Annotated in this window: 77 protein-coding genes (2 of these 77 running past the window's edge); 43 read left to right on the forward strand and 34 right to left on the reverse strand. The window is 45.6% G+C overall.

Features of this window, described 5'->3' with window-relative positions:
• The 4 genes in view from ESB13_RS03365 to ESB13_RS03380 are tightly spaced (at most 28 nt apart) and all read right to left on the reverse strand, a layout consistent with a single transcriptional unit that may run on beyond the window.
• On the reverse strand, window positions 1-363 hold the beginning of the coding sequence (locus ESB13_RS03365; RefSeq protein WP_129001613.1) for an SdiA-regulated family protein. The gene continues 486 nt to the left of window position 1, outside the view; only the first 363 of its 849 coding nucleotides appear in the window; the start codon lies at window positions 361-363; its stop codon lies off the left edge, out of view.
• A 15-nt stretch (window positions 364-378) separates the two neighbouring features.
• Window positions 379-2,430 carry a polyphosphate kinase 1 gene (gene ppk1, locus ESB13_RS03370; protein WP_129001614.1) on the reverse strand — a complete coding sequence of 684 codons (2,052 nt, stop codon included), beginning with the start codon at window positions 2,428-2,430 and terminating at the stop codon, window positions 379-381.
• A 9-nt stretch (window positions 2,431-2,439) separates the two neighbouring features.
• The gene (locus ESB13_RS03375) at window positions 2,440-3,699 is read right to left on the reverse strand and encodes a Pycsar system effector family protein (protein WP_129001615.1); all 1,260 of its coding nucleotides are present in this window, start codon (window positions 3,697-3,699) and stop codon (window positions 2,440-2,442) included.
• 28 nt (window positions 3,700-3,727) lie between these two features.
• On the reverse strand, window positions 3,728-4,072 hold the full coding sequence (locus ESB13_RS03380) for a hypothetical protein (RefSeq protein ID WP_129001616.1): 345 nt from the start codon (window positions 4,070-4,072) through the stop codon (window positions 3,728-3,730).
• A gap of 24 nt (window positions 4,073-4,096) precedes the next feature.
• Between ESB13_RS03380 and ESB13_RS03385 the strand changes: the two genes are divergently transcribed.
• The 5 genes from ESB13_RS03385 (at window position 4,097) to ESB13_RS03405 (ending at window position 11,612) form a co-directional block, all read left to right on the forward strand.
• A complete protein-coding gene (locus tag ESB13_RS03385; RefSeq protein ID WP_129001617.1) occupies window positions 4,097-5,515 on the forward strand; it encodes an MBL fold metallo-hydrolase in 1,419 nt (472 codons plus the stop codon).
• Between the two features lie 513 nt (window positions 5,516-6,028).
• Window positions 6,029-6,856 carry a universal stress protein gene (locus ESB13_RS03390; RefSeq protein ID WP_129001618.1) on the forward strand — a complete coding sequence of 276 codons (828 nt, stop codon included), beginning with the start codon at window positions 6,029-6,031 and terminating at the stop codon, window positions 6,854-6,856.
• Between the two features lie 211 nt (window positions 6,857-7,067).
• Window positions 7,068-9,581 carry an XrtN system VIT domain-containing protein gene (locus ESB13_RS03395; RefSeq protein ID WP_129001619.1) on the forward strand — a complete coding sequence of 838 codons (2,514 nt, stop codon included), beginning with the start codon at window positions 7,068-7,070 and terminating at the stop codon, window positions 9,579-9,581.
• Complete coding sequence (gene xrtN, locus ESB13_RS03400; RefSeq protein ID WP_129001620.1) at window positions 9,578-11,005, forward strand: exosortase N; 1,428 nt, start codon at window positions 9,578-9,580, stop codon at window positions 11,003-11,005. Before ESB13_RS03395 ends, xrtN begins: the two co-directional genes overlap by 4 nt.
• 73 nt (window positions 11,006-11,078) lie before the next feature.
• Window positions 11,079-11,612 carry a hypothetical protein gene (locus ESB13_RS03405; RefSeq protein ID WP_129001621.1) on the forward strand — a complete coding sequence of 178 codons (534 nt, stop codon included), beginning with the start codon at window positions 11,079-11,081 and terminating at the stop codon, window positions 11,610-11,612.
• Window positions 11,613-11,655: 43 nt separating this feature from the next.
• Here ESB13_RS03405 and ESB13_RS03410 read toward each other — a convergent pair whose 3' ends face one another.
• Complete coding sequence (locus ESB13_RS03410; protein WP_129001622.1) at window positions 11,656-12,216, reverse strand: biliverdin-producing heme oxygenase; 561 nt, start codon at window positions 12,214-12,216, stop codon at window positions 11,656-11,658.
• A 266-nt stretch (window positions 12,217-12,482) separates the two neighbouring features.
• On the opposite strand from ESB13_RS03410, the gene ESB13_RS03415 reads away from it, so the two are divergent.
• Complete coding sequence (locus ESB13_RS03415; protein WP_129001623.1) at window positions 12,483-12,800, forward strand: hypothetical protein; 318 nt, start codon at window positions 12,483-12,485, stop codon at window positions 12,798-12,800.
• Here ESB13_RS03415 and ESB13_RS03420 read toward each other — a convergent pair.
• The 3 genes from ESB13_RS03420 to ESB13_RS03430 all read right to left on the reverse strand — a co-directional run bounded on the left by ESB13_RS03420 (window position 12,797) and on the right by ESB13_RS03430 (window position 15,237).
• Window positions 12,797-13,771 carry a YeiH family protein gene (locus ESB13_RS03420; protein WP_129001624.1) on the reverse strand — a complete coding sequence of 325 codons (975 nt, stop codon included), beginning with the start codon at window positions 13,769-13,771 and terminating at the stop codon, window positions 12,797-12,799. The genes ESB13_RS03415 and ESB13_RS03420 overlap by 4 nt on opposite strands.
• 69 nt (window positions 13,772-13,840) lie before the next feature.
• Window positions 13,841-14,737, reverse strand: coding sequence for a LysR family transcriptional regulator (locus ESB13_RS03425; RefSeq protein ID WP_129001625.1), 897 nt, complete (start codon window positions 14,735-14,737; stop codon window positions 13,841-13,843).
• A 50-nt stretch (window positions 14,738-14,787) separates the two neighbouring features.
• Window positions 14,788-15,237, reverse strand: a complete 450-nt coding sequence (locus tag ESB13_RS03430) for a nuclear transport factor 2 family protein (protein WP_129001626.1) — start codon at window positions 15,235-15,237, stop codon at window positions 14,788-14,790.
• 277 nt (window positions 15,238-15,514) lie between these two features.
• Between ESB13_RS03430 and ESB13_RS03435 the strand changes: the two genes are divergently transcribed.
• A complete protein-coding gene (locus ESB13_RS03435; protein ID WP_129001627.1) occupies window positions 15,515-17,110 on the forward strand; it encodes a S8 family peptidase in 1,596 nt (531 codons plus the stop codon).
• 418 nt (window positions 17,111-17,528) lie between these two features.
• Entirely contained in the window at window positions 17,529-18,317 is a 789-nt protein-coding gene (locus ESB13_RS03440) for a gluconate 5-dehydrogenase (protein ID WP_129001628.1), read from the forward strand.
• Between the two features lie 480 nt (window positions 18,318-18,797).
• On the opposite strand, the gene ESB13_RS03445 is transcribed toward ESB13_RS03440, so the two are convergent.
• The 9 genes from ESB13_RS03445 to ESB13_RS03485 all read right to left on the reverse strand — a co-directional run bounded on the left by ESB13_RS03445 (window position 18,798) and on the right by ESB13_RS03485 (window position 30,846).
• Window positions 18,798-19,319, reverse strand: a complete 522-nt coding sequence (locus ESB13_RS03445) for a hypothetical protein (RefSeq protein ID WP_129001629.1) — start codon at window positions 19,317-19,319, stop codon at window positions 18,798-18,800.
• A gap of 396 nt (window positions 19,320-19,715) precedes the next feature.
• Window positions 19,716-20,024 (reverse strand): RNA recognition motif domain-containing protein, encoded by a 309-nt coding sequence (locus ESB13_RS03450; RefSeq protein ID WP_129001630.1) that lies wholly within the window; start codon window positions 20,022-20,024, stop codon window positions 19,716-19,718.
• Window positions 20,025-20,366: 342 nt separating this feature from the next.
• The gene (locus tag ESB13_RS03455; RefSeq protein WP_129001631.1) at window positions 20,367-23,504 is read right to left on the reverse strand and encodes an efflux RND transporter permease subunit; all 3,138 of its coding nucleotides are present in this window, start codon (window positions 23,502-23,504) and stop codon (window positions 20,367-20,369) included.
• Between the two features lie 13 nt (window positions 23,505-23,517).
• Complete coding sequence (locus tag ESB13_RS03460) at window positions 23,518-24,633, reverse strand: efflux RND transporter periplasmic adaptor subunit (RefSeq protein ID WP_246022430.1); 1,116 nt, start codon at window positions 24,631-24,633, stop codon at window positions 23,518-23,520.
• A gap of 31 nt (window positions 24,634-24,664) precedes the next feature.
• Window positions 24,665-25,978: a TolC family protein gene (locus tag ESB13_RS03465; protein WP_129001632.1), complete on the reverse strand. Its 1,314-nt coding sequence runs from the start codon at window positions 25,976-25,978 to the stop codon at window positions 24,665-24,667.
• A 291-nt stretch (window positions 25,979-26,269) separates the two neighbouring features.
• Window positions 26,270-26,659 (reverse strand): hypothetical protein, encoded by a 390-nt coding sequence (locus ESB13_RS03470; RefSeq protein WP_129001633.1) that lies wholly within the window; start codon window positions 26,657-26,659, stop codon window positions 26,270-26,272.
• 145 nt (window positions 26,660-26,804) lie between these two features.
• The gene (secDF, locus tag ESB13_RS03475; RefSeq protein ID WP_129001634.1) at window positions 26,805-29,906 is read right to left on the reverse strand and encodes a protein translocase subunit SecDF; all 3,102 of its coding nucleotides are present in this window, start codon (window positions 29,904-29,906) and stop codon (window positions 26,805-26,807) included.
• Window positions 29,907-29,987: 81 nt separating this feature from the next.
• Window positions 29,988-30,455, reverse strand: coding sequence for an FKBP-type peptidyl-prolyl cis-trans isomerase (locus ESB13_RS03480; protein ID WP_164974082.1), 468 nt, complete (start codon window positions 30,453-30,455; stop codon window positions 29,988-29,990).
• 40 nt (window positions 30,456-30,495) lie between these two features.
• Entirely contained in the window at window positions 30,496-30,846 is a 351-nt protein-coding gene (locus tag ESB13_RS03485) for a hypothetical protein (protein ID WP_129001636.1), read from the reverse strand.
• A 49-nt stretch (window positions 30,847-30,895) separates the two neighbouring features.
• Between ESB13_RS03485 and ESB13_RS03490 the strand changes: the two genes are divergently transcribed.
• Entirely contained in the window at window positions 30,896-31,840 is a 945-nt protein-coding gene (locus tag ESB13_RS03490) for a hypothetical protein (protein WP_129001637.1), read from the forward strand.
• A gap of 434 nt (window positions 31,841-32,274) precedes the next feature.
• On the opposite strand, the gene groL is transcribed toward ESB13_RS03490, so the two are convergent.
• Entirely contained in the window at window positions 32,275-33,909 is a 1,635-nt protein-coding gene (gene groL, locus ESB13_RS03495; RefSeq protein ID WP_129001638.1) for a chaperonin GroEL, read from the reverse strand.
• Between the two features lie 74 nt (window positions 33,910-33,983).
• Window positions 33,984-34,268, reverse strand: coding sequence for a co-chaperone GroES (locus ESB13_RS03500; RefSeq protein ID WP_129001639.1), 285 nt, complete (start codon window positions 34,266-34,268; stop codon window positions 33,984-33,986).
• Window positions 34,269-34,533: 265 nt separating this feature from the next.
• Between ESB13_RS03500 and nusB the strand changes: the two genes are divergently transcribed.
• The 5 genes from nusB to ESB13_RS03525 all read left to right on the forward strand — a co-directional run bounded on the left by nusB (window position 34,534) and on the right by ESB13_RS03525 (window position 37,436).
• Window positions 34,534-35,469, forward strand: coding sequence for a transcription antitermination factor NusB (nusB, locus tag ESB13_RS03505; protein WP_129001640.1), 936 nt, complete (start codon window positions 34,534-34,536; stop codon window positions 35,467-35,469).
• Window positions 35,469-35,912 (forward strand): DUF1573 domain-containing protein, encoded by a 444-nt coding sequence (locus ESB13_RS03510; protein ID WP_129001641.1) that lies wholly within the window; start codon window positions 35,469-35,471, stop codon window positions 35,910-35,912. Before nusB ends, ESB13_RS03510 begins: the two co-directional genes overlap by 1 nt.
• Window positions 35,913-35,974: 62 nt before the next feature.
• Window positions 35,975-36,322 (forward strand): preprotein translocase subunit YajC, encoded by a 348-nt coding sequence (yajC, locus tag ESB13_RS03515; protein WP_129001642.1) that lies wholly within the window; start codon window positions 35,975-35,977, stop codon window positions 36,320-36,322.
• A gap of 141 nt (window positions 36,323-36,463) precedes the next feature.
• The gene (gene coaE / locus ESB13_RS03520) at window positions 36,464-37,057 is read left to right on the forward strand and encodes a dephospho-CoA kinase (RefSeq protein ID WP_129001643.1); all 594 of its coding nucleotides are present in this window, start codon (window positions 36,464-36,466) and stop codon (window positions 37,055-37,057) included.
• On the forward strand, window positions 37,041-37,436 hold the full coding sequence (locus ESB13_RS03525; RefSeq protein WP_129001644.1) for a hypothetical protein: 396 nt from the start codon (window positions 37,041-37,043) through the stop codon (window positions 37,434-37,436). Before coaE ends, ESB13_RS03525 begins: the two co-directional genes overlap by 17 nt.
• Window position 37,437: 1 nt before the next feature.
• On the opposite strand, the gene ESB13_RS03530 is transcribed toward ESB13_RS03525, so the two are convergent.
• Window positions 37,438-38,385 (reverse strand): class I SAM-dependent methyltransferase, encoded by a 948-nt coding sequence (locus ESB13_RS03530; protein ID WP_246022432.1) that lies wholly within the window; start codon window positions 38,383-38,385, stop codon window positions 37,438-37,440.
• 477 nt (window positions 38,386-38,862) lie between these two features.
• Here ESB13_RS03530 and ESB13_RS03535 point away from each other — a divergent pair, with 477 nt between their 5' ends.
• The 16 genes from ESB13_RS03535 (at window position 38,863) to ESB13_RS03610 (ending at window position 77,994) form a co-directional block, all read left to right on the forward strand.
• Window positions 38,863-40,032: a hypothetical protein gene (locus ESB13_RS03535; protein ID WP_129001645.1), complete on the forward strand. Its 1,170-nt coding sequence runs from the start codon at window positions 38,863-38,865 to the stop codon at window positions 40,030-40,032.
• Window positions 40,033-40,124: 92 nt separating this feature from the next.
• On the forward strand, window positions 40,125-42,443 hold the full coding sequence (locus tag ESB13_RS03540; RefSeq protein ID WP_164974083.1) for a hypothetical protein: 2,319 nt from the start codon (window positions 40,125-40,127) through the stop codon (window positions 42,441-42,443).
• Window positions 42,444-42,454: 11 nt separating this feature from the next.
• Window positions 42,455-48,196: a DUF6443 domain-containing protein gene (locus ESB13_RS03545; RefSeq protein ID WP_129001647.1), complete on the forward strand. Its 5,742-nt coding sequence runs from the start codon at window positions 42,455-42,457 to the stop codon at window positions 48,194-48,196.
• Window positions 48,197-48,362: 166 nt separating this feature from the next.
• Window positions 48,363-48,887, forward strand: coding sequence for a hypothetical protein (locus ESB13_RS03550; protein ID WP_129001648.1), 525 nt, complete (start codon window positions 48,363-48,365; stop codon window positions 48,885-48,887).
• A gap of 209 nt (window positions 48,888-49,096) precedes the next feature.
• Window positions 49,097-49,852, forward strand: coding sequence for a hypothetical protein (locus ESB13_RS03555; protein ID WP_129001649.1), 756 nt, complete (start codon window positions 49,097-49,099; stop codon window positions 49,850-49,852).
• A gap of 343 nt (window positions 49,853-50,195) precedes the next feature.
• The gene (locus ESB13_RS03560; RefSeq protein WP_129001650.1) at window positions 50,196-51,695 is read left to right on the forward strand and encodes an autotransporter outer membrane beta-barrel domain-containing protein; all 1,500 of its coding nucleotides are present in this window, start codon (window positions 50,196-50,198) and stop codon (window positions 51,693-51,695) included.
• A 41-nt stretch (window positions 51,696-51,736) separates the two neighbouring features.
• A complete protein-coding gene (locus ESB13_RS03565; RefSeq protein WP_129001651.1) occupies window positions 51,737-52,612 on the forward strand; it encodes a class I SAM-dependent methyltransferase in 876 nt (291 codons plus the stop codon).
• A gap of 779 nt (window positions 52,613-53,391) precedes the next feature.
• Entirely contained in the window at window positions 53,392-55,578 is a 2,187-nt protein-coding gene (locus ESB13_RS03570) for a hypothetical protein (protein ID WP_164974084.1), read from the forward strand.
• A gap of 2 nt (window positions 55,579-55,580) precedes the next feature.
• Window positions 55,581-56,693, forward strand: coding sequence for a hypothetical protein (locus ESB13_RS03575; protein ID WP_129001653.1), 1,113 nt, complete (start codon window positions 55,581-55,583; stop codon window positions 56,691-56,693).
• Between the two features lie 9 nt (window positions 56,694-56,702).
• Complete coding sequence (locus ESB13_RS03580; protein ID WP_129001654.1) at window positions 56,703-62,357, forward strand: PA14 domain-containing protein; 5,655 nt, start codon at window positions 56,703-56,705, stop codon at window positions 62,355-62,357.
• Between the two features lie 17 nt (window positions 62,358-62,374).
• Window positions 62,375-62,863 (forward strand): hypothetical protein, encoded by a 489-nt coding sequence (locus ESB13_RS03585; protein WP_129001655.1) that lies wholly within the window; start codon window positions 62,375-62,377, stop codon window positions 62,861-62,863.
• 8 nt (window positions 62,864-62,871) lie between these two features.
• Window positions 62,872-66,381, forward strand: a complete 3,510-nt coding sequence (locus tag ESB13_RS03590; RefSeq protein WP_129001656.1) for a hypothetical protein — start codon at window positions 62,872-62,874, stop codon at window positions 66,379-66,381.
• A gap of 2 nt (window positions 66,382-66,383) precedes the next feature.
• A complete protein-coding gene (locus ESB13_RS03595) occupies window positions 66,384-67,106 on the forward strand; it encodes a LolA family protein (RefSeq protein WP_129001657.1) in 723 nt (240 codons plus the stop codon).
• A gap of 5 nt (window positions 67,107-67,111) precedes the next feature.
• Window positions 67,112-75,787: an RHS repeat domain-containing protein gene (locus tag ESB13_RS03600; protein ID WP_129001658.1), complete on the forward strand. Its 8,676-nt coding sequence runs from the start codon at window positions 67,112-67,114 to the stop codon at window positions 75,785-75,787.
• Window positions 75,788-76,496: 709 nt separating this feature from the next.
• The gene (locus ESB13_RS03605; protein WP_129001659.1) at window positions 76,497-77,267 is read left to right on the forward strand and encodes a hypothetical protein; all 771 of its coding nucleotides are present in this window, start codon (window positions 76,497-76,499) and stop codon (window positions 77,265-77,267) included.
• Window positions 77,260-77,994 carry a hypothetical protein gene (locus tag ESB13_RS03610; RefSeq protein ID WP_129001660.1) on the forward strand — a complete coding sequence of 245 codons (735 nt, stop codon included), beginning with the start codon at window positions 77,260-77,262 and terminating at the stop codon, window positions 77,992-77,994. Before ESB13_RS03605 ends, ESB13_RS03610 begins: the two co-directional genes overlap by 8 nt.
• Window positions 77,995-78,241: 247 nt before the next feature.
• Here the strand turns inward: ESB13_RS03610 and ESB13_RS03615 are convergent, their stop codons facing one another.
• Both ESB13_RS03615 and ESB13_RS03620 read right to left on the reverse strand, forming a co-directional pair.
• Window positions 78,242-79,216 (reverse strand): hypothetical protein, encoded by a 975-nt coding sequence (locus tag ESB13_RS03615; RefSeq protein ID WP_129001661.1) that lies wholly within the window; start codon window positions 79,214-79,216, stop codon window positions 78,242-78,244.
• A gap of 31 nt (window positions 79,217-79,247) precedes the next feature.
• A complete protein-coding gene (locus ESB13_RS03620; RefSeq protein WP_129001662.1) occupies window positions 79,248-80,183 on the reverse strand; it encodes a hypothetical protein in 936 nt (311 codons plus the stop codon).
• 167 nt (window positions 80,184-80,350) lie between these two features.
• Between ESB13_RS03620 and ESB13_RS03625 the strand changes: the two genes are divergently transcribed.
• The gene (locus ESB13_RS03625) at window positions 80,351-82,828 is read left to right on the forward strand and encodes a TonB-dependent siderophore receptor (RefSeq protein WP_220399540.1); all 2,478 of its coding nucleotides are present in this window, start codon (window positions 80,351-80,353) and stop codon (window positions 82,826-82,828) included.
• A gap of 133 nt (window positions 82,829-82,961) precedes the next feature.
• Here the strand turns inward: ESB13_RS03625 and ESB13_RS03630 are convergent, their stop codons facing one another.
• The 5 genes from ESB13_RS03630 to ESB13_RS03650 are packed head-to-tail and all read right to left on the reverse strand — an operon-like array spanning window position 82,962 to window position 88,602.
• Window positions 82,962-83,819, reverse strand: a complete 858-nt coding sequence (locus tag ESB13_RS03630; RefSeq protein WP_129001663.1) for a sugar phosphate isomerase/epimerase family protein — start codon at window positions 83,817-83,819, stop codon at window positions 82,962-82,964.
• A 9-nt stretch (window positions 83,820-83,828) separates the two neighbouring features.
• Window positions 83,829-85,229, reverse strand: a complete 1,401-nt coding sequence (locus ESB13_RS03635; protein WP_129001664.1) for a carbohydrate porin — start codon at window positions 85,227-85,229, stop codon at window positions 83,829-83,831.
• 14 nt (window positions 85,230-85,243) lie between these two features.
• Window positions 85,244-86,563 carry an L-fucose:H+ symporter permease gene (gene fucP, locus ESB13_RS03640; RefSeq protein WP_129001665.1) on the reverse strand — a complete coding sequence of 440 codons (1,320 nt, stop codon included), beginning with the start codon at window positions 86,561-86,563 and terminating at the stop codon, window positions 85,244-85,246.
• Window positions 86,564-86,582: 19 nt separating this feature from the next.
• Complete coding sequence (locus tag ESB13_RS03645) at window positions 86,583-87,545, reverse strand: carbohydrate kinase family protein (protein WP_129001666.1); 963 nt, start codon at window positions 87,543-87,545, stop codon at window positions 86,583-86,585.
• Window positions 87,546-87,588: 43 nt separating this feature from the next.
• Window positions 87,589-88,602, reverse strand: coding sequence for a LacI family DNA-binding transcriptional regulator (locus ESB13_RS03650; RefSeq protein ID WP_129001667.1), 1,014 nt, complete (start codon window positions 88,600-88,602; stop codon window positions 87,589-87,591).
• A gap of 115 nt (window positions 88,603-88,717) precedes the next feature.
• On the opposite strand from ESB13_RS03650, the gene ESB13_RS03655 reads away from it, so the two are divergent.
• The 8 genes from ESB13_RS03655 to ESB13_RS03690 all read left to right on the forward strand — a co-directional run bounded on the left by ESB13_RS03655 (window position 88,718) and on the right by ESB13_RS03690 (window position 102,762).
• A complete protein-coding gene (locus tag ESB13_RS03655; RefSeq protein ID WP_129001668.1) occupies window positions 88,718-89,212 on the forward strand; it encodes a DUF4251 domain-containing protein in 495 nt (164 codons plus the stop codon).
• Window positions 89,213-89,409: 197 nt separating this feature from the next.
• On the forward strand, window positions 89,410-90,729 hold the full coding sequence (locus ESB13_RS03660; RefSeq protein ID WP_129001669.1) for a TolC family protein: 1,320 nt from the start codon (window positions 89,410-89,412) through the stop codon (window positions 90,727-90,729).
• Window positions 90,730-90,751: 22 nt separating this feature from the next.
• Window positions 90,752-91,903, forward strand: coding sequence for an efflux RND transporter periplasmic adaptor subunit (locus ESB13_RS03665; protein ID WP_129001670.1), 1,152 nt, complete (start codon window positions 90,752-90,754; stop codon window positions 91,901-91,903).
• Window positions 91,904-91,939: 36 nt separating this feature from the next.
• Complete coding sequence (locus ESB13_RS03670; RefSeq protein ID WP_129001671.1) at window positions 91,940-95,137, forward strand: efflux RND transporter permease subunit; 3,198 nt, start codon at window positions 91,940-91,942, stop codon at window positions 95,135-95,137.
• A gap of 99 nt (window positions 95,138-95,236) precedes the next feature.
• Window positions 95,237-95,800 carry a hypothetical protein gene (locus ESB13_RS03675; protein WP_129001672.1) on the forward strand — a complete coding sequence of 188 codons (564 nt, stop codon included), beginning with the start codon at window positions 95,237-95,239 and terminating at the stop codon, window positions 95,798-95,800.
• A gap of 140 nt (window positions 95,801-95,940) precedes the next feature.
• Window positions 95,941-99,669: a SusC/RagA family TonB-linked outer membrane protein gene (locus tag ESB13_RS03680; protein WP_129001673.1), complete on the forward strand. Its 3,729-nt coding sequence runs from the start codon at window positions 95,941-95,943 to the stop codon at window positions 99,667-99,669.
• Between the two features lie 18 nt (window positions 99,670-99,687).
• Window positions 99,688-101,148, forward strand: a complete 1,461-nt coding sequence (locus tag ESB13_RS03685; RefSeq protein WP_129001674.1) for a SusD/RagB family nutrient-binding outer membrane lipoprotein — start codon at window positions 99,688-99,690, stop codon at window positions 101,146-101,148.
• A 24-nt stretch (window positions 101,149-101,172) separates the two neighbouring features.
• Window positions 101,173-102,762: a peptide chain release factor 3 gene (locus tag ESB13_RS03690; RefSeq protein ID WP_129001675.1), complete on the forward strand. Its 1,590-nt coding sequence runs from the start codon at window positions 101,173-101,175 to the stop codon at window positions 102,760-102,762.
• 2 nt (window positions 102,763-102,764) lie between these two features.
• Here ESB13_RS03690 and ESB13_RS03695 read toward each other — a convergent pair whose 3' ends face one another.
• The 4 genes from ESB13_RS03695 to purB all read right to left on the reverse strand — a co-directional run bounded on the left by ESB13_RS03695 (window position 102,765) and on the right by purB (window position 106,247).
• Window positions 102,765-103,529: a hypothetical protein gene (locus ESB13_RS03695; RefSeq protein ID WP_129001676.1), complete on the reverse strand. Its 765-nt coding sequence runs from the start codon at window positions 103,527-103,529 to the stop codon at window positions 102,765-102,767.
• Between the two features lie 8 nt (window positions 103,530-103,537).
• Window positions 103,538-104,278, reverse strand: coding sequence for an LVIVD repeat-containing protein (locus ESB13_RS03700; RefSeq protein ID WP_129001677.1), 741 nt, complete (start codon window positions 104,276-104,278; stop codon window positions 103,538-103,540).
• A gap of 10 nt (window positions 104,279-104,288) precedes the next feature.
• Complete coding sequence (locus tag ESB13_RS03705; RefSeq protein WP_164974085.1) at window positions 104,289-104,828, reverse strand: LVIVD repeat-containing protein; 540 nt, start codon at window positions 104,826-104,828, stop codon at window positions 104,289-104,291.
• Window positions 104,829-104,900: 72 nt separating this feature from the next.
• Window positions 104,901-106,247: an adenylosuccinate lyase gene (gene purB, locus ESB13_RS03710; RefSeq protein ID WP_129001679.1), complete on the reverse strand. Its 1,347-nt coding sequence runs from the start codon at window positions 106,245-106,247 to the stop codon at window positions 104,901-104,903.
• Window positions 106,248-106,305: 58 nt separating this feature from the next.
• Here purB and ESB13_RS03715 point away from each other — a divergent pair, with 58 nt between their 5' ends.
• Both ESB13_RS03715 and ESB13_RS03720 read left to right on the forward strand, forming a co-directional pair.
• On the forward strand, window positions 106,306-107,052 hold the full coding sequence (locus ESB13_RS03715) for a menaquinone biosynthetic enzyme MqnA/MqnD family protein (protein ID WP_129001680.1): 747 nt from the start codon (window positions 106,306-106,308) through the stop codon (window positions 107,050-107,052).
• Window positions 107,053-107,056: 4 nt separating this feature from the next.
• Window positions 107,057-110,314 carry a T9SS type B sorting domain-containing protein gene (locus tag ESB13_RS03720; protein ID WP_129001681.1) on the forward strand — a complete coding sequence of 1,086 codons (3,258 nt, stop codon included), beginning with the start codon at window positions 107,057-107,059 and terminating at the stop codon, window positions 110,312-110,314.
• Here the strand turns inward: ESB13_RS03720 and ESB13_RS03725 are convergent.
• Window positions 110,300-111,460 carry a glycosyltransferase gene (locus ESB13_RS03725; RefSeq protein WP_129001682.1) on the reverse strand — a complete coding sequence of 387 codons (1,161 nt, stop codon included), beginning with the start codon at window positions 111,458-111,460 and terminating at the stop codon, window positions 110,300-110,302. The two genes, ESB13_RS03720 and ESB13_RS03725, sit on opposite strands and share 15 nt — an antisense overlap.
• Complete coding sequence (locus tag ESB13_RS03730) at window positions 111,427-113,907, reverse strand: YfhO family protein (protein WP_129001683.1); 2,481 nt, start codon at window positions 113,905-113,907, stop codon at window positions 111,427-111,429. Before ESB13_RS03730 ends, ESB13_RS03725 begins: the two co-directional genes overlap by 34 nt.
• A gap of 45 nt (window positions 113,908-113,952) precedes the next feature.
• Here ESB13_RS03730 and ESB13_RS03735 point away from each other — a divergent pair, with 45 nt between their 5' ends.
• Both ESB13_RS03735 and ESB13_RS03740 read left to right on the forward strand, forming a co-directional pair.
• Window positions 113,953-114,246: a hypothetical protein gene (locus ESB13_RS03735; protein ID WP_129001684.1), complete on the forward strand. Its 294-nt coding sequence runs from the start codon at window positions 113,953-113,955 to the stop codon at window positions 114,244-114,246.
• Window positions 114,243-115,040, forward strand: coding sequence for a queuosine precursor transporter (locus ESB13_RS03740; protein ID WP_129001685.1), 798 nt, complete (start codon window positions 114,243-114,245; stop codon window positions 115,038-115,040). The genes ESB13_RS03735 and ESB13_RS03740 overlap by 4 nt, the downstream gene beginning before the upstream one ends.
• Here the strand turns inward: ESB13_RS03740 and ESB13_RS03745 are convergent.
• Window positions 115,021-115,343, reverse strand: partial view of an NUDIX domain-containing protein gene (locus tag ESB13_RS03745; protein WP_129001686.1) — the 3' portion only. Its footprint extends 163 nt past the window's final position; 323 of the gene's 486 nt are visible here — the last part of the coding sequence; its start codon lies beyond the right edge, outside the window; its stop codon occupies window positions 115,021-115,023. The two genes, ESB13_RS03740 and ESB13_RS03745, sit on opposite strands and share 20 nt — an antisense overlap.

The raw sequence follows: 115,343 nt of genomic DNA on the forward strand, positions 1-115,343 counted from the left end.
TGTAAGCGCAAAGCGATACAACACGCCATTGCTTTTCAGCACTATTGCCTGCCCGTTAATGATACTTACATCCTCATAATCCCCGTGTTTGGCAAACTTGGAGTTATACTGCTTGGCCTTATCCCAGGCAAGACGGAATAGCTTCCCTTCTTCATCCTGGATAGCATAGATAGTATCGTTTTTCCCCCTGTTAAAAGCGATCCCAGATACCTCCAGTAAACTCTCTGGTAAAGAAAACTTATGAGGTTTGTTCAGGTTATAGTCTTTGGGAGTAGGCTTATATTCCTGCGCTCCGCATCCCGCTCCCAGCGCCGCAAACAGCACAAGGCATATCCGGGTAATAGCAATAATGGAGTTGTTCATGGGGCTACAATTGATTTATAAATTTGAATGTTGATGCTCGCCGGCGACCAGCAGCTCATAAATAGCCTGCTGCGAACGAACCTGAGGACCGCCCGCTGCTACAGGTACATTACGTAACTCCCTGTCAATATGTACCGCCTGCTTGTTATCCTGTAACTGCAAAGTTAATAATTGCCGCAGTTGCAACCTTATACCTTCATCATACACAGGAAAACAAACCTCTATCCTGCGGTAAATATTCCGGTTCATCCAATCCGCAGAACCCAGGTATAATTCCGTAGCTCCGTTATTATAAAACTCGAATACACGGCCATGCTCCAGGTACCGGTCTACAATACGCACAATGGTTATATGTTCGCTTTGGCCCGCCACACCCGGTATAAGACGGCAGATACTGCGTACAATAAGCTGTATCCGCACACCCGCCTGCGATGCCTCATATAGCTTGTCTATCAGCACCCGTTCCTCGAGATTATTCATCTTAATGGTAATAGAAGCAGGTGATCCCTGTTGGGCATGCATGATCTCCCGGTCTATCAGCTCCAGGAAGCGGGTTTGTAAATTGAATTGCGCCACCAGCAAATGACGGAACGTTAACTCGTCTTCCGCATCAGGCCGTTTCTTGCTTTTACTCAGGAAACCAAACAACTGCTGCATCTCCTGTAACATGGGCTGGTGCGCCGTCAGTAAAATATGATCGGTATAGAAACGGGCCGTACTTTCATTAAGATTACCCGTAGCCAGCAACCCCACATAACTATGTGTTGCATGCGCTCTCTTTACCAGCGCTATTTTGGCATGTACTTTTAAAGAATTATTACTGTAAATGATCTTAACTCCCGCAGCTTTCATCTTTTTAGCCCAGCGGATATTATTGGCCTCATCAAAACGTGCCTTTAATTCTACCAGAACCGTAACTTTCTTGCCATTGCGTGCAGCGCTTATCAATGCCTGTGCAATCCTCGAATCACTGGCTACACGGTATAAAGTAGTGTACACCTCCGTTACCGATGGCGTTACCGCTGCCTCATTAAAGAACCGCAGTATATTATCATACAGCTGGTAGGGGGCATGTACTATCATGTCCCTGGCAGTGATATATTCAAACAGCGTGCTGTCATAAGGTACAGGCACCGGCGCGGCAGGCCACTTCTCATACGACCACGCACTGTTACCCACCGGTAAGGTATCGAGATCGCGCAGGTTATGATGTTTACTGCCCTCCACCACCGAAGCCCTCGTAAGGTTGAACTGCTGTATCAACACCTGCAAATGCCGCAATGGAATACCCGGCTCATATAAGAAACGGGTCGCAAAACCATAATCCCGTTTGGTAAGCTGACGCTCTATTTTCTCCGCCAGGTCATCATCATATTCATCCTGCAGATCCAGCTCCGCATCCCGCGTGATCTTTATATTCCAGGCGCCGTTGATAACGGCATTGGGAAAAAGAAAATCCAGGTGCTGCCTGATGATCTCTTCCAGGAATACGATATAACTGCCTGTAGCATGCTCAATTCTCAGGAACCGTCCCACATGGGCTACAGGTATGTTTACAAGATATAACTGCTCTTTTTCTCCCGCAGCGGCAACCGCTACAGCCTGGTACAACTGGTTGTTCTCAGGAAAGAAATTAAGCGCCCCCGATAACAGCACCGGCTGAAGAAAGCCCGCCGTCTGGCTAAAGAAATAATCCGCTACCTCCCCGGCAATGATCTCCGGTATCGGCCGGTTGTATAAAAAATGTATCCCCTGCGCTTCCAGCGCAGGAATAATACCGGTGTTCATGATACGCCCATATTCCTGCTGCTGCAGGTTGATGGTAGCCACCGCATGCTCATAATTGCCCGCACCACGTTTGCTTAGCTTTAGCAAAGCCGTCAGCGCCGGTATCCGTACCCGGTAAAATTCATCCAGGTTCGAAGAATAAATAGATAGGAATTTTACCCGCTCAAGTAAAGGTACACCAGGCTTCGCCGCCTCCTGTAACACACGCTCATTGAAGCTGAGCCAGCTCAGGTCCCGGTCAAAATAAATATTGGTTGTAGCAACTGTTTGTCCACTCATACGATACAATTAGTGACCAAAGAAAATAGTAGCAATAGCAAAACCCAGTACCGATACAATAATGCCAAACATGAACACATCATAGGCATTACGTAATAACCGGTACTTTCGGCTTAACACTACCCCCTGCGAATACACGTCCTTGATAAGACTGCTATACAGGAAATCACTGTCCTCCATCATCACATGCATGGCTTCAGAATAAGCCTCATAGCTCATCTGGTAAAAATTGCCGAAGAACAACAGGTTCACTTTCTTTTCATCGATATCCTGGTGAGTGAAAGTGCCCTTGGGCAAATTGGGCCTGGTGGCAAGTATCGAAAATACAAGCGTCACCACGCAAACCACCAGCAACAGCATGGTAGGTATTACCAGGTGCGGATTGTCCTCCAGCTTGCGCAGCAATACGCTCAGCAATACCGAAAGTATAATGGAGGTAGTTGTGATCATGATGTGCGCCTTATTATCCGCCATATCACTTAACCGCTGGTGGTTGTTCGAGGTGATACGGAACATGGTCTCTATACCACGCTCAGGCCGGTCCGATTTCTTTTTCTTTATCACCACCGATTCCGGTATCGCCACGCTGGCCTTCCCATGACCCGCTCCCCCCGGAACCGCTTTCGCAGCACGCTCCTCCTTAACACCGCTGCCCGATGGCTCCTGCTGGTGTAACCGCTGCTTTAATCGCGCCAGGTTCTCCAGCTTCTTGGCCTGTAAAAGTTCACGTGCATAATCCGTAACATATTCATGCGACTCCAGCAAACGGATAGTGCCTTCCGTCCATTCCTTTTTACCAATCTTCTTCCCGAAACGTGTCTCGGCTTCCTTGCGCATCAGCTTGCTCCGGTCCAGGAATTCATCAGTCCCCCAATGAAATACATCCGCATCCTTCACTATCCGCTGGTTCAGGTTTAATTCCTCGGGAGGATTTTTCAAACAAGTGGCCAGTATACAATCACCCACTTCCGATATCGTCAGCTCATCTACGCCCTTGTCTTTCAGAAAAACACGCATCAGCTCTACAGCATTTTTTTCATGACCGTCGGCAGGCCCGGTATAATAGGCCATATCATGAAACCACGCAGCAGCAAGCACAATAAAAAAATCGCGGTCACTTAAGTGGTAATGCGCTGCCAGCAGGGTAGCAGATTTCACGACCGACTCCGTATGGTTCAGGTTGTGATATAGAAACTGCTGGTTATCATGTACTCCAAAAAAATGAAGAGCGTATTGCTTTACCTCTTCCAGCAATGTTGTATAATTCATAATGAATAGGTTACGGGCATCTGTTCCCTTAAGCTAAACTACTAAATACTCTGCTCTCCCGGTAATATCTCCACCTTTTTCCGCATATTCGCCCTCCGCTTTTTACGCTACCTTTCACAATAGGCCGCTCATCGTTGCAAAGCCGCCCCGCAGTTATTCCATACCTGCCCATAAACTCACAGTCCTGCATCCACGAAAAAGTACGCTTTATATAGCCGTCTATAAGCCGCTTTAAAGCCGTCTCAGGCCCGCTTACATCTCTGGCTCCCTCCATCATAAACCACTTCTCCATCTCCCGGCCACCTGTGATCTGCAACCCATTCTCCCGTTTTTGGTGATCTTCGTCATTGATTCCCTCACCGCCTCCGTCCAATTTTGTGGTTAAAACTTGTTGGAAATGATTATCGAGCAAATGTATACCGGCTGCCTGGCCCAGGGGGCGTATTATATTGAGTGCGATGGCGTAGCAGCCATCATAGACCCGCTTCGCGAAGTGCAGCCCTATATCGATAAAGCCAGCCGAAACGGCGCCTCCATCAAATATATCCTCGAAACTCATTTTCATGCCGACTTCGTTTCCGGCCACCTCGATCTTGCTCAGAAAACCGGGGCTGCCATCGTCTACGGCCCCGAAGCTGCGCCGCAATTCAATTTCTATTCCGCTGCCGACGGCGAAGAGCTGCCTCTCGGTAAAGCAACCATCACTGTCATTCACACACCCGGACATACCATGGAAAGCTGCTGCTTCCTGCTGAAAGATGAAACCGGGAAAGAAATAGCCCTCTTTAGCGGCGATACGCTCTTCATTGGTGATGTTGGCCGCCCCGACCTTGCACAAAAGATCAGGCCCGAACTAACCCCCGCAGTCCTCGCCGAACATCTCTATTGGTCCCTGCGCGGAAAGATCATGCCCCTGCCCGATGATGTGGTCGTCTATCCCGCACACGGCGCCGGATCCGCCTGCGGTAAAAACATGTGTAAAGAAACCTCCGATACGCTCGGACACCAGAAACATACCAACTACGCACTGCGTAGTAATATGACCCGCGACGAATTTATCCGCGAGGTCATGACAGGCCTCGTTGCCCCTCCCGCATATTTCCCCTTCAATGTGCTCATGAACATGCAGGGCTACGAAAGCCTCGATAAAGTACTGGGCCGGGGACTACGCGCCCTGTCGCCCTCGGCATTTGAAATTGTCGCAAACGAAACTACAGCTCTTATCCTCGATACGCGCGACCCCGCAAGCTTTGCAAAAGGACATATCCCCAATTCCATAAACATAGGTATCGATGGCAGCTTTGCCCCTTGGGTAGGCGCCCTCATCCCCGATATAAAACAGGAGATCCTCGTAGTCGCCGAAACAGGCCGCGAACAGGAAGTCATCACCCGCCTCGCAAGGGTAGGATACGACCAGGCCGTTGGTTACCTCGTAGGCGGTTATGAAAACTGGATCCGCGCAGGAAAAGAAGTGGAACACGTTACCTCCGTAACGGTAGCACAACTCACTGTTCAGGCAGCACAGCAAACATTGTCTTTTATAGATGTCCGTAAAAGATCTGAATACGACAGCGAACACCTGCCCGATGCATTGAACATGCCGCTCGATAATATCAACGAGCATATGCAACAACTGAACAGGAACCATACATATTATGTACATTGCGCCGGCGGCTATCGCTCCATGATCTTTATATCTATCTTACAGGCAAGGGGTTTCTTCAACCTCATCAACGTCGAAGGCGGATTTAAAGCCCTCAAGGAAAGTGGTGCCTTCAGGATTACTGACTTCGTTAAACCGGTTACGCAACTATAGTTCCTGGCAGTAACAGGCTTCATCCTAAGTCCACCCGCTCCGCCGAAACGCAGCGCTGTACAGACTGCTGCCTACCGCAGCCCCAAAAAATAAAGCCGCTTCCTGGAAGGGAAGCGGCCTTAATAATCAAACAAACACAACCTTTAAACAGGGCTTAGGGTTCTTAATAAGCTATAATGCTGCTACCTGCAACTGGCGTATCGCCGCTTATGCAACCTGAATCGTCAGAGGCCGGAAATAAAGCAGCTTTTAACATCTTTCAGTGTACCAGCTGTTCCCTTTATTTAATAGCTCAAAAATAGTACACCACACCCCCTCGATCAATGACCAGTAGCATTCCATCTTATAATCCTCGTCAGTTTTTATAAAGTTTTATATAAACTCTGCTTCTTTTTTCAGGACCTTTATAAGGTCGATGATGGCAAATGTTATGACTTGGTTAACAATGAAACCGCTGCCGCAGGCTTTAATGAGAACCATTATATTGCGATTAGCGCTCTAAAATACATACTTATGCAATCTATCCTGGTCCTTACCGACTTCTCCGACGCCGCCTTTCAGGCCGTTGAATATGCTGCCGCCCTTTCCCGCAATATCAACAGCAAACGTATCGTCCTGTTGAACGCCTTTTCCGTAGCGCCTTTCATGACTAACGAAGCTATTTCTCCCGATACCATGGAACAACTGAGGCAGGAAGCAATAGACACCATGGATACCTGGCAGGAATCTGTGAAACGCTTCGTTAACCCCGGAACAGAAGTGAACATCCTCGTCAAGGACTTCGACCTCTCCGCAGGTATCGATCATATCTGCGAATCTGAACACATCGACCTCGTCGTAATGGGCATCACCAATAGGGAAGGAGTACAACGCCTGCTCGTTGGCAGTAACGCTATAAGGGTAATGGCTAACACCAGCTACCCGCTGCTCATCGTGCCCAGGGAAGCTGCCATCCAGCTGCCACGAAAAATTATACTGGCTACCGATCTTAGCGACGTAGCCGCTAAAATTCAGACCGCAGAATTACCTGCGCTGCTCAAATCTCTCGAAGCAAAACTCCTCGTAGTAAATGTGGCTGAAAAAGAAGAAAACTATAAACCCGAATGGCGCGATGAAATAACAGCCCTTCACAACCTGCTCGCCGAATTCGATCCGCAATTTCACTACGTCACGGCAAAAGATACGGTAGAAGGCATCCTGCAGTTCGCTACCGGTCAAAATGCCGATCTCGTGATTACCATCCACGAAAAACAGGGACTTATCGCAAGGCTCTTTAACAGCAGCACTTCTAAATCTCTGGCCTGGGAAACAACCCTGCCACTGCTCGTGATCCCTGTCTGAACCGGAAAGCACCCACCCGCTTATCCAGGCAATGGCACCCGTCACAAGTAAGGATAGTCCCCCGGCTTTAATAAAATTTTTCCAGGTATTATTTGGCTGGTTGCGTTTTCTGTACTTGCTTTGCATTACAAAGTGATAGGGCCCGTTCCACCAAAACGGGTTTTTATTAGCCTAATTACTTTGAATAACAAAGTGCTTTTAAATAACAAATATGGAAAATCTCGGTAACCTGCGTAAAGATCGGCTCTGGCTCTTCGGCCTGCTTTTACTCCTCATTTCGTTCTCCACGTTCATCATCGGCATGGGCGCATCGTCTTTAAACGATACCAGCTTTGCCTGGTTTCTCGTACACTATGCATTCGTCGTGCTTTACTTTGTAATCCTGCTCGCAAGTGGCCGCCTTAGAAAGGGGAACGATGGCCTGCACCCTCTGTTTATACTGCTGCTCTTGTTCCTCATCAGCGCCTACGCACTGAATAGGAGTGTACAAGTGTTCGAAGATTCCGTAAACTGGTTTACAGCCTTGCTGCTGCTATGCTGTACCAATTACCTGATGTTCGCTTTGTTTAAAGAAATGCCCTCCTGGCTGCGCTATCTGCTTTGCTTTGTATTGGGCGTTTCATTCATTGCCTTCCTTTATCTGGCCTTTTACCTGTTACTCTTATATGGAATAAGTGCCGTCGGCTTCATCCTACTGGGTATTCCTTTACATAGTTTCGTTCCGCTGCTGTTTTGCATTTATTCCGTGGTGCTGGCTCGGAAAACAAGGGAAATAGCTAATGGATATTTTATGACTTGTTGCTGGGGGGCAGGCGTTACACTCTCTGCTGTTATTGCTTATGTGGTTGTCTGGAATGTTCAGGTGAACAAAATGAATAAAGTATATAAAAACACTCCACCGCAAAATGCTTACCCCGCCTGGGTTTCCACCGCAGCGGCAATGTCACCTGGACTTATCTCCGAAAGAATATTGAAATCCGGTATCGTTTACGATGTCCCCTCGCTGAATGATAACTGGTTCTGGAATGTGCCAACACCCCGCAACTTTAATGAAAAACAAAAACATGACCCGCTCGTCATGATCGCTTCGCTCTTCGGCCCGGCTATCAGCGCCCGTGATGACGAAAGAATTAAAATACTCGAAGTATTATTCGACGCCAGGTTTAAAACCGAACGCAGGCTTTGGCGCGACTACAATCTCGAAACCGCCGCCGTCAACACCGCTGTTGAAATCTGGCCTAAACTCCATTTGTCTTATACGCAGTTGGAAATGACCATCGCCGATACGCGTAAACCTTCTCCTTTCATAGCTGCCCCGCGCGAAGCTGTGTTCTCTTTCCGCCTTCCCGAAGGCGGCGTGGTAACAAGCCTTTCGCTCTGGATTAACGGCCGTGAAGAACAGGCGCTGCTGTCAACAAAAGCCAGGGCCGATAGCGCTTATAAAACAATAGTAGGTGTAGAGCGGCGCGATCCCTCGGTCGTACACTGGCAGGAAGGTGACAGGGTTACGGTAAGGGTTTTCCCGGTCGAAGCAGGCAGCACACGCCGCTTTAAACTTGGTGTCTCAGCGCCGCTTGCTGCACAAAACGATAAACTGACTTATAAACCGCTTTCGTTCGAAGGCCCCTCCGCCACAGGCGCCAGCGAAAACTTGTCTGTAATGTTTATCGATGATCCGGTGAACTGCCACGCCATAGGCGTGCACAAGCTTACTCAACAACGCTACCAACGCCAGGGCAGTTACAACACCACCTGGCAACTGGGTTTCGATAAACCAATAGCCTATCACGATGCCTTTACATTCAACGGGAAACAATACAGGCTCTTCGATTCTAAAGTAGAACGCGCCCCCATGAACTGCAAAGAGGTCTATCTCGACCTGAACAGCGAATGGACCAGGTCCGAATGGAATAAGGTGAACGATTTGCTCAAACAAAAGCAGGTCTTCGTGGTAAATGAAAAAGCCGCCCCGGTAATGGTTACCTCTGAAAACAAAGATGATCTTTTCAATCGCCTGCATGGTCGCCGTTTCAGTCTCTTCCCCTTTTATGTTATTCCCGACGTAACAGCAGCGCTGGTGATCTCTAAATCAGGAAAAATAGCACCACTGTTGAACGATCTGCATAATACCTCATTCATCGATAAACTGGAAGCCTCCTGGCAACCCGGCCACAAAACAAGATTATTTAACCTCTCTTCAACGCTGAACCCTTATTTAACATCCCTGAAACAATGTGGCTTTTTCAACTACGAATCAGGTAACCTTTCCCTGCTGCAGGAATTGATAACCTCCAATCGTTTCGCCATCGCAGCGAATAACAACCAGGACGTAACACTCGAAAGCGCAAAGCTCACGATTACTTCCGAAGACAGTCTCCCCGGCGCAATAGGCCCATCCGCCCCCGATCACCTCATGCGCCTGTACGCTTATAATCATATCATGCAACAGGGCGGCCCGGCGCTTATCTCAGGCAATAGCTTTTCCGATACGCTGCTTGCCGAAGCTGATCAGGCTTATGTTGTATCGCCCGTTTCCAGTTTAATTGTCCTCGAAACGCAGGCCGATTACGACAGGTTCGATATCAAAGCCAGCAAGAACAGCCTTCAGAACGCAGCGTTGAAATCTAATGGCGCCGTACCGGAACCGCATGAATGGGCCTTAATGATCATGATCGCAGTAACACTGCTTTTCGCAAAATTTAAATACCGTCTCGCGTGCAAATGAACAACAGGTTACAACAATGGGCCTTCCCCTTTTTCATTGCTGCTTACCTGCTGCTGGCAGCAACCTCCCTACACGATTATATCTGTTTGTTCTCAGCACAGGCATTACTGGGCATCACGGCATTCATCTTATCGCTCCGGTCGCAGCCGGTAAAGAAAACGCGTTCCGTCTTCGCCATCATAACACTGGCCATCGCAGCATTGTCTATCTGCCTGCCGGTAAAAACGGCTATCTACGCCTGCATCGTGATGGCAGCCTTCTTTGCAATCGAAAGCTTCAGAGGACGCATATCCGCATTATCGCTGCTGGCATTGGCCTTAACAAGCCCCATCTTCGATTACGCAGTGAATATCTTCAGTTTCCCTATCCGCTTGTGGCTTACCGGCGTCGCCGGTAAGCTGCTTGCCTTAACAGGTGCTCACGTGGTCGTAGAAGGTAACGTTATCTCTTACAACGGCACAGATTTCTCCGTCGATCCAGCTTGCATGGGACTTCACATGCTGGTTATCTCTTTGCTGGCGACAGTATTGCTGATGGCCCTTTTTACAAAAAAACAGAAGCGGCAACTATCATGCACATACCTGTTGATGTTACTGGTAATAGTAACCCTTCTTAATATCATCGGTAACCTCTTCCGCATACTAAGCCTGGTATTCTTTTCCCTGCTGCCCGGCTCTCCAATGCACGACCTCATGGGCCTGGCATGCTGGACGGGATATGTATTGGTGCCAGCCTGCTGTTTAAGCAACTGGTTAGTGAAACATAAAGGCACTGTCCTGCTTCCTGCAAATGAACCGGAAAGCATCAGCGAAGTGCCTCAAAGCGCATCCGGAACAACAGCTCATGATGTAGCAGGGGCATTGATTCATGTCGCTGAACCGGAAGCAGCCCGGCGCTGTTCAAAACAAGCCTTCCCGGGCGCGTCAAAAACAAGCTTTAAAAAACTGATCTGGCAGAACGCCGCCCTCATGGCCATAGTAACACTCGTTGTAATAACGTGTACAAGCAGGTCGGGCGAAGCGCTTGCCCGCACACCTTTGGCAGCGCGCGAAGGATTCAACATAAAACAACTCCCCGGCGCCGTTACGCAATTGCAAAATAAAGAAGTGCTTATCTACCTGAAAGCCATAACAGGCTTTTATGCCTCCGAACATCACCCCATGATCTGCTGGAAAGGAAGTGGATATGAATTCAGAAAAGTAAAAACTTACAACGCACCGCATCACCAGGTGTATACCGCACAACTCGAAAGAAAAGACGAAAAATTATATACCGCCTGGTGGTATACCAATGGTTCTCAGTCAACTATAAGCCAATGGCAATGGCGCTGGGATCTTGTTCGCGGTAGCAGCAACTATGTGCTGGTAAACATTACCGCAAACTCTGAAGCAGCATTGCAAAAATATCTGGACTTCTCTTTGTAACCCTTGTCTTATATTGCAGTATAACACGCCCAACGGGGCTGGTCCGATAATTGCCCCGTTATAAAAAAAGAATATGCTGCGATCTACCATCTGTTGTCTGCTTTTGCTTTTCACCACCTGTACCATAAACGCACAGGATTCTGTTCCTGTTCTCAAAGGCTGGAGAGTAACACAAAATAATGGCACCTACGAGTATACGCCCAATACCGCGGTAAAAGCAGAATTCTCCTACACTATATTACCGCTAACCGCCGGCGACGACCAGCCGCTCGGCGATTGGCTCGCAGAACAGGCAGTGAAAGAGCTTGCTGTTGCTGGTTGGACAGTCCTTCCGGGTATGGAAGCACAGCGCGGAAATACAGAGTCTTTTATTACATGGTCGTCGGTAGCGGAGGATAAACAATCCCGCCGCATGGCAGTAAGCTTCATGGCTTATCGTAAAGACTCCGCAACGATACGATATGGAAAACTGATGGCAGGCGCACACGGCACCAACCAGGATTACCTGAATGCAGCCATCCAGCATTTTATAGATCTCTCCAGGAAAGAAGGTATGGTGCCCGACGACAGGATAAAAAATACACGTAAGAAAAAGAAACGGCACTAAAAAAGCCGGCACAGGGCCGGCCTTATAATAAAATGCGCCTTCGTTACGCAACAGCTACATCGGCAAACACATAAGAAAAATGCTCGAACGTGTCGTTCGCAATAGCGATCGCCTCCGCCTCCGCTGCTTCTGTTTTCGCATGATTGTTCAGTACTTCCGTGAATATACCCCACATCTGGCCGGTAGCTTCACCATAACCGGAAAAGAACGATACGCCTTCCGTAATACCTTCCTTCTCCAGCATCTTCACAATAATACTCCCTCCCATGATCGATCCTTCCAACACATAAAGCGCACCCAATGCCTTTATCGTATTGTCAATGGAAGGAGTAGTGGTAGCAGGTAATTCTGTTACATTACCCCCCAATGCTTCTATATCATTTTTGATATACGACGAATTCCTGCGCTGTGCATGATCAGGTAATACCTCCGCGGTAATATAGGGTGCTATTACACGTTCTATATGACTGAAATAAGCATAAAAATGTTTCAGGAAATCAGCATAATCCTGGTTACTCCGAATGGCTTTTAACTTCTGCACCACTTTCTTCTCTAATCGCAAATGTGCGTCTCTGGTGGCCTCTTTAATAGATTGACTTAGCATGCTAAAAATGTTTTTGATTGTTTGTCCGTTGCTGAAAGCGAAACCCGGAAAAGGGTAGAGGCGAGGTAAATGGAAATACGAATATAGTGAAAAAAAAAACACGCACAGTATTACCTGTATAGCAATTAATAGCAGGCCAATGACACCCTCGTGGAAAACAGGTGGAAAAATCCGGGAAATTATCCTTTGAACTAGGGTAGGGTATTTTTCGCATTCATCCGATGCTTTATTTTCGTTCCAACACCAGAAAAGCAAATCTGCCGCATATGTATAAATACTACTACAGGAAGGCTTATATGTCAGGAACATCTTTGATCGAATTCTTTAAAGGCACAGGCCGCGATGGTTTTTTTACTACTGTATTCGCAGCTTTAAGCAGCATTCATCCCACCGTAAAAGGTGTGAAAGAACTTTGGCTGAACGATGAAGTGGTTTTTAGCGTCAACTCCGATCTGGGTAATTTCATGCTCTCTAAAAACATCGACGAACACTCCTGCATCATGGCCGATGGCGATAGCGTTTGCATAGAAAAAATTGAACAATTGCTGGCTCAGCACCCCCAGTTCGAACTGGCTGTTTGTTAATGATGACACAGGTAATACAAGGTGCCAGCTGAAATCAGCGCCCAAAGCACTATACCCTGTATAAAGGGCTTGAAACCTACCTGGCGTAAGGTGCCGGCCGATAACCCGCTTCCTATCAGGAATAACGTAAGGGTCAACCCGGAATGAGACAGCTTTACAAGATAATGACCATACGCTTGTATTACCGGAACATAGGTGTTCAGTAGCATTGCCGCAATAAAAAATAGTATAAACCAGGGCAGCTTTACGCTGCCCTTTTTTTGCCGGAATACCAGCGCCGAAATAACGCCCACAGGAACGATCCACAACGCACGCGCCAGCTTCACGGTAGTAGCTACCGCCAGCGCTTCCGGCCCGTATTTAGCCGCTGCACCCACAACGGAACTCGTATCATGTATGGCGATGGCGCTCCATAAACCAAACTGTGTTTCATTTAATCCTATCCACCTGCCCACTACAGGAAATATAAATAACGCTGCTGAATTTAAAATGAATACCGTGCCCAGCGCTACTGTCATCTGTTTCTCTTCAGCTTTTATGACAGGCGATACAGCAGCAATAGCACTGCCGCCGCAAATGGCAGTTCCCGATGTAATAAGATAGGCTGTCTTTTTCTCCACCCCCAGCAGCTTGCCCAGTACAACGCCTCCCGTCAGCGTTGCAATAATACTGATGGCCGTAATCCCAAATCCTTCCCGCCCCGCAGCCGCAGCAGTATAAATGTTCATCCCAAACCCCAGCCCCACAACAGATACCTGTAACAACAAACGGGTGATGCTATGATTTAAATGCAGATAAGGATGACCAATGAACTGTGCCGTACCTATACCCAGTAGCAACGCTGCAGGCGCACTAACCAATGGTGTGAAACAACTGGCCGCCGCCAGCAGAAATAATAGCTCTTTTGTGGTCATGCTGCGATCTGCTAATGCCAGGTGCCGCACTGTCGCAAACCTGTTGCTGAACTTCATACGCGTTTCCTTTGTGATAACAAAGGTCAACGCTTAAACAACGGGAATGAAATCGCTATTCTTTATCTCTCATAACTTGTAGTTATAAGAGCGGCAGAACTTCATAAACAATTCCGCCAGTCCTTCCGCCTGCCCATGCGGCTGAATAAAGTTGAAAGACCGTACTATCCGCAGCCCCTTGATCGCAAGCACACTAAAATCTTTGTATTGTAATTCCTTTTGTATGGCATGTATCGACAAAAACGCCATACTCTCCGAATGTATCAGGTACGATTTGATGCTTTCTGTACTGCCCAGCTGCATTTCCTTCCGCAGTTGCGAAATACGTATCCCTGCCGGCTTTAGCGCATGCGCCAGCACCTCCAGCGTCCCGGAACCGGGTTCCCGCAATAAGAGCGGGATCTGCAACAGCTCTTCGGGTTTTATAACGCCCCTGCGCGCCAGCGCATGGTTGACGCCCGACACCAGTACCAGCTCGTCTTTTACAAACTCGGTATACTTGAATAACTTGTTCTTCGAATGGCCTTCAATGATCCCCAGATCTATTTGTTTGTCTAACAAGGCTTGCTCCGTCTGTGCAGTATTATTGATGGAAAGGGTAACTCTTATATCCTTGAACTTCCTGTGAAAGGCCGCAAGCAGCGGCGGCAATACATATTGCGCTACTGTGGTGCTGGCGCCTATCCGTAATAAACCGTTATGGCGCTGCGAAAAGGTATTCATCTCAAAGCTCAGGTTGCGGTATACCTCGAATAACTGCTCGGTATATTGCAATAACAAGTCTCCCGCAGCAGTAAGTTTAATGCGCGTACCGTTGCGCTCAAAAAGCGCTACATTGAAATGATGCTCTATTTCCTGTATATGTTTGGTGACAGCCGGTTGTGTAATGAACAGCTCTTCAGCAGCCTTCGTGAAATTGAGGCGCCGCGCAACAGCGTGAAATACTCGTAAACGAAAATCAAACATGGGGTAAAACTAGCTATTATTTCCATCCCACGCACCCCGCCGCAGCCTTGTCAGCATCCTTCCAAACGCCGCGTATCTATAATGTATTGTATCCGCCACCCTTCAGCCAGCCGTACCAGCTGAATACAATTCACGCCGCAGTGTAATAACTTCCCGCCGAAATAAAACTGGTAAGGAGCCCATACCAGCGCCAGGTCGCCATCTATACGTATCAGGTCAAACGTCATCTTTTCTTCAGCAGTACCCGCCGGGAATTTTTTCAGTATCCCCGCAACTTCGGCTACAAACTCCGATCGTACCGTCGTTTTGTTGAGCTTGTCCTTTTCAACCGTTTGCATAATGGCTTCCGGGGCAAAACAGCCATGAAATGCCACGCTGTCGCTTAGCAACATTGCTTTGAACAGGTTATTGACGATCACCTTTACAGAATCAGTTTCTTCCTGGGCTTTTATTGTGGTAATGGCAAGCAGGAGGAAGCTTATACAGAGGATAGTGCGCATATAGGTTATAATTGAACCTAAAAGGTACGGATTTATAGCCTTATAGGCTAATACGCCACTAACTTGTATTTTGCAGCCGTAAATTCGTATCCATCGGGCCAGCGCTCTGCAACATAGAACGGCCTTTCAAACGACCCGCTCTCCTTAAAAGAATCATAAAGTATCATGGGAAACCACTAAATTCTTCGTATACAACCATGTAGCAGTACGTTTTCTGGGAAATTACCGGCATATTTGCTTCCTGAATAGGAAAAAATTAATAAAAACGAGTAGAGGAATGGTCAATAAAATAGTAAAACAAAGCCTTACCCGTAAATGGGGCGTTGCACTGGCTTTTTGTGCATTAACACTGGCTGCACAGGCCCAGAAACCCAACTGGCTGAACATGGACCTGCAGAAAGATTCGGTTTTCGGTATCAGCACCGAAAAAGCTTACAACGAATTACTGAAAGGTAAAAAATCAACCAAAGTGCTCGTAGCGGTGATCGACAGTGGTATCGACACTGCCCACGAAGACCTGAAACAGGTGCTTTGGGTGAACATGAAAGAAAAAAAAGGAAAAGCCGGTAAAGACGACGACCGTAATAAATATACCGATGACATCAATGGCTGGAGCTTCCTTGGCTCCGCTAAAGGAAACGTTGCTTACGATAACCTCGAGCTCACCCGCCTCGTAAGAGAGGGGAGAGCCAAATTCGGTGACGCCTCCAAAATGCCTTCCGATACAACAGGATTGGCAAAATACAAAGAACTGGAAGAAGCTTTCGAACAAAAACACGCAATGGCTCAAATGCAGTATAAAAGCGTTCAAAGCTTCACTGCCGTTGTCGACAGCGTTATCGCAGGTACCGGCAAACCAGCGCCAACCTTAACCGATCTGCAGGCTTACCAGCCTAAAAACCAGCCCGAAGCAAGGATGAAAGGCATCCTCGAACAACAACTGCAACGTTACCCCGATGTAGTAGCCTTCAAGGAAAAAGAACTGAAACCCGCTCTCGATCACTTTAAAGAAGAAGCTGAATACCAGCTCAACGTCGATTTCGATCCCCGCGCTATCGTGGGCGATGACTATAAGAATGTAAACGAAAAATACTACGGCACCGCCGACGTTACCGGCCCCGAAGCCGATCACGGTACACACGTGGCAGGTATCATAGGCGCTGTTCGTAACAATGCGATCGGCGTCGATGGGGTAGCCGATAACGTAGCCATCATGGCCGTAAGAGCAGTTCCCAATGGCGATGAAAGAGACAAGGACGTGGCCAATGCCATCCGCTATGCGGTCGACAATGGCGCTAAAGTCATCAACATGAGCTTTGGTAAACCTTACTCTCCCGAAAAGAAAGCTGTAGACGAAGCCGTGAAATACGCGATGTCTAAAGATGTATTGATGATCCACGCCGCCGGCAACGACGGCCTCAATATCGATAGCGTTGCTTCTTTCTACCCATCCCGCTATTATCTCGATGGCAAAGGCGAAGCCGCTGCCTGGATCGAAGTAGGCGCCTCTTCACCATCTGACGACGAAAACCTCGTAGCTTCTTTCTCCAACTATGGTAAAAAGAACGTAGACGTTTTTGCTCCCGGCGTAGCTATCTACTCCTCTACCCCCGGCTCTAAATACGATTATCACGATGGCACCAGCATGGCTGCTCCTGTAGTGACAGGCCTGGCTGCGCTCATCAGGAGCTATTACCCCAAACTCACTGCCATTCAGGTAAAAGACATCATCCTGAAATCAGTAGTAAAGGTAAATCACCCTGTGATGGTCGTAGCGGACAGAATGCCCCGCTCCGTATCCATGACCGACGTATGTAATACCGGAGGTGTAGTAAATGCCTACAACGCCCTCAAACTCGCCGCTACTTATTAGAAGTGAACGGCGGGAAGAATACCCGCGAAATACGAACACATCAAATACAAACAAAAAAGCCGGAAGATATTTTTTGTCTCCGGCTTTTTTAATGCCCCTATTCAGCTTGTGCCTAAGCCGCCACTATTACTAGCTGCTATCAAGGCCTGTCCATCTGCCGTCTCTTCCCCGCCGCCCGTCCTTCATCCTTTCATGCACCGTCCACGATCTGCGGTCTCTTCGCTACTGCCAGTTCTCCGCCCTTTACCATACCACCCTCCATCGTCGGTTGTCATCTCCCTGCTGCCATCAGCACGCGACCCTTTGGCCTTCATCATCTGTTTGCATTCCTGACACCAGTCACATTTTCATAACCCGAAATCGTGTAAATTGCCGCTTCGTCCCAATATTCTGATTATTCAGCTTAAAAAATAGAAAGATGTCAATTTCACTTTTTGATTTAAAAGGCAAAAGGGCTTTGATCACAGGAGCTACACATGGTCTCGGCATGTCAATGGCAATGGGCCTCGCCAATGCCGGCGCTCAAATTATTGTAAATGACGTTTCAAAAGAAAAACTCGATGCCGCCATTGAAGAATATGCTAAAAATGGCGTAAAAGCACACGGTTATCTTTTCGACGTAACCGACGAAGCTGCTGTTAAACTGCACGTAGAGAAAATTGAAAAAGAAGTAGGACCTATCGATATACTCGTGAACAATGCAGGTATCATCAAACGTATCCCTGTATTGGAAATGGAAGTAGCTGATTGGGAACAAGTGATCAAGATCGATCTCACCGGCCCTTTCATCATGTCCAAGCACGTTGCCAAATATATGGTAGAACGCAGATCCGGTAAGATCATCAACATCTGTTCTATGATGAGCGAACTCGGACGCGCAACCGTAAGCGCTTATGCTGCTGCCAAAGGCGGCCTTAAAATGCTTACTAAAAACCTTGCTACCGAATGGGCGCAGTTCAATATCCAGGTGAACGGTATCGGACCCGGTTACTTCGCTACTACCCAAACAGCACCTATCCGCGTAGACGGACATCCTTTCAATGAATTCATCATCAGCAGAACGCCTGCTGCAAGATGGGGTGATCCTGAAGATCTGCAGGGCGCCGCTATCTTCCTGGCCTCTAAAGCCTCTGATTTCGTAAGCGGCCACATCCTTTATGTCGACGGCGGTATTCTCGCTACATTAGGTAAAGCTTCCAACGAATAAATAATAGATAACCAATTATCTGCGGGAGGCCGTATCATAAGTGCGATACGGCCTCGTTTTTCTCGGGTAACTGATGGAGAAGGGTTCCCGTTTAAGCAATTCTCAGCGGCTATTTTTATTTACGAGCCACCTTCTTTTTTATGCCCCTCTGCCATCATCCCCGATTAATTCCTGCTACCAACGCTCTGCCATCTCATTTCTTCATTCCTGCCTTCCTGTGAAATTATTGGCGTACTATTGAGCGAAATAACCAGTCTGAAAAAGAAGGTAACTTACAAACCGGACAGAGTTGGATACTGCACTTCAGTTTTTGTAGCAGTTGAAGATAGCTGGTGATAATCTTAAGTCGAGCAAATAATATAACGGAATATATTGGCAAAAGCGACATAAAGTCAGTCTATAGTCATTGTAAGAGGAGGTCGTTTCGTTTGTTTTTTATAGTAATAGAAACGTCCTTTTACTTGTGACGATGATACTATTCTATTTAAATCGAATTTCCTTTTTAAACGGGAAAAGGTAACCTGCTTTTTCGAAGGGGTTTTCAGGAGTATCCAGGTGCATCATCACTGCCATAAGAAAGTTCAGGGACTGACGATGTTGAACTAATACCTGGTTTTTATAACGGTAGAAAACAAAGTAAAATCCGATTCCCCGGTATGCTTCATGTTCATAGACTCCAGCAAAGTGGAAGGTGTTATTTAAGTAGTAATCCGGGAACATCTTTCTTTGCTTTTCTGTAAGCGGTACTTTGAAGAAATGAATAGGTTTGGTGCCGTACTTGTAGGTAATAGAAAGAGAAGTGTCGGCACCCCAGTGAAGCAAAACCGGATGGTTTTTTTCGGGCATCTGGTAGGTTTTCTGCCATACGAAGGTGCCTTTGGAGCTATCTCCTGTAGTGGTAGCACCATAATTGCAGGAAAGTTCTGCTGGGTAGTCCGATGATTTTTGTGTCTTGCATGCAAAGAAGCTTATCCCCAAAATCACTGTTAGTATAATACGCATTGTTAATGTTAGTTTTTGTGTTTATCTGTTGCATTTTGGGATAAAGTGGCTGTCAAGGTGGTTGTACGAAGCTCATACTTATCAGTTTAGGTTAATAAATGGACAACCGTTGCGGGTAGCAAACTGGCTTTCCCAATAATAAAGGCGACAGATAAATGTTCCAGGACTATCCGACAGAGAAAAAACTTTTAGATTGATGAATTTTGGGTTGTAAATCAATCCGGCCTCGGTTTGGAGACTTATTGGTGGGAGAGGCTTCTCAAGGCATAACTAATATCATATACCAGATGCGATAATAGGTTCTATTCTACCATCTATGACCTATTTATTATCTCCTAAAACAAGAAAGGCTGCATCTTACGATACAGCCTTTCTTTTACAGCGGACGATATATTATTACCACCTGTTGTTGTTTCTGTTGTAGCCACCGCCACCACCATTGAAACTGCGGGCAGGCCTGTCTTCTCTAGGCTTTGCCTCAGTAACTTTGATAGTGCGACCTTCTACAGTAGCTTGATCCAGCTCAGCAATTGCTTTTCTGGCAGCTTCGTCATCAGACATTTCAACGAAACCGAAACCGCGTGAACGGCCAGTTTCCCTGTCGTTGATGATTTTTGCAGAAGTTACGTCTCCGTAAGGAGTAAAAAATTCCCTTAAATCTTCATCTTGTACGTTGAAGCTTAAGTTTGAAACGAAAATGTTCATACTTGATGTTTAATAAAAAAAAATGTTACGATCTGAGACGGCATCAAGTAAGGGCCTAACTAAAGTTAAAGTGTAGAACTGCTAAACTGAAGTAACGAAACTACTAAAAATGCGAAACTCAAATAACTCGACAAAGATAACAATAAATGCCTCACCAAATGCAATACGATTAAAATACTTTGTTAAGTGATTGTAAACAATAAATACTCCGTTTACCTCCGCAAATGCACCATTTTACAAATAGCAAAATTCAGGTATAAAATAACCCGGGAACAACAAAAGAGGGCCGGCCAAAAATGGCCAGCCCCACAGAAAACTACTAAACCTATAAACACTAAGCTTTTATGACTGTATCAGCCCGTTATTGGCCGATAAATTCCGGTTTCTCCGGTGATGTATGAACTTATGTACCAATGCATACAAAATAGGCAGTATCAGCAATGTAAGAACGGTTGAAGTAACCAAACCGCCTATCACCACTATCGCCAGCGGTTTCTGGGTTTCACTGCCTATACCATGACTGGTAGCCGCCGGTAATAACCCGATCGCTGCCATTAAGGCAGTCATTACAACAGGCCTTACCCGGCTTATGACCCCCTCACGGATGGCTTCATCCAGGTGCATCTTCTGCTCCAGGTTCTTACGGAATACGCTTATCAGGATCACCCCGTTTTGTATACATACCCCAAATAAGGCAATAAACCCGATGCCGGCGCTGATACTGAAATTCATCCCTGTAATATGAAGCGCCAGTATACCACCGATCAGCGCAAAAGGCACGTTCAGGATGGTTAACACCGAATCCTTCACATTGCCGAAGGTGATGAACAGTATCAGGAAAATAGCCAGCAAACAAATAGGCACCACGGTAGCCAGTGTTCCGGTAGCTCTTTGCTGGTTCTCGAATACACCATTCCAGGTCATCGTATAGCCCGAAGGAAGCTGTACCGCCGCTTTTACCTTGGCCTGTGCCTCCGCAATGGTGCTGCCCAGGTCGCGGCCACGCACCGAAAACTTCACAGGTATATAACGGGTGTTGTTATCCCGGTACACAAACGCAGGCCCGGTAAGCGTTTTAATAGAAGCGATTTCGCTTAAGGGGATCTTGGCGTCATTCTGCGTAGGTATCATCAGCCGCTGTATTTTCTCCTGCGTATCACGAAACTCTTTCTGGTAACGGATCCGGATGTCAAACTTGCGCTCTCCTTCAAATAACTGCGTCGCTGCTTTACCGCCTAACGCCATCTCTATCACACTTTGCGCCTCAGCAGTGTTCACGCCATATAAGGCCATCTTCTGCTGATCCAGCTCTATCCTGAACTCCGGCTGACCCAGGTTCCGCAACACTCCCAGATCTTCCACGCCCTGCACACCCGCAAGCACACCCTGTACTTTGGTAGCCAGACTGTCCATCACTTTAAAATCACGACCGAAGATCTTTACCGCCAGCGACGCGGGAATACCTGCTACCGCTTCATCCACGTTATCACGGATAGGTTGCGAATAGTTGAGCAGCAACCCCGGTATCTTGCTTAACTGCTGGTTCATACTGTCTATCAGCATTTCCGTATGTACGCCTTTCCGCCACTCGTCTTTTGGTTTCAGATCAACGCCTATCTCTACGTTAAAGAATCCTTTCGGATCTGTTCCGTCATTGGTACGCCCTATCTGCGCCAGTGTATGCCTTACCTCGGGATACTGGCGTATGATGGCGCTCATCTTATCGGCGATCTCTTTCGACTGGCTTAACGAACTGCTCATGGGCATCTGCGCCTTTACCCATAAAGCCCCTTCATCAAGATCCGGTAAGAATTCCGATCCCAGGAATCGCGCAGAAAAGAAGGTTACGGCCATAAAACCTATCGCCACCAGTAAGCTTGATTTCGGATACTTATAAGTGCGGTTGAATAAGGCGCCCACTCCATTTTCAAAGAACCGGACCACCACATTGTGTTTCTCCCTTACGTTCTTCCGCAATAAAATGCTCGACAAAGCCGGAACCAGTGTTAGCGTGAATATCAGCGCGCCCAGCAACGCAAAGCTCAGCGTATAGGCCAGCGGAGAGAACATCTTACCTTCCACCTTCTGGAACGCAAAAATGGGGATCAGACAGGTAATGATGATGAGTTTGGAAAAGAAGATGGCCTTACCCATTTCCGTACCCACCTGCTTGAATAAACCCAGCTTGGCCAGCTTATTGAACTTCGCCATTCCTACTTCCCTGGCACGGTGATCCAGCGCTACAAACAACCCTTCCACCATCACCACCGCACCATCTATGATAATACCAAAGTCTACAGCGCCCATCGACAGCAGGTTGGCCGACATGCCCTTTATCCGCATACACATGAATGCAAACAATAGCGACAGCGGTATAATGATACTTACGGTTACCGTAGTACGCCAGTCGGCCATAAAGATCAGCACAATACAGGTCACCAGTATAATACCTTCTATCAGGTTATGTATCACCGTATGCGTGGCAAAATCCATCAATGTGGTACGGTCGTAGAACGGAACGATCTTTACGTCCTTGGGCAGGTAGTCATTGTTCAGGTAATCAACCTGCTCATGAATTCGGTCCAGCACTTCCGCGGCATTTTCTCCTTTTGTCATTACCACGATACCTTCTATCACATCTGCCGTGGTATCGAGCGATGCCTGCCCCAGCCTTGGCTTACCCGCTTCTTTTACTTCTGCCAGGTTACGCACCAGTATTGGTACGCCATTTACCTTCTTGATAATGATATTCTCTATTTCATTGATGTTGTTCAGCAGCCCTATGCCCCTTACCACATAAGCCTGGCCGTTGCGCTCTATCACATCACCACCTACGTTTACGTTGCTTTCCGCAACAGCCTTGTACACATCCAGCGAAGTAAGTCCGTACTTGGTAAGATAATCAGGGTTTACGCTTACCTCGAAGCTGCGTTCTTCTCCACCAAAACAGTTTACATCCGCAACACCCGGTATGGCTTTAAATTTCCTGTCCAATACCCAGTCCTGTATGGTGTACAGTTCCCTTATATTTTTGGTCTTGCTTCGTAATGTATAACGGTATACCTCACCGGTAGGCCCGTAAGGCGGCTGCACTTCAGGCTTTATATCATCCGGCAGGTCAACATTCATGATACGGCTCATGACCTGCTGACGCGCAAATGCGTCATCTATATTATCATCGAAAATGAGCCGCACATACGATAAGCCAAAGGAAGAGGTGGTTCGCAGGTTTATCTTCTTTTGAACCGAGTTCAGCGCTGTTTCAAGCGGTATGGTTACAAACTTCTCCACCTCCTCGGCGCTGCGGCCGGGCCACTGCGTAATAATGATGATCTGTGTGTTGGTAACATCGGGGAAGGTTTCAATCGGCGTATGCCGGTAACTGATAAAGCCGATCACTGCCAGCACCGCCGTAAGAAAAAACACCAGGTAGCGGTGGCGTAGTGAAAAATGTATGATATTCTTAATAAGCTTGTTCATGAGTAGGGGAGTTTTAATCGTTCAGTAATTGCTGGAATAACAGCAGCTGGTTCTTTACTACCAGCAACTGCCCGGGATTAACTCCTTCATACAGATAAGTGATGTCGCCCAGCGTTTTCATGATCTTTACCTCCGCTATGCTCATATGGCTGTTGTCTTTGTAAACGATCACAAAGTCTTTTCCATCTTCAGAGATCAATGCCCTGGTGGGTATGCATATGGCTGTTTGCTGCTGCACATCCGATACCTGCACCTTGGCAAACATCTCGGGCTTCAACAGCAGCCCGCTGTTGTCTAAGCTCACACGCACACGCATGGCCTTATTCGTAGGGTCCAGCACTTCGCTTATCTGGTCTACTTTTCCGTTAAATACTTTTCCCGGGTACGCCAGTGTGCTCACCTGTACACTCGATCCCGTTTTAATACGGGGAATATCGGTTTCAAATACATTGGCCCATACCCATACATTTTTGAGATCGGAGATAGTGAACAGGTTGTCGCCCATATCGGGACGTATGAAACTGCCGGCATTGATCTTCTTTTCTACAATATAACCATCGATAGGAGAGGTAACGGTATAAACCCCGCCTGGCTTGCTTCCGGCGCCATTGATCGATAACAGTGACTGTATCTTTTCCTTTGCTGCCTGTGCTTTCAACAGGTTTTGTTTTGCTTCGGCATAATCCTTCTCACTGGCAATACCACTTTTGTACAGGCTGCCCGTATTGTCTAATTGCCTTTGCGCAATAGCAACATCGGCTTCAGCGCCCGACAGGTCGGAGTAGTTGCCGGCAACATCGGCGCTGCGTATAACCGCCAGCGTTTGGCCTTTGCTTACCTTATCACCTACGGTTACCCTGCTTTCCGTTACCTGGCCGCTGCTCCTCGGAAATAACTTGATGACATTGTTTTCATTAAAGCTGATCTCCCCGCTAAGTGTAAGCTGGTTGTCGATTGCCGCCGTTCGCACCGTATCAAGCGCAATCATCTTGGCCATGGTATCACTTAATACAAACCCGCTGTTTTTTACTTCAGGCTCCGGTTTACCCTTACAGCCGGTTGCCATGAACGCCAGCGCAGTGATTACAACAGGAAAGGTGGTATATATCTTTTTGTATGATTGTTTCATTGTGTTTTGTTTTGACTTTTTTCTGAATGTTTTATTTCACGACATCTGTACCTACGGCATAATTCAGCTGCTCCTTGGCCAAAGCCAGGTTTAGCTGTTGTGCAATCAACCTTTGCTGCGATGTGGTGAAATCTGTAAAAAAGTCTATGAATTCAGGTAAACCCACCTGCTTTAAAGCATAGCTTTTAACCATGTTTTCCTGCATACCACGATAATCTTCATAAAACTGCTCGCGACTGCTGTTATGCTGTTGCAGCGCAATAGCCAGCTTCTGGTAGGCATTACGGATATCCTGGCGTAAGCTCGTAGCGGCATCCTGTGTAAGCGCCTGCTGCTGTTTAATAGTAGCCTCGGCGCTCTTTATATTCCCCTGGTTCCGGTTAAACAGCGGCAGCGGTACCGAAAACCCTACGCCCCAGTAATTGATGGCAACATTCGAGTTCTTGTCAAAATTGGTTTGAACCGTAACATCGGGCACCCGCAACGCTTTCTGGTAAGCCAGGTTTTGCTGCTGGTAAAGCACCTGCGCCTGCTGCAACTGGTAATAAGGATTGTTTTGTTCCCCGCTGGCAATCACGGCATCTATCTGTTCAGGCATCGATGCGTTAACCCCGGCAAATAAAGCCGTTGCATTGGTGGCAGGTAATATAAAGCTGCCATCCTTTACCTGTAACAATACCCGCAGGTCGGTCTGTGTATCCGCTATATCCCTGTCCAGCTCCGCCATATCCTGTTGCAGCGATAACACCAGCGCCTGTATCCGCAGGTAATCCTTGCGGGCAATATTACCCGCTTCCAGCTGGGTTTTCATGCCGCTGGAAAGCTTTTGCAGCTGTGCCAGTTGCTCCTGGTATATCTGGCGGTAAGCTATTTGCTTGGCTACCATATAATAACCCGCATGCAGCTGGTAACGAAGATTACGAAGCAGGTCCTGCAGCTGTAATTCACTGATCCTGCCATTGGTGACAGCCATATTTATTTGCTTGCCGCGTTTGCCGGCAGTATAAATAAGCTGCTCCAGCTGAATGGCATATTGCGATAGGGGAGCGCCGTCCGATGTCGTTTTGCCATAAGGAAACCATTTGTTATCTGCCGTGATCATATGATCCGTGCTCAACACAGGGTTATCCCATAAACCGGCCTGTTTGATCAATGCCTTTTGGGCGTCTACATCATAGTGAGCTGCGAGCAGTTGCAGGTTGCTGTCTATAAAACGTTTTTCCGCATCCGGTAACGACAGCCGCAACGTGTCGGTGTAACTACTTACTTGTGCATGAGCCTTCGACTGTAACAGCAGTATTGAAACCAGTGCCGCTACGCCCCATGCAGGATAAAGCCTTTTCATTGTTATAGTTAAATATGAGAAAATAGAAATAACACGCTAAACAGCAGTATTCGTATCGGAATATAAAAGCATCGGCCTGAGTCCAGTGGCGGCACCCTGAGTGCCGGCAGTTGAAAGCATACACGCCTTAAGCCTTAAAAATCGATACATTAAATACTGTTCACGGAAATCAAGGAAATTGGTCCCATAACCGGGATGCATTGGCTTTGGTAAACAGGATATTGAATAAAAAGTCAACCAGACTATCCTAACAACTCCCTATTCCTTTCATCTGCCAAAATACCATCTATGCTACGCCTTGGGCGGCGGCGGATTTATCTCCTTTACAAAAAAGCAAAGCCTGGAATCATTAATAGGATGCTGATAAGTATACCTGGCAATGGGTACCGGTACAACAGTTACAAGGTCGCTGAAGGTAATTAGTTTAATAGGAACATGCTTGTGCGCCTGCAGGTCTTTGTGTTCAATATTGTCCTGGTGATATTCAGGAAGCGCATTCTCATTCTGCAGCACTATTTCAGCCACATATTCCACTACAGAGTTGATTTCATTGATCTCACCTATGCTTTCAGCATGTATGTCAATAGGATCAAAATCCTGCATGAATACGCTCATGTTCAGTATTTGCAGTGCTACTACAAAACTTAACAGCCGGGCAATATGTATTCTGGTTGGTCTCATGCAGAGAAAAACTTAGCACAATTTTACATATGAATTCTGAAAACTAAGTGTTAATAGCGCCTGTAATGTTAGTTTTAATTACAAATTAATAAAAAAAAGGGCGATACCGGAAAGTATCGCCCTTTTATATCAAAGTAAACTGTGTTTATTTCTTCACGTCTTCAATGTCTCCACCCAATGGCTTGTCTTTTTTGCCAAGATCCAGGAGGATAGGAGCGGCTACGAAAATAGAGGAGTAAGTACCTGTAACAACACCAATCAGCATCGCAAAGGCAAAACCTCTGGTAACTTCACCACCGAAGATAAACAGGATAAGGATGGTAAGGAACACTGTCAGAGACGTCATCACCGTACGGCTTAACGTTTGGTTGATCGCCCTGTTGATAATGTTGATCTTGCTTTCCCCCTTCATCAGTTTCGTATCTTCCCTGATACGGTCGTATACGATAACGGTATCGTTCATCGAGAAACCAATAACCGTTAAGATCGCCGCAATGAAGTGCTGATCAATTTCCAGCGGGAATGGCACTACCTTACGCAGGAAGCTGAACACTGCCAGTGTTACAAATACGTCGTGTAACAGTGATACGATAGTACCCACAGAATAACGCCAGTCGCGGAAGCGGATAAAGATGTAGAAACAGATGACAATAAGCGCCAGTACAGTAGCCTTTGTAGCACCTTTTTTCAGATCATCTGAAATGGTCGGCAATACCGTCTGAGAGCTTTGTTTGTATTTACTGCTGAATACCTTGTAACTAGTTCCGGCTGGTAAATGTTTCTGTAAACCGGTATATAAGGTTTCTTCAACCAGTGAGTCTACGTTATTGCCGGTTTCATGGATCTTATATGCGGTAGTGATATTCAGCTGGGTTGGTTTGTCAACTGTTTTAATGACAGGATACTCTCCAAACACCGCCTTCAGATCATCGGATACAGCTTGTTGGTCCGGAGCTTTATCAAATACAATAGTATAGCTGCGTCCGCCTTCAAATTCAACGCCGTAGTCGAATCCATAGAACAGGGCGCTTACACCCAGTATCAGTACTACCACAGAGATCGCGTAAGCTGCTTTACGGTATTCCACGAATTTGTAAGCAGCGTGTTTGAACACTTTCTGGCTTATACCGGTGAAATAATTGAAGTGGCGCTGTTTGTTGGTATAAATATCTGAGATCACACGTGATACCAGGATACCGCAGAACAAAGACAACAGGAGACCTATGATTTGTGTAGTAGCAAAGCCTAATACAGGACCCAGGCCGAAATAAGCAAGGATTACAGCCGTCAGCAATGAAGTGATGTGTCCGTCCAGTACAGGCGCATAAGAACGCTTGTAACCGTCGTTCACCGCAGTCATATAGCTTTTACCCCTGGTTAACTCTTCTTTGATCCTTTCAAAGATCAGTACGTTGGTATCAACCGCCATACCAATAGTAAGAACCAGACCTGCTATACCGGGAGCCGTAAGCGTAAAGCCCATTGAGCTAAGTACACCTATTGTGAACAGCAGGTTAAGTATCAGGGCAATATTGGCGATCAAACCGGCTGTGTTATAATAAACCAGCATCAGTGCAAAGATCACCAGGAACGACAGGCCAAAAGAAAGCATACCGCCTTTTACAGCAGAACTACCCAGGGTAGGCCCTACAATTTGTTCCTGTACAATTTTCGCAGGAGCAGGCAGTTTACCGGATTGGAGGATATCTGCCATATCCTGTGCTTCAACAAGCGAATAGTTACCTGAGATCTCAGATTGTCCGTTAGGGATCACACTATTCACGAAAGGGGCACTGTAAACGATATTGTCAAGAACGATGGCAATAGGCTTGCCTATGTTCTTTTCCGTCATTTTAGCCCAGATCTTGGTACCGATAGGGTCCATACCCATTTTGATGGCAATACGGCCTTTATCGTCAAAATCCTGGCGTGCTTCACTTACATTTTCACCTTCCAGTTCAGCAGAACCGTTGTCTTTTGTGCGGATGGCATACAAAGGAATGATATTGCTGAACTTAGGATCGCTTTCGTCTACCTTTCCATACATGAAGGTCAGGTTGGAAGGGAAACGGCTGCGAACAACATTCATCTTCAGGTATTCATTAACCTGTGCCGTATCTTTTACCTGTACATAACCCAGGTTGGCAGGATATTGTACCTGGCCGTTTTGTCCGCGCTGACCCTGTGAGAAACCAATAAGGCTGCTCAAAGGATATTCAAGCGCTCTCAGCTTCGCAGAATCGACATCTCCTTTGGCAGTAGCTGTTTTGGCGCCGCCGCTCAGATCAGAAAGTGTACCGGTAGTGGTGGTATCATGAGCAGGAGCAGCTGTAGTAGCAGCACTGTCGGCAGCTGGTTTGGCCAGCAGGCTGTCGGTGCTTGTTGTTCCTTTCAGATAAGCTGATAAAGCTTTTTCTGCACCAACAACCGCCTCACCTACTTCGCTGATATTATATACTTCGAAGAACTGGAGGTTGGCAGTAGACTGCAGGTAGTGACGTACACGTTCCGGGTCGTTCACACCGGCCAGCTCAATGGTAATGATACCTTTGGCAGGATCGGGGTTAATGGTAGGAGAGGCTACACCAAAACGGTCTATCCTCGTACGTAAAATACGGTAAGTATTGTTGAAGGCTTTGCCGGCTTCTTCACGGAGATAACCGATAACGATAGCGTCAGAAGCATCAAATTTGATCTTTCCATTGCTGCGTGCCGAGAAATAAGGCGCCAGCTTGGCTGTAGGGTTGGCTTTCTTGAACTCTTCATTGAAAAGCGTGATAAGATCGGCGCCACTGTTGGCTTTCCGATCAACTGCTGCTTTCATTGCGTTGTTAAAAGCCGCGTCCTTGGTGTTGTTTGCCAGGGAATGGATCAATCCATCCAGGCCAACAGCCATGGTTACGCTCATACCGCCTTGCAGATCAAGGCCCAGCTTTAACTCGCTTTCTTTGGCGCTCTTGTAGCTGACAACGCCAAATGGCCCGACCTTAGCATCTTTTGTGCTATCGAGCAGATGTTTTACTTGATTCTTCCGGGCTTCTTTTAATGTATCTGCATAAGCAGCCTGCAGTGCTTTGTCGCCGGGGTACTTCTGTTCAGGCGTAGCATAATGTGCCTTCAGCCACTTCTCTGCTTTTTCTTCCATCTTGCTTTCGTGGCTGCGTACAAACCAGGTAAAAGACAGTTGGTAGAGACAAATTAAAATCAGCGCAATCGTAAAGAAACGCACCAAACCTTTCAGTTGCATACTTGTAAGGGTTTTCAATTTTTATTGAGCGGCAAAGATAGGGGTTGACATTCAAAATAAACAGATACTAAAAAAAAGCTCCTATTGAACATCTGTAAGGCTGATATCGAAGTACAAAACACTATTCGCCGGAAGTCCGGGCATTGCAGTACAGCCATACCCTAAATAGGAGGGGATCACCAGTTTTATACGGCCGCCTTTTTTAATAAGCGGCAGACCTGCTTTCCAGCCGCCGATCAAACCATTTAAATTAAATGTTACAGGTGCCGTAGATTTGTCAAATACATAACCGGTAAGCAAAGCGCCCGTATAGGTCACCGTTACACGCGATTCCAGCGATGGCGAAGCACCACTCCCGGCAGTCATGATCTCGTAAAACAGGCCGTTGGGGAGTTGTGAATACTTGATTCCCGCCGTATCGCAAAAGTACTTCATCTTGCCGGCTTCCGTTTCAGGAGCTACAGCCTCACAGCCATTTTCATTATTCTTAAAACAGGAACTAAAACTAAAAACAAAAACGATCAGTAGGAGAGGTGAAAAATAACGCATTGAGAGAAATATTAATTTCAGGTTTATTCTGTGTATTAGACTATTCTGAAGCTGGATTAGCTGCATCTTCCTGTTTTTTAAGCAGGTTTTTCTTTTTTTGTAATAACTCACGGTATTGCTGCTCATACATTTCCCACTGGTATTTCTTGTAAAAAACAGCAATAAAAACAGCAATAACGGCAACAGCTATTATTATTACATTCGGATTTACCTGGCTGTTGGCTACCATATTGGCGCGCTCGTACCACCCTGAACCTAGGGATAATAAAATGCCCGCGCCAAACGCCACGCCAACAGGCAAACCCACGAAAAGCTGCCGCAGCGCACGTTTGTTGCGATCCCGGTTCTGCTCCCACCAGGTGATGAACGCTTCTTCTCTTTTGGCTAACATACCCCTCAAAGTTAGCCTAAAGGTGGATAAGTTGGTTAAAATCATTACATTGCTTAAAACTAGCGATGTGAATAAATACGATGCCTTCATTCATGACTTCCTGGTCCAGCACCAGCAGGTAACCCTCGAGAAGATCGGGACGTTACAGGTGACCGGAGATCAGAAATTACCTGAACATGGCACCAATGCAGCCCCTGTTGTGCAATTTTCATTCGACCGTAAGGCCGAAACCGACCCCTTGCTGTTGGATTTTATTGCCGAAAGATCCGTAAAGAACAGGGCCCTGGTGGCAGCCGACCTATCCTCTTACCTCGAGCAGGTCCGCCAGTTCATCAATATCGGGAAACCCTATGTCATCCCGGGTATTGGAGCCGTGTTTATGGCTAAATCCATGGGATACGAATTCTCTCAGCAATCCGGCGCCAGCTTTGTCGCCAGCCCCATGGTGCCCGTTTCTACTACAGAACATTATATCGAAGCCGATCCGGCAGAATCGGGGCGTATCCGCAAAAAGAACAGCCTGGCAGGACTCGCATTCGTGGTATTGGTACTGGTGATTGGCGGCGTAGCCTGGGCCATTTACAACCGCGTAAAGGATGACAAAGGCAGCAATAGTGTTCAGTCCGAACAACAGGCGCCTCCCCCCGGAGAGCAACAGCCCGACACTACTGCAACTGCGGTAGCTGCTTCTGCCGATACGCAGGCCCCGGGCACTGCAACAACTGCTGCTCCGGCCACTCAGGCTGCCGCAGGAGGCATGCGCAGCTATAAATTCGTATTTGAAACCACCGCCAGCGGCGACCGGGCCCGTACCCGCACAGCACAGCTGCAATCGTTTGGCGACCCTGCCTTCTACGATAGCACTAAGCTGTCCGACAACTCCTACCAATACCGCCTGTATCTCAAACACAATATGAATATCGGGGACTCAACGAGAGTAAAAGACTCCCTGAGGATGTATCTCGACAGAAATGTAACCTTAGCCCAAGACTGAGAGCCACGGACAGAGAGAAATAAAAGAGTTGGAAACACGGTTTCACTTTTTACATGACCGGGCAGGCTTAACGGTAAGGTTTTACCGGCAGGAATATTAAAAACCGGGCTCCGGGGGAAAAAGTGCTGCGGGCGGCTAAAGCCGGGCAAGTGCGATACAAGTGCGATGCATCTGCGATATAAGTGCGATACAAGAGCGGTTATAGTATACTTAAGGTATATTGATGGTATAGTTGCCGTTTACTGATATTTTACTGTCAGCATCTTCAATATGGCATAGCTGCGGCTCTTATATTCCCTTTTTATAAAAGCAAACGGGGCCGACCAAAAGAAATTGGCCGGCCCCGTTTTATGAATTTGCAAGAATCGGGTCTGTTGTAACATTGAAACGCAGGGAATCTGGTCTCAAGCTATCATCCGTCATCTGCCGTTTAATTAATACCCCATACCGCCCATATCAGGAGCAGCAGCATGGCTATGGCCAGCTTCCGGTTTTGGTTTGTCGGCAACCACACATTCAGTGGTCAACAGCATACCAGCGATAGAAGCAGCGTTTTCCAATGCTACACGGCTAACTTTGGTAGGATCGATCACACCCGCTTTGAACAGGTATTCGAAGGTTTCAGTGCGGGCATTGAAGCCATAGTCACCTTCACCTTCCCTGATACCCTGGATGATGATAGAACCTTCCAGGCCGCAGTTGGCTACGATCTGACGTAAAGGCTCCTCTACAGCACGGCGTACGATAGAGATACCGGTTGTTTCGTCGGCATTTACACCTTTCAGTTTGTCTAAAGCAGATACCGCACGGATATAAGCAACACCACCACCAGGAACGATACCTTCTTCTACAGCAGCTCTTGTGGCATGTAAAGCGTCGTCAACACGGTCTTTCTTCTCTTTCATTTCCACTTCAGTAGCAGCACCTACATACAGTACAGCCACACCACCGCCTAACTTAGCCAGACGCTCCTGTAATTTTTCTTTATCGTAGTCAGATGTAGTGTTCTCGATCTGAGCTTTGATTTGGTTTACGCGGGCAACGATATCGTTTTTCTTGCCTTTACCACCAACGATGATCGTGTTGTCTTTGTTGATAGTGATAGAAGCAGCCTGACCTAAAGAAGTGATGTCGGCGTTTTCCAGTTTGAAGCCAGTGTCTTCGCTGATTACAGTACCAGCAGTCAATACCGCGATATCCTGTAACATTTCTTTACGACGGTCACCGAAACCAGGCGCTTTCACAGCAGCTACTTTCAGGGTACCACGTAATTTGTTTACTACCAGGGTAGCCAGTGCTTCACCTTCCAGGTCTTCAGAAATGATAACCAGGGGACGGCCGCTTTGTGCCACTTTCTCCAGGATGTGCAGGATATCTTTCATAGCGCTGATCTTCTTGTCGTAGATCAGGATGTAAGGGTTCTGCAGGTCGGCTTCCATTTTTTCGCTGTTGGTAACGAAATAAGGAGAGATATAACCACGGTCGAATTGCATACCTTCTACTACGTCAACGGTAGTATCGGTACCTTTTGCTTCTTCAACAGTGATAACGCCTTCTTTACCTACTTTCTGCATGGCTTCAGCAATCAGTTTGCCGATCGCGTTGTCGTTGTTGGCAGAAATAGTGGCAACCTGCTCTATCATTTTGTTGTTGTTGCCAACATCTTTTTTCTGAGTGGCCAGGTTAGCTACAATAGTTTGAACCGCTTTGTCGATACCGCGTTTCAGATCCATTGGGTTAGCACCTGCAGCTACCATTTTCAGACCTTCGCTGATGATAGCCTGAGCCAGTACGGTTGCAGTAGTAGTACCGTCACCTGCAATATCTGCAGTTTTGGAAGCTACTTCTTTCACCATTTGAGCGCCCATGTTCTCGATAGCGTCTTCCAGCTCAATTTCTTTTGCTACGGTAACACCATCTTTAGTAACGGCAGGAGCGCCGAATTTTTTCTCGATTACTACGTTACGGCCTTTAGGTCCTAAGGTAACCTTAACCGCATTCGCCAGGGTGTCAACACCCTTTTTCATTTTATTTCTTGCTTCGATGTCGAAGTATATTTGCTTAGCCATTGTTAAACGCTGTTTTTAAAAGGAAATATTTACCCGGAATTTAACTAAGATGTTGAGTATCCGGTATTTAAGATTTAAACGATAGCGAGAATATCACTCTCACGCATGATCAGGTAGTCGGCACCTTCAATAGAGATCTCAGTACCGGCATATTTACCATATAAGACAGTGTCACCTGCTTTTACGGTTACAGGCTCGTCTTTTTTACCGGGGCCGGCAGCGATTACTGTGCCGCGTTGTGGTTTTTCTTTAGCGGTGTCAGGAATAATGATACCACCTGCAGTCTTTTCTTCGGCAGGTGCTGGTTTTACGATCACCCTGTCATGAAGTGGGGTAACACTATTTGGTTTCTTGGCCATAGTTGTATCTGTTTAAAAATTTGAGTTTTACAAAAGCTGTGTTAACGATTTCTATGCCATAGGCTTAGAGCTGCTGAAAACAGGTCAAAATTTCATTTTTGTTCTAATTCCGGCATTTTTAAGGGAGGAGGGCTGCCAATATTTGCGTCCTGCAAAGGAATATATTTCTGTAACCGTGACAAAATTTCATTTTTCTCAACAACTTCTGCCACCAAAATTGATTTTTTTGGTGCTATCTTCGCGCTCTTAAAGTTCTTATCTTTTTATGATTAGCAGAAGAAATATACGGGTTAAAGTGATGCAATTGATCTATTCTCTTGAACAGATGGATGATAAAACCGATAAAACCGACCCCGTAAAAGCTTTGTCCAAACAGCTGGATCTTACTCGTGAGTTATTTGTTTATCTGCTGCATTTTATTACCCAGGTTGCCCAATACGCTGAACTCGACTCCAAATACAGGGCCTCCAAACACCTGCCAAGCAAAGAAGATCTTAACGTTAACACCAAGATAGCAGGTAATGAACTGTTGTGGAAAGTGCTCGAAAGCGCTTCCTACCGTAAAGCGCTTGAAATAAACATGCCTTCCGGCATCGACAGTGTGGAATGGGTTCGTAAAATGTACACCAGCCTCGTTGATTCCGATATCTACCAGGAATATATTCAGCAGCCTTCCCGTGAGCCAAAAAAAGAGAAAGAGATCATCCTCTTCATCTTTACCGATCTCATGCTGCCCAATGAAGAATTTCTATCGTTTGTAGAAGAAAACTTTCCCAACTGGGATGATGATGCGGAAATGATGATGCAATTAATGACCAGCTACCTGCAAAAGCCCGCCAGCTACGACCTGCAGGATATGCTGGGCGCAGAAAAATGGCAGTTTGCCCGTTCCCTGCTCACCACCGTTCTTAATAAAAAAGACTACCTCACTGATCTTATCAAACCCAAACTTAAGAACTGGGATGCCGAGAGAATTGCGATTCTCGACATGATCCTGATGCAAATGGGTATTGCCGAATTCCTGTATTTCGAGACCATCCCTCCCAAAGTAACCATCAACGAATGTATCGATCTCGCCAAAGCTTACAGTACGCCTCAAAGCGGACAGTTTGTAAACGGTATCCTCGACAGCATTCATAAGGAACTGGTAGCCGAAAACAAGATCCATAAGATTGACTTCAATAAACAAAAAGCCGGATAATGAAATACATGGCTCTTTTACTGCTGGTTGCTGCCATGGCCGCCTGCAATAACAATTCCACCACTAAGCTGAAGGCCGAAGAACTAAGCAAGGTACAGGCCGATACTGCCCGCTACACAACAATAGCCTGGGTCGATTCCATTCATCAGAACATCGGCACCCTTACCATAGGCGAGAAGGTGGAGATCAAATACCGTGTTAAAAATACAGGCCAATACCCGCTGATCCTCACCAATGTGGTGGCCAGCTGCGGTTGTACCGTGCCGTCGTATACAAAAGAACCGATAGCGCCTGGCGCAGAAGGCGTTATTACAGCTTCGTTCGACAGTAACAGGTCGCCACACCCTGGTGAATTCAGAAAAACGGTGGGCGTTACCGCCAATACAAAACCTGCTGCATTTACTGAACTCGTATTTTCCGGCCTGCTCAAAGAAGCGAAATAGTGCGGCACTTAACATAAAAGACAATAGATTTGCACGAATTCTATAATTAACATTAAATGACCATGACGTATTCTTTATTATTGGCTGCGCCACAGGGACAACAGGGAGGCGGTGCTTCTTTTCAATTGATTATGATGGGCGCCATTATTCTGGTATTCTGGCTGTTCATGATCCGTCCGCAAGCTAAAAAAGCAAAAGAACAAAAGAAATTTATCGATAACCTGCAAAAAGGTGACAAAATAGTAACCATCGCCGGCATTCACGGTAAGATCGAAAAAGTAAACGAAGACAATACTTTACAACTCGAAGTGAGCCCTGGTAGCTATATCAAGATCGAAAAATCTGCTATCAGCCAGGATTGGACTGCAGCCCTGAACAAAGCGGCAGCAGGCGCTACTGCAGTAAAATAATTTCCGCAGAAAGCATTACGCAAGAGGCTGTACCATACCGGTACGGCCTCTTGCATTATAAAAGCCTTTCAACTTACAGTATTCTGTCATCCGCCGTCTGTCATCTATACTTATCTTGCATCCCAAAATAAATCTGCATACATGATACGGGTAGGTTTAACAGGAGGCATCGGCAGCGGAAAAAGTATGGTAGCCCGCATCTTCAAGGTACTGGGTATCCCAGTCTTTGACGCTGATGCAACCACCAAAAACATAATGGCCACCGACAAAGAGCTGCAACAGCGGTTGATGGAGGTGTTTGGACCAAAGATCTTTGCGAACGGCGTATTGGACAGGAAACTACTGGCCTCTATCGTTTTCCCCGATCCCTTTAAGCTGGAACAGCTCAACGCCCTGGTACATCCTGCAGCGATTGCCGCGGCCGCTAAATGGATGCAGCAGCAAACTGCTCCCTATGCCATCAAAGAAGCAGCCTTGTTCTTTGAAGCAGGCTCCGCCGGTGACCTGGATTATGTTATTGGAGTAACCGCCCCTAAAGCTTTACGTATCAAACGTGTCATGGATCGCGACAACGTGAGCAGGATGGAAGTGCTTACCCGCATGAGCCGCCAGATCGATGACGACATCAAAATGCGCCTCTGCGATTTTGTAATAATGAACGATGAACAACAACCCCTGATCAACCAGGTATTGTCCATTCACGAAAAACTGATCGGTCTTGAACAACATAAATAGTACAGCCAACACCTGGCAGCGCAAAAAGCCCTTCCTGATCGCTATTTTCATAGCCATCGTCGCCACCTGTTTAGGGGCCTGGTATATATTCATACCCAGGGCGGCGTTGATCAACCTGCCTTATCGCTGGGAGCGGATTCCTTTAGGACAAAAACGCGAAATGGTAATACGCTCGCTAGGAAAAGCCACCTACAGCGATAGCACTACCGTATTACAACAAGGAGAGATCTGGGTAGCCAATCGCACAAACGGCGATTATACTCTTTCCATTTATTACAACCGCGACTCCATAGCAGATGCCTGCCAGATCAGTTTCGACTACAAACTTGGTTTCCTCAGCAAACACTATCTGTTGAAGGCGGAAACCTGGAAGAAATAGCTTATTTCACCATCCGGTAGCACCAGCGTTTGAGTTTGCCCTCGAAGTCGAAAGGTGTAGTGGCGCGCGTAATATCTTTCCATTCCGAAACCTGCAGTTTATCTGCTTCCAGTTGAAACCGCGTGAAATTGGTGCTGAAATACAACAGGCCTCCTGGCGTTAAAGTATGCATTACATCATTGATAAGCTCCACATGATCGCGTTGGATATCCAGGAAATCTTTCATGCGTTTACTGTTGCTGAAAGTAGGAGGGTCCATGACCACCAGGTCGAACTGGCCGGGCTGTAAAGTTTTGAGGTATTGTTTTACATCCGCATGAATAAAATGATAGGCGCCGGGTTTGGTTAGTTCATTTAAAGCAAAATTATCTTCTCCCCAGCTCAGATAAGTCTTGGACAAATCTACCGAAGTAACGCTTTGTGCGCCCCCTGCAGCGGCATACACTGAAAACGAGCCTGTATAGCAAAAGAGATTGAGCATGCGCTTATCCTTACATTCCTCCTGTACCATCTTACGCGTAATACGGTGATCGAGGAACAAGCCTGTATCCAGGTAATCGGTAAGGTTGACTTTGAATTTGAGGCCGGCCTCTTCTACTGTAAAGAAATCTTTTTCAACTCCTATCTTTTCATATTGGTCTTGTCCGCGGTGCGACATACGTTTACGCTGGCGTACATATATCTTTTCTTCCGGCACCTCCAGCAGGCGGGCGATAATACTAATACATTGATCGAGCCAGGCCTCATGTTCCTCTTCCTCCATACCATGCCTGCGCAGGTATTCTGCGAGGTAAACCTTGTCTTCATAGCGTTCAATGGAAAACGGGAACTCAGGCATATCATGGTCATACACCCTGTAACAGGTTACCCCCTGCCGCCTGGCCTGCTTACTCTTGTGTTTATATACTTTCAGCAGGCGGTTCTCGAACATCTGTAGCTTATCGTCCATGATACAAAAATAGTCCCGCCAGTTCATGAAACGAATAGAAACTATAGTTTCCGGCTAAAATAAAAACCAGGGTTATCCCCAGGTAACCTTTTACATAAAGAAGGTAAACTTGTAACGGCAAATGAAAATACCAATCACCTAAAACCCAATAGCCTTGTACACCCAAACACTAACAAACAAAAGAGCGGTATATATAACTGCTCCCATTGCCATAGCCAGACCACCGGTTTTATTTCGTATAGTATGGCATTTTTTAGTAAAATAAGAGAGTTTCAGGTTTCCCGTTTTATAGTTCTTGATATCAATAGGTTAGCCGGATTTTTTTTGTTTTTTCCCGCCGGCATTTCTTCTTCCTTTCCTCCTTCATAATAGTTGCTGGCTATAGAAGCATTGTGCAGTAGAGCCCCCGTGAGTTTTGCTCCGAAATCAGTTACGGTTTTGATTGATAATGTTTTGTCACTACAAACTAAATCACTTATGAAAATTTACAGGGTAATTTTCTGTTTGTTTTTTTCTATAAAAGTATTTAGCCAGGTCAATCATGTCTCGGGAAGTGCTGCTTATACACTTCCGGTATTTAATTACGCAGACAAAAGAAGCGGCCTTAGCCACAATGTAAGTATTGATTATAGCTCCGATGGCGGATTAAGAGTGCAGGAAGTGGCTTCGGCAGTCGGAACAGGGTGGAACATCATTGCAAGCGGGGTGATAGAAAGGATGCAGCTGGGGGAACCCGATGATCAGTACAATCCGGTAAATTATGGGTTTGCTGCTGATAAACAGATCATTAAACGGGAGCTGAACAGGTGGGAGGATTTCGATGAATATTATTCCAATGGTTATATGTATGCGCAATATGCGCTTAACGCAGATGCGAGAAGTCTTGCCGTATTTCCCCGCTTTCGCGGAAGTCATACCAAGGATTATAAAATGAGCCCCATCGGCGCTACAGATCGGGAGCAGGATATCTTCATGTGTAATTTGAACGGCCGCATTGTAAGATTTTTAATAGGGAAAAACGGATCTGATTTCCCCGTGGAGATCCTCGACGACAGCAAGATCAAAGTAAGCTTCGTGCTGGAAGATATGAGGAACCGGAATATCAGAACAAGGATAAGATCCTTTACTGTAAAAGATGAGAAAGGATTCGTTTATGTCTTTGATCAAATCGAAACGGCAGATGTGATAAGAGCCAGGAATAAGCTGGTGAACAATATACCTTTCGCTTCCGGGGCAGGAACAACGCCTGCAGTAGCAGTGATGGAAAGTTATCCTATAGGCCCCAGGGTGGTAAAAAAATGGCACTTATCAAAAATAAGCAACCCTTTTACAGGCGAAAAAATAGAGTTTCAGTATAACAATGCAAGGATAGAAAACCTTGCGATAAAAACTTCCGTAGCACAGTATATAAAAGAAGATGATGGCCGCAAAGCTGTTACGGTAATGGAAAATAAGTCGTTCCTCGACATTAAGCTGCTGTCACGTATTGTCTTCCCCGATCGTCATGAAATACTCCTGCATTATACCGGTGACCGCGTTGATTTTCATGGCGCTGGTTATATAGATAAGATCTCTCTTCTGTATAAAGGTGTTGTGAAAAAATACTATGATCTTGAATACGGTTACTTCCATAAAAAAGAATTGTAACTGCTGCAACCCTTAATAATAGCGGTTACGTTCAGGACTATGCGAGATTATGTTTGAAAAGCATAAGGCTTAAAACAAAAGATGGTAATAAAATGCCTCCTTACGTCTTCAGCTACTATACCGGAGACGAATCTTCAGACCCGCTGGATAGGGTGCCGTCCAGGTATACTTATTCGATAGACCATTTCGGCTTCTACAATAAATCGAATCATATCGACGATAATGTCCCGGGTACTTTTGCAGCTTACAATTCCGCGGCACTCAAACAAACCTTTATTGATTATCTGTTAACGCCGGTTACCTACAGGGCAATTGCTCCCGGAGCTGCAAAATGGGGCTTGCTAAAAGCTGTGACGAATCCTGCCGGAGGGAAATTTACTTATAAATACGAACAGAATAAAAGACTGGACTTAAGCGGCAACGAGCAAAACGCTCCAGGCGTAAGAGTGTATGAAACACTAAGTGAAGATCTTACCGCGAATAGCCCTGCCGTTACCGTAAAATATAAATACGCATTGGAGAATGGCGTTTCATCAGGCTGGGGTTGTAACGATGATATTCTTCCAACATATAAAACGGAGAAACAAACCCATATCGAGGAAGATCATACCTCTTTTACAAATTATGATAAAGGTGGCATTTACGCTTACGACGATGCTTCATTAAACACTTACAGAACAATTGGATCTATCGTAAATATTGTGAGCTCGGTAGTTATTACGGCGTTGTTACCCGGAAATGTATTAGGGCCTGTCATCAATTTTGTTTTCAATTTCCTCTTCAATTTTCTATTGGGTGCAATTGCAGGACTGTTCGGCGGAGGCTCAACAGACAGGACGATTGTAGAATATAATATGTATTCCCCTGCGTTCAGTAATCAAAGCCCCTTCTATTACAGCAGGGTCGAGCAGTTCAATGAAGCTGCTTCCAATGGCAAAACAGTTTTTTATTTTACCAAACCGGCAAACTATTCAGCCGAAATTGCGTCACTGCAATTCCCATACGCAAACAAGCCAAGATATGATTCCTGGAAATATGGATTACCGCTGAAAACGGAAACCTATAACAGGAACGGAATTAAAGTACATGCAGTAGAAAATAGCTATACCTTCTGGTCTGGGTCTCTAAATGAAAACTACTTCAGTAATAGGAAGATTCAGCCTAACAGATATTACTCAGGCCGCTATAGCGACGACGGACATATTTACGGAAGCGCCGGCGTACAACAAAGCTGGCTGACTGTTGATCAGTATGTCTATAAAAAAGGACGGGCATTCCTGAGTCAGATCACAGTATCTGACTATAACGAAACAAATGCTGCTGAAATCTCCCGACGGACAGTAAGTTATAGCTATAACAGCACAAACCACCTGGTCGCCAGCGAAATTACACAGGATAGCAAAGGGCAGCTAACAGGCACCAATACATACTATGCCTGTGACTATAACGATGGCGCAGGTAGTATGATCGCTGCGTTAAAAAATAATAATCTTAATGGTATAGAAGTAACTACCGTCGACTGGAAAGCATTGAATGATCTAAGGCTTTTGATTGGTGCGAGGTCTGTAGATTTTCAGTCGCTGCCGAATGGTAGAATAAGGCCCGTCGTTACCTATAAAACAAATCTGAGTGAGCCGGTTGCTGCAAGCATCACTTATGCTGTGGAGCCGGATAATATTCATGGCTATCCTTTTTTTGAAGTGCGAAACCAAATGACCTACGACGGTCAGGGTAACCTGGTTGAAATAAAAGACAATGAAAACCATGTCACCAGTTATATCTACGGCAATAATAACAGGAGAATAATAGCGGAAGTAATAGGAGCGGATGCCGCTAAAACAATGTACACCTCTTTTGAACCCGATAGTTATCTGTCTGTAACAAATCCTCCTGCGGGATATGATCCCGGTAACAACAACCGCTTTTCTTTAGATCCTTTCTATGTAGAAAATAATATGTGTCCTACCGGAGACTATTGTTATAACCTGAAAGGAGAGCTGCAGTTGCATATAGTGCCAGCCGAAAGTTATATCGTCTCCTGTTGGGCCACTGCTACGGTTAACCTGCTGGCCGGAGATAATCAGCCGATTCCCAAATCGAAAACAGGACCCGCGATCAACGGATGGACTTACTATGAATTTGCAGTCCCTGCCGGCGCGTCAAACATTCACTTCGCCAAAGTAGCGGCAAACGCAGCGTCTATACTGGTCGATGAAGTAAGAATGTATCCGGCAGGTGCAAAAATGGCAACAACCTCATACGATCCAACGCTTGGGAAAACTGCCGAATGCGATGTCAATAACAGGATAACATACTACGAATACGATGCATTAGGCAGGTTGATCAATGTCAGGAATGAATTCAGAAATATCACCAAAACATACGAATACCATTATCAGCTTAACGACTAAAAGTTGCAGCCATGCTAAAATCAATCTATGTTTTACCGGCCTTACTGCTAGCCTTTACCGTTGAGGCCCAGACTGAAGACATTTCCGGTGCATCAGTCGCAACTGAAATGGGAACTTATACCTATACGCTCGACCCGTCTGCTTATTCGTCAGGAGGAAGTATGCCTTCAGGCAGTATTGGTACATGGGCAATTTATGAAGGAACACGTGTCGATCATATACATGATGTCGATGGGGCATCAGGTAACCAGGATGACCTGACACTGGTACATGTTATTGCGCAGAATACCAACCCTGCTGCAGGTGCTGTTTACATAACCATACAATGGGACTACCATATAAAATCGGCACTGGCTTCTGTTAGCTTCGAGGGAAACGCTTCCTTTCCCAACTCCTTTTCAAAAAATATACAGGTGCTGTCATTAGCCGATGCATTGAGGAAATGCCATACAGCGCTTCCGGCATTCCAGTCTGTTGCAGATGTTAATGTGCTGCCGGCGAACCTCTCTGTATCACTCTGTCCGGTTACTACTACTATTCCGTACACTATATCGTGGCAATGGCAGAGAACAGACCAGGTAGATTTATATAATTCAACAGAACGTTTGTCGTACGATGATTATACCTGGACCAGTATTCCTGGCGCAACAGGTGCATCATGTGCGCCGGTATCGATGTATTACACAGGTACTGCGTTGTATTGTTGTAAAATAACGGTCAGTTATACCTCGTATTATTACAACGCCGCAACCGGAACGCTGGTGGCGACAAATGTGAGTCAGCCTTTTTATTCCGATATCCAGAGGGTAGAGCTGCCCGGCTATCAGGCAGGAGAGATCTTTCATAATAGCAGTTATACACCGTCCTCGCCGGACTATGTGGTGCGGGTAAACAATGGAACCACCATTCTTCCGGTAACCGATCAGCCTTCTACAGGAGGAGCGTGCGGATCCCGTTCCTATACCTGGCAAATCTCCTATAATTATGGATTATGGCAGGACGTTTATACCGGCGAACATCTGAGTAGTTCCTATTTGCCAAATATAAACGGCAACGTCAGGATCCGCAGAAAAGTATTGTGTGGAAAACAAACGCCGGGCGAGCACTTCTATGATCCTTCGTTATACTCTAATATTTTAACATACGATGTCAGCTATAGTGCTTCATTGGTTGAAAATAAAAACTATGTAAGGATCAACGATGTCTTTAAACCTGGTATAAACACCTGGCAACAGTCCGACGCGCTTCCTATAGGTGCAAAACTGCAGAACACCGAATACTTCGACGGCTTTAATAGAACAGTACAGGTAGTGAACCGTGAAATAAACAACGGCCTGGACTATGTGACCCATATTGAATACGATAATTCAGGACAACAGCCATTGGATTATGTTTCTTTCCCGTCTTCAACTTCAATAGGGCTTTTCAAAGCAAATGCACAAACAGAACAGAAGAACAGTATAAGAAATTATTATGGAGAAGCGGCAAATGCAAACACATGGTCTGTAACTGCATTCGACGGAACGCCTGTTAACAAGGTGAAAAGCATAAGGGAAGCGGGTACATCCTGGGGGTATAGTGCAGACTACAAAGGGGTTAACCTGAAACAGGATTTTAACAGTACTGAACCGATCCGGAAATGGTCTGTTGGCTATAGTCCGGCGAGTGTGCCCGTTACTACCGGACAGTATGCCGCCGGCACGTTATCCAGGAATATGTATACTAACGAAGAAGGGCATAGGGTAATTGAATACACCGACTTTGACGGTAATATGGTATTTAGAAAAGTAGAGCTGGAACAGGACGCTAACTACAATAACTATGAAGGATGGCTTAATACATATTTTATTTACGACGACTTTAACCAGCTCTGCTTTACCTTAACTCCCAAAGCTGTTGATTTCTTCCTGCAAAATAACTGGGATCTTCAGTCCCATTCGGCAGAAGTGGAAGAACTGTGCTTCTATTACAGGTACGACGCCAGGGGGCGTACCATAGGAAAACACACGCCCGGAGCAGGGTATATACAACTGGTTTACGATAAACGCGACAGAATGGTGCTTTCACAGGATAAGAACCAGGCCGGCAAAAGACAATGGTTATTTTATCTCTACGACAAATTTGACAGGGAAATAGTAACCGGGATCTTAAATAGCGATCAGGACAGGGATAATATGCAAATGATAGCAGATGACCTTCGCATGGAAGCTGCCGTTATAAGCGCTCATCCCGGAATGTCCGTACAATTGAATGCATGGGCACCCATCGTTGGCGGAAATAGCTCCTTTTGCATTGATTGCAGCGACGGTATCATCAATACAATTCAATATTATGATGAATACCAGGCTACGTCGCAACCTTTTGCCGCTGGTGAAGAAGTTGAAAATACAGACAACGTGCCCTACAGAGAGTATTCCCCTATGTCACTCCGTACGCAGGGAATGACTACCGGTGTGTTGGCAAGAGTGATAGATGAAACCTACGACAGTTACAACCCCGACGGTCAATATCTGCTTTCAACCAGTTACTACAATGAAAGAGGCCGCATCCTGCAACAAACAAAACAAGGTTATCTGAACGCAAACGAAAATAAATGCTTCACCGTTACAACTTATGCATACGACTATTCCGGATTGCTCGCAGGAACACTGCAGTCGCTGACGCAGAACCTGGCGGGTATAGGCGATTACGCGATTAAAACTTATCACGCCTACAATCTCACAGGTAAGATCACGGGAACGTACAAGTCGTATGGAGGTAGTAACTACAAACAATTAAGTGTACTCAGTTACGACAATTTCGGCCGCTTGTCTTCGAAACAGTTTGCTCCGGGATACACCGATAATGAAGGCCGGCAACTTGAAACGTTGAATTATTCCTACAATATTCACGGGTGGTTAACTGGCATCAATAAAGACTATTACTTCGCCACCGACGATAGCAGACAATGGGAACATTATTTTGGTCTGTACCTGGGATATGATAACCGCGACAATGCCTTCAATAAAAAACGATTCGATGGGGCGATAGCGGGTATCGGATGGAAATCCCAGGGCGATAATAAACTGCGGCGCTATCATATGAGTTACGATAATATCGGCCGCTTCACAAACGCCGCATTTGAACAAACAGAAGCTGCGTCTGATCCCAACTGGTCGTCGGCTATAATGGACTTTACCGAAACAAATATTTCATATGATCTTAATGGAAATCTCTTGCAGCTGGATCGTAAAGGGGTAAAACCGGGAGGTAAAGGACCGGTTTATATAGATCAGTTAAGGTACAGCTACAGGAACCGCGGAAATTCGAACAGGCTGGAAGGAGTTACCGACGTCACTACCGGAATGGACGGCATAAATGGTACGATGGGAGATTTTAAAGAACCGCGTTCGGGATCCGATGATTACGAATATGACAACAACGGTAACCTGGTCATAGATAAAAACAAACAAATCCATGAAGATCCCGACGGCAGAATGAATGGTATTACCTGGAATTATATGGATAAGCCACAGGAAGTAACTGTCAGCGAAAAGTCAAAAATAACCTATAAATATGATGCGCTGGGTAATGTACTGGCCAGATACATCGTATCGCTCCCGGACTTTGTACCGAAAAAGAACATCCTTTATCTGGAAAACATGGTGCTGGAGGAAGATGTTGTAGCAGGCACTCCGTTACAGCTGAAATATATCAATCATGAAGAAGGACGTCTCAGACTTGTCGAAACCAGGGATGATCTTAGAAATGTACCAGGTGTAGAAATTGCAGGTAGTGTTGACATGCCGGCTCAAATGACAAATGGAGTTCCTATGCAGGGAGTGTTCGACTTTTTTGTCAAAGATCATCAGGGGAATACACGTCTTATTCTCACCGAAGAATCTCATAGCGAAAGACATTTATGTACCATGGAAAATGCTGCTGCGGATTATGAACAGAAAAATTTTGGACAGGTAAATGAACAGGGGAATCCCACGAGCGACAACGAAGTATATAAAACCGGCAGTTCAGCGCCGTCCGACTGGAGAAGTAACACTGGCAGGGTTAGTAAATTGGGCGGCCCGGGAAATAGCAACACCATTGGCCCCAATTTCCTGATGAAAGTAATGTCTGGCGACAAACTGAATTTGTTGACAGAATATTTTTACGGGGCCGATCCGCGCGATCAAAACAGCAATCCGGTTACGGGACGTTTGTTGTCAAGCTTTGTCAACCTATTAAATAATGGTACCGGTGGGGCAGCAGTCAAAGAGGCGGGTAAATTAATCGCAAATGAGGTCGTCAATCCATCAAGCATAATTTATAACTTTTTTCGGGAAAATCATAGTGCAACAGATCTTACACCTAAAGCCTATCTGAACGTTCTGTTCTTCGATGAACAATTTAACTTCATTCCTCCCAACAGTATAGGTGCCGGCAGCACCATGTTACGCGTGGAGAACCCGGGCGATGGACAAAAACTTGTTATTCCCAATCTTAGAGTTCCGGCAAATGGCTATGTGTATATCTATGTAAGTAATGAATCGGAAGAAGAAGCGGTTTATTTCGACAATCTTCAAATAGTACATACGAGCGGCAGGTTACTTGAAGAAACGCATTATTACCCCGATGGCTTGAAAATAGCGCCGCTATGCAGCAGGGCATACGGGGTTTCCGCGAATACCAGAAACTACCAGGGCGATTTTAGTGAAGAAAACGAAGAAACAGGTTATTATGAATTTGCATTGCGGCACTATGATGTCCAGATCGGCCGATGGATCAGCACCGATCCGTACGATGAGTTTGCGAGCCCATACATTGGTATGGGAGCAGACCCCGTCAACAATATCGATCCTGATGGAGGCAGTATTTGGAGTACTATGTTAAGCAATATTGCTTTTGGCCCCAAGCCAATCAGGTGTCCCGCCAACGTTGGAGGATCCGGAAGCGGCGGCCTGTTGGGCAATCTGTCTTTGTCTTCACTAAAGGGGGCAGGTGTGGCTATTGCAACATGGGGTGCAGGAGAAGTAGGGCGAAGCCTGGGATTTGACCTTGGCAACAGCTTATTCATCGGGAATAATACAACAGCCGAAGGCCTGCGTGCTATGGGCCCCACGGGTGATGGTATTTCTCAGGATAACCGTGGTGGCGGCGGCTGGAAATTTAGCTTGTTAACATCTTACCGGCAACCTAAAAGCAAATACGACGAAGCCCACCTGCTTGTATTCGGGTTCGTGCCTTCCGACGGTTCTGACCTTCCCCGGAAAAAGGGAATTGTCGATTTGCGTAAAAAGGTCAAATTCACAAGCCAAATGAGCTTGAAAAATCCCCAGGTCGCATGTGCACGGGCATCACAGAAAATAATCAGGGATGCTGGTATAAAAAAGGGAGGGACGAAGGAGGGCAGAATTATAGTCGCCGAAGATAGCCCGGATCATAAAAAACTAAACATATTACCGAATGTAAAAGATGGCGTTGACTATATCGATAATGAATTGGAAATAAACCACCCGGTTATGGTAGGCGTTAACCACACTCTGAAAAAAAGGCAAGATGATGGTGCAGCTGCTGATCACTTTGTTGTTATAGTAGGTCGAGGTATTGATCCGGTAACAAACCAAGTCTACTACAACTTTTATGAGGTAGGAACAGCGCATGAGAATAAGGGGAAAAGTGATAAGAATAAATTGTATCTTCAACCAGACTATTCACTAAAAGGAACTAACTATGCGGGAGAGAGAATTTTCACCGTCACAGATATCAGGAAGAATTAGTTTTTGTTTAATATTATTTGTTTTAATGTGCTGCAATTCCTGCAGGAATGGAGGTGCGCGGCAATCAAAACCGAATATAGTAACTACAGATAGCCTCGTTTCAGAGTCGGAGACTGTAGCTTCCAAAGACCCCCTATACACGTTTCTGGAAGATAATTCGAGATTAATGGAACTCCCTTTTGGAATAAATAAGGGCGATAAGCAATGGGGGACAATTGATGAAATATTTCAACATCAAATTCCTGATTCATTTATGATAAAAAAGCTTAGCCATGATAATACTGCCACAAAGGATCATAGAGAATTTTTTGCCAGGTACAAGCTTCATAGCTGTTCTGATGACTACTCTATCTATATTATATATATAACTGACGATGACGAAAAATTTACGGGCTATTTTCTTTTTACCAGAAACAAGGATGGGCATTACAGTAAACCCCTTCCATTTACGGTGGCTGCTGGAGCTTACGATATAACTTCTCAGATTGAATCTACGATTTTATCATGCACGCAAATAATCAGAAACAAGGTTGATGTCTCTGAAACCGCTGTAGATTCTATAATGAAATATAGTTATTACAAAGAGACGATGTTGATCGATGCTTTAGCCGGAGTCATTAAAAATGTTAGAGTAGATTCAATAGGTTCTAAAAACAGCGTAGATACTTTTACTGCTAGGATCTCTTGGTAGTTTTAGCTTAACTGTTTATTCTTCATATGGCTTATGCGCTCTTCAGGAGTTCGGCCGGCATATTATACAGTTCGAAGAGGTTTTTAAAATATTGACATTTATTTATAAGTTTAATGATTTTTTTACTAAGTGATTCCCTTCCTTGCACTGGTTTAGTGATGCCAATAGGTTGTATCTTCAACCGTGTTATTCATTAAAAGGAACTAACTATGCAGGTAAGAGAAACTTTACCGTCACCGGCGTCAGGAAAAATTAACTTTTACATACTGCTGGCAGTAACAGTGTTATACTGCTCTTGCCAGAATGAAAAAAACACACAACAAACTGGCGATACAGTATTAAAAGATAGCCAGGCTGTTACAACCATTCCCGATAGTACCGACGATTCATTATCTTATTTCCTGGATCATAATTCAAAGGAAAAATCTTTACCCTTTGAAATCATAATAGGGTCAGCTGATTGGGGCAGTATCGACGATATTTATCAGAATGAGATACCCAGGGAGCTGGTTGTTAAGCACCTGTTTAACAACGATAGTAAAAAGGTGAAGACAAAAGAAGGCGGGTTCAAACAGTATTATTCGAGGTATAAGATTTCCGGCTTTTCAGATAATCTCTCCGCCTATGTGCTCTATATCACCGATGGCGGCGATGAACACGAATACATAGGTTATTTCCTGGTGCTAAGGGATAAATCCGGCAGCTACACAAGTCCTATTGCGTTTTCTGCGTCTAAAGGCGAGTTGTCAATCCTCTCTCAGGTGGAATCAAAGATCATATCGCCGGACAAAATAACCAGGCATAAAATTGAAACTGCAGAGCTTGGTTCTGACTCGAAACAATATACTTCCTACCAGGAAACGCTTGCAATAGATCCGGTTACAGGTATACCTAAACAAATAAAAATCGATTCATTAGGCTCCAAAACCGCAGTCGATACTTTTTCAAAAAGGATTTCTTTATAAACCAGATTGCGCTGGATAAAGCGTATACCCAAAGTGATTTGCTTCCCAATATTAATCTTTTAGCGTGTGAGTACCTTTTTGGAAAGATTATTTGAGTAGATGATATTTTTGATATATTTTTTTAAAAAGTTGTTATATTTGATTGATTTAATAATTTGTAGTTTCCCTTAAACCCAATAATATTTCAAAGCATAAATCACTTTTCATTCAGTCCGGATTTGATAGATTTTATCCATAGTTGCTGAAACCTATACGGTCTTGACAAGTAGTGGTTGCTCCCTCTCTCATATCGAAGCATTATTTCTATTTTCTCTATAGTTACCTAACACCCTAAAACCTATATATGATACACTTTAAAAAAATTGCGGCGCTAATAGCTGCATCCCTGCCAGTTCTTGCAGCCCACTCACAAGATGTTACTTATTGGAAAGTTAATGGTAATAGTGGCACCAGCCCTGCTGACCATTTCCTTGGTACATCGGACGATCAGGATCTTATTTTCAAACGAAATGGAGTACGCGCTGGCTGGTTGAATACTTCATTGTATAGTACTTCATTTGGTGTGAGTGCTTTAAATGCAGGAACAACCGGTTATGCTAATACAGCTATCGGACATTTCGCATTGTTTGCGAATATGTCGGGAAGCTATAATGTTGGAATAGGTACTAATGCCCTTTACTCTAATGCTACCGGAAGTTCTAATGTGGCGTTAGGGCAGTCTGCTTTATATTACAATACTTCCGGTAGTGGTAACACAGCAATAGGATACAACGCATTAACAGGCAATGCAACAGGCAGCCGAAATATAGCTTTGGGGTATTATGCTTTATCGGAAAACACGACAGGTTCTGATAATATTGCACTGGGTAGTAGCTCATTGACTAAGAATACAGGTGGTGGCAATAACCTTGCTTTTGGAGGAAACGCCTTGAGGTATAATACAACAGGCCATAGTAACATAGGATTAGGGCAAAGTGCCTTATATTCAAATATGACGGGCAACGATAATGTTGCTTTAGGAGCCGGTGCTTTATATGCTAACACTATTGGCAATCGTAATTTGGCCTTTGGAACGAGTGCCTTATATGCTAATACAGAAGGCTCGCTAAACGTAGCTTTCGGTGGATGGGCGCTTTGGTCTAATAAACTCGGTAGCGCTAATTTTGCTTTTGGTGAAAATGCTCTTTTTTCTAATACAAACGGCAGTTCTAATCTTGCTTTTGGAATTAATTCACTTAAACTGAATACTACTGGCACCGCAAATTTAGGAATAGGCGAGAATGCGCTTCTCTCCAACACGGTGGGTAGTGCAAATATTGCTATAGGAACTTCGTCTGGATCTGCCATTACTACAGGAAGTAATAATATTGCAATTGGGATAAATGCTCAGGTGGCAGCTGCTGCCGGCAGCAATCAGTTATCTATAGGAAATCTTATTTATGCTACCGAGGTAAATGGTAGCGGCTCCGTTGTATCAACTGGCAATGTTGGCATAGGTACCATGTCTCCTTCCGATAAATTGTCGGTAAATGGTGCTGTTCGTTGCAAAAAAATTCTTGTTAATCATTCGGGATGGGCTGACTATGTCTTTGATTCTACTTATAAGCTTCCGGAACTTATATCTCTTGAACAATATATTAAAAAGTATAAGCATCTACCTGGTATACCGTCTGCTGCTGAAGTTGCTGATAAAGGCATAGATGTGGCTGAAAATCAGGTCATGTTGTTGAAAAAGATAGAAGAACTGACATTGTATGTGATCGGACAAAATAAGAAATTAGAGTCTGTTGTCAGTGATAACGAAGAACTGAAAAAGAAATTGAGACAGCTTATGAATAAATAGTATCTTTTTAAAGTTTTTATATTTAGAAAAATTTTCTTGAAATGAACTCACCGCTTTGCCCTATATGCAACATCTGCCTCGATTTGAAATATGAGTTGAAATACAATGTATATGTATGTAGAGAATGCAAATTGTTGCATGCGGATGCGAAATTTGAATACTCGTTTGAATCAGATCTCGAGTCGGGAGCAAGGGATATAGGACTGAAGCAACTACGACTGAAGAACTTTGCCACGATTATAGATGTTTTAAAGAAAAACGCAGGTGAAAGAGATGAAAATCTTTCAGGGCTGGAAATAGGCAGCGGTAATGGCTGGTGGCTACATGTATGTAAACAAAATGGGCTGGATTGCATAGGGATAGAGCCGGAGCGCATTTATGAATCTTATCATAAAGAGAAGAATCTGAATGTTGTTTACGGATTCTATCCCGATGTAAGCCCGGCAAAAAAAGAAGGATATGACTTTATAATATTTAATGACGTCTTTGAGCATATTCCTGATATAAACGCTTTGCTGATCAGTCTGAGAAAGGATTTGAAACAGGACGGAGTATTGATTCTCAATTTGCCAATGAGTAACGGATTTTTTTTCAGGATGGCTACCTTTTTACATAATATAGGTGTAAGTAAACCATTGACTAGAATGTGGCAGTTTAATTTCCACAGTCCACATATGAATTACTTTAATCCAGATAATCTCCGCCTGTTGCTGAATTCATATGGATTTACTGCGGAAGAATCTTTAAGACTCGATACCTTGGATATGGAACATACCAAAGAAAGGATCATGGCGGATCGGGCCGTTTCGCGCCTGAAAGCTTGGTGTATGGCAAGTTTGTTAAGATTCCTTAAGCCAATAATAGACCGCTCAGAGTCTGATATTCGTGTATTCTTTTTTAAGCAAAAAGCAAAATAGTGTTCTCTGTAATCAAATAGCTTACTGAAAGATACTCTCACATAAAAGCTTTAAATCCTGACAGAAGAAAGAACGAGTGCAACATTTCATTAGGAAGTACCTGGTTAGCAATGACAGGGCGTGCAAAGTTATAGTTTTGCCTCCGTTGATTTTTTATTAATGAGGAGTTCCCTTAAATTAGGGTATTTGTGGTGATGTGTTTGCTTGCGCTGTATTTTATGATTATTATCAGGAAAAGAATATTTCTTTCATTTAAATTAATTATAAATAGCTCTCTTATAGCATATTTTATATGCTAAACAATTAGCCCATAGCCAGTGATGTCGGCTGTTTGGGCTGCGGTGGAATAAATGTATTTCTCAATCAATGCCTCAAATGAGTAAGCAATGTTTTTATAAGTTGCAATACCTTTTACCCTAATAAAATTACAGACTTGTTCTTATTGGGAAAAAGCCCTTAATTTGCAACTGCCTGTACTATTATATATAACCTTAAAAACCTTAACCCTTGCACACCCTAATACCTATCAAGCCAAATCAGAAATGCCATTGCCAGGTTTCGCTAGCGCGATCATTTTCCCAAAGCAGTTTTTTTCTCTCACAGAATAAATGGTAAAGAAGCTGTAGGCTTTTGTTCCTTCTGTGATCAAACTATTGAGCATATTGATAGTAACGGTAGCTTTATGCATACAGGTTACCGCTCAGGGCCGTCATGGGATTCCTGTAAGGCAAATATTATCCCATCCTCCCGATAGCTGCACGTTATTTTCTGTGCCGAGAATGCACCCGGTATGTAAAGCAAATATTCCATTCTTTGTGGGATTAAGCACCAAAGTACTGCCAGAAAAACAACATAGTCCAATAAAAGGAAGAAAAAAAGCAGAAGGCGACCTGGTAATCCATGGGAACATCCTATATAACGTAGACTATAGATCTTATATAGACACCCCTTATGCGGAGAATGATATCTACTATCATACAATACAAACTTATCTCGATATCACCTATAAGAAAAATTATCCTGTCCGCGTGTATCTGACCAATCGTTTTAGTAATTCGGCTTTGACGCGCGACTTCACCGACTTGAATATGCAGTTTAGTTCAAATGAATTCAGAAATAAGATCAGGCAAACATTAAGGGCATATGAATATGATCTGCCCAGGCTAACGATGGATTCGCTGCTCAGACTGCAGAAGGAACTGGATCTTAAAAAGTACGAACTGGCATGGTGTAAAGGCTGGATGAAAGATCAATCTACCATTCAGAAACTGGTGGAAGAAAAAGAACGTGAGTTATACGGAGAAAGAAATCAACGCTTCGATATGCCTGATCTCCCGTTGGGCAACAAGACCGGCATCAACTGGTCTAAAAGCATGGATAGAAGCGCATTTGCAAAGCGTCTTTTTCAAATGCCGGATAAGTCGGAATTGCCAGATAGCCTTTTGCCTAAAGACAGCTCTTTGGCAGAGCGATATGAAGCCAACACTAGAAAGCTTGATTCGTTGCAGCATGAGATTAAAACACTAACAACAAAATGCATCTCCCTCCGGGACAAACTGGAAGTGCTGCGTTCAGGAAAAAATATAGGTGTAGATAAGATCGCAAATATTGAACAACTGGAAGAGGAGGTGAGAAGACGAAATGTGCCCGATAGCGCTTTACCCAGGGGATATAAAACGCTCTGGGCAGTTAAGAGTATTGGCATAGGCAGAACGCTGGTTGACTACTCCGAATTGTCTGCAAAAAATGTAAGCATTAATGGAATTCAACTGGAATATAATCCAGGCTACTATGTAGCTTTCGCAGCAGGTACCATTAATTATCGATTCCGCGATTTTGTCATAAAGCGTGGTAATACCCCTTCCCAGTACCTGCAAATGATCCGTGTAGGCAAGGGCGATAGAAACGGAACAAATGTTATTACCACATTTTATTCCGGTAAGAAACAGATCTATAATAATACCGGTGCACAGGATGTGAAATCCCCTGGTTACCAGCTAATGGGTTTTACGGTAGAAGGTAACTACAAACTAAACGACTATACCCGGTTAACCGTTGAAGTCGCAAAGTCCTCACTGCCTTACTATAACCAGCCGGCAAAAAAAGGATTGTTGTCCACAGCCTTATCGTTTGATGACAGGTCTAATGAAGCCTATTCGGCAAAAATTCAATCAGTGATCCCTAAGACCAACACTAAGTTGTCGGGGTTCTACAAAAGATATGGAGAAAACTTTCAGTCCTTCAGTCTTATTACCACAGGTGTGGAACAACGTTCCTGGATGCTGAAAGCCGATCAGCTGTTCTTCGGTAAAAAGTTGAATGTAATAGCCTCGTTAAAGGAAAATGATTATTCCAATCCTGCTGCCACAATGGTATACCAGAATAATATTGTGTTCAAAACCCTTCAGGCAACGTTACGTCTGCCACATTGGCCCATTGTAAGTGTTGGATATTATCCGAGTTCGCAGCTGACTAAATTAAGCGACGATAAGTTCGTTGAAAATACATTTTACTCTCTGGTGGGCAATGTGAATTATTACTACAAAGTACATGATATTAATATGAACTCAACAGCTGTTTATACCCGTTTCTATAACAGGCAGCAGGATTCTGCTTTTGTTTATTTCAATACTACTAACCTATTGTTGAACCAGTCTTTCTTTTACAGGAAACTCACTTATCAGGCCACAGGCGCAATGGCGTTTAATCAGGAATACAACCTGTACACCCTCGATAACGATGTGCAGTATGCACTGCTGGAATGGTTGTCATTGGGGGCAGGCATAAAGTATAATTATCAGACAAATTACAATATAAAGCAGTTGGGATATAAGGGTAGCGCCATTATTAAGGTAAAAAAACTGGGAGAGTTTCAGTTGATGCTGGATAACGGATTTATACCTGGAGCGCAGAAACAGCTGGTAAAAAATAAAACAGGCCGATTTAGCTTTTTTAAACTTTTTTAGATATGAATGTAAAGATCTTGAAAAGGGTATTGCTGATGCTGCTGTTGGGCGTTTTAGTCCGGGCAGATGCGCAGCTCACTTTAGTACTTCAGGTGCCACCCGCCGGGGTAGTTCAGAAAAGCCAGCTATGGAATATGGCGCTGGTCAGTGGCAGCGATGTAGGGTACGATGTAGAAGTAAATCTTACATTGATAAGTACGGTCGACAATAACCCGGTGCTGACTGCCACCGGCAGGGTGATTACTATTACGAAAGGTGCAAGGCAGCTTAAATACACCGATTTTGTTCCGGTAAAATATACTTATCTGTCTTCTGCATTTAATGTAGATCAGCGCCCGGAGGGATTCCTGCCGTTAGGTAGTTACACCGCCTGCTATACAGTGAGTGCATGGGGTGGACACGCCGAAGGCCCTTTGGTGGAAGATTGTATCCAGCTGGATGTACAGCCCCTAAGCCCACCGGTATTGAATACACCGCTTGATAAAGATACGGTAGAGACTGCCTATCCCCAGTTCACCTGGCTGCCTCCTGCGCCACTTTCTTTATTGAATGATCTCACCTACGACTTTATCCTGGTGAAAATGCTGCCCGATATGACGCCAGCTCAGGCTATACAACAGAATATACCCGTTTACAACCAGGCCCATGTAAGGCAGCCGTTCTTAAATTTCCCGGCAACCACAACGGCGTTGGATACGGGTATTGTTTATGCCTGGGGGGTAATTGCAAAAAATGCAGGACAGTTTGTTGCTGTGAGTGATGCGTGGACGTTCAGGTATGTTACAAAGGTATTTCCAAAGGAAACGGCTGAAGCGTCTTACGTACAGTTGAAGAGAGAAGAAGATGGCATTCCGGTTTCGGTAAGCGATACGCTGAAATTTGTATACAGTAATTTTTCCAGCGACTCTACAGTTGCATTTACAATTGCCGGCTTGTCGGATCCCGACAATCAGCTAATGGCAAAAGGAACTTTCACTGCCCAGGCGGGAGAAAACCGGGTGCAGATACCTGTGAAGTTTGGCTGGGGACTTCGGAGGAACGACACTTATCTTCTGACCGTCATAAATGCAGAAGGCGAAAAAAGACTCATGAAATTTATCATCAAGGAAAAATAATTTATTCCAATGATCCTGTTTTTAACCTGTAAGTATAAGAAGGAAATAGCGTTAGTATTCCTGCTGGTATTTTATAGTGAATTTGTACTCGCTGCACATGCCATGGCAATGCGTTCCTGCCGGTCGGAAGCAATACAATATTATATGTCTTACAGCGGTAAAGCCGCCATGCACTGCAATCATGCCCCGGAAATTACGCTGCTGCCGGCAAAAGCGGGGCTCGCTGAAGATGCTGTAAATGAGCTGGAAGACAATGGCCCTTCACAGCCTGAGATGCAGGCATTCCAGGCTGTCGGCGCCAATAATATGGTAGATCTGTTCTCTGGCGACTTCTCCTATAACATACCGCTGATGGACGTAGGCGGGTATCCTATTAACATCGCTTATAAAAGCGGTGTCACTATGGAAGAAGATGCGAGCTGGACGGGCTTGGGGTGGAACATCAACCCTGGAACCATTACACGGAATATGCGCGGTTTGCCCGATGATTTTAGCGGCAAGCAGGATACGATCGCCAGAACCATCTCTATCAGAGATAACAGAACTATCGGAGGCACCTTTGGAGCGGATATAGAACTGGCGGGGAACCCCAAACAGTCCTCCGGCGGAAGCGACTCTACAAAAAAGTTCTGGGGAAAGATAGGCGCAAGTATTGGTGTCTTTCATAATACCTATGCCGGCTGGGGAATGGAAACAGGATTGAATGCAAGTATTAATGCGGGCAGGGCATCAAAAGGCCCTTTCTCCGGCGCACTTTCGTTTACCAACAATTCCCAGAGCGGTTATTCTATCACCCCATCTGCATCCTTTCATACAAAGATGAAGGCTATTGAAGCTGATATTAACTCTTGCGGCATCTTTAGCCTTTCCATGCCTTATAATTCAAGAGCTGGATTAAGAGGAATACAGTTGTCGGCCGGATTACAGCAATGGAAACAAATAAAAGCGGAAAACTATTCTGCCTCCTCATCGTTTACTTCATTGATTTCGTTTGCAACGCCGTCGTATACGCCTACAATGTCATATCCTATGACAAGTACGCAATATTCGTTCACGATAAAACTCGGAGGGGAAGCTTTTACAGTGCATCCATCTGGTTATTTGAGTGGATATGAAAGTATTCAGAAAATAGAAGCTGGCGACAAACGAATGACCCTGCCGGCATTTGGCTACCTGAATGCACAACAGGCCGGAGGCAATTTTCATGTCCTGCACGACTTTAACAGGGAAAAAGATATGCCTTATCGCGAAAAGCCTGAAGTGCCTAATATCGCTGTACCGAGTTATACTTACGATCTGTTCTCAATTACCGGTGAAGGTACCGGAGGTATGTTCCGCGCCTACAGAGGAGACATAGGTTTTGTGCATGATAACTACCTGTCATCAAAAGATGCTTCCAATCGTTTCAGTATTGACCTGGGAGGTGGTAACCTTGTTCATGGTGGTACCGATTTAAATATTAACCGCGCTACTACGCAAACGGGACCATGGGTGTCTCAGAATACCATGATGGGGGTTGTGGCGCCCCGTAACTCAAGTGCGCTGTTTGAAGCTGCATATTTCCGGAACCCGGGCGATAAAACAGTGAGTTCAAAAGAGTATTTTAATACACTGGGAGGGGATGACCTGGTAACTGTTAAGTTAAAGCAAAATGGCTCAAGTGATCCTGCTATTATTGCTTCTAACTACCTGAGCAGGTATCGTGCTGGCCGCCCCGCTGACGATTTGCTGCTAACACCACAGAATGCGGTTAAGAATAGGAGAGACAAAAGAGCCCAGGTGATCTCTTATCTGACGGCTGCCGATGCCAGTGAGGCTGGATTAGACAAGTATATAGAGAATTACAGGTTAAATAAGTTTTCACTCGCCAACTGCGATGCTGCTGTCGACGTTTCCGAATATGGAGAAGGAATAGGCTTGCAGGCTACCTATTATAAAGGAAAGAATTTTGATGGTAATATATTATTGGAGCGTAACGAGCCTACGATTGGCTTTGCGCATACGTACAAGCTGAAGGATGATGATATGGGTACATTGAACGCATTACCCACAATTATTGATCAAAATAGAAAGAATTTTAGTGCTCGTTGGATCGGCCGTATAAAAGCGCCGGCAACAGGTACCTATGTCTTCACTACCAAGTCGGATGATGGTTCAAGGCTTTATATCAATGACTCTCTCATTCTTAATGATTGGAATTCACACCCGGCCGTCTTAAAAAATAGCGTGCCTTTAAACCTCGAGGCCGGTAAGTTTTATGATATAAGGGTCGAATATTTCCAGGGATCGGAGAAGTTATTGTTTGCACTCGGCTGGACATATCCGGGAAAATCAAAGCTCGAATTAATTCCGGCGCAATACCTGTATCATCGCTCCACAAAAGATACGTTTGCCAATGAAAGGATTGTACTTGAAAAAAGGGTAAACCAGTTCAGGAAGCCATCCCATATATCTCAGATCAATGTATTGAACCCGGATGGAAGGCGTTATGTCTATGGCATACCCGTGTATAATCTGGAACAGAAAGATGTTAGTTTTTCTGTAGATGCTTCAAGAGGTGATAGAACCCGCGGCCTCGTAGGATATAATCCTGATGTTGATGATTCTCCAAACAACAACCAGGGCAAAGAGGCTTACTTCAATAAAGAAGAGATACCTGCTTACGCGCACGGTTTCCTGTTGACAGGTATTCTTTCTCCGGACTATTCCGATTTAACGGGAAATGGTATTACGGAAGATGATCTCGGTACCGCTATAAAATTCAACTATAGTAAGGTGGCTGATATTTATAAGCCATTTGGATGGAGAGCGCCTAATGTACCAGACAGTGCTTCTTATAATGAAGGCTTTCGTACCTACAGCCGGGATGATAAAGGAACTTATTCTTTCGGTACGAAAGAATTATGGTATCTGAACTCTGTTGTGTCTAAAACAATGGTGGCCGTTTTTAAGGTGTCGGACAGATACGATCTCTGGCCTGTGAATCAGCAGGGAAAAAAGGACTTTAGTACACCGATGGCTAAGAAGCTGGACGAAATTAAACTCTACACAAAAGCTGATTTCCAGGAGAAAGGAGAAAGTGCGACTCCTGTAAAAACGGTGCATTTCGAATATACCTATGAGCTGTGCCGTGGTGTAAATCATGGAGGCAAGGATAAAGGACCCTATGCCGATTCCGGTAAACTTACCCTTAAAAAGATCTGGTTTACGTATAATGGTAATAAGAAAAGTAAATTGAATCCTTATTTGTTTTTCTATAAAGGAAAGAATCCCTCCTATAATAACAACGCCGCAGATAGATGGGGTAATTATAAAGATCCTTTACAAAATCCATCATCCACCACAGCCTCAGTAAGAACAAACGCAGAGTATCCTTATGCTTTACAGGACAGCGCTATTGCAGCCGCCAACGCAGCTGCCTGGACTTTAGACTCCATAGCATTACCATCAGGTGGTAAAATGAAAATCACCTATGAAAGTGATGACTATGCTTATGTGCAGGATCGAAGGGCAATGTGTATGTTCCAGGTGGTAGGCTTTTCTGGTAGCAAGCCCACTTCAATGGCGGATGTAAGTGACAAACTGTATGGATCTAAAGATTATATGTATGTGATAGCGAAAGTGCCTAAAGCCGTAAAAACAGAAAACGAAGTCTATAAGGCTTATTTGCAGGGTATCGATAAAGTATATTTTAAACTAAACGTAAAAATGCCGTCAGATCGCTGGGGCAGTGGCGCTGAATACGTTCCTTGTTATGCTGGCGTGGACCTGGCAGGAGGATACGGTGCATTAAATAATAACTATATCTGGTTTAAAGTAAAATCAATAAACGATAATGGGGTCGAAGACGGCGGTAATATTAGCCCGATGGCAAAAGCGGCAATTCAATATCTCCGGTTAAACCTGCCTTCGAAAGCCTATCCCGATTCGGAGGTAATGGACGATTTTGGTGCACTGGAAGCGGTGAAGAATATAGTGGGGCTTGCAGGTGGCCTGATAGATGTGCTCAGGGGATTCGATAACAAAGCCAGAGGCAATAACTGGGCGCAACGAATAGATAACGAACGCTCAGTGGTTCGTTTAAATGCACCTGCATACACTAAGATCGGAGGTGGCCTTCGTGTGAAACGGATTACTATCTATGATAACTGGAATAAGATGAGTAAGGGTAAGAAGGAAGCAACCTATGGACAGGAATATGATTATACTACTGTTATAAAGATAGATGGGGTTGATACACGTATCAGCAGCGGCGTTGCTACTTATGAGCCATTCATTGGGGGAGAAGAAAATCCATTCCGTATGCCGGTTGAATATACCGAACGGGTGTCTGTATTGGCGCCGGTTTCTATGGGGTATACAGAAGAACCTTTAGGTGAAAGCTTTTATCCTTCTCCCGCTGTAGGATATAGTAAGGTACGCGTAAAGTCAATTCATACAGAAAATGTGAGATCTGCTAATGGTTATGAGGAAACCGAATTCTTTACCGCATACGACTTTCCTGCCATCGCATCAAAAACAGTGCTGAACGATAATAAGAAACGTTATTCGCCCACTTTAAGAAATCTTCTTAAGATCGACGCGCGGCACTATCTCGCTGTTACGCAGGGTTTCAGAATAGAACTGAATGATATGCACGGCAAGCTGAAAAGCCAGGCGAGCTACGATAACAAAGGCGATGTTGTCTCTCAAACGATTAACTATTACAAAACTGCATCGTCGGCAGATGGGTATAGAAGGCTTTCAAATACGGTAAATGCTATTTCTCCGTCCGGTGTTATTGATACAGCTGCTTTGATAGGTAAAGAGGTAGAGCTGATGATGGACATGCGTTCGGAAAAAAGCATTTCGGACGGCTTCAACGTCAATGTCAATGGTGATATGTTTGCCGCAGGCATCTGGCCGGTATTGATTCCTTCGCTGTTAAACCTGTTCCAGCACGAAGAAACGGTGTTTAACTCTATAGGTACAACCAAAATTATTCAGCGTTATGGGATACTCGACAGTGTATTACATGTTGAGAAAGGAAGCAGGGTTTCTGTAGCAAACATGCTGTATGATGCCGAAACTGGTGATGTGCTGTTGACACGTACACAAAACGAGTTTAAGGATAGTATATTTTCATTCAGTTATCCCGCACATTGGTATTATGAAGGCATGAGTGGCGCTTACCAGAACATTGGTGCCGTTTTCAATAAAGTGTTTATTAAATCAGGTAAAGTGGTGAGCGGATTGCCTTCGGCCGACAGTACCTTTTTTGCAAGCGGCGACGAAGTGTTGATTGGCACCCGTCAAAAAACAGGAGAAGGTAATGGTTGTGATGAGCAGTTTGCTACTTTCCCCAGCTATATCACCGCTTGGGTGGTAAATGCCAACGAAACCAAAGGCGGCCCTAAAGACTTGTATTTTATGAAGCGCGACGGCAATATGGTGAGTGCCAACAGCGCTGAGATCAAAATATTAAGATCCGGCAGGCGCAATATAGTGGGCTCTATAGGTGCTGTTACCTCGTTGAGATGCCCGATGGTAAAACCCGACGGTAAAACGTATCAGCTGCAATTCAATGCAGATACCAAGATTATAGATGCTGCCGCATCCGGCTTTAGGCAAAACTGGAAAGTAGGCGATCAATTGAAATCAAGAAAGGAATGTGCCGTTCAATAAACTTAAAAATTACTGTAATGAAACAGCTGATCATATTTGTTTTAATTCTGTTGCACTATACTGCCATAGCACAGGTGACGCCCAATGATAACAATAGGGTCGATGGTAAATGGCAATTGACCATGATAAAACGCACTGTTAAGGAGCAAGGGACTGGTGTATTACTGGAAGAGAAAACAATAACCAACAAAGATTCTATTGCAAAGTCTCCCGGAAGGCCGGTTGAAGTACTCGAGCTGCATTATCCTGCATTCAAACTAAAGCTTGTTTCTGGCTCTCGCATGATCGGTGATTTTGAATTTCGGGATAAATATTTGCTATTAAAGGAAAGGTCTGGGGAGTTTAAAACCGGGTCTGATAATAGAAGTCGTACGTTGTTTCAATGGCTATGTACGCCAGGAAATAACGCAATGGAGCTCGAAAGTCAGCTCTTTTACAAAGATAATTATAACGGTAGGGCCGTTGTTGCTACGCTTACTTATATCTATTCCCTTCAAGCCAATTAATTAGCACAATGATCTCAGTTTTTTCATCTCCAAATAAAAGCAGCCTCCTGGTATTGCTATTGCTGCTTTCAATATTATGTTCTGGTCGTGCTTATGCCCAATGCGATTGGAATATTACTACAACCACAGAAGCATCTGTTTGTAAGGCCAGCGGGAAAATAGCGGTTACATTAACGGGCGCAGGTGTTACAAATTTTACCGATGTATTATACAGTCTCGAACCGCTTGATGCCGGCGGATCTGTTGTGCCTCCCGTTAAGTCTCCTGTTTTTGACAATCTGCTGCCAGGACTGTATAGAGTTAAAGTGGAGGTTGTTTGTAATAATGTATCCTCCGTTAAGTATGTTGATGTTAGGGTTTCCGGCAGCACTTATGTTGCGCCATCTGTTTCTATCGCTCAATACAGGCCTAACCTGCCTTGTGGCGCCTATGGACAGGCAAATGTTGTTGTGACAGGCAGTAATCCCCCTTTTCAATTGAATATAGTAGGACCTCCGGGCTACACCGGCGAAACTTCATTCACATTCCCGGATAATACCAGGCAAACACTCAATAATTTAGCTACTGGTAGTTATTCTGTAACAATAACGGATGCTTGTAACCAGCTTACGCCCGCACAGTCTTTTATAATAAACGAAATAGAGCCGCAGTCCACGACTTATTTTGTTCAGCGTGCATCTAATTCGAATAACGATTGTAAAAGTGTTGTATTAACTCCTCCTTTTTCAGGTTCGGATTGGTTGAATTATGTTCAGGCCCGGGATGTTAATTTCTCTTATTCCGTTTCGTATGAAAATCAGCCGAAGCTTCCATATAAGCGTGCGCTTTTGAGTAGTCCGGATAGCTATCAAACGCTTCAATTGCCCACCGGCCAGACACTGTCTTCGTTGTTTGATAAAAGCCTGACTTATTATTTAAAGTTTGAATGCGGAACGGAGGTGCAATTCGATAGGAAATTTCCAGACCCCTGGTGCCCATTGGAGTTTACAGATGTTTGCAGCAATGGGTTTATTCCGTCCATTTCTGTAAGATTTATTGATGATCTTATCTGTTATCCTGTTCACGTTATTTATGAAAACAAGAGTACCTTACAACAATTCAGGGATACGATAAATGCAGGTGATCCCCTTACAACAAGTAAGCAAATGATCCTGCCATATGGGCAGTACCAGGTAACTGTACAAGCAGCGGATGGCGGCTATTACCTTAAAGATGAGCCTTGGGATGTCTGGAATTCTTCCGGTAACCCTTATAGCCTTGGTAAAAATCATAACAATGGTCACTACGGAAATGATGGTGCCGGGTTGTTTTATTTAACGAAACAGAATGGCGGAAGTGTTAGTCCGGGAACAAGAATTCAACTTATCAGTCAATCCGCTTATGCTTATGATATGATCGTTAAAGCTGCTACTTATAGTTATGATATCATATTAAGTAGTATTCCCGGCAATCCTGATTTTACTCCTGGTAACTATTTGTTTCGAGTGACGGATGAGTGCGGGAGCTATGATTTGCCGGTTGTTCTGGAGGAGAAGGATGTCTTTCGTTATTCATTTGACTTCAGCCTGGAGGATAATTGCCAGGGAATGAAAGTAAGTCCGAACGGATCGTACCGATACTACGGTAATACCAACGCAAATGTTTCCTATCAAATGGTTGAGGCGCCAGCTGGTACATCTTTCTACCCTAATAGAATTGACAACGGAGGTTCATTTCAGATTACAGTACCTGGCACTTACCGGATAGCTATTGCGGCTCCCGGCTCAGTTTGGGACTATGGCGATAAAAATTCAAAAACGATTGTATATACCCCTAATCCGTTAACGGTTGATGTTAAAAAATCCATAGGTTGGGTATGCCCCAGGCAACCACTGGATCAAGGCAATATTTGGGCGGTAGGCGCAGGAGGTGTACCAAAGTCAGATGGTCAGTACACTTACAAACTGGCCGCCGAGGGGCAAGGCGGTACTGGCCCCTATCTGGCAACTAATAATACAGGGCGGTTCAGTACCAATTCTGGCGGCACCTATACATTAAGAGCCAATGAAAATTATGATATAAGAGTAGAAGACGATTGTGGTGCAGCCACAGTTCAAACCATTAAGGTGCTCGACTATGGTACTGCCCAGATCGCATATGCCGATAAAAGCAGTTACTGTATAGGAGAAACTATCAGGCTTTCCGTCCTGAATCTGCCGGCTACACTTCAGGAAAATCCTTTTAGATGGACTGGGCCCGATAACTTTGCAAGTTTTCAACAAAACCCGTCATTTAAAGCTGTGACTACAAGTGCGGGCACTTATCATATCAAAGTGTTTTCTGATATCTGCGGCGATCCCATCGAAAACGATGTAATAGTTAGAATAAATCCTACCGCAACTATTTGCTATAGCTCAGTTACTGATACGGTAGTAAATCCCTACGTAACCGGCCTGTTAGGCAATTGGCGTTCGGAGAAGTCGCTGCTCTATTATACAAATCGTGAAAATGCTGACCCGCTTAGCAACCTCGAGATACGCCGTGCCGGCGCTTATGCCGACTTTTCACCCTATTGGAATTTTGGCGTGAACAAACTCGCTGTGAATGCCGATACAACCAGGTGGGTGTGGAATGCTGCAATTAATCTGTTCAATAACAACGGTGCAGAATTGGAAAACAAAGACCCGTTAGGCAGGTACAACTCGGGTTTATATGGTTATAATAATACGTTGCCCATTGCTGTAATTCAAAATGGCAGATATAGCGAAAATGCCTTTGAGGGCTTTGAAGATTACGGCTTCGGTGGCGTAGTCTGTGATAACGAATGCGCAGGCACCCGTCATATCGATTTTAGTGCAGTTCGCTCGGCTTTTACTTCTTCAACAGCGCATACCGGTAAATATGCAATAGTGGTAACCAGGGAGCAACCAATTACTATCGGCGCTGAGGTGAGTGCTCCTGCGCCCGATACTTTTAACCTCGCTGTCAATTATAATAGCAACTATTGTATTCCGTCCGGAAGAGGACTGGATGGCATTCGTACAGGTAAAGATGCATTGCTTCCTATATTCAAACCGGTAAAAAATACAAAATTGGTATTCTGCGCCTGGGTAAAAGAAGAACAGCCTTGTAAAGGAGTCAGCTACACCGATAACAATGTTTTGCTTACAGTACAGCTTGCCGGTGGTGGCGCCCAATCTGTAGTGTGTTCTCCTGCAGGAGCTATTATCGAAGGCTGGCAGCGTTATGAACAAGTGATAGAACTTCCTGAGACCGCTACTTCATTTGCGTTCAGTTTACAGGCCACCGGTAGCACCAGGGTGTTCTATGACGATATCAGGCTCCATCCATATAACGCGAATATGAAGTCATTTGTATATGATCCTGTCAATCTCAGGTTAATGGCAGAACTGGATGAGAACAACTATGCTTCATTCTTCGAATATGACGATGATGGCACATTGATTCGCGTGAAAAAGGAAACAGAGAGAGGCATTCAAACTATTAAGGAAACCAGGAGCGCCCTGTTAAAAGAATAATAATGAGAAAATTGATCTTCACGCTTGTTGGCATGACCCTCGCCGCAATAGGGTTTGCTGCCGGTGACAATCCTCGTGCTTTGTTGCTTAAGATACAGGCGTTTTATGCGTCACCAGCTTATTTACAGTTCGATATGGCATATACTTATACCGGTGGAACCGGGAAGGTGATAGATTCGCTATATGGCCATTTCTATGTGAGTAAGAACAGGTATCGCGTCTTTTTGGATAGCACCGAAACTGTGGCTAATGAAAAGCATCTTATCCAGTTGTTTCATAAGGAAAAGATGATGCTGGTTGCCAATCGGCCCTCCGGAAATGTAAATACAACATCTCCGGCAGCTTTCCTGGATAGTTTGTTGTTGAAAGATAGTGCAGCATTAACGCTCTCGGATATGGGGAAACTTCAGGAGTTGAAGATCAGTTTACCACCAGGCTCCACGTATAAGTCGGTTACGCTGCGGGTGAATCCCAAAACCGGCTTTATACACCAGGCAGTTTATGAAATAAAAACAGAAGAGGCGCCTGACGACCTTAAGAAAAATGATACGCCGGCGGAGGACTATGCGCAGGTAACAGTTACATATAGTAATTGTAGTGGTGAACCTTTCGATACAGGCATCTTCGAAGATGCCCGCTTTATAAAACAGGATGTAGAAGAGCTGTCGCCTGCAGCAGATTATGCTGGCTATGTAATTTATAACACAACCCTTAATTTGAAATAAACGTCATGAGTGCTCAAAAAATCAGTTTACGGTTATGTTGGATGCTGCTATTGCTGGTAATTCTCTGCTTTGCAGGAAGTGATTCCTACGGGCAGCAGGCAACCATATTTCAAAAGCTGCTGAATGGCGCCAGTAACGAAATCGTTGAAGGGAAGACCTGTAGCGTTTCAGACGCTTCGGTGTTTAATGCCGAAACGCGGGCTAAAATGGAAGCAGACTATCCTGTTAAAAATATTGTTAGCCTGAAGATCAATGAATCTTCTACCCGGTATTTTCAGGATTCTTTTACTGTGAAAGTACTTGTGCGTATAGTAAGTAAAGATGCGAATGGCTTGATAGATTCTGTTGACAAAGAGTTTAAGGTCAATTACCAGTTAAAAGATAAATACCAGTCTGTTAGCAGTTATATTACAGAAGGCAAAAGAGAAGTTACTGCGAGGATTCTCTCTGTTACAGCGCCCTCCGCTACATGGGTTCTTTATGTGATTCAGCTTGAAAATAAAATGGAGATCCGCCCGCTCTTTAAGTTCTCATATGATAACGATGTCGTTACAACCTTGTCTTATCCTGCGTCATTGACCGGTGCTGTTGATCAGCTGCCCGTAACATGGCCTGCAGTAACAGGTATTGATGTATATGATGTGGAATGGACTTATGTAGATAGTTCTGCATTGGCATTAAAAAAGAAAAATAATGCCTGGGATGCCGATCTTATCTTCACTAACAATGCGAGTCGCGTCACAGTCTCAGCTACCTCTTATAAAATTCCACTGCTGTACGATGGAAAAGGAATGCTGTTTTTCAGAGTCCGCCCGGTACAACTAAAAGCAAGGTCGGGCCGGCTTGAAGGAAAATGGAGCAGTACTGATACTAAAGGACTGGGTGCTTTTGCTTTTGAAGGCCATGAAACAGGATTGAACTGGCAGGCTACGACCAGCTTCGCCGAAGAAGGAAAACGAAAAACTGTGGTCCAATACTTTGATGGAAGTTTGCGTAGCAGACAGGTTGTGACGAAAGATAACACCTCTGATACGACCATTATTGGAGAAAGCTTTTACGATTACCAGGGACGCGCAGTAATACAGGTGCTTCCAACGCCTTCCCTTGATAGAGTGATCAGGTTTACCCGCGATTTCAATATGGGGCTGAATGGTGAATACGATAAAGACAAATACGACTTGCTTACGTCGCCCGACTATTATTGTAACGCCAAAGCGGAGCCTATGGCTAAAACTTCAGGTAGCTCCAGGTATTATTCTCCCGATAACGCAGCCAAAAACCAGGGCAATAACAAATTTTTGCCGGACGCTTCTTTATATCCTTTTTCACAAACAGAATATACGCCCGATAATACCGGTAAGATCAGCCGTCAGGGTGGGGTAGGACCAGACTACCAGTTGGGAAGCGGCCACGAAACAAAATACTATTATGGTGGCTCACCCGATAAGAATGAACTATATGCGTTGTTTGGCACCGACGTGGGCGATGCGGCTCATTACGTGAAAAATATGGTTAGAGATGCAAATGGACAATATAGTATAAGCTACCTCGATATGCGGGGACATGTTATTGCCACAGCGCTGGCTGGTAATGTTCCTGATAGCATCAAATTGCAGCCGTTAATTTCAAATGTCAGCGAAGATGCTGTCGAAACCATTGGTGGGCCCAGCGGAAATACCATCAAAGGGCTATCTATGGAAAGCCAGAAAGTGCTTCACGTAACCGAGCCAGGTTCCTATAATTTCAGCTATAAACTCGACCCGGATACACTGAGGATGCTGAATTACGATCAGTCTGCCTCATGTTACGATTGTCTTTATGATCTGGAAATCACGATCACCGACGATTGTAACAATCAGAAACTGGGAGGCGCACCGTTTAAACGTATCAGGCGCAATTTCTCATTGGAAAATAATCAGGGGCTTAATGCCGATTGCAGCAAAGGCGCTGAAAAGTTTATAGAAGAGTTTAGCCTGAACCTGGATGAAGGCAGTTATGTCGTAACCAAAAAGCTCTCAGTAAGCCAATACGCACTTGACTACTACCGAGATAGCGTGTTTGTGAAAAAGAACGCATTCAAAACAATCGAGGAATTAGCAAAAGAAGAACGTACCCTGCAGATCACTGGTGAATGTATTCCGGATTGCGAAAGCTGCAAACAGCAATTGGGAGAATGGAATGACTTTAGAGCATCCTATCTGCAAAAGGCTGGAGTGGAATTAAGCGATACAGCTGCGCATCGTGGCGAAGCATGGGTGGCCTGGAAAGAGGCGAATGACCGCTGTAACCGCCTTTGTGAAGTGATAACGGAAGCCGATGAGTTGCATAATGCCATGGTGGCCGATATGACGCCACCCTCCGGGCAGTATGCGAATATTAATAATATAGATGATCCCTATTCTATCTTCTATATCGATACTATTGCGCAAACGCTTCCAATTTATAAAAACACTGCGCTCTATTATACAAATCAGGAAGGAAGTGCAGATAAAGTATATGATGAGGAGAGTGAAACCTGGGTAACACCACATGATCTGAATGTGACGCAGTTTGCTGCTAAATTCAATAAAAGCTGGGCAGAAACTTTATTGCCTTATCACCCGGAATATTGTAAGCTTCTTGAGTACGAAAAGAACAGAGCATCATTAGCCTGGAACATAAAAGCAGAGACAATCGATACCTACCAGGAGGCGTTCGATTCTGGTTATCTCAATCCCAGCGGTTATATCAGTTCCGAATTTTCCCGCTTCCCCATTGTAGATAAGAATAGAGATCCGTTAAGTGATGCATTAAAGGTAAAAGTGAACAGCAAGATAGCAGCTTATATGAAAGACAATGAGGGGTATAATATAAGTTTATGGAATATGGCGACAATCGCCGTAATGGCCAATGCTGATAAAGACAATGCCGCGAAAAAGTATAGAAGCCCTGGCAGTGCATTCGACGCATCCATGTGTGCCGGCGATAAAGATATGGCCTGGCGCATATACAGGCAGTTATACATTCAGCTGAAAAACGATTATATCCAGCAAATGTTGATTGACGCCAACTGCGCAGGAAAGCCGGCGGCGAAAGACTTGTCTGACAAAGGATATACAGTCCATTTCAATACAGCGGCAGCAGCGCTTTCTCAAAGCGGGATGGGTGATCTTTTAAGCACAAATAATCCAACCCAGTCTGCAACAGTTTTAAAGGCCGCAATGGCACAGGAATATGAAAATAACTGTCGTGCCTATGCAAGCATGTGGATGCGGCAAATGGCTCCTTGTAGCCGTTACGATCAGGTAAGAACAGAAATAATAGAGGAGCTCGTAAAAGTATGCCGTAAAGGGGCCGATCAAAACCATACAATGGGATCAAGGAATATAAGCCCTGATAGCACCAATACTTATGCAAGCTTTGAAGATGTAATTAAAGAATATAACAGGAGGCTCGGTATCGCCGAGGGGGACCTGCAATGTAATGCAGATGTGTTTACCGCTCCGATGCCATTTGATAAACAAGGCGCCTATTCCCAGGTTAGTTATACCAGACCAGACGAATGTGTGCGCGCGAAGCTGGCGAACTACCAGTATCAATATAATCAGAACAAAAAGGTCGGCGAAAGTTTTTCAACCTATCTCGCAAGAACCACGGGTACTTACATCTCAGATGTTGACCTTACTACATTTATAGATATTTGTAATAATCAGGCGTCAACATGTACTTATGCTGAAAAAACGGTGTCTATTCCACCGGTATTCCAATGTTATACAGGTGATGTATGTGTGCCCTGTGAAAAAGTGAATGATCTCTACACGCTTTTTACTGCTAAATATCCGGCTATTACGCCCGTAATAGGGGTTGAAGTAGATTCTATCCAGGATGTGAAAAACAGGTTGTTCGAAAATTTCATGAACAGCCGTCTCGGGTTTTCAAAACAAGCCTGGGAGTATCTTCAGTTTATGGATAGTTGCAAAGGAGGAGATTTGGACTTTGGGGTTGTTAAAAGGTTCACTATCGCAGGATCGAAAGAAACCGTTATTAAAAGCGTGTTCACTACAGATGACAATGCGTTTATTATGGCAGGCTATACTGTTTCTCCCGCGGACGATATGAATGCATTCGTGGCAAAAACCGATAAAAACGGCAAGGTGCTTTGGGCGAAAGATTATGGAGGAACCGGAAAGGATTATTTTTCAAAAGTGATAAAGGGCGTAGACGGTGGATTGGCGGCTATAGGTACTACCTCATCTTTTAACCAGGGAGGTTGGGCAAGAAGTAGCAGCGGAACAGTTAGAAGCGCTACTGAAGCCTGGCTGGTGAAACTGGATGAAAATGGTGATGTTGTATGGAGTAAAACGATGTCTTATACAAGCACAGGAGAAAAGGGGGTCGATATTACTACAGTTAAAGGTACTGATGAGGATGGGTATGCAATCGTTGGAGAATATCAATCCGCTGACACAATAGGTAATACCCTTGTTGCGCGACTGAAAAGCAATGGTGACCCTATATGGATAAAACAGGTTGGGAGTAATTTTAGCGATTATGGTGGCCGCATTGCGCAGGATGGAGATACTATAGTTGTTGCTGCGTCTAGTATTAAAGCTAACCCTTATTGGTTTCTGGGGAATAATTCTATGGTTGCGTTGTATCGGTTTTTAACATCTAACGGTGATGGTGCAGGCTTTTCTATTTATGATATAGGTAATATCAATAGCACACTACGTAGCCTGGATGTTATGCCCAACGGCTATCGTATAACCAGTTTAAATACAATTGATTCAGTCCATAAGACGAACCGGCCTGGCTTGTCGATATTAAAAGTCGATAAGACGGGATATTTTAAATCGGTTGAATCATATGGAAGGTATTGGTCCGATGACGAAACTCCTTCAGAATTTAGCGCCACTGTGTTGCCCAATAAAGACTTGATCATTGTTAAGTCTACATCAATGGTTTCTAACGATCTCCGTTTCCAAACTCTCACTAGTACTGGCAGGGATTACAGTAAATCACTGAACATACCAGGGAATGAAGTATCTGGTTATATGTTACAGAATGCCGATGGTAGTTTTGCCTTAGTTGGTAATAGTACTACTCCAGCTGCTCAACCATTTTTTGTGAGATTGGATGATAGTTTTCATGCAGCATGTTTAGATTCTACTGTCTATTCTGGTTACATGGGTACGTTTGTTGGAATAAACCAGTTTGCGACTCCCAGAGTAGATGCAATGCTTACTGGCGGTATGAGAACGATTTCAGTGATTGCGAATAACAGATCTGTTGGAGAAAGCCTTGCTTACTGCGAAAATGCCAAATCCGAATCTCGTATGCTTTGCGGCAGATCAGAGCCGGTTTTCCCCGAAGCAGTAATTCCGCAATATACCAATTGCACCGACAGTACTTTCTACGCCGTAAATGTTGCAACAGAGCGATATAAAATCATTCGTGATTCTCTCTATGGTAAATTCGATTCCGCTTACCTCGCAAAATGTATGACGGCGATTCAGTACGAAGATTTCACTGTAGCACATAATGCAAATGAGTATCACTATACCCTGTATTACTACGATCAGGCCGGAAACCTTGTTCAAACGATTGCTCCCAACGACGTAAAACCAAATCGTGATCCCGCCTGGTTAAAAGAGGTGCACCGCCTCGTCGAAACCAATGGTGCCGCAAAAAGGCCAGACCATGTAAAAGCAACACGCTACAGGTATAACTCCCTAAATCAGGTTGTCGCTCAGAATTCACCTGATGCAGGCAGTAGCAGGTTCTGGTACGACAGGTTAGGCAGACTGACATTATCCCAGAATGCCGAACAAATAAGATATAATAAGTATAGTTATACGCTATATGATGCTATCGGACGTATTACGGAAGTAGGTCAGTTGGCATCAGCGGAACTGATGAATGACAACAAGAGCAGGAATGATGTAGAGCTAAAAGGTTGGTTGACGCGTTCTGCAAATAGTCGTGAGCAGGTCACACGGACGGTCTACGACTTACCTTATATCCCTACAGAGTACGACTTCAAGCCTGCAAACCTTCGTAACAGGGTCTCCTTCTCCGCGGTTTATGACACCTATGCAGACTTAACAACAAATAGCTACAATAATGCTACTTATTATAGCTACGATGTTCATGGTAACGTAGATACCCTGTTGCAGAATTATAATAACGACCTGATGAAGGGTGGCGCTAGTCAGTTTAAAAAGATTGTTTACCGTTATGACCTTGTTAGCGGAAAAGTCAATCATGTGGCTTATCAACCCGGTCAGATCGATGCGTTCTACCATAGGTACAGCTACGATGCCGAAAACAGGCTGGTAAATGTAGAAACCAGCCGTGACAGTGTAAATTGGGATAATGATGCCAGGTATAGCTACTATAGCCACGGACCTTTGTCCAGGGTAGTCTTAGGGCAACAACAGGTGCAGGGAATCGACTATGCCTATACGTTGCAGGGCTGGATCAAGGCCGTCAATCCCGGCCTGCTCCTGACCGGTGGCAATGGAGAAACCTGCTCAGACGGAAGTGCAGTAAATGATCTGATCGTAAATGCACGTGTACCTAATGGCCCACCAGTATATAAGGCCAGGGTTACAATATCGTTCGAAGACGGGTTCGATAGCAATAGCGAAGACATGGATGCCCTGATAGATGCGAATGCTACGCTCTGTAACAGTTCCGCAACAAATCTGATTTCTACAGATGGAACATCAACTACTACCCCGGCAAAAGATGAGTTTAGCTATGTCCTGCATTATAATAAAACAGATTATAAGCCCTTGGTTGCAGGCCTCTCCGATCTTACTGTTCCTGGCCAGCTTGGCGATGAATACAGGCCGCTTTATAATGGTAATATCAGCGGAATGGGAGTAAATGTATCAAAACTGGATAAGCCGCTATGGTATAACTACAAATACGACCAGTTGAACCGCCTGGTACAAATGGATGCCTGGAAATCAGCCTCAGGTAACTGGAATACACTTACAAAGGGCAGGAGTAATAACGTAGAAAACGAATACCACGAGGGTATCACTTATGATGCTAATGGGAATATCATAAGTTACGACCGTAATGGCTTTGCTAAAGCTACTGGTGTGCCGGCAATGGATAGGTTAGCCTATCATTATGTGCCTGGAAAAAATAGACTGGATCATATAGACGACTCTGCACCTGATACTGCTTACACAACAGATATCGAAGGACAGTCAGCAGGTTACTATACTTATGATTCAATAGGTAACCTTACACATGAAGGAGGTAGCGCTATTACATGGAATGTCTACGGGAAAATAGTCAGTATCAAAAAAGAGGATAATGTCCTCATTAGATATTCCTATGATGCATTTGGAAACCGTATTTGTAAGGCCGTGGGTAATAAAGTTACATGGTACGTAAGAGATATACGAGGTAATGTGTTAAGTATTTATCAGTCCGGTGAGTCTTCTGTCAACAGTGGCAATTTAAGCCAGACAGAAGTGCATCTATACGGCACCGGTCGTTTAGGGGTTTTGAAGTTGGATAACGATATGACGCTCTCTTGGCAGAAAAAACTGGATTTGATCGATAATCCTACATTTGTACGCGGTAATAAGCTCTTTGAATTATCCAATCACCTGGGTAATATTCTTGCGGCTGTTTCCGATAAAAAATTGGGCATTACTTCAAATAATAGTTTCGCGGACTCATATGTAGCAGATGTAGTATCTGCACAGGACTATTATCCATTTGGAATGATTATGCCGGGAAGAAATTATAATGCAGCAGTTTATCGATATGGATTTAATGGTAAGGAGAATGACAATGAGATCAAAGGCGATGGTAATCAGCAGGATTATGGTATGAGAATTTACGATCCAAGACTGGGTAGATTTCTCAGTGTGGATCCACTTATGAGTAAGTATCCGGAATTAACTCCTTATCAATTTGCGTCTAATACTCCTTTGCAGGCTGTGGACTTAGATGGTGCAGAAGCTTTATTTGTTCATGGTACATTTTCGGACAAGTCGACTTTCGATTCCAGGTTTGTAAAAAATATGCTTCATGCGACGGGATGGGATAAGGTGCAGAAAAATGCGTACTTTGGTAATTGGTCTGGCGCTAATAAAAGCGAAGCTAGAATTGAAGCGGCAAATGCTTTTTTCAACTTTCTTACTTCTGATAAAAACCCTTATCGTGATTTAAAACATGCAACTTTAATTGGACATAGTCACGGCGGGAATGTAAATAAGGTTCTGAGAAATATGTTGATCAAAGCAGGGTGGACGGTTGATATAATAAATATTGAAACCCCACAAAGGACAGATTTTCGTAGTGATGCAGGCCACGGAGGGGTGTATTTGAGCTTTTATAATAGTCTTGATGTTGTGCAATTCGCAGGAGCATTCGGTAATAGATTTAATTCTGGCTCAAGAAAAGACCCTTCTGCTGATGCAAATGTCAATTTGCCGGAATTTATGCCTCAATTGCTTGCTCCTGATGATTTTTTCCCTAAGCCGTTTGGCCAGTGGTTGAAGGATAGTGGGGGGCATGGATTGCATAATAATGATCTGTCTAAAATTGTTATTGAACTGCGAACTCAACAGGCATTTGATGCATATAAAAAACTGTATCCAGGTGGAATAGATACGAAAGGGAAAAGCAGTTATATGAAATATTTGAGGAAGGTTTTTAATGATAAAATGTAATTGAAATGCTTTTTATTATATTGTTTAATTTTCTTATTTCTTTTTCTTATTTCTCTGTTTTTTTGTACATGTCTTGGGGTAAGTCGGGAGGCGATTTGTTTTTCTTGGTTTTGTTTTTCTTGTCGATAATACTCCATCTGTTGGTTGTAATTATAATGTATTATAGAAATAAAATAAGATTGCTTTATTCGATAATTGGTCTAGGGGTTGCCGTTTTGGTTTTTCTGGCAGTTTTTAAAGCTGTTGAAAACAAAAGGGGGCAGAAAAAAGCACGGGTAGAGATGATGGATTAATAAATGAAATCAGAATTAGCACGGAGTGTGTGAATCGTAATTGCAGATTTCTAAACTAATCCTGTTTTTACACGATCGAGACAGTGACTGCAGTCGCTTGACAAAGCGGGTTTGAAATAGTAATTTATGAAAGCAAGAAAATTATTAGTTTTTACAACGGCTTTTTTAGCATCTTGTGGTGAATGCAAAAAAAATGGCTTTAACAGAATCTGAAAAATGGGTAAATCAAGAGTGCCAGGTATTTTCTTTGGAAATATCGTGCCTGAAGCGGAGGTGATGGATAATATTGAAAATTTGAACAAGAGTTTGTCTCTTCTTCGGAGAAGGATTTTTTATGTTTTTTAATATACTTTTATAATAAAATATTTGCTTTAATTTTGATAAATTAAATTTCTCTTAACCCTTTTTAAGCATTTATGAAAACCCTTATAACAACCCTTGCAGTCTGCTGTATCTGTTTGTATACAACAGCATTCTCTCAAAACACTTTTCCCGCTACAGGCAACGTCGGTATTGGTACTACTACGCCCGCTGTGCTGCTCGACGTCGCTAACACAGAACCGGAAAAGGTATCCGTGGTCCTTGGTCGACTGGCCTCTTCTACCGACACCGGTAGTGGCACCTGGCTCGGCATCCGTAAAGGAAATACCAACACGCTTACGGCTAAATCATTCTCGCTGGAGTATTGGCAAAGTGGAAACTTTAATTCGGCTATCAACTTCCACCGGGGCAGTAGCGTACTAGGCGGCTTCATGACGTTTACCACCGGCCTCGCTGGCGAAGCAATGCGTATCGATCCCAACGGAAATGTCGGTATCGGAACCGATAACCCAACAGCCAAACTCGCCGTCAACGGCGATATCCACGCCAAAGGACTGAAAGTCTCCTTAAAAGGATGGCCCGATTACGTGTTCGACTCAACGTACGCATTGATGCCGCTACCTCAACTCGAACAGTATCTTGAAAAAGAAAAACACCTCCCCGAAATCCCCGACGCCGCTACCGTAGAGCAGCAGGGACTCGATGTAGGTGAAATGCAGAAACTCCTGCTGAAAAAAATAGAAGAAATGACCCTCCACCTCATCAACATTAAAAAGAACAATGAGGCTATAAAAAAGGAGAATGAAGAGTTACAATTGCTGATCACCCAATTCAGGGAAAATAATAAAGCAGTAAAACATGATTAAGAAGATCATTCTTTTCGTGTTCATCGCTTTTTGCGTTAATGCGAATGCACAGAATCATTTCCCCGATAGCGGCTATGTAGGTATAGGTACCACAACACCCCAGGCACCGCTTGATGTGAAACCTACAGGCGATGAACAAATAAGTATGATTCTCGCACGTCTGCCGGAGGGTAATAATAACGGATGGGGCACAAATTTAAATGTCAGGACGGGCGACTGGTATGCCCGCCCCAGGCCATTTTGGATCGAACATTCTTTTTATAGCACAACTAATGGTGCCATTGGCTTTTTCAGAGGCAACAACGTAAAGGAAGGAGATATGGTCTTTTGCTCCTATAATGGTTACGAGGTAATGTGGGTGCAGCCTAATGGTAATATAAGTATTGGACTGCGTTCACATCAGGCCCGTTTAGCTGTAAATGGTAATATTCTGGCACGTAAAACATTGGTGAAAGTAACTGGCTGGCCCGATTATGTCTTCGAAAAGAATTACAAGCGTATGCCTTTATTACAACTGGCAGGCTTTATCGAAAAACATGCTCATCTTCCCGGTGTCCCCAATGCGGCAGAGGTAGAAGCAGCTGCAGCCGATATAGGAGCTACGCAGAAAGTATTGCTTGAAAAGCTGGAAGAAATAAGCCTCTATCTCATCGAACTCGATAAAGAAAACAAAGAGCTGGACGAGCAGAACAAACGCCTGAAACGGGAACTGCTGTCTCTCCAATAATACGGCTTGTAAGATCTTTAAAAACATGCCCATAATCCCATCACAAGTGGTATTATGGGCATGTTTGGTTAATTCCGCCGTCCAATACCCAAAAGCTGTATCCGATGCTAGGAATATGACTTTTGTCATAGGAGCTCCCGTTCCTTTCATTATATCTTACGGGAACTTAATTTGATGGCAAAACAAGCAGGATATCAAAAAAAATATCTACGAAAAACTACGCTTTAAATAGCCGCTTAAGACGTACCTAAAAGCGCCCTTCAACGGTCACTTCCTTCTTCGTCTCCTTCAACTGTTCCTCCAGCCGCTTTACCTCTTCCCGTAATGTCTTATTCCGTTCGGCAATTTTCTGCTTTTCTGCATCTATCTGCTCCTGTTGCCCGATCATATACAAAGTAAGCTCCTCTATTTTCTTCAACAGCAAAGACTGCGTCAAACCAACGTCAACCCCTTGTTTCTCAACTTCCTTGGCAGATGGAACATCAGGCAAATGTTTGTTTTGTTTGATGAAACTGCTAACCTCCGCAAGAGGCATCAGCCGGTACGAAGAATCAAAAACATAGTCCGCCCAGTCGGCAGATGTCATTTTTACTTTTATACTCTTGGCAATGATGGTCCCGTTTACCGAAAGCTTTTCACTGGGCTTCTTGGTGCCTATTCCAACATTGCCGGTTCCGCTTACATAAACATCTGTAGTAAATACCGTCGGGTTGCCCGGTAATGTATTGGTATTTGTCCTGCCAATTTCAAACTCCTGGTTTGCCACACGCCATATACCACCACCTTTTCCGGGATACCTCATAAATCCTACACGGGATAAATTGTTCCCGTCAACAATCACACCCGAATTACCCGGTGAATTAACATAAACGCTTTGCCCCACATACATGTCCCTGCCTAACCATAAACGCTGGAACCGGAAGCTGGCAGATCCCAGGTCCTGCACATTGTCGTTCCTGGCTATTAAACCCAGTCCGCCTAAATGGAGGTATAAGCCATTACCGGAGATATCAAGTCTTGGTCCTATTGGATCCGACGCCGATTTGCGAAACGCGAGATAACCATTGTTGTGTATAAGCATATTACCTGCTACTTCAAGCTTCACAATCGGATAGGTTGTGCCTATACCAACATTGCCATTGGCCGGAAATACATTTTGCGCCTTCAGGTTGCAGTAAATAACATTGATAATAAGTAAAGAAAGAAAGGATAGTATTTTCATAACAATATAAAGGATAGGTTGAAAATATTTATTACGCTGAAATTCTGTTTACCAGCGAGCGCATCTTCCGGATTTTCTCCAGCAGTAGCTGCTGTTCCATGTCGGCATCTTGTTTCAGTTGCTCAAGCGCCTGCTGCTGCTGAATAAGGTAAAGTGTTAATTCTTCTATTTTACGAAGCAATACCGACAGGTTATTGCCAATGTTTAATGCAGCATGTTCTGTCTCCTTTGCTGAAGGTACATCTGCCAGATGCCCGTTGTCCTTAATGTATTGTTTCAGATCGCTGACAGGTAGCAAACGGTAACTTCTTTCAAAAACATGATCTGCCCAGTCAGCTGCCTGCAGGTTCACTTTAATTCTTTTTGTTATGATATTACCGTTTACCGATAGCTTTTCAGAAGGTGAAACGGTATTGATTCCCACATTGCCATCGCCCGATGTATAGAAATGTGTTTGAAAAACAGATGCAGAAAATAGATCGCTATTCGTTGTGCCTATTGAAAAGGCTTGCCCCTGCGATCGCCAGATGCCTGCCGTCCTGTCCGGATATTTTATTAATCCCATAACCGAATTACTGTCTTTACCCAATATAATACCATTGTAATCACTGCCGTTGATAAAAGCGCTGGCGTTTAAATTAATGCCCGTGCCAAACCAGGCATCCCTGAAACGCCATTGTCCCGTGCTAAGATCTTGCCCCATATCTGTTTTAGGAGCCAGCGATCCGCCGTTTATCACTACATAATTGCTAACCGTACTTAACTCAAGCTGAATTCCCTTACTTGTATCAGGTGCTTGAAATCGCACTGCTCCATTAGTTATGAGTACGGGGCCATGAACTTCCAATAAATTCTCCGGCGCCAACGTCCCCACACCCACATTGCCAGTATCGGGAAATACATTCTGGCAAAAACAATGACCAAAGAAGAAAAGAGATAGGGATGAAATAAGAAGATGTTTTCTCATGACCGAAAATAAGATATTATCTTTAAATAAAATATCCAATCTGCTTTCGCCTGATAAATCATTACTTATAATAGTTACTGTTTCCTGATGTCGTAAATTCTTTTTCCTGATTGCATAAAACCAATGAATGACACTGCCGTTTCTTTGCGGCCCAACTCTTCATACTTATGCAATACAGGAATACTTTTCTTTTTTTGATGCTGTTTTATTTTTCCATTACCAGGTGTTTTAGCCAGCATACGGCGGAATTACGTGGCGATATTTTCGATAACGGCGAAAGAGCGCTCGCCGGCGTCTCTGTTGTGCTGAAAGGCGTTTCCGTTTACACCGTTGTTTCCGGCGAAAAGGGTGATTTTGTCTTTCACAACATTCAGCCCGGCGAATACAGGCTCTATGCAAGCCGCACAGGATTTGCCAACTATGAACAAAAAATCCGGGTAAAAGATAAAGACCAGTTTATTCATATCTATCTTGCCAGCCAGGCCAACGAATTGCAAAGCGTTGAAATTACAGGCCATCGCAGGAAGGCGTATAAGCTCAACGAAACCTATATCGGCAGCAAGGGCGGAATGAACATTAAAGACCTTCCTCAATCTGTATCCTATGCCACCAAAGAACTCATGCTCGACCAGGGCGATGTTCGTGTCGGTGAAGTGGTAAAAAACTTCAGTGGCGTTAACCAGTTTACAAGTTACGACGACCTTACCATCCGTGGTTTCAGGGTAAATGGCCAGAGCAATACGCAATTGTTGAATGGAATGCGTACCAGCACCGGCTTCTGGAAACAGCCGCTCACCAACTATCTCGAGCGGGTAGAAGTGTTGAAAGGACCTGCTTCGGCACTTTATGGCAATGCAAGTCCGGGAGGCGTGGTGAACAGGGTTACCAAAAAGCCATTGAATGAATCACGTAAAAATATTACCCTGCAAATGGGTAGCTTCAATACTTTCAGGGTGCTGACCGATTTTACCGGTCCTGTCAACAAAGACAGCTCCCTGTTATACAGGCTTAACCTGGGATATGAAGACGCCAACACCTTCCGCGATCTCATGTTCGATAAAAATATCGTCGTCGCCCCCTCTGTATCCTTCATCCCCGATGCCAATACCAGGATCAACGTAGACCTCGTTTACAATGCCTCCCGCAGCCGCCTCGACCGCGGCCAGTCGCTCCTGGCAAACGGCGATCTGAACTCAACCCCGCAATCCTTGTCGCTGGCCACTCCCAACGATAAACTGAATGAAAATACTTATACCATTACGGTAGCAGGCAGCCGCAAATTAGGCGACAATGCTTCTTTTAATGTCGCCTATTCCCGCACCGGCTACAACGAAGATCTGTACGAACACCGGGGGGCCAACGCCTATGCCAAAGACACGATGGGTAAAGATGTCTCCAACCTCGTAGCCATGCAAATCTTCGCCAGGAAACGTAATCGGTATATTGGTAACCTTACAGCCTATGCCGATTTTAAAATAAATACCGGCAGTATAGAACATAACTGGATCGCAGGATACGACTACGGCAGCGAATTATCGCCTGCCGGCGCTTCCCAGCTCACTGCTTCAGGATACCGCAATGCCGCCAACAATGCCGCCATTACCTTTAATGCCGCGCAATATGCGCAAAACCCTTCCGCTTATATCAAGCGCTTCCTGGTGAAAGACGGCCTGCTGGTTCCCAACGTGCCCTCCTTTAACCTCAACGATGTGGTGAACTCCCAGAAAATGCAGGACGATAGCAAAGCATTCTTTACCAATACTACTCTTGCACCAACGTATTATTACCTGCATGCTGGCTATTTGCAGGATAGGGTGCGTATCGGGCGCCTGCAGCTCCTGCTTGGCATCAGGTATGAGCATTATACCGACTTTGCCAACTATCTCGCTACCAATCAAACGAAAACTAATTCCACCGCATTACTGCCGCGTTTCGGAGCCGTGTACACCGTTTCAGAAAATATCAATGTGTACGGTACCTATGTAACAGGGTATAACCCCCAATCTGCGGCAACTTTATCTAACCCCAGTGCAGGCGGCCCCTTCGAACCTTTAAGAAGTAATATGACTGAATTCGGCGCTAAAAGCTCGTGGCTGCACAACAGGCTGTCGGCTTCCGCAGCGGTTTACAGGATAGAACAAAAGAACACGCTGTATAATGCCAATAATCCCAATAACCCGGATTCTATGATGCAGATAGGAAAAGAAAGATCTGAAGGAATTGAATTTGATGTTACCGGGCAGCTTACCTCTTCCTGGAGTATTATGGCATCCTATGCTTATAACGATGCCAGGATCCTTGCCGGTAGCGATGCCGAAAAGAACCGACAGAAACCCAATGCCCCGCGTAACCTGGCTAACCTATGGACCAAATACATGATTCGCAAAGGACCATTGAGTGGCCTGGGCGCAGGGTTGGGAGTGTATTACGTGGGTGAAAGAGGGCTTTCCATCAGCCTCGATCAAACCATTCCTGCATATACACTCGTTAATGCAGCGGTATACTACAATTTCGGGCAAATGCAACTGCAGCTGAACGTCAATAACGCTACCAATAAAAAGCATTGGGTAGGAGGATACGATTATATCCGCCTGTTCCCGGGTAACCCAAGGCAATACCTTATAACACTTAACTACGCATTCTGATAATTTTAATTACATGCAGCACTTGGTTAAACGTTAAGAACGCTTCATCAGGTGCTGCATGTATTTGTTATACCAGTATAGTCAAATGGTTCGTGCCGGGTTACAGGCTTTTGCCGGATGTCGGAAGGCAGCTTTACAGCAAACCATAAAGGGCAGCCTGCTCTTTCATAAACGCTAAGCTCCCTTTAGCCAGCGCCTCCGCGGAATATGGCGATGCCCGCCATAACGATACAGCCGCTGCCATCCCATTGATAGAAGAGGAGAAGTTTTCCAGTACCAGCGCTCCCCGGTAGTCGATGGCCGATAAAGCTTTGAAGAAATCTTCCCAGTGAACATTGCCTTCTCCGGGCATCCCCCGGTCGCTTTCTGTTATATGCAGATGTTTTAGTTTTTCACCGGCAGCGATAACAGGTGTTGTAAAGCCCGCTTCTTCTATGTTCATATGAAATGTATCGAGGTGCAGGCCCATATTGGAGGCATTAACTTTTTGCAGCATCCGCAACACATCACTCGCACAGGTGCACACATAACTCTCGTAACGGTTGATAGGTTCTATGGCAATAGTAATGTCATAACGTTGTGCATACTGCGAACATTGGTACCATACTTCACATATGATATCTTCCTCAGCTGTTGTCAGCGGGTGCCCTGAAAATACGCCGATAGCGCTGTGTAACACGCCACCCAGCAGCCGGGCTTCCAGCTCCGCGGTTTTCTGCACGGCAGCTGTCATTAGCGCTAAGGCTTCTTTAGGGTGAGTGGGAATATGCGCATAGGAGGGAAGGTTAAAGGAACATACCGGCTGTAACCGGTGCTGTTTCAATTGCTGCCTTACCGTTGCAGTATCTATAGCCATTGATGGCGGAAGTAGTATTTCCAGTACATCAAAACCATAGGCAGCTGTCTGTTCAATGGCATATTTGCCTGCCGAAGCTTCCCACGCGGGTAAAGTCCAGCTAAGCAACGATGCGCCAAATTTTATTTTTTCCATTTTTTTTATTTAAAAGATCCACCACTCTGCTCTTACACCCAGGTAACTGCCCCACCTTTTGTTGCCCGCATACGAGAGAAAAGGCGAATAGGCATGTTCCATGGCATAGGTATTATAACGTGCTAAAGAAAAGATCAGTCGTATATGAGGCCTCGCCCAGGGATCGCGCGCTGCCGTTGGTACCAGGGTAGGAGCCAGCACCCATTTGAGCATGGTGGCCTTAGGATTATTCCCGTCTGTTCGTTCCGCGTAATGCAGCTCACTGATGATATGAAACCAGTTGGTGACATAACCTATAGCCCTTACCCCGCTTACCCAGTCTCGTTTGAAATTCGTCACCGTCCGGTTATAGTAGTCCTTGGCTTCGCCACTGGCGCTGCCACCACCCTTGCTCCGGGTGAAAACTGAATATCCGTTTAAACTTAGACGCGAAGATAGGTTTAGTAATACATGCTCTACCGCGGTAAGCGAATAAGCGCCGGTATAACGTTGTGTTACAGGATCGGGTGCGCCAAATGTAAGCCATGTTTGCGTACTGCCATTGTCTCCGCCGTTGGCAACGCCACTGCCGTAACGCACCGATAGCTGGTTGAAAGAACCTTTGCGAAGTGTGCGCACCGGCGAGGTCCATTTTATGCCTGCTACCCAGCCCTGATCTGTAGGATAATAAGGAAGCGCATCCCGGCCCGATGAAGCTACATAATGATATTCCGCAAGCAGCTTTATGGTATGCCCCTGCCACCTTTTGATCTCATGCTCTAATACGGCTATTTCGCGCTGCCGGTAAGTAAAACCGCCCCCTCCCGTAATGATGTTCGAGTAAGAATAAGGAAGCGTACCCCGCGATGTGGTATCTATCACCGAGGGAAAATACATGGAGAAGGATGTGTTGCGGTATTTAACACCAAAACCCGTGGTTGAGTGATCGTCGAAATAAAAATAGTCGCAGATATGTATGTCATCGTAGCGCATATACCGCGCCCCTGCCCAGGCGCTCCACTGACTGCCCACTATATTCCGCACCTCTGCAAAGGCTTCAGGCAAACTTGATACTGTTCCACCCACAGACCGTGAATTTACATTCCCCAGGTTCGTTCCTTGTGTGGAATAATAAGCGAGCCGCGCCTGGAAATCAATTTTTGTACTGTCGTTATCCGCATTCACTGCACGGAAATGAAAAGAAGGCAATAGATCTACATAATCGCCCTGCTCTAAACGGCTGCCCAGTGATCCCTGTCCGTTCAGGTTCAGTTGCCGGCCGGTAAGGCCGGGGATCGATGGCGATATGCCCGCACCAATACGGCCTGTAGTTCCCATAGAGAATTGCTTGTTGGTAATAATGATCTGGCTATAAACAGGAGGCGCCACCAGCAGCAATAAAAACGGCGCATAACAGTTATTTATTTTCATATAGCATTACGTTATTATTTGCACTTCCATCCGTACCAGGCCACTACGGCAAAGGCCAGCATAGGCACACAAAAGGCACCCGTAATTCCTGTCATATCCGATACGCGGCCCATGATCATCGTGAGTATAGCACCGCCTATAATGGCCATTACAATCACCGAAGAAGCCATTTTGGCTCTTGCCCCAAGGCCGGCAATACCCAATGTGAAAATGGTAGGATACATGATCGACATGAAAAAGCTGGTGGCTACAAAAGCAGCAATACCTATACTGCCAGGCAATAAAATCCCGGCTATCACAAGCGCCATACTAATCAGGGCATATGAAAACAGCAGTACATGATCTTTGAATTTTTTCAGTAACACAGTCCCCGTAAAACGGCCTGCCGCAAATAATACCAGTGATAATATCAGGTAGTTGGCTGCCTGCTTTTCCGTAACTGAGGGCGCTACATGCTGCACATAACGGATCAGGTAACTCCACATACATACCTGCGCTCCTACACAAAAGAACTGGGCTATCACTGCCATCCGCAACTGTTTTATTCCAGGCAGCCCGCCTTTCAGCGGTTTCATTTGCATGTCTTCTGTTCCCGGTGTGGTTTCCTCTGGTTCTTTAAGCGCCGGGAAGCGGGTAACAGCAAACAATAGGGCAAATAACAATACCACAATGCCTATACATAAATAGGGCGGCGCTACAGCTGCCGTTTCCGATCTGTAATAGGTGTCCAGTACCGCTGCATCCATATGGCCTATTTGTTCAGGAGTGTATTCGATACCGGAAAAAATGAGCTGCTGACCTACTACAATGCCGGTAATACAGCCTATGGGGTTGAAAGCCTGCGCAAGGTTTAAACGGAAACTGGCAGTTTCAGGCTTGCCCAATACAGCTACGTAAGGATTGGCGGCCGTTTCCAGGAAAGCCAGTCCGCTCGCTATAACAAACAACGCAAAAAGAAAAAAGGTGTACGAATGCGCTTTGGCCGCAGGCACAAACAACAAGGCGCCTGCCGCGTATAATAAAAGCCCGCTGATGATGCCGCTTTTATAACCACGCTTTTTCATCACGTACGAAGCAGGCAGCGCAAATACAAAATAACCCAGGTAAAACGCAGACTGTACCAGCCCCGATTGAAAATCGTTAAGCGAAAAAGATTTCTTGAATTGTTTGATAAGTATATCATTCAGGTTGTTCGCCATTCCCCAGAGAAAGAAAAGACTGGTAATAAGTACCAATGGCAATAGATAAGCCTTGCCTGAATGGCTTGTTGTAGCAGGTGCTTCAGCAGTAATACGCTCGCTGCTGGCAGATGAGGTAGGGGCAATATTTATCATGACTTCTGTTATGGCAGGTTTACAATGAAGTACGTAATGGGGTGAAGGGCTGCAGAGAGGTGCCTTGCTGAACACGAAAGAATGGCTTGGCTGCCTGCTTGAACTGCTCGAACGTTGCTGGGGTGTAGTCGGGGCAAGCGCCTTCTTGTGTAGTTACAAAAGCACCCATAGCCGCGGCATCGAACAGCATATCTTCTACAGTATTACCGGAACATCTGGAAACCAGGTAGGCCGCCAGGAAGGAGTCGCCGCTTCCTACCGTATCCTTTACCGTTACAGGTAGGGCATTACATTCATACCAGTTGCCGCCACTACAACAAACGGCTCCTTTGCTTCCCTTCGTAAGCAATAACTCATGTATATCAAACTGCTCTTCCAGGAATTGCAGGCCGGCAACTTCAGACTCGTATTCACGGCCGAAAATAGACAGGATGATGCGCAGCTCTGCTTTGTTAAGTTTAACGCAATCGGCATGCTTGAGCAGGCTTGCCAGTAGCTGGCCATCGTAATAGGGTGGCCTGAGGTTGATGTCGAATACCTTGAACGGAGCCGCCTCCAATAACTCGAAAATAGCATGGCGACTTTCAAGACCGCGTGCTGCCAGGCTGCCATAAACAAATACGTCCGATGCAGCAGCCACGGCAATATCTTCCTGTGATGTTGAAATATAATCCCATGCTACATCTTCTGTTATGGCGTAATGGGCTTCGTTATGCTCGTCAATGGTGGCTATAACGGTTCCGGTACGGGCGTGGCTATGCTGCCAGTGGGTTGGCAGGGCTACCCCCCAATCGGTAATGAGTTTGTAAAGGGTGTTGCCCGGCTCGTCATTCCCCAGCCGGGTGATCATTTGGGCCCTTACGCCCAGCTTGTTCAGATGGTAGGCTACATTGAAAGGAGCACCACCGGCTTTCCGGCCTGTGGGGAAAATATCCCATAAAACTTCCCCAAAACAAGTTATCGTTATCGGATTCGCATTCATAAATGGCTGTTTAAACGTTTCAACAATATGAGAAAAAAATTTATTACTGTTCATTGGTAGCAACCCACGCCACAGGCAACTGCAGTTGCTGCACGGCCTGCTGCTCATTCTTTTCCGCGTTTACCCGTTTCAGCATAACATCCACAGCGCTGCGTCCTATATCCTCCAGCGGCTGTCGCAGGTAAGGAATAGGATAGGGGAAAAACTCGAACGCCTCACTTTCATCAAACAACACCACCGATGCCATATCGGGTATGCTGATGTTACGCCTCACCAGCTGCCGTACACCTGCTACGCCTATCTTGTTCGATGTAAAAAAGAAGGCATCGGCATCATCGGCCAGCGCATGATCCATAATACGTTGCATCTCACTTTCCAGGTCGCTTTCATGCAGCCGGTAAACCACTGCCGTAAAGCTGTGCATAGGCCGGTACTGCTCCCAGGTTACGATCGCACCCTGCACGCGGTCCTCTATATGCTGTAATCCTGAATCATAAGTGATAATGGCCATCTTGAGGCGCGCTTCACGGAGAAAATAGGCAGCAGCCTTTGAAGCCGCCCCAAAATTGTCGACGCATACACTATCTGCACCAACACCCGGAAAATAACGGTCTACCAGTACGAATGGCGTCGAACTATCCAGCAAAAGTTCCAGCATCGCTGCTGAACCAGCCGGCGGCGCAATGATAAGACCGTCAACCTGCCTGGAAAAAAACTGGCTGGCAAGCCGCTCGAACTTGTATATGCTTTCATCCGAACTGCCTATCAGGAGCGAATAACCCAGGGCTTCCGCTTCATCACTGATAATACGCGCCAGCCGCGAAAAAAATGGGTTGGATATGTCTGCAAGGATAAGACCCAGTAGAAAAGTCCGGTTGCTTTTCAGGCTTCTTGCAAGGTAATTGGGGGAATAATGAAGTGCCTTGGCCGCACTTTTTATTTTCTCGGCAGTTTCACTGTTGATCCGGTTGCTTTGCTTGCCGTTTAGAACATATGATACCAGGGTAGTCGATACACCGGCTTTCGCAGCAACATCTTTTAATGATACTTTTTTCATATGCCCAGGCAACCTGTTTGATACCAAAAATAATCAGTTTAAACGATTCAACAAATTTATTTTAACCTATACCCCGTGTCGCGTAACTTTAAGATCTCTGTAACCTTAACTTACTATGAAAACAATGCTTCCCCTGGTCCTGGTCCTCCTGCTATCGGCTGGCTGCGGATCCACACGTCAAAATGGTAACGGAACACAATCCAATACCACGGCTGCCCTGGTCAATAACAACAACTTCTTATTCCGTGCACAAACGGCTACCCCGTTAAATGGCCGCATTATTAATCTTACCTTCGAATACGAAGTAAAGGTCTCTAAAGACACCATCGTCGCCTTTCTCCCATATTTCGGAAGGGCTTTCACCGCCCCCATGGACCCATCCCAGGGTGGCATAAAATTCACATCAACAAAATTTTCACAAAAACTGCAGCAGCGACGCAGGGGAGGGTGGGAGTTGGTAGTTAAACCTGAGGATGTGCCTGATATTCAGATTCTTAACTTTACAATAACTACTAATGGCTATACAACCCTCCAGGTAACCAGCACCAATAAACAACCCATTTCTTTTTATGGCACAATTGAAGCTAACACACTGAAAAATAATAGGTAATCACCGAAAATCAACCGATGTGCAAAATTTTCTTAAACAAACGTTTGATTTATCTTGCGCAATCCCTTTACCTTTGCCTTCAATTTCAGTGATTTAATGATTTCTTGCCGCTTACCTGCTCTCTTTCAGCCGCTTACAGCCAAAAGTGGACGATCGGGGTACAGGTAATAACCTTTTTAACATTTATAGATTGATTTATGAAACGACTCATGTATACGGTTGGTTGTATGATCGCAGGTTGCTTCAGCATGCCCTTGCTGGCCCAGCACACAGGTGACTCCCTGTTGCAGGAAGCAACCCTGGCAAACGTGATTCAATACGCACTCACGCATCAACCCTCCGCTCAACAGGCCCTTATCGACGAAAAGATCACCGAAGAAACAATTAAAACAAAACTGGCCGACTGGTATCCGCAGGTGAATTTCAACTACTCCCTGCAGCATAACTTCCAGGTGCCTATTAACGTAATTGGTGGCAATCCCATCCAATTGGGCGTACATAACACCTCCGGAGGTCAGTTTACCCTCTCACAAAGCGTTTTCAACCGCGATGTATTATTGGCAGCCCGTACCAGGGGTGATGTCCGTTTACAGGCGCGCCAGGCTGTCACCGCTAACAAGATCGATGTCACTGTTAACGTCAGCAAAGCTTTCTACGATGTCCTCGCCACAAAAGAGCAGATCAAAGTGAGCGAACAGGATATCATCAGGCTGGATAAAAGCATGCAAACAGCTTTCGATCAGTACCAGGCAGGTGTAACCGATAAAACCGATTACAAACGCGCTACTATCGCTTTGAATAACGCAAAGGCCAGCGTCAAAACAAACCGCGCGCTGCTCGACGCAAAAGAAGAATACCTCAAACAGTTGATGGGCTATCCGGTCTCCGGAACACTGAATATCGTGTACGACAGCCTTCAGATGGAACGCGAAATTGCAATGGATACCCTGCAACAGGCTAGCCCCGATGCACGTATCGAATATCAACAATTGCAAACACAGCGAAAACTGCTGGAAGCCAGCGTTAAATACGAAAAATGGAGCTTTATCCCTACTGTTACGCTTAATGGTGCCTATAACCTCAGCTATCAGAACGATAACTTCAACAAACTGTATAGCAACAACCTGCCTAACTCTTTCGCCAATGTAACGGTTGGTTTCCCTATTTTCCAGGGCGGCAAAAGAACAGCAAGGATTCGCCAGGCTGAATGGCAACTGACACGTACCAACTGGGATATCACAAATCTGAAAAATAGCGTAAATTCTCAGTTTGCACAGGCATTGGCTACTTATAAAGCCAACCTTGCCAACTACGACGCATTAAAAGAAAACCTCGATCTCGCTCAGGAAGTGTACGACGTAATACAGCTGCAATACAGGTCAGGTGTGAAAACTTACCTGGAAGTAATTACCTCCGAATCCGATCTGCGTACAGCGCGTATTAACTATTACAACGCATTATACCAGGTACTTGCCAGCAAGGTAGATGTTCAGAGAGCCCTGGGTCAAATTAATTAATACCATTCAAAATCAAGATACAATGTTGTTTAACACGATTAGAAACTATACAGGCGTTGCCTTTTTACTCACACTCGCTGCTTGCGGTAGCAAACAGCAGCAGCAACAACAGCAGGCTCCGGCCGCTGTGCCTGTTACCGTCACTCCGGTAACTACTACAGACGCGGTTTACCACGATTTGTATCCCGGTACAGTTACGCCGCTGAAGCAGGTTGAACTGCGTCCGCAGGTGACTGGTTACATCACAGGTATTTTCTTCCAGGATGGTGCTAAAGTCAGAAAAGGTCAAAAACTCTATACGATCGACGAACAGGTGTACTCCGCCAACTACCAGCAGGCGCTGGCGAACGTGGCAGTACAGGAAACCAACCTCGTTAAGGCGCAGAAAGATGCCGACCGCTACCACGAACTTGATAAAAAGGACGCGATAGCTAAACAACAGGTCGACTATGCCGATGCCGCACTCGAAGCCGCCAAAAAACAACTGGCTGCCGCAAAAGCAAACGTACAAAGCGTGCAGTCTAACGTGCGTTTTGCTACTATCTACGCTCCTTTTGATGGTACTATCGGTATCTCCCAGGTTAGAACAGGCGCTTCTGTAGTAGCAGGCTCCTCTGTCCTCAATACCGTGTCTACCGACGATCCTATCGCGGTCGACTTCACCATCGATCAGAAAGATATCTATCGTTTCTCCCAACTCCAGCAGAAAGGAACGAAAGGAAAAGACTCTGTCTTTACACTCGCTTTCGGTAACGACGTGTATCCTTTCCCCGGGAGCATTTATACCATCGATCGCGCAGTTGATCCTCAAACCGGTACGCTTAAAACACGGTTGGTGTTCCCTAATAGCAAAGGCTTGCTTAAATCAGGTATGAACACAACCGTACGCGTACAGTCCAATACCGCTGCTAAGTCTGTTGTTATTCCGTTTAAAGCGGTAACGGAGCAGCTCGGCGAATTCTTTGTATACGTTACAGCCGACAGCAGCAAGGTGTCACAGCGTAAAGTGGTGCTGGGTAAACAACTCGGAACCGACGTCGTGATCCAGGAAGGCCTGAAAGAAGGCGAAACGGTTGTAGTCCAAGGTGTACAGAACCTGCGTGATGGTGCTGTTTACACTACACAGGCGCCGCAGCAGCCCGGAGCTCCCGGAGCAGCAGCACCCAAAAAGTAAGAGGAGAGATTATAAGATCAAGAAAGCAAGCGAACAATGATAGCAGATACTTTTATAAAACGGCCAGTAACGGCCATCGTAATATCCATTGTGATTGTGCTGGTAGGTATTATCTCAATGCTCACCCTGCCCATCGCACAATACCCCGATATTACTCCGCCAACCGTTTCCATCACCGGTAACTTTACCGGCGCCGATGCCGAAACGGTAGAACAAACCACTACCACTGCCATTGAAACGCAGGTGAACGGTACCCCGGGCATGACCTATATGTCCAGTAACAGTACCAGTAGCGGCCAAAGTAGCATTACGGTTAACTTCGAAGTAGGTACTAATATCGATATCGCTACCCTCGACGTACAGAACAGGGTGAGCGTGGCACAGCCTACACTGCCCGATGCGGTAAAACGTCTCGGCTTAACTACCCGTAAAAGAAACCCCAGTATCATGATGGCCCTCGCGCTGTACTCTCCAAATGGTACGCACGACGCCACCTTCCTGGGTAACTACGCCAACATCTACGTAAAAGACGCGTTGTTAAGGGTTAAAGGGGTAGGTGATATCTTCACCCGCGCCGATGACTTCGGTATGAGGGTTTGGTTCGATCCTAAAAAACTGGCGAACCTTAGCCTTACAACCACCGATGTTATGGCAGCCCTTACTGAACAGAACCTGCAGGTGGCTGCCGGTACTATCGGCGGTAACCCACAGCCCGGAACGCAAAGCTTTGAATACAGCGTGCTTACCAACAGCCGCCTGAATACAAAAGAACAGTTCGACGATATCATCGTGCGCAGCAACCCTGCCGACGGTAGTATCGTACGCCTGAAAGACGTTGCCCGTGTCGAATTGGGTAAATTCGACTATGGTATCAACTCCTTCGTGAATGGTAAACCAGGACCCTTCATCCTCATCTACCAGGCCCCCGGCGCTAACGCCCTCGATACCTACAAGGGTATCCAGAAAGCACTGGCCGAAATGAAGAAAACCTTCCCTAAAGACGTTGACTACCTCGTTCCGCTGGAAACAGCAACCGTGGTTGACGTTTCTATCGATGAAGTATTACATACCCTGGTAGAAGCCCTCTTGCTGGTGATCCTCGTGGTGTTCCTGTTCCTGCAGAACTGGCGCGCAACACTTATCCCCGTACTGGCTATCCCGGTATCGTTGATAGGTACCTTTATCTTCTTTATTCCGTTCGGCTTCACCATTAACACCCTTACTCTCTTTGCCTTCGTATTGGCGATCGGTATCGTGGTGGATGACGCCATTGTGGTCGTCGAAGCGGTGCAGCACTATATAGACCATGAAAAGCTATCGCCCAAAGAAGCAACACAAAAGGCGATGCGCGATATCTCCGGCCCTGTGGTCGCTATCGCGCTGATCCTCGCAGCGGTATTCGTTCCCGTAAGCTTCGTCCCCGGTATCGTAGGCCGCCTGTACCAGCAGTTTGCGATCACTATCGCGGTGTCGGTGATCATCTCGGCTTTTGTGGCCTTGTCACTTACCCCGGCGCTTTGTTCTATCATGCTCAAACCCTCTAAAGGTGAGAATGAGAAAAAGAATATCATGGAGAGGTTCTTTGCCGGCTTTAACAGGTGGTTCGAAAGAGTTTCTCACTCCTATACAAGAGGCGTGGCAAAATGGATCAGGGCTACTCCTTATGTCCTGGTAATGATGGTCTGCCTCTTCGTAGGTCTGTTCTTCCTCTTTAAAGCAAAACCTACAGGATTCATCCCCTCTGAAGATGAAGGCCGTTTATTCGTATCATATGAAATGCCCGAAGGTACTTCTACCACACGCAGCGTGGAAATGATCAAGGAGATCATGGGAAGGGTACAGGCAATACCTGCGGTGAACGTTGTCGGAGGGCTGGCTGGTCTTAACATCATCAGCTTCTCTAACAAATCTAACCTCGGTACGCTGTTCGTAAACCTGAAACCATGGAGCAAACGTGAGGCGAAGGAAGACCAGCTCAATGGTGTAATTGCGGAAATACGGAAACGTACAGCCGATATCAAAGAAGCCAGGATCCTGGTAATTGCACCGCCAGCCATCCCGGGTCTCGGTCAAACCTCAGGTTTCACCTTCGAATTACAGCAAACAACAAGTACCGATAATATCCAGGAATTCGAAAAAGTATCCCAGAAATTTATCGGCGCCTTATTCCAGCGCCCGGAAATTGGTATGGCTTATACCTTCTTCTCCACAAAAACACCAAACTACCGTGTCGATGTGAACAGGGATGCTGCTAAAAAACTGGGCGTGGCGCTCTCCGATGTCTATAGCACCATGAGCACCATGCTGGGTAGTAGCTACGTGAACGACTTTAACCTCTATGGCCGTAACTTCCGCGTGATGGCCCAGGCCGATAGCTCTTTCCGTTCTAATCTCGATAACCTGCAGAACTTCTATGTACGCAACAGGGAAGGTAATATGATCCCAATGAGCTCATTGGTGACCACCAAACTGGTCGAAAACCCGGCGGTGATCTCACACTATAATATCTACAGGTCTGTTGAAATCAACGGTGTGCCTAAACCAGGTTATAGTAGCGGCCAGGCAATCGAAGCCCTGAAAGAAGTGGCCGCGCAGGTTTTACCCGCAGGTTATGGCTATGAATTCTCAGGTATGAGCCGCGAGGAGATCAAGGCAGGTAGCAGTACAGGTATGATCTTCGCTATCTCTATCGTCTTCGTATTCCTGTTCCTGGCAGCGCTGTACGAAAGCTGGTCAATACCATTCTCCGTATTATTCGCGGTGCCGGTAGGCGCGTTTGGTTCTATCTTAACGCTCACCTTCCTGCCTAACTTGACCAATAACGTATACGCACAGATCGGCTTGATCACACTGATCGGTCTGGCCGCCAAAAACGCCATCCTGATCGTCGAATTCGCGAAAGAAAGGGTGGATAAGGGTATCGATATTACACACGCTACCCTGCAGGCCGTTCAGTTGCGTCTGCGACCCATCATCATGACCTCCCTTGCATTCATCCTCGGCGTGTTACCGCTCGCGTTTGCAAGTGGTGCCGCCGCCGAATCCCGTAAAACTATCGGTTGGACCGTGGCAGGTGGTATGGTCGCGGCTAGCTCCCTCGCCATCTTCGTAGTGCCCGTATTGTTTGTTCTCATCACCAAACTCGCATACGGTAAATCTCTTAAGAAGATCCAGGAAAAACACCGCCTTGAAGAAGAAATAGATCGTTCTATTATAGAAAACAGGATAGGTTAACAGACAGGAGTTAATTACTAGCTTGGCTTAGAAAACAGAAGCGGCGCTATTAACGCGCCGCTTTTTTTTATGCGCAGCCGTTTGCCTAACTTTGAAAATATGCATGATATAGAGCCATTTTTTAACTGGAGACACCTGTATACAGCAGAAGACGATGTCCGCTCACCCTTCTATGGCCGTACCTATAGCGAATTCGAATTCTCTCAAACCGTTTACAACTACTATATCCATCCCCAATGGGATGAATTTGGCAGCCGCACGCTCTACATGAAGATCCTCTATGTGGATTATGAACAACAATTTGCAATAATTGAACTCATCGGTGAATGGAACGACGCCATAGAAAATGATATCATGACGCTCAAAAGGGATATCGTCGATAAACTCGAAGCCGACGGTATCTTTAAATATATCTTCATCGCAGAAAATGTCCTCAACTACCACAGCGGCGATAAAGACTACTACCAGGAATGGTTCGATGAAGTCACAGACGAAAGCGGATGGATTGTCCTGCTGAATATGCCCCAAGCTTCACAGCAGGATTTCAGGAAAAGAAAATTACACTACTTCATAGAATTGATGGAACTGCCCGACTGGCGTGTCTATAAACCAGAACACCTTTTCAGGCTTATAGACGACAAGATCAACCAGCGTCTCGACTAGTACTTTCAGCCTATACGACACAAAGCAGGAGGCCGCTTTTATAACCGGTTCACACAACCCGGCGTGCAGACATTAGTCTTTTTGGCAATGTTTTTGGAGAATGGGGGAAGATCATTTCTTCACGCTCTATCTAATACACCATGCCTGGAAAAACTTTACACCGGCTTGTCGCCAGCTTTGCACTCTTGTTGTTTGCGATGTTCACTCATGCGCAGGATGCTTCTAAAACCATTAATGCACGCCTGTTGGGGCTCGACGGCTCTCCACAGCGCGATTATACGCTGCAGTCCAAAATGCTGGGATCTTCTGCTACTACATCCGAAGACGGTAAGTTCTCTTTAAAGGTAAACGTGGAAGATTCTATCCTCATCCTATTCCAGGGAACACAGTTGGGCGCAGTGAAAGTACCCGCATTCACCAATTTTCAGGTGCAGTTCGCCGAAAACAATAAGTTCAACATAAAGGAAATATCCGCCGAAGCCGCAAAAGATACAACAAAACCTGTAACGCCGGCTCACGACTCGGTAGCGGCGCCCGTTCCAGCCGATACAGTGGCCGCTCCTGTAAAGGATTCAGCCCCAACAACTACGCCGGGTAAGCCCGACTCCGCTGCAACAGCTGCTGCCAGGCCCGATACCGCAACAACAGCGCCTCCGGTCGACTCATCGGCCGTTCGTGATACAGTCTTCCTCACCGGTAAGGTCATTGATATGTCCGGTAAACCTGTTTCATTTGCAACTATTGCATTTGCAAGCGGCGCCACCTATAACGGCGGCGAAGACGGCAGTTTCCGCATACCTTTCAAAACAGGCGCTACCGTTAAGTTCTCAGCCGTAGGCTACTCCGATAAAGACGTGGTGCTTGTTTCCGCAACAAAACCGCTCGATGTTCAGTTAAGCGCCAAATCAGGCCGACAGCTGCAGGAAGTGAAGGTAACCGCCCTGGGCGTATCCAAAAAGGGACGTGCAGTGGGATATGCTATCCAGGAAGTAAAAGGCGAAGCCGTTCAGGTGGCCAAAGAACAGAATTTCGTAAATGCCCTGCAAGGTAAGCTCGCCGGCGTACAGATCAATGGCAACTCAGGCTCCATGGGAGGCTCCTCAAAAGTGGTCATCCGTGGCGCCAAATCTATTACAGGTAACAACAATGCCCTCTTTGTAGTTGATGGTATCTTCATGGGCAACAATAACCCTTCCGCCAGCTATAACCAGCAGATAGGAGGGGGCGGCTACGATTACGGTAGCCCAATTCAGGACATCAACCCCGACGATATCGAACAGATCTCGGTGCTCAAAGGGGCTGCTGCTACTGCATTATACGGCTCTCGAGGCTCCAACGGTGTGGTGCTGGTAACAACAAAAAAAGGAACCGTATCCGGTAAACTGGGTATCACGTATAGCATCAACGCGCAAACCGATAAGGTATATGTGCTGCCTAAATACCAGAATAGGTATGGTGCCGGCGGTGCCAATACCACCGACCCCAATTTCGTAGGCAGTGGCTTCGATACGCTCTGGTATAACAAAAATCCCGAACAGTTCCTCAGCGAAGGCGCAGCAACCTATTCCGATCCCGTCCTCGGCCGCTACGATTTAATGCCACAGTTTGCCGTCGACGAATCATGGGGGCCCGCTTTGAACGGACAGATTGTAAGACCCTACTATTCTTTCGATAGAAACAAGAACAATCCTTTCTTCGGCCAAACCACCACCTGGTCGCCACAGCCCGATAACCTCAAAGACTTTTACCGCACAGGGCTTACGCTTACAAACAGCATCAGCATCAGCGGCGGTTCCGATAAAGGCACCTTCCGGCTTTCCTATAGCAACCTTTCGCAAAGGTTTATGGTGCCCGAAGCTAAACTCCAGCGTAATAACATAGGCTTCAATGGTACGTATAAAGTAACCGATGAAATTACAGCAGTTGCCAGCGCCAACTACTCCTATCAGGATGCAAGAGGCCGGCCAGGTACTGGTTTCTCAGGAACAAACTTCACCCAGTATTTTACAATGTACGGCCAGCGCCAGCTGGAACTCGATAAGCTCCGCTTCTATCAGTTTGCAGATGGCTCACAGGTGAGCTGGAACAGGAAATCCTTCGCCGACCCAACACCTACTTCAGCTACATCTCCCTACTGGGCGGTAAATAAAAACTACCAGACCGATAACCGCGACCGCCTGTTCGGCCTCGCCGGCTTCGAGGTAAAAGCAACAGACTGGTTAAACTTCTCCGCAAAAGTGTTCATGGATCAGTTTAGTACCACTATGGAAGAACGTCTTCCAAAAGATTACCAGACTGGCGGCTACAACCGTACCGATCGTACCTTCAGGGAATTGAACTACCTGGTAATGGCCAATGCAAAAAAAGACCTTAGCAGGAAAATAAGCCTGAACGCCTCCGCAGGTGCTAACCTCATGCAGCAGCGCGATGAAATTAATACAGGCTCCTTCACAGGCCTCATCGTGAGAGATGTTTACAACTATCGCAATGCCCTCGGAAGGGTTACCTATACACCGTTCCTTTATAAAAAAGAAATTCAGTCTGTCTTTGGCGACGCGGTCTTCGGTTACGATAACACGGTCTTCCTCGAAATAACTGGTCGTAACGACTGGTCTTCAACACTCGGCCCCGGTAATAACTCCTATTTCTACCCGTCAGCTTCTCTCTCTGCTGTCTTCTCCGACTGGCTGAAATGGAAATGGCTGTCATTCGGTAAAGCCCGCGCCAGCGTTGCGCAAATAGGCAGCGACACCGATCCTTATCGCATTTATCCTGCCTTTAATGTACCCGGAATGTTTGGCAGCGACCCAACCATAGGCAAAGATGCCGCCCTCGCCAACCCGGGCCTTAAACCGGAAAGAAGCACCGAAACAGAAGCCGGCCTGGAACTTAAATTCCTCAACAACCGCATCGGCCTCGATATCACTGTTTACAACAGGATTACAAACGATCTCATCGTTCCGCTGCAAGTGTCGCAAACAAGTGGTTATAGCTCTTATTTCGCAAATATAGGCAAATCACGCACCCGGGGTCTTGAACTGGAATTCTCTGCCACGCCGCTTGAACTAAAAAATGGCTTTACCTGGAACATAGGCGCCAACTTCGCAATGAACCGCAGCCGCCTGCTCGAATTGAACTTCCCGAATAACCCGGGTGTCGACAGGTATGTAGTGGGTACCGAAAGAAGACGTAACTCTGTTTCTGCAGTTGCCATCGTTGGCCAGCCGCTGTTTATGCTTACCGGTACCGATTATATCTATGATAATTACGGGAACAAAGTGGTCGATGAAACCGGCCATTACCTTGCATCGGATGCTACAAAAGTATTGGGTACTACACAACCCGACTTCGTAGGCGGTATAAGCAATAGCTTCTCATTCAAAGGCATTTCATTGAGCGCCTTGCTCGATTTCCAGAAAGGCGGAAGCTTCTTCTCCTATACAAATATGTACGGCAAAGCATCAGGCATTCTTTACGAAACAGCTGCCGATAACATCAGGGAAACAGGTGTCATAGCGCCAGGTGTAACCGAAGGCGGTGCCACCAACACGGTTAGAATTAGTGCAGCAGATCACTTCAAGAATAACTTCGGCCTTAAAGCCAATGCCGCCGATGTATACGATGCCGGGTTCCTCTACCTCAGAGAGGTGCGCCTCGGATATGAATTACCCGAAAAATGGGCCAATGTCATCAAGGCAAGGAACGCCAGGCTTACCTTCTATGGACGTAACCTTTGGCTCATCCACTCTAATGCACCCAATGTCGATCCGTCTAACATCATCAACTCCGACTCCAATATCCAGGGCCTCGAAGGCGGCGCATTGCCCTCTGTACGTTCATTTGGCTTAAATCTTACCGTCGGATTCTAACTTTTAAAACACTACTACATGAAACATGCTATTATAAAAAAAGGGCTGATTCTCTTACTTCCGGTATGCCTCGCCGCCTGTACCAAAAACTTCGACGAGTTGAACCGTGATCCTACCAGGCCTACCGAAGCAACACCCGAAACCCTGATCACAGGTGCCGAAAGAAGTGCTTCGGATATTATCTATAATAATTTCGTCAACGGCAGGGTAGGCATGTTATATGCACAATACTGGTCACAGTCTCAGAACGAATCCCATAGCCAGTATATGCTTGAAGAAAGCTCCAATAACCTGTTATGGAACCTCTATAGCACTGCGCTTACCAACCTCGACGAGATCATAAAAATGCACAACCAGGATCCGGAGGCAGTGCCTGCAAATGAAGCAGCCATCGCCAATATCCTCTCCGTATGGATCTTCCAGGTACTTGCCGATGTTTATGGTAATATCCCGTATTCCAATGCGCTGAAAGGACTGGAAAACTTTACCGCTTCTTACGACGATGCAGCTGCTATCTACGACAGCCTCGTCAACAGGATCAATACACAACTCACCAGGTTCGACGAATCGGGTGGTAACTTCAGAAGCGGCGAAAAGATCTTCAACGGCGATATCGCCAAATGGCGTAAACTGGCTAATTCCCTGAAACTGAGAATTGGTATCAGAATGGCTGATGTGGCTCCTGACAAGGCCAGGCCCATAATTGAAGCCGCAATTCAGGACGGTGTAATGACAGCCAACACCGATAACGCTTTGTTTCCTTACCTCTCAGCCGTTCCCGACCAGTTCCCGTTCAACCAGGAATCCGGTACCGGCATCCCTAACGATTACCTGGTGAGTAAAACCCTCGTCGATTATATGCAATCTATCCAGGATCCCCGCCTGCCGCTTTACGCCAGGCCGGCAACCTCCGATTCTGTGATCAGGGGCAAAGTATACGGATTAGGTGCCTTTGGGAATGATTATACTTTTTATTCTTATCCCGGCGTCAGACCTTACTCACCAACTTTCCCCGGTATTATCATGCTGAAGGCGGAAGTCGATTTCGCCCTGGCAGAAGCTGCCGCCCGTGGCTTCACCACCGGAAGCACTGCTCAGGAGCATTATAACGCAGGTATCCGCTCCAGCATGGCCTTCTGGCAGGTGACCGATACCGCTGCCATCAACGCCTACATCGCCAGGGTGCCTTACCTGCAATCCGACTGGCGCAACCGCATAGGCTCCCAGAAATGGCTGGCGCTGTATATGCAGGGCCTCCAGGCTTGGTTCGAAAGAACAAGACTTGAATTCAGGAAACCAGGCGGCGAATCGCTCTTTGTAACACCCGGAACAATACTCGATCAGTCTGTTACTGCAGGTGTACCCTACAGACTCACCTATCCCATCACCGAAGGAAATATCAACAGCGAAAACTATAATGCCGCAGGTGCAGCAATAGGAGGGAACACTAAAGGAACTAAGTTGTGGTGGAATAAGTAAAATCTTACCTTTGCGGGCTTAATTATGAAATACGAAAAGGAAATTAATCGCCGCAAAACCTTTGCTATTATCTCTCACCCGGATGCTGGTAAAACTACCCTTACAGAAAAATTTCTGTTATTCGGTGGCGCCATCCAAACAGCCGGTGCCGTAAAAAGCAATAAGATCAAAAAGCACGCGACCAGTGACTTCATGGAAATCGAAAGACAAAGAGGTATCTCCGTTGCTACCTCCGTAATGACTTTCGAATACCGCGATACACTCATCAACCTGCTCGATACACCCGGTCACAAAGACTTTGCGGAAGATACCTACCGTACCCTTACCGCAGTTGACAGCGTCGTACTCGTAGTCGATAGCGTCAACGGTGTCGAAGACCAGACACGTCGCCTCATGGAGGTCTGCCGCATGCGCGATACCCCGGTGATCGTATTCATCAATAAAATGGACCGCGACGGCAAAAACCGCTTCGACCTGCTCGAAGAAATTGAAAAAGAACTGCGCCTTCAGTTACACCCGCTTACATGGCCCATCAACAGCGGCAAGGACTTTAAAGGTGTTTATAACCTCCATAACAAAAGCCTCCAGCTGTTTACCGCCAATACCAAGGCTTCCGACGACGAAGATTCCGTAAGTATTGCCGATCTGTCTAACGCCATCCTCGACGAAAAGGTAGGCGATAAAGACGCCGCCCAGCTCAGGGAGGATGTAGAACTCATCGACGGTGTGTATGGCAACCTGGCAACGGAAGATTACCTCGCAGGTAAAGTAGCGCCCGTTTTCTTCGGTAGCGCCATCAATAACTTTGGTGTCAAAGAAATGCTCGACACCTTTATAGACATCGCTCCGGTTCCCCGCGATCGCGAAACAACAGCCCGCGTGGTGAGCGCCGGCGAAGACAAATTCAGCGGCTTTATCTTTAAGATACACGCCAACCTCGACCCCAAACACCGCGACCGTATCGCCTTCCTGCGCGTATGCTCCGGTAAGTTTGAAAGAAACAAATACTTCCACCACGTAAGGCTCGATAAAGACATCCGCTTCAGCAACCCTTATTCTTTCCTGGCACGCAGCAAAGACGTCATCGACGATGCCTACCCGGGCGATGTAATTGGTTTGTTCGATACCGGCAACTTCAAAATAGGTGACACGCTTACCGAAGGCGAGGACTTTTATTTCACAGGTATTCCTTCTTTCTCTCCTGAGATTTTTAAGGAATTGGTGAATAAAGATCCCATGAAAACCAAACAGTTGGAAAAAGGCATCAACCAGCTTACCGATGAAGGCGTCGCCCAGCTGTTTACGCAGTTCGGCGGCAATAAAAAGATCATCGGTTGCGTAGGTGAACTCCAGTTCGAAGTTATCCAGTACCGCCTGCTTCATGAATACGGCGCTGCCTGTGAATTCAGGACAATGCCCTTCTATAAGGCCTGCTGGCTTACCAGCGAAAACCAGCAGAAACTAGATGACTTCCTGCGCTTCAAACAAGTAAATTCAGCCGAAGACAAAGACGGCCACCCGGTTTACCTGGCGCAAAGTGAATGGTTCCTGAATACCGAGATCCAGAACAACCCCGATATCAAATTTCACTTTACCAGTGAGATCCATAAATAAGATCAAAACTTCCATCCCGCGCGCAGGCCTAGCAGTAAACTAAGGCCTGCGCCATCAGTATTGCGGATCTTCCGTATCCGCAGCCAGTCCCCGTTATTGAAGTCTTCTATGATCTCCCGGCTCGCCCCGTCATCAAGTCTTACAACGCGATAGCGAAACCCCATTCCGGCATAAATATCCACGAATAAATGCTTCGACTCCCGGGAAAGAAACAGCTCTTTGCCTATTAGCGCGTTTAAACCGGTAACTGTTCTGCGTAAACGTGTGGAATGAAATCTTGTAAAACTTACAGTAGGTGATAACACTACCAGTTCATCATAATCGAACGGCTGAGTGGTTTGCTTGAACATCCCCTGCACACTTAAATACCACGGACTATCCATCCGCCCCGCCTTCAATATATTTTTAAATCTTACCTCCGGTCGTAAACGAAACCCATTGGCTAGGTCACCCGCTTCAGGATAATGATAAATATATCCCGCTTCCATCCCAAACGCCAGCTTGTCTCCGGTCGCATACATGAAATGTAAATTCACCGATGGCTCTATAGGATCTATGAGCGATAACGGGGCCAGCGATAGGTAAAATCCCTTCCCCGGGACTTCCGGTGGCACATACGTGGTCGCACGCCGCGAGAACGACTTTGACGATGACGACGGATGCTTCAATACAGGTCGGGGTGAAATAGGTGTTACACGCTGGGCTGTAAGAGTGAACGTTAGCAACGAGCAGACGCCTGACAGCATCACTGCCTTTAATAGCTGCATATAAAGGTTTATTGGTTGATCTTTTGCAATAATATAGGATTTTCTCTATCTGTTATATCATACAACAATAAGCCGCTGTTTACATAACAGATCAGTGCGTTTTCTGCAACAATAACATCCTGGTACGAAGTATCGTCTTTTAAAACCTTTTTCTCTTTGGGTGACTCAGGATTGCTTACATCAAAAATGGTCATGCCGTACTCTTCTCCACATACATACAATGTGTTTTGAGCTAATCCCAATCCTTTCGGCTTTGGCATGCTTGCATATTGTTTCAGCACCGGCTGCATAATATTGGTAATGTCATAAACGTACAGCCCCGGGTTAACGTTGCCGCAGGTACTGCTACCCTGTAAAGTAGAGTAAGCATAAGTCCCCTCGGCAATAACCGGATCGCAGGCCCTTAAATGCGAGGCCTGCCCCTTGAGGGTTGGCTTCGATGGATTCGAAATATCATAAATGAATATCCCGTCCCGGGCGCCTATGAATAAATTGTCATTGTAAGAAAATATCGTCTGTGCCTGCGGCGCAGAAGCTGTATGCTTATATACAGGAGCAGCAGGATTGCTGATGTCGTACGACTTGAGCTCACTATAATTTACAGTGTAAAGATAACCTGAACTAATGGTGAACTTAGCCAGCGATCCGCCGGTGCCAGCCTGGCTGCTGCGCGAATCTGTCGATTTGGAACATGCTGTCGCTATGCTGGCTATTGCCAGTATCGTTATAATTTTAATAGTAAGTGTCATGATATAGGTTTTAATAAAAACATTTAGGATTGTTGATAGTATCCTGGTACCACGCAGTTACAGTCCCTTTACTGGCATCAGGACATTCAAAGTAACCACTGCTGGGAGGAACTTCCGATAAATGATTGTTGTAAAAAGTACTGTCTAAACGTTTAACCTCTACAGGATGTGTAATGTCCGAAATATCAATGGTTACAAGGTCTGTAATGCTGTTCACATACAAATGATGCCCGCTGATGGCCAGGTCTTCACAACCATCAACAACAAGAAAACCTTTCGATACAACATGCGAAGGATCACTGGCATCCATAATATGAATGCCGGTACCCTGGTCCACCTGGTATATGAAATGGTCTTTCAGGTATATCTTACCTGCATGTGTTACCGGCCGGCTGGCGCTGTAACTAATTTCTTTCGAATGGGAATTGGTGCTGTAAATAGGTTTATAACCATAAACCTTCGCGGGGTAATCGTTTGTCCTGATGCAGGCCCCCGCTGCTATTGCTATTACTATAGCAGCAACTGGTAGTTTTGGGAAGGAATATTTCATAAGCATTTTATGAAAAGATTCCTTCCCTGTTTTGGGTGCTGCCTGTTTAGTATAAATAAAATGTTAAGAACACTAAAACGCAGCAGTAACTCCGGTATAATTATGTGGCGTAATAGCTTTCAGCTCTTTTTTAATGGCTGCACTTACATTCAAAGTACCGATAAATGCATGAATATCAGCCTTGGTGATCGCTGCCTTACCTCTGGTCAATTCCTTAAGTGCCTCGTAAGGTTTGGGATAGTTCTCACGACGTAAAATTGTTTGAATAGCTTCCGCAACTACCGCCCAGTTATTTTCAAGATCTTGTTTAAGTTTCGCCTCATTCAGCAACAGCTTGCCCAGTCCTTTATTGATAGAAGCCAGCGCAATAAAAATATGCGCCACAGGTACACCCAGGTTACGTAATACGGTAGAATCCGTAAGGTCACGCTGTAAACGGCTTATAGGTAGTTTAGCTGCCAGATGCGCTAATAATGCATTGGCTACACCAAGATTACCTTCCGCATTTTCAAAATCTATCGGGTTCACCTTATGCGGCATAGCCGAAGAGCCAACTTCGCCTTTCTTTACAGTTTGCTTGAAATAATCCATGCTGATATAGGTCCATATATCACGGCACAGATCAATAAGTATCGTATTAATACGCTTCATGGCGTCAAGGTGGGCTGCCAGGTTATCGTAATGCTCTATCTGCGTAGTGAATTGCATACGCTGCAAGCCAAGTACGTCTTCCACGAAAGCATTGCCTAACGCTACCCAGTCTTTCTTTGGAAAAGCAATGGCATGTGCATTGAAATTACCGGTTGCCCCGCCAAACTTGGCGGCATAAGGTATGTAAGAAAACAATTCAACCTGGTTGTTCAGCCTTTCTACAAATACCATGATCTCTTTGCCCAAACGGGTAGGAGAGGCAGGTTGACCATGGGTTTTAGCCAGCATGGGAATATCTTTCCACTGGGTCGACAGCTGGTGCAACGCCTGGCGCAGGTTAACCACTGCTGGCAGGTACTCCTGCTCCATACAATGTTTCCAGCTTAAAGGAATAGAAGTATTATTGATATCCTGTGAAGTAAGACCAAAATGGATCCACTCCGTAGCTTCCGATACTCCAGCCTTTTCCAACTGCTCCTTCAGAAAATATTCAACAGCCTTTACATCATGGTTGGTAACAGACTCGATCTTTTTGATCGCTTCCGCATTTTCTACCGAAAAGTTAGCCGCAACTTCTCTCAGTTGCTGCCTGCCCTTGGCAGATAACTTGAAAAAACGCTTGTCGGCCAGGAAAAGAAAATATTCAATTTCTACAATAACCCTGTACTTGATAAGGGCAAATTCAGAAAAATAGCTATCCAGGAACGCAGTTTGCCTCCGATAACGACCATCGACAGGTGAAATAGCTGTAAGATTGTTTAACTCCATGTGTTTTATTTGAGTTTTCTTTTCCGTCCGGTTAATTTTGCAGGCAAAAGTAACAGATTTGGAGAAGATTAAGGTAGGGGCGGTAAGCTATTTGAATACAAAACCCCTTTTGTACGGAGTAAAAAGATCCGAAGAACTGCTCGCGCAGATGGAATTGATTGAAGAGTATCCCGCCCGTATCGCAGCCATGCTGGTCGATGGAACCATCGACGTAGGCCTCGTGCCGGTAGCTATCATACCAAGACTTGAAGAATGGCATATCGTCTCCGGTTATTGCATCGGAGCTTCACAGGAAGTGGCCTCCGTTTGCCTTTTTAGTGAGGTGCCGGTTCAGCAGGTGCAAAAGGTTTTATTGGACTATCAGAGCAGAACATCCGTAAATCTCTGCAAAGTATTGATGAAACACCACTGGAAAATAGATCCACTCCTCGAAGATGCCGCTGGTGAAGACTATCGCAGCCAGATTAAAGGCACAACCGCAGGTGTGGTCATTGGCGACAGAGCCTTGCAACAAAGAGCTTTTTCGCCGTATATTTATGACCTGGCAACAGGATGGATAGAAATGACCGGACTTCCCTTCGTTTTTGCAGCCTGGATAGCCAATAAACAGCTCCCGCAAAACTTTCTGACTGCCTTTAATGAAGCAAATGGAATGGGATTGAACAGGATTCAGGAAGTGGTGGCTGAAAACCCTTACGATATTTATGATCTTGAAACTTATTATACCCGCAACATCGACTATCTGCTGACACCCGATAAATTGAAAGGTATGCATAAGTTTCTCGACTTGTTGAAACACTTATAACAATATGAAACCCTCCCTTTTAAAACAGCCTTCAGGTCTTCTTATAGCCTGTTGCTGCTTGTGGCTGCTTACTGTTTCAAACCTGAAAGCCCAGGTCGTAGCAAACTTTACCATGCCCGATACCGTTTGTATAAATACCCCCGTACAGGTAACAAATACCTCTACGGGTGCCTCTACCTACAAATGGAACTTCTGTGTAACCGATTTTGCGCAAACACCACCCACCGGATCCAATATTGGTAACCCTAACGGATCCTTGAGTACACCGGTATTTATTGATTACGTAGAAGAGGGTGGTAATTTCTATGCATTCGTGATGAACCTGAGTTCAGGACTCGTTCGCCTCGATTTTGGAAACAGCCTGCTTAATACCCCCACAGCAGTACGGATAGGACAAGTTGGTGTGATTCCGAATAATCATGCCGAAGGATTACAGGTAGTTAAAACCGCAGGCAAATGGTTTATCATCGCAGTAGGTGGCTCCAATTTGGGTGGATCTTCTCCACGCATAGTGAAAATAGAACTCGGCGCCAATATTACTAATACCAACCCCATAGGTACTAACTGGGGCAATATCGGGGGACTCGCTTATCCGGTAGACCTGCACGTTTTTCAGGATGCGGGCCAATGGTATGGTTTTACAACCGATTGTGAAAGCAATTCCGTTATTCGCTTCAGCTTCGGAACGGATTTTAGCAGCCCCCCAACAGCAGTCCGGTTAGGAAAAACAGGCGACTTCAATTATCCGACAGGCATTTTTGTGATGAAAAGCCGCACAGGCAGCTGGCATGCTTTCATTGTGAACAGCGCCTCCGGTTATAGTAACTCCACAGCTTCTTCATTGGCAAGACTCGATTTTGGTAGCAGTCTTACCAATACTCCTTCTGTAGTAAATATGGGCAATATCAACAACACAATGATAAGTGCACGTGATATTTACATCATAGACTTCTGTGGCCGGCTTATAGGTTTCTTTACCAACAACTCGTCCGCCAGCGATATGGTACGGCTGGACTTCGGAACCGATCTTACTCAAAAGCCTACTGCTGTGACTTTGGGTAATATCGGTAACCTGAATTTTCCACATACCATTTCAAAACTATTCCGCGTAAACAATGACCTCTATAGCTTTATTGCGAACGCTAATAATAACACCCTTACACGTCTTCGCTTCGAGGGCTGTAGTTCCAATGCCGTAGGTAATACAACGTCCACGCCTGCCCCGTTTGTATATACAACAACAGGTATCCATAATGTAAACTTACTGGTCGATGCCGGCTTACCCACCGAAACGACTGTCTGTAAACCCATCGTCGTTGTCGATCAACCAGTGGCCGATTTCAGCTATGAACAGGATCTCTGCAATCCGCTGGCTGTAACATATCATAATGGCACGCTCGGAAAATATGCACTGTCATGGGATTTTGGCGATGGAAATAAAGCCGGTAATATCGAAAAGCCATTGAACACCTACAGTAAGTATGATACATATACCGTAAAATTGACAGCTGGTACTGGTCGTTGTGTTGATGTCGCTGAAAAGCATATCGATATCCGCCTGCAGCGTGAAGAAATGCTCGCCTGGCACGATACGGCCCAGTGCGATAATAAACCCATTAAACTGCTTGCAAAGACCGGCCTCAATTATTGCTGGACGCCCGCCGCAACGCTTTCAAATGCAGCTATAGCCGAACCGGTAGCAACACCCTCCACCGCTACCACCTACTTTGTACATACATTAAAACAGGGCGCAAACATGGTGAATAATGGCGACTTCTCCCTCGGTAATACGGGCTTTAGCTCCGCTTACAACTACGCCAGTTATAATAGCGTGGAAGGACAATATAACGTCGCCGGCAGCCCCCGTACCTGGAACCCTTCCATGCAGGCATGTTCCGATCATACAGGTGGTAATGGTAATATGCTTATGGTAAACGGAAGCCCGGCCGCCGATGTAAGTGTTTGGTGTCAAACGATCAGTAATATAACGCCCAATAAAAATTATGTCTTTTCCGCGTGGCTCCAGTCCCTGCATCCTGCAAATCCTTCAAAACTGCAATTCTATATTAATGGGAAACCAATAGGCAACATTTTTGAAGCAGATCCTGCAACCTGTAACTGGAAACAGTTTTTTATGACATGGAATGCAGGCAGCGCAACCGCTGCTAATATCTGCGTCGTTAATAAGAACACCCAAATCGCTGGAAATGACTTCGCTCTGGACGACATCTTTTTTGGTCCCGTAACAATGGTGTACGATTCGGTAAAAGTGGCTAAAGTAACATCTCCGGATCTCGCGTCGGTAACCAATCAAACTATTTGTGCAGGCGATACGGCACGCCCTGTGGCGTCCGGGGCGCTTGTTTATCATTGGAGCCCCGAACAGTTCATTGCCGATCCCGATGTGGCAGCTCCTAAAATCTATCCCCGGCAGTCAGGCGTTTACACAGTAAAGGCCTATGATATACCTTCATGTCCCGCCAGCAAAACGTTTAATGTTACCGTTACACCTGGGCCCGATTTCGCGATTCAGCCTGCTGTATCCGATATCTGTGAAGGCGAACAAGTGCATATCACTGCGTCCGGTGCTACCCGCTATACCTGGCTCGTGAACGATTCCCCGGATCCCGTACTGCAGGGAGCTGCCGTAACCGTAACGCCCGCAACTACCACCGTTTACAAAATAGCAATGGTCCACGATGCTTGTAATAAAAAAGATACGTTGCTTTCACAGGTAAATGTTACGCCGCTACCCAAAACAAACGTTACAGTCTCTAACGTTATTACCTGCGCAATAGGCGAAGCCAGCCTTCTCGCTACAGGTGGCGCCGGGTATCGCTGGTTTCCAGTAGAAGGTCTCTCCAATCCCGCAATCGCGTCTCCTTCAGTTTCCATTAACCAAACAGCCAAATATTATGTGGAAGTGTCTAACGGCAACTGCTCCACTACCGATTCTGTAACCGTAATCGTCGACGAGAACAAAGACAAAAATCTTTATTTGGTGCCAACAGCATTTACGCCTAACGGAGACGGTAAAAACGATTGCTTCGGAATTAAACACTGGGGACAATTGCAAAACCTGCAGCTGGCAGTATATAACAGATGGGGACAACAGGTTTTCGTCTCAAACAATATTGCAGACTGCTGGAATGGCACCTTCAAAGGAGAACCCCAGCCAACAGGAGCATACGTTTATATAATCAGTGCTACCGCCTTGTGTGGCCCGGTATTACGGCAGGGAACTGTTTTATTGATTCGCTGATATGAAATCGAGTGCCCGCCGAACAATATTGCCCCAGTAAAAATGCGAATAAAAAGCAGCAGGCGTAAAACGGCTTTCTTTAGTTGCCGCCGCAGATAACACAGCTTCAGCAAAAGCAGCCCAGTCATGATCCGGAACCAGTAGCAGCTGGTTCCCGGCCTCTTTTTCGGTAACGCCAAGCGCTCCGTTCATAGTCGATACGGAACAGGTATTCCAGGCCAGTGCCTCGATAAGTTTTGTCTTGATGCCACCCCCGTCGATAACAGGATTAAGAAAAACATCAGCTCCCTTGAAATAGACGTCTATATCTTCTACAAAGCCGGTATAAATAACCCGCTGATGCTTGTAAGCCTCCAGGTTATTAAAAGAGGAGGGAAGCCCCTTGCCGCATATAACCAGGGTATAAGACAATCCCGATGCCTGCAATAAAGGATTTACCCGCTCAACAAGAGCGGCAACAGCAGCACTGTTGGGCCGGTAACCAAGTGCACCGTTAAATAAAAGAATGGTATGGTCGGCAGGTATCTGATGCGCTTGCAACAGGAAAGCCCTGGCTGCCTGCTTCTCTGTAACTTCAGGTGCTTTTTGCCAGGTAACGCCATAGGTAGCGGTCATACATTTGCTGGCGGGTACTTTATAATGTGTAAGTGCTATCTGCCTGTCATTATCCTGGATAAAAAGACTGTAATCTGCCCGGCGATGCACCAATCCCTCATACTTCTCCAGAATGGTCCACCACCACTTTCCAAGGCTCTTCCAGCGGAATGCTTCTATATTATGGGAACGAATGATGAGTTTTACCCCGGTTCCCTTGGCAAGCAAAAGCCCCAGCCATCCCCAGTAAGGATGTTCTATTAGCAGGTATTTCACCCGGTACCGCCTGATAAGTTTGGCCAGCCTGAAATAATAAAAAGGATTGATATACCGCGTGGCACTATCTGAAATGATATTCTCCAGCCCGATGTCCTCAGCCGCCGCAAGGGAAGGCATATTGCTTTTTACGCTTACCGCCAGCAGCGATGTCTGTAAGGAAAGAAAACGTTCTAACAATACAATAGCCTTCTGCCCGCCCGTTTGGGCAGGCAGAACCTTATAAGGGATCAGCGATAATATCAGATAGCTTTCTCTTTCTTGTTTTGTTTCCATATTGCAAAAACGCCCAGGGCCAGGCTTAGCAATAACAGTATGTTACCAACATACACCAGCGTCTGGCCCGTCTTAAACGACTGAGGTTCAAAACGGAAATCAATAGTGTGTTTACCGGCAGGAATAGCCATGCCTCTGAGTACATAGTTTGCCTTTACATAAGGCGCTTTCTGCCCGTCTATATAAGCATTCCAGCCCGCAGGATAATAGATCTCACTGAACACCGCAAACTGCTTGCTGGCCGATTGGGTATTGTATTGAATAGCGTCATTATCGTATTTAACCAGGCTGATGCTGGCGGCAGAATCATATACCGGGGCATCTGTAACGCCAAACGCACTCTTATCAACGATCGCTGTGTCCTGTGGATTAAACTTATCCAAAGCCTTCATTTCTTCTACAGGCCCGTTTACAGAACGGATACCTTTTACAAACCAGGCCGCCCCTAAAGCACCGTCATTTTTTTCTACCATCGGCGTAGGACGCTGCTGCTGCGCAGGAATAATGAAATAACGGGTATCCAGCATGTTGAGAACAGCCATATTTAAAGGACTCTTCGATAACTGACCCGCTATCAGATCCTGGTAAATAGCCAGCTTCGCTGCATGATAACCACCTACCGAACGGTGGAAATAACTGGTGATCGCATCGCTGAACCGGTCAGGAGCCAGATTGTAAACCCTGTAATGCGGATCTTTATCCTGCAAAATGGCAGTATTGGCAGCCGAAGGAGTGAAATTGCTGGAGGTATAGTCTTCTTTATCTACAAAATGATCGCTGTTAAGATACTTGCTGTCAACGATCAGAAGATCGATGGTATTGATGAGTAGGAAAATGACTACCGCAACAACAGGCTGGATAGCCTTCCTGATATAAAGGAATAGTAACCCTGTCACCAGGGCTGCAAAAAAGATCACCCTGCCCAAACCCGACAGGAACATGGCCTTGCGTGACTCCTGGAGGGCAGATACAATTGTTCTTCCGGCGCCGCCACCACCGTCACCACCATAAGCCTTCAGTATTTCGTCGTCAATACCTCCGCTGAAATCATTGAAAAGATACAGGATCCCCACCAGCGCAATCAATCCCCCGATCACATACAAAATGGGCTTGAACGACTTCTTCAGCCTTTCAGCGCCGTCAGCGGTAAAGAAGATCTCTTGCAACGCCATGGCGGCCAGCAAAGGAAATAACAGCTGTGGAATGATCAGCGCCATCGAAGGAGCCCTGAACTTGTTGAACAGCGGCAGATAATTGTAAAGTATTGTATTGAACCCGGCGAAGTATTTACCCCATGCAATGAAAATAGTGAATACGGCAGCTGCAAGTATATACCAGCGAAGTGGTTGTTTTACCACTACAAGGGCTATAAGGGCAAGCAGCACTACAACGCCACCCAGGTAAACAGGACCCGACGTGCCTTCGCTGATGCCACCCCAGTACTTGGGTAAGCCCGACGCCAGCTGCATGGCACTTTGCTCGGGAACATCCTTTTTAACCAGCGCATCGATGAAATGCTGATCATCGCCCATAGACTCTGAAGAACCGCCGCCAAAAACATTGGGGGCTATAAAAGTAAGGATCTCATCCTTACCAATGCTGTACGAAAAAGCATAGTCCAGGTCTAGTCCCTTGGTGTTCACCTTTTTGATTTCCGATCCCTGTATATCAATTTGTTTGCCACCACGCATCGTGTACTTGGCATACTCCTGGGTCGTCAGCAATGTCATCGAAGTATTGGCAAAGGCTATAAAACCTGCGAACAACGCCAGCGATAACGATACCACCAGGTGTTTCCATTCCTTCGCTCTTATCCACTGAACCAGGAAACCAAGCGTGATGATGCCCGCGGCAATAAAGAAATAATAACTAACCTGGGGGTGGTTAAAGCCTATCTGCCAGGTGGCCGTAAGCGCTGTAAGCGCCAGCCCCACAAGATACCGCTTGTTATATATCAGCAATAATCCGGCAAGCACCGCTGGCATACAGGCCATCGCCCACATCTTACTCTCGTGGCCCGCAACAATGATCACAGGGTCGTACGAAGCATAGGCAAAACCTAAACTGGCTAGTATACCAATAACATATTGTATCCCCAGCACCTGTGTAAGTACATAAAAACAGATACAGGCAAAGAAAAAGAAAGCTGCCGGAGCCGGTAACCACAAAGTGGCCGCCGAATGCAGGTTGGGCATAATGGCCTTACCCTCAAGCGCTATCTGGTAAGCTGGCATCCCGCCAAACAAAGTCGTATTCCATAACGGGAAATGCCCCGTACGCTCTTTATACGCGAAAGAGTTCTGCGCCATCCCTTTCCAGTGCACGATATCATTCTGCTGCAACACCTTTCCCTCAAGGGCAGGACGACAATAAATTAACGCAACAACTAAAAAAATACCTATGGCAATCAGATGCGGTACTACCTTTTTCCAGCTAAAATTCTTCATGTTATTACTTATAGCACGGCAAATTAAAAGTATTTTGCACGAATCATGGTTAATAAATGGCATTTATTCGTTTCCCGGATAGCTTTTATCTGTAACATCTTCTTTATAGGCTGTCTGCTGCTGCGTTATACCCATGTCGCCTTCCCCGAAACGGTCACAGGCCTCATCCTTATCATGGGCTGGATTCCCGTTTCACCATTGCTGAACCTCATTTGTTTTGCTGCAACGGGTTTCCGCTGGATCAAACTTAAAAAAACGCCGGCCCCTGCCTGGCTGCCCATCATAAACGCGCTCTTCTTATTTACGCAATTGATCTACTTTTTAGCCATCTACCAATGATTCATAAAATACTGCACGATAAACCCACTAAATTATTCCTGGCATTCGCCGCATTCTTTGTGGCCAACGCCCTCATAGCCGAATGTATAGGAGGAAAACTCTTTTCTCTGGAAAAACTGCTGGGTATCCCCAACGCCGATTTCTCACTTTTCGGACAGCAGCATCTGTCCTTTACGCTTACCTGCGGCGTGCTGTTATGGCCACTGGAATTTATCATGACCGATATCGTGAACGAATTCTACGGCCCCAGAGCGGTAAAACGGATCTCCTACACCGCCGTCATGCTCATCAGCTACGCCTTTCTCATGTTCTATACGGCTATCCGCGTCCCTGCAGCAGATTTCTGGCTGGGGAGTCAAACTAAAAATGGCATCCCCAATATGCAGGATGCCTTTAACGGCGTTTTCGGCCAGGGCATGCGCATTATCGTCGGCAGCCTCGTGGCATTCCTCGTAAGCCAGTTGGTGGATGTGGCTGTTTTTCATAGGATCAAAAAAGCTACAGGAGAAAAACATATCTGGCTACGTGCCACAGGCTCCACACTGGTTTCCCAGCTCATCGATAGCTATATCGTATTGTTTATTGCATTTAGCGGTATATTCTCCTGGCAGCAGATCCTGGCAATAGGCATCATGAACTATATGTACAAGTTCACCATGGCTATTATCCTCACCCCGGTGATCTATATCGCAGAAAAAAGAATTGAAAAATACCTCGGTAAAGAAACCGCCCGTAATATGAAGGCGGCGGCTATGGGCAGGGAACCGGAAACGGTTATTCCCACGGCAGGGTAACCTGCCCGGATGTTACGATCGAAACAACAACCTTGTCTATAGGTAATGATACCGTATCCACGGTTAATTCATCCCAGCCTATCCAGCGGAAAGCTTCCGCAGTACCGTTGTTATCAGCAACCTGCCATGGCTCAAATGCAAATGGCACATGATGAGTGACCAGGTTTACAGGCTCCGCTGCATGTACAAAATAGTAGATCGAAATGATCTGGTCTTTATTGTTGAAAGCCGAGATCTGGAAGAAATCAGTAGTATATATATGAGAACCGATCTGCACATCCAAACCGGTCTCCTCCATAAATT

It is taken from the genome of Filimonas effusa, from assembly GCF_004118675.1.
Lineage (GTDB): Bacteria > Bacteroidota > Bacteroidia > Chitinophagales > Chitinophagaceae > Filimonas > Filimonas effusa.

Coding starts and splice junctions, on each gene's coding strand:
- ESB13_RS03545 (WP_129001647.1), top strand. CDS start 42,455: ATGCTAAAATCAATCTATGTTTTACCGGCCTTACTGCTAGCCTTTACC.
- ESB13_RS03570 (WP_164974084.1), top strand. CDS start 53,392: ATGCACCCGGTATGTAAAGCAAATATTCCATTCTTTGTGGGATTAAGC.
- ESB13_RS03610 (WP_129001660.1), top strand. CDS start 77,260: ATGATTAAGAAGATCATTCTTTTCGTGTTCATCGCTTTTTGCGTTAAT.
- ESB13_RS03500 (WP_129001639.1), bottom strand. CDS start 34,268: ATGGCCAAGAAACCAAATAGTGTTACCCCACTTCATGACAGGGTGATC.
- ESB13_RS03575 (WP_129001653.1), top strand. CDS start 55,581: ATGAATGTAAAGATCTTGAAAAGGGTATTGCTGATGCTGCTGTTGGGC.
- ESB13_RS03395 (WP_129001619.1), top strand. CDS start 7,068: ATGGAAAATCTCGGTAACCTGCGTAAAGATCGGCTCTGGCTCTTCGGC.
- ESB13_RS03420 (WP_129001624.1), bottom strand. CDS start 13,771: ATGAAGTTCAGCAACAGGTTTGCGACAGTGCGGCACCTGGCATTAGCA.
- ESB13_RS03405 (WP_129001621.1), top strand. CDS start 11,079: ATGCTGCGATCTACCATCTGTTGTCTGCTTTTGCTTTTCACCACCTGT.
- nusB (WP_129001640.1), top strand. CDS start 34,534: ATGATTAGCAGAAGAAATATACGGGTTAAAGTGATGCAATTGATCTAT.
- yajC (WP_129001642.1), top strand. CDS start 35,975: ATGACGTATTCTTTATTATTGGCTGCGCCACAGGGACAACAGGGAGGC.
- ESB13_RS03440 (WP_129001628.1), top strand. CDS start 17,529: ATGTCAATTTCACTTTTTGATTTAAAAGGCAAAAGGGCTTTGATCACA.
- ESB13_RS03465 (WP_129001632.1), bottom strand. CDS start 25,978: ATGAAAAGGCTTTATCCTGCATGGGGCGTAGCGGCACTGGTTTCAATA.
- ESB13_RS03620 (WP_129001662.1), bottom strand. CDS start 80,183: ATGAGAAAACATCTTCTTATTTCATCCCTATCTCTTTTCTTCTTTGGT.
- ESB13_RS03700 (WP_129001677.1), bottom strand. CDS start 104,278: ATGACACTTACTATTAAAATTATAACGATACTGGCAATAGCCAGCATA.
- ESB13_RS03720 (WP_129001681.1), top strand. CDS start 107,057: ATGAAACCCTCCCTTTTAAAACAGCCTTCAGGTCTTCTTATAGCCTGT.
- ESB13_RS03605 (WP_129001659.1), top strand. CDS start 76,497: ATGAAAACCCTTATAACAACCCTTGCAGTCTGCTGTATCTGTTTGTAT.
- ESB13_RS03580 (WP_129001654.1), top strand. CDS start 56,703: ATGATCCTGTTTTTAACCTGTAAGTATAAGAAGGAAATAGCGTTAGTA.
- ESB13_RS03445 (WP_129001629.1), bottom strand. CDS start 19,319: ATGCGTATTATACTAACAGTGATTTTGGGGATAAGCTTCTTTGCATGC.
- ESB13_RS03450 (WP_129001630.1), bottom strand. CDS start 20,024: ATGAACATTTTCGTTTCAAACTTAAGCTTCAACGTACAAGATGAAGAT.
- ESB13_RS03740 (WP_129001685.1), top strand. CDS start 114,243: ATGATTCATAAAATACTGCACGATAAACCCACTAAATTATTCCTGGCA.
- ESB13_RS03550 (WP_129001648.1), top strand. CDS start 48,363: ATGGAACTCCCTTTTGGAATAAATAAGGGCGATAAGCAATGGGGGACA.
- ESB13_RS03485 (WP_129001636.1), bottom strand. CDS start 30,846: ATGTTAGCCAAAAGAGAAGAAGCGTTCATCACCTGGTGGGAGCAGAAC.
- ESB13_RS03730 (WP_129001683.1), bottom strand. CDS start 113,907: ATGAAGAATTTTAGCTGGAAAAAGGTAGTACCGCATCTGATTGCCATA.
- ESB13_RS03590 (WP_129001656.1), top strand. CDS start 62,872: ATGATCTCAGTTTTTTCATCTCCAAATAAAAGCAGCCTCCTGGTATTG.
- fucP (WP_129001665.1), bottom strand. CDS start 86,563: ATGATAAATATTGCCCCTACCTCATCTGCCAGCAGCGAGCGTATTACT.
- ESB13_RS03530 (WP_246022432.1), bottom strand. CDS start 38,385: ATGGACGATAAGCTACAGATGTTCGAGAACCGCCTGCTGAAAGTATAT.
- ESB13_RS03725 (WP_129001682.1), bottom strand. CDS start 111,460: ATGGAAACAAAACAAGAAAGAGAAAGCTATCTGATATTATCGCTGATC.
- ESB13_RS03435 (WP_129001627.1), top strand. CDS start 15,515: ATGGTCAATAAAATAGTAAAACAAAGCCTTACCCGTAAATGGGGCGTT.
- purB (WP_129001679.1), bottom strand. CDS start 106,247: ATGGAGTTAAACAATCTTACAGCTATTTCACCTGTCGATGGTCGTTAT.
- ESB13_RS03680 (WP_129001673.1), top strand. CDS start 95,941: ATGCCTGGAAAAACTTTACACCGGCTTGTCGCCAGCTTTGCACTCTTG.
- ESB13_RS03735 (WP_129001684.1), top strand. CDS start 113,953: ATGGTTAATAAATGGCATTTATTCGTTTCCCGGATAGCTTTTATCTGT.
- ESB13_RS03460 (WP_246022430.1), bottom strand. CDS start 24,633: ATGAAACAATCATACAAAAAGATATATACCACCTTTCCTGTTGTAATC.
- ESB13_RS03630 (WP_129001663.1), bottom strand. CDS start 83,819: ATGGAAAAAATAAAATTTGGCGCATCGTTGCTTAGCTGGACTTTACCC.
- ESB13_RS03670 (WP_129001671.1), top strand. CDS start 91,940: ATGATAGCAGATACTTTTATAAAACGGCCAGTAACGGCCATCGTAATA.
- ESB13_RS03565 (WP_129001651.1), top strand. CDS start 51,737: ATGAACTCACCGCTTTGCCCTATATGCAACATCTGCCTCGATTTGAAA.
- ESB13_RS03655 (WP_129001668.1), top strand. CDS start 88,718: ATGAAAACAATGCTTCCCCTGGTCCTGGTCCTCCTGCTATCGGCTGGC.
- ESB13_RS03455 (WP_129001631.1), bottom strand. CDS start 23,504: ATGAACAAGCTTATTAAGAATATCATACATTTTTCACTACGCCACCGC.
- ESB13_RS03430 (WP_129001626.1), bottom strand. CDS start 15,237: ATGCGCACTATCCTCTGTATAAGCTTCCTCCTGCTTGCCATTACCACA.
- ESB13_RS03625 (WP_220399540.1), top strand. CDS start 80,351: ATGCAATACAGGAATACTTTTCTTTTTTTGATGCTGTTTTATTTTTCC.
- ESB13_RS03665 (WP_129001670.1), top strand. CDS start 90,752: ATGTTGTTTAACACGATTAGAAACTATACAGGCGTTGCCTTTTTACTC.
- ESB13_RS03555 (WP_129001649.1), top strand. CDS start 49,097: ATGCAGGTAAGAGAAACTTTACCGTCACCGGCGTCAGGAAAAATTAAC.
- ESB13_RS03705 (WP_164974085.1), bottom strand. CDS start 104,828: ATGAAATATTCCTTCCCAAAACTACCAGTTGCTGCTATAGTAATAGCA.
- ESB13_RS03425 (WP_129001625.1), bottom strand. CDS start 14,737: ATGTTTGATTTTCGTTTACGAGTATTTCACGCTGTTGCGCGGCGCCTC.
- xrtN (WP_129001620.1), top strand. CDS start 9,578: ATGAACAACAGGTTACAACAATGGGCCTTCCCCTTTTTCATTGCTGCT.
- ESB13_RS03385 (WP_129001617.1), top strand. CDS start 4,097: ATGATTATCGAGCAAATGTATACCGGCTGCCTGGCCCAGGGGGCGTAT.
- ESB13_RS03585 (WP_129001655.1), top strand. CDS start 62,375: ATGAAACAGCTGATCATATTTGTTTTAATTCTGTTGCACTATACTGCC.
- ESB13_RS03415 (WP_129001623.1), top strand. CDS start 12,483: ATGTATAAATACTACTACAGGAAGGCTTATATGTCAGGAACATCTTTG.
- ESB13_RS03560 (WP_129001650.1), top strand. CDS start 50,196: ATGATACACTTTAAAAAAATTGCGGCGCTAATAGCTGCATCCCTGCCA.
- ESB13_RS03375 (WP_129001615.1), bottom strand. CDS start 3,699: ATGAATTATACAACATTGCTGGAAGAGGTAAAGCAATACGCTCTTCAT.
- ESB13_RS03595 (WP_129001657.1), top strand. CDS start 66,384: ATGAGAAAATTGATCTTCACGCTTGTTGGCATGACCCTCGCCGCAATA.
- secDF (WP_129001634.1), bottom strand. CDS start 29,906: ATGCAACTGAAAGGTTTGGTGCGTTTCTTTACGATTGCGCTGATTTTA.
- ESB13_RS03685 (WP_129001674.1), top strand. CDS start 99,688: ATGAAACATGCTATTATAAAAAAAGGGCTGATTCTCTTACTTCCGGTA.
- ESB13_RS03690 (WP_129001675.1), top strand. CDS start 101,173: ATGAAATACGAAAAGGAAATTAATCGCCGCAAAACCTTTGCTATTATC.
- ESB13_RS03650 (WP_129001667.1), bottom strand. CDS start 88,602: ATGAAAAAAGTATCATTAAAAGATGTTGCTGCGAAAGCCGGTGTATCG.
- ESB13_RS03470 (WP_129001633.1), bottom strand. CDS start 26,659: ATGAGACCAACCAGAATACATATTGCCCGGCTGTTAAGTTTTGTAGTA.
- ESB13_RS03635 (WP_129001664.1), bottom strand. CDS start 85,229: ATGAAAATAAATAACTGTTATGCGCCGTTTTTATTGCTGCTGGTGGCG.
- ESB13_RS03660 (WP_129001669.1), top strand. CDS start 89,410: ATGAAACGACTCATGTATACGGTTGGTTGTATGATCGCAGGTTGCTTC.
- ppk1 (WP_129001614.1), bottom strand. CDS start 2,430: ATGAGTGGACAAACAGTTGCTACAACCAATATTTATTTTGACCGGGAC.
- coaE (WP_129001643.1), top strand. CDS start 36,464: ATGATACGGGTAGGTTTAACAGGAGGCATCGGCAGCGGAAAAAGTATG.
- ESB13_RS03645 (WP_129001666.1), bottom strand. CDS start 87,545: ATGAATGCGAATCCGATAACGATAACTTGTTTTGGGGAAGTTTTATGG.
- ESB13_RS03410 (WP_129001622.1), bottom strand. CDS start 12,216: ATGCTAAGTCAATCTATTAAAGAGGCCACCAGAGACGCACATTTGCGA.
- ESB13_RS03510 (WP_129001641.1), top strand. CDS start 35,469: ATGAAATACATGGCTCTTTTACTGCTGGTTGCTGCCATGGCCGCCTGC.
- ESB13_RS03675 (WP_129001672.1), top strand. CDS start 95,237: ATGCATGATATAGAGCCATTTTTTAACTGGAGACACCTGTATACAGCA.
- ESB13_RS03695 (WP_129001676.1), bottom strand. CDS start 103,529: ATGCAGCTATTAAAGGCAGTGATGCTGTCAGGCGTCTGCTCGTTGCTA.
- ESB13_RS03480 (WP_164974082.1), bottom strand. CDS start 30,455: ATGCGTTATTTTTCACCTCTCCTACTGATCGTTTTTGTTTTTAGTTTT.
- groL (WP_129001638.1), bottom strand. CDS start 33,909: ATGGCTAAGCAAATATACTTCGACATCGAAGCAAGAAATAAAATGAAA.
- ESB13_RS03540 (WP_164974083.1), top strand. CDS start 40,125: ATGCCTCCTTACGTCTTCAGCTACTATACCGGAGACGAATCTTCAGAC.
- ESB13_RS03600 (WP_129001658.1), top strand. CDS start 67,112: ATGAGTGCTCAAAAAATCAGTTTACGGTTATGTTGGATGCTGCTATTG.
- ESB13_RS03390 (WP_129001618.1), top strand. CDS start 6,029: ATGCAATCTATCCTGGTCCTTACCGACTTCTCCGACGCCGCCTTTCAG.
- ESB13_RS03615 (WP_129001661.1), bottom strand. CDS start 79,216: ATGAAAATACTATCCTTTCTTTCTTTACTTATTATCAATGTTATTTAC.
- ESB13_RS03535 (WP_129001645.1), top strand. CDS start 38,863: ATGAAAATTTACAGGGTAATTTTCTGTTTGTTTTTTTCTATAAAAGTA.